This is a genomic window from Aquibium carbonis, from assembly GCF_003970795.1.
In the GTDB taxonomy this organism is placed as follows: Bacteria; Pseudomonadota; Alphaproteobacteria; order Rhizobiales; family Rhizobiaceae; genus Aquibium; species Aquibium carbonis.
Genome location: NZ_RWKW01000010.1, coordinates 1 through 100,117 on the forward strand (window position 1 = coordinate 1; position 100,117 = coordinate 100,117).

A 100,117-nucleotide genomic window follows, 5' to 3' on the forward strand; every position below is an offset into this window, starting at 1 on the left:
CTGGCGATGATAGGCGCCGCCGAGGGCCGCGCGCTGCTCGGCGAGCTCAACCGACAGTCCGGCGCGCGCCAGCCCCGTTGCTGCCGCCACACCGGCCGCGCCACCGCCGATCACCAGGACGTCGCAGGACGATGGCAGGGGCTCACTCATGGCGGCCTCCGAGCGCCGCGACGTCGAGCCCGTCGCTGGCCGGCGTCAGGCAGGCCTCCACCACGGCGCCGTCGACGACGACGAGGCAGTTCTGGCAAGCGCCGATGCCGCAGAAATAGCGCGAGCCACCGCCGTCCCCGCCAGTGCTGAGATCGCGCATGCCGGCTTTCGTAAGGGCAATCGCGATGCTCTCGCCATCGCCGAAGGCGACCGGCTCGCCCCGCCAGAGGAAGCAACCGCGTTTCATGCCACGAGGCTCCTCTGTGCGAAGCGGTCGGGCGAGAAGGGCCTCAGGTCGAGTTCGCCCGGTTCACCGGCGACGATGCGGCTGACCGCCTGGCCGACGAGCGGCCCCAGGCAGATTCCGTCGCCCTCGAAACCGGTCGCGACGACGAGGTTGTCATAGCCGGCCATGCGTCCGATGACGGGAAGACCATCGATCGTGGCAGAGCGGACACCGGCAAAGACGCGGATGACGCGCAGCCGCTCCAGCGGCGGCAGCAGCCGTACCGCGCTGGCAAGAAGATGGCGGATGGCGGCGAGGTCGTTGCCCGTGTCGGCGGTTTCCTCGCGCGTGCCGCCGATCAGGAACTGGCCGGTGCGCAGCGGATCGACGACGAGGCCGAAGCGGCGCGCGGCGGTTCCGCCGCCCTGGATCGCGTCCTTGCTGAGAAGATAGCGGCACGACATCAGCGCACCCGGCAGGGTGGTGGCCAGCATCGGCGCGCGCTCCGTGACGACGAGTTGGCCCTTGCGCGGCCGCACGATGCCCGGCAGGCCGATCAGGTCGGCCGAGCCGCCCCCGGCTGCGATGACGAAATGTTCGGCCTCGGCGCGTCCGCGCGACGTGTCGACCGCGGCAATCGAGCCGCCGGAGCCGCTGTCGACGAGGCCAAGGACCCGTGTGTCGCGCTCGACGGCGACGCCGCTGGCGGCGATCAGGCGGCGCACGATCTCGTAGCCGATGGCGTGACCCTCGTTGCCGACCTCGATGGCCAGCCGCACGCCGGGCGAGACGTCCGGCAGGTAGCGCCGCAGTGCCTCGCCCTCGATGCGGCGCAGCGACATCCCTTCTCCGGCCAATGCGTCGGCATGGCCGACGAGGCTTTCGACCTCGCTCTCGTCCTCGGCAACCATCACGGTGGGCCGCTGCTTGAACAGGCCGGAGAACAACCCCTCCCTTTCGAGTTGCCGGTAGAGCGCGATGCCGGCCAGCGCCGTCGTCATCATCGGCCCCGGCCGCTTGCTGGCGACGGAAACGGCGCCGTCGGCCGAACCGCTGGCTGCGGCGGCAGGGGCAACCGCCTCGATCAGCCGGACCTTGTAGCCGCGCCGGGACAAGAAATAGGCCGTTGCCGCGCCGACGATGCCGGCTCCGACCACGACCACCGATTTCCCGCCCCTGCCATCCATCGACTGCCGTCACCCTTTCGTGCCAGACTTGGCTTCGCGCCTGTCCCGCTTTCGATGCGGGGCTTGCGAGGGGATTTTCAGCGGCGCGCCCCGGACTGTCGATGCAAGAAGGCGGCCTTGGCTGCGCAGCAAATTTGTAGGGTCGCGGGATGAGCAAGGCGGGGAAAGGCAGGAGCGGCGTCAACCTGACGCTGATCCAGACCTTCTACGAGGTCGGCAGCCATGGTTCCTTCTCGGGCGCAGCCCGCGAACTCAATATCAGCTACCAATCGGCCGCCAATCACGTGCGGCGGCTGGAGCAGATCCTGAAAGCGAAGCTGATCGAGTCCGAGCAGGGCGCCAAGCGCATCTCGTTGACACCGCGTGGCCGGGCGCTGTTCAACCTCTTGCATCCGGAGTTCGACATCATGCTGGCGAGGCTGTCGAAGCTTCTGGAGAACCAGCGCTCGGCGCTCCGGGTCGGCATGCCGCAGGCGATCTTCTTCTATCTCTTTCCGGAAGTGCTGAAGACGTTTCGCGAACGACACCCTGACATGGAGATCGCGGTGGCCGAGCGCGACACGGTGCTGGCCGAGATGGTCAAGAACGGCAGCCTCGACATCTGCCTGTCGGAACGGCATTTCGGCGACCCGGTGGTCCCGCAGAAGCTGCTCGGCTCCTACCGGCTGAGCTTGGTCTTTCCGAGCGCATGGGGGGCTCCGCCGGCGCCGGAGGACGTGCCCGGCTGGAGCATCGGGCGACCCTTCGTGACCTACGAACCCGGCCAGACGCTGCGCAACCTGGCGCTCGATTTCCTCGGCCGCGACGGCCCGGCCGCGCAGCCAGCGATCTCGACGTCGGGCAGTTCCAGCGTCAAGCGATGCGTGGAGGCCGGTCTCGGCTTCGCGATCATTCCTTCCTGGTGCATCCGCGACGAAGACCAAAGCATCTCCAGCGTGAAGCTGACCAACCTTCCCGCCGTCGGGGTCTATTTCGGCAATGCCGAATTCCTCCAGAACCATCCCGCCGTGCGCGAACTGTTCGACATCTGCCGGCAGGAACTGGTCGGGCGGGAACTCGACGACGTCGGCACGGACGGGTTCTGACCCCGCCAGACCGCGCTCAACCTACAAAATTCGAGATAAGTCGCCGCTATTGTCTAGCATTGTTCCCGCCTCCCCCGGGGTTACGCTACGTCCGGATGTCCAGAAAAGGCGATCCGCCGCGCAAGCGGCCCGGGGAACAAGAAGGGGTTTGTCGAATGAAGATGCTGAAAACGATTTTGGCGGGTGCGGCGGTCGCGCTCGGACTGATGAGCAGCGCGGTGCAGGCGCAAAGCACCGTCGACGAGATCAAGGCGCGCGGCGTGCTGCGCGTTCCGGGGATCCTCAACGAGGTGCCTTACTTCTCCAAGGATCCGCGCACCGGCGAATGGAAGGGCTTCGTCATCGACATGGCGGGCGACATCGCCAAGACGCTGGACGTGAAGCTGGAGGTCGTGGAGTCGAGCTGGGCCAACGCCATCCTCGACGTGCAGAGCGGCAAGGTCGACATGGCTTTCGCCGTGACAGCGACGCCGACGCGGGCCTTGTCCGTCTGGTTCTCGGAGCCGACCTATTTCAACTCCTTCGTGCTGGTGTCGGCGAAGGCCGAGCTGGAGGGCAAGACCTGGGCCGAACTCAACAATGACCAGTACACCTTCGCCGTCGATCTCGGCTCGGCGCAGGACCTGATCGCGACGCAGTATCTGCCCAAGGCCAACATGCTGCGCTTCAAGACGCGCGACGAGGCGATCGTGGCCGTGGCGACGGGCAAGGCCGACGGGCTTGTCAACACCATGCTGAACGGACTGGTGATGACGAAGAAGACGCCCGACCTCGGCAAGGTCGTGGTGCCCACGCCGGTGCTTTCGACGCCGTCCGTGGTGGCCATCAACTATGGCGCGGACGAAGTTTGGAAGAGTTTCGTTTCGGGCTGGGCCGCCTACAACCGTCGCATCGGCAACAACCAGACCTGGATCGTCAACAGCCTGGAGCCCTTCGGCATCACGCTCGACGACATGCCGGAAGGGTTCGGCTTCGGCGGCTGAAGCGCACGGAACCATACAGTTTGGACAAATCGGAACGGCCGCCTCGATGGGCGGCCGTTGGCGTTTTCGGCGACGCCGCGCCGACGATCGCGCTTCTGGCAAAGCGGGACGCCTCGACGGCGCCCATCAGGGCATGCCGATCGTCATGTATCCGGCCCAGGCGGCGGGATGGGCAAAGACGCCCTCCTCGATCATGCCGCGCTGGGCAGCCGCCATCGCCGCCAGCGCGTCGTCTTCGTAGTGCTCGTAAAACCGTGTGGCGAGTTCGAGCGAAGCCAGATCATTGACCTTCCACAGCGTGGCCGCGACGGTGGGAACGCCCGCATGGGCAAAGGCGCGCGACAGCGTCTGGAATTCCACCCCCTGCCCGCCGAGCCCGGTCTCGCAGGCCGACAGGAACACCATGTCGGTGTTGGCGAAGTCGAGCAGCTGAATGTCGACCAGCTTGAGCTTACGGTTGCCGGACAAAAGAATGTAGCTCTCCTCGGGCCGCGCGGCATCCAGCACGCCGTGCGTCGCCAGGTGAACCGCCTTCGATTCCGGACCCATTTGCAGGAAGGCGTCGTAGTCCGCCTCGTCGCCGATGCGGGTTTCGGCAAAAAGGCTCGTCCGTTCCTCGATGGCCTTCGCCTCGCGGCGGGCGCCGGGAAGCGATCCGTCCGGATCGCCCAGGATCAGCATCTGGTCGGAGGCCGAGCCGACATGGCTGAGGAACAGGTGCACGAGATACAGCGACGGCATCAGCCCGATCGTGTGATCCTGGACGACGAAGCGGTTGCGCTCGCCCCTCTCGCTGATCAGTCCCGCAAACGGGACTTCCGCAAGCGCTCCAGCCGGTACGATGAACACATGGTCATAGCTGCCGAGCTCATGCGCCACGGGCAGGATGAGGGTCCGGTAGAGATCGTGCAGGAGGTCGAAGAGCTCCCGATCCCGTTCCTCGACCGTCACCGGCGACAGGACCTCCTTGCGCAGCGATGCGCCACTCCGTTCCCCCTGCAGGAGTCCGGCGGCGCGCGCCTCCAGAAGCCGTCGTGCCTTGCGCGCCCGCTCGAACAGGGCGCGGGTCTCGACCTGAACCTCGCGGACGTGGCGTTCTTGACGCGAGACCAGATGGACGTAGAGCGTCTTGGTGGTGGGGATGTATTGCACCATCGCCGCGCCGTCCGGAATGTCCTTCTGGAGCGCGGCAAGGTCGAGCGGTTTCATCTGCAACGTCTGTGCAAGCGCTTCGGAGTCGCGCTCGAGTTGCAGGAGGAGCCTCGACATCTGGCGTTCGCGCTGCGTGACCAGGGTGCGGATCCGCTCGGCGCTGTCGGCGGGCTCCCTGGCCGTCGGCTCGTCGTTCGACCGTTCCGTGGGCCGAGGCGCCAGGCGCTCGACCAGGGGCGCGCGATCGATCATTTTCTCGGCGACCGAGAGGCGGGAGACCTCGGCCTCGAGCTCGAGATAGCGCCGCGCGAGCTTGGCGCGCGGGTCGTCGCCGTCGAGACCATTGATGAAGATCTGCCGCTGGCGGCGCAGGTTTTCCTCCTCCTGGATGCGGAAGGCTTCGTCGCCGAGACCGCTGGCGAACAGGAAGCTTTCCGCCCCTGCCCCGCCGGTGTCGAAGATGAGCAGGCCGCGGTCGGTCCCCGCGTAGATGCGCCCCTCCCCATCGGTCTCGACGGCGTGGACGACCTTGGCGCCATAGCGCGCCAGATGGCTGTCGGGCAGAAGCTGGTTGATGCGTTCGGGATAGAACCACCGTCCGGCATGATGGCCGATGATGCCGGCCGCCGTCGGGAAAAGCCAGATGTCGTCGCCGATCGCCGCGCCGCGGCCACCCAGGAACAGGTTCGGATGTGCCTCGAGGAGGGCCTGGTAGCTTGGTTCGTCGATGCCTTCGACATAGGTGAAGCGCCCGGTCTCGTGCAGGCCCATTCCCCCGGTCGTGCCGAGGATCGCGCGGCCTTCGCCGATCTGGGTGTAGCTGGTGATGAACCAGGGTCGGGCCCACAGGTCATCCTCGGTGCCGGCGCGGTCGAACGTCTCTCCGTTCCACTGCGCGACGCCGCCGGACATCTGGCTGCCGCCGATCTGGATGTGCTTCTCGTTCGATCCGATCACCCACACCCGGCCGTCGAAGGTCACATGCACGCCCGCGATCCAGTCGGTCGGCATGGGAAACGCCGCCCGGTCGAGGAACCAGGAGAACTCGCGTGTCTCGCCGTCGACATGCCGGAACACCGAGGTCCGCGTCGTCGCCCAGACCGCGCCGTCGGTTCCGAGCGCGATGCCGGTGACCTCGTTGTTTCGCGATTCGCGCGCTTCCGGCGCGTCGTAGGCCTCGGTGTCGTTGCGGGCGGAAAACAGCAGTTCCGGATAGGCGTCGCCGGTGCGGTACCGCATGATGTCGGAGCCATCGTTGAACAGCATCCCGCCAGGCGCGGGAATCATCGCGGTGACCCGCGCGCCAAACAGGTACTGCGGCTCGATCTCGCCGTCGTGGAGCCGGGCGTGCATGCCGGAGCCGCGCGCGAAATAGGTCACGCGTCCTTCCGCATCCGTAACGAGATGACGGACTGGTCCACGCTTGTCGACCAGCGCCTGCCCACGCTCGAAGGCGTGGAGACGTCCGTCGTCGGACAGGATCCAGAGGCTTCCGCCCGCCATCGCCATGGCCAGCGCGGGGGCCTGGCGCAAAGTGTGCGGCAGGTTCAGGTGTTCGAAGTAGCCGCGATGATGGATGGAGATGCCGAGATCGGTCAAGACGGCGAGCGCGTCGGGTTCGTCCTCGATGGCTTGAATCGAGGCGAGTCCGTAGAGCGAACGGGCAACCTGCATGTCCTGTTGACCCTCGACGCGACGAAGCGGGGAGAAGCCGCCGTCTGCCTGCCGGTCGAGCGTTAACAGATCGGTGCCTGCGGCAATCGCGACCGATCCGTCGGACAGGACGTGCGCGGCGCGGACGTCGAGATCGGCGAGCCGCTCGGGGGGGCCGCCGGCACGCAGCCACCAAAGCCCCGCATTGACGCCGACGAGAAGTTCGTCGTCGGAAACGGGCGTGACGAAGACGGGCTCCGCATCCGCCAGCAATGCCTCGGCCCCGAATCGCTCTAGGAGGTCGGGGCTGGGCCCCTCCCCGTCGAAGAACGACAGCCCGCCTTGCCCGGCGGCGATGACGCCGCCGCGCCACGGCGCGAGAACCGCCACCCGTCGCGCCGCCAGTCCGTCCGACGCGGATCGGAAGCGGGCGACGACGGCGCCCATCTGGTCTACCCGGTACAGACCGTCGGCCGTTCCGAGCCAGAGCGCGCCGTCGCCGGCATCGGCGATCGACAGGACGTCGGAAACGGCGCTCGCCTTCCTGTCCGGCGCAGCCTCCACCAGCGCGCCGGCCCGCAGATCGACGAGATGGCGCAGCCAGAAGCCGTCCTTGCGGATGAACAGTCCGTCATTGGACGCCAGCAGAACGCGGCCGTCCTGCGTTGCGTGAAGGGTGCGGGCGCGCAGCCTCTCGCGCAGCGGCTTCGGCGCATAGGTCGACATGTCGTAGGTCGCCCAATAGCCGGGATTGGACAGGTCGGATCGCGGCAGCCATCGAGCCTGCGCGAGCAGGGCGAGCGGCCGGGCACGAATCTCGCGGGCCAGGGCATCGTCGCCATCGAGGGCGCCGGCGGGCAGCAGATCGCGTGCCTCGCGCCAGTAGTCCCAATGCTGCTCGTCCAGTCCGGCCGGGAAGGTCGTCGCGTAGAGCCGATGCAGCAGCGCGAGCGCCCTCAGGCCGATCTCGGGCTTGGGCCTTGCGGAGAGAATGTCGAACAGCCGATCCTCGGCGGTGCGGAAAGCCTCGCCGGTCCCGTCGACCTTCGACACCAGGGCTTCCAGCCTGTTCAGCAGCAAGGCGTTCGTCGGATCATCGCGAAAATCGCGAACGTCTCCGATCAACTGCTCGAGTTCGCGTTCGAAAGCCGGATCGACGACCGAGGCGTTGGAATCGACCTGCCGCGTGATCGCCAGGATTTCCTGGAAGGCCTGGGTGATCTTCAGGGCCGTCGTGGTGTCGCCGTCGTCCGCCTCGACCTTCTCGATGTTGCCGGCCCCGTCATAGCGGACTGACAGGCGGCCGGTCCCCTCGAGGATGATGAGCACGGGCTGGCCGTCGTCATTGTACTCGAGCGTCAGTTCGCTTTCGTCAGAGGTCACGAAGCGGACGATGCGGTCGGCCTCGTCGTAGCCGAAGAGGATGGCGCGTCCGTCGGAGCGTTCGACCGAGGTCAGGTTGCCTCGATCGTCATAGTCGAACCGCTGCCAGCCGCGCCCGCGCTGTCGAAGGACCGGCGCGCCGGTGACCGGGTCGTCGGTCTCGACATGCCGCTGGCCGTCCGGAAAAAGCGTGGTCTTGGTCACCGTCGCGGCGTCGACCTGGACGATGGGGGAATTGCCCTGCGCCTTCTGCCGTGCGGTCTCGAACCAGCCGACATAGCGAAGGCTGTGGGAGAGATACTTCTCGCGACCGTACTGCTTGACGAAATTGTCGGAGTCGCTTTCGAAACCCTTGCTCACGTGATGATAGAGCGATTCCTTGTCGCGAAAGACATCCGGCGCAACCTCCTTCATGCGCTCGAACAGTATCTTTGCCCAGATCCCGCTGCCGCCCCATTTCGAATGGCGATCGGCGATTTCCGCCATCCGCACGCCATCATAGGGATCTCGCTCGTACCAGCGGTGCAGCGCGGCGAAGACATGGCGGCGATTCAGCGTCTTGGCCAGTCCGCCGTAGAAGCCGTCCGTCATCGCTGCGGCCCAATCCGGCTGGAGCCGAACCGCGGCCTTCCAGTCCGCCACCATCCTGGACTTGTCGCCGAAGGTGCTCGACAGGCGCGAGAACTGGCGGGCGACCTCGCCCTGGTTCTCTCCAAGGCGGATCGCCTCCTCGCAATCGGCGCGGGCACGGTCGTAGAGCGCCTGGTCGGCTGCCCCACCCTCCTGCATGAACACGCTCACCAGATAGCAATGCTCGAACAGGACCCGATCGAGCTCGCTCCCCATGATGCCGGTCATGGACGAGCGTGCCTCTTCGAGCGTGGCGAACACGTCGTCCCATCGGCGCGTCTTGCGGTGAAGTTCGGCGATCGTTCGGACCGGGAAGGCGCGGTCGGGATGGCGCGCGCGCACATCGTGCCAGAAGGCCAGTCGAGCGTCGTTGGTCGTGTGCTCGTCGCCAAGCGGCTTCCAGTAGTCTTCATAGGCGCCCCATCGCGCCGCCATGCGCCGATACTGTGCCAGCGCGCGTTCCGGCGTTTCGACGGCGCGAAGATGTTCCAGATAGAGGCTCGTGCCGTGAGACGGGCTTTCGAAGCGGTCGATCCAGTCGTCGATGACGTCCGCATCGTCGGCCGAAACCTTGCCCTTGACCAGGTGGTGCACGAGATTGCGCATCATCCATTCGGAGGACGGATGCGCCTCCACCGCCTCCCGGAAGTGATCGATCGCCTCCGGCGAGCCGGTTTCGTAGAGTGCGGCGGCCCTGTAGAAGGCATCCTGGGACGGGCGGCCGAACCGCTCGGCAAAACGCGTCATGACGGCCTCGAGCCCCGCGCCGTCGCCGGCGCCCGCTTCGATACCGATCAGGTTCGCCAGGTCGTCCAGCGAGGCCTTGGGCGCGGCCGCCGCCTTGCGTGCATATGGAGCCGCCTCGGCCATGCGCTTGCTGTCGATTTCGATCTGCGCCATGACGCTGTGCAGACGGACCCCATCGGGCCAGCGCTCCAGCGCGGCGCGAGCGATCCGCCGCGCCGCGCCGCGATCGTCTGCCCGCCGGTAGGCGTCGGCGAGAATTCGTTCGATTTCCATGTCCAGCGCTTCGGCGCGCAGCGGCGTGGTCGCCAGGAGCCGCGTGCGCAACTCCGCGCGAACGGCATCTTCCGGTTCGAAGCGCACGGCGATCCTGGCCGTCGCCTCGACATAGGACGCGAAGGGATAGAGTTCTGTCAGTTTTCGCAGCATCGCCAGCGCCTGCGGCCAGTCTCGCGCCTGGTCGACCATCTGCGCCTTGAAATGCAACGCACCCTGATCGTCGGGACGCGCTTCCAGCCAGCGGTTGACGAGCGCCAGTTGCCGCGACCGCGGCATGGCGGCCGCTCCTTCCAGGATCGCGCGCGCCGTGTCGCGCCACAGATCATCTTCGGTTTCGGCCTCGATCAACTGCTCGGCCCTTGCCCGCGTCGCCCGCAACTGGTCGACGTCGAAGAGAAGCTGCCACAGGGGATGAAAGGTCCGGTCTCCCGCCTCGATGCGCGCCAGGGTCATGTCCGCTTCGTGCTGGCGGTCTGATGCCTGCCACATGGCGAGCTTGTAGGTGTCGCGCACGGGTTCGGCGCCGGGCATCACCGCCAGAGCCAGCGCCATGCCGCGGGCGTCGTCCCCTTCCGCGAAGGCGAGAAAGAGGTCGGGGAAGGTCCCGAGCCGGTCGGCGAGACCGTCCGGAGCGCGGTTCCGCCAGTCTTCCGTCAGTTCGCCGCTCGCGTACTTCACCCGCGACCAGATTTCCGGAGCGTAGGGATGCATCGCGTCCGAGAGGATGTCGCTCTCGGTTTCGGAAATCAGCTCGTCGATCTGTCGATCGATGAACTGCGTGCGCCAGGCCGCCAGTTTCTCATCCGGTTCCGCCGGCTGCGCCAGCAGCCATGAAGGAAACAAAAGGAGACCGAACAGGGCCATTGCCCGCATCAATGCAATCATCAAACCACCCCAAGCTCGTCACCTGCCCATGCGTAAAGGGGTAGAAGAAGATGTCAACACTGCGATCCCGGCAGTATTTTCTCGTCCTTTGTCCGAGATGCCTGGCGATGAGCGGGACCAGCCTGAGGACCGATCCGAGACTATCGGTTAATGGTCATTCGACGATCGAGGCTTCCCGTCAGCGCAAAGTTGCGGTTATTGTAGGCGTTCGGCGCCTTGGGAGGTCTTGGCGTATTGTGGAGGAGATTACCGTGAACATGTTCAAAAAATACCTTTCCGCGCTGGCCATCGTCGCCGCTGTGGCGGCCCCCGCCTTGGCGCAGGACAAGGAGGGCTGGCCGAACGAACTGACCATCGGAACGGCCAGCCAGGGCGGAACCTATTTCGTCTACGGCAACGGCTTTGCGAGCTACATCTCGGAAGCGCTCGGTCTCAATGCCACCGGCGAAGTGACCGGCGGCCCGGTGCAGAACGTCACCCTCGTCGAAACGGGCGACCACCTGATGGGACTCGTGACCATGGGGCCGGCCTATGACGCATGGGTCGGCAAATCGGAACTGGCGCCCGGGCTGGAGCACAAGTCGATCCGGGCCCTGTTCCCGATGTACCAGACGCCGTTCCAGGTGATCGTCCTGAAGTCGTCCGGCATCACCTCCGTCTCCGATCTCGCCGGCAAGCGTGTCGGCGTCGGTCCGGCCGGCGGCACGCCCGGCACCTACTGGCCCCGCTTCATGGAAGCGGTCGGCGTGACCGCCAACATTTCAAACGCCGGGGCGTCCGATGCTGCAAGCCAGCTCAAGGACGGCCTCATCGACGCCTTCGCCTTCGCGGCCGGCGTACCGATCTCGGCCTTCAGCCAACTCGCCGCGGAAAACGACGTGGTGATGTTCGGCCTGACAGACGACGAGAAGGCCAAGGTGCTCGAGGCCTTCCCGGCCATGGCGCCGCTGTCGATCCCGGCCGGCACTTATGCCGGCCACGACTACGACCAGGAAACGGTGGCGCTCTGGAACTTCGCGATCGCGCATCAGGACATGCCCGACAGCCTCGCCTACGAGATCACCAAGCTGGCGCTGGAGAATCCCGACCGCATGGTGCAGATCCACGCCGCGGCCAGCGAGACGCTGCTGGAGCATTGGGACAAGAACACCTTCATGCCGTTCCATCCCGGCGCCGTGCGCTACTACGAGGAAAAAGGAATCGCCCTCCCCGACGGGCTGAAGTAGGGCGCAACCAGCTCGACAGATGCGGCGCGATCCGATCCGGATTCGCGCCGCATCTGTATTGGGTCTTCAAAGCCGGAGGGGAACCACAATGTCGTCAAGCACGTCCATAGACGCCGGGTCCGCGGACCGCGCTCAGCTCGCGAGCGTCGTCGATGCGGAGATCGTCGCTTCCAACCAGCGTGTCCCGATCGGCATCGTCGGCAAGGCGATCATCGCACTCTGTATCCTCTACACCTCCTTCCATGTGGGGGTGATGAACCTCTACCCGCTCGAGACCTGGACCTACCGGCTGATCCATGTCGGCGGCGGGCTGGCGCTCGGCTTCCTGCTGTTTTCGGCAGCGCTTTTCACCGACGGCAAGCCGGGCGCCCGTCAATTGCCGCGAAATCTCTACCTGCTGGTGATGGCGCCCGGCGCTCTGGCGGTGTTGGTCGCCTTCCTCCAGGCCGCGGGTTTCTATCTCACCGGTGAAGGGGTCGCCCAGGCATCGGCCAAGACGGCGCTGGTCGCGGGTTTTGGCTGGCCGCTGGTCGGCGGAACCGTCTGGTTGATCGTGGTGAGCTGGCTCACGCCGCAACGCGATCGCGCCGGCATCGACCTCGCCGACGTGTTTCTGGCGCTCGCAGCGGTCACGGTGGCGATGTACATCATCTTCCACGCGCCGTTCCTCAGACTGCGCGCCGGCACGGCGCTTGCCAAGGATGCCGACATGTTCGCCGCGATTGCCGGCGTCCTGCTCATCCTCGAACTGACGCGACGGCTTGCTGGCCTGGCGCTGGTGATCATCGCGGGCCTGTTCATTCTCTACAGTTTCGTCGGGCCCTACCTGCCCGGCATCCTCAACCACCGCGGCTATTCGCTGTCGCGTTTCTTCACCTACGTCTACACCGACCAGGGGATCCTCGGACCAACGACGGCGATCTCCTCGACCTACATCATCCTGTTCGTGACTTTCGCCGCCTTCCTGCAGGCGTCGCGGGTCGGCGAGTACTTCGTCAATTTCGCCTTCGCCGCCGCCGGCGGCGCGCGAGGCGGCCCGGCCAAGGTCGCCGTATTCGGCTCCGGCCTGATGGGCATGATCAACGGCACGTCGGCCGGCAACGTCGTCTCGACCGGCTCGCTCACCATCCCGTTGATGAAGAAGGTCGGCTACAAGCCGCAGACCGCTGCGGCCGTCGAGGCGGCCGCTTCGTCGGGCGGGCAGATCCTGCCGCCGATCATGGGAGCCGGCGCCTTCATCATGGCCGAGATCACCGGCATCGCCTATGCCGAGATCGTCGTCGCGGCGATCATTCCGGCAGCGCTCTATTTCATCTCCGTCTATTTCATGGTCGACCTCGCCGCGCAGAAATACGGCATGAAGGGGCTCCCCCGCGACGAACTGCCGAAATTCTCCGTCCTGCTGCGCCAGGTCTATCTGTTCATTCCAATCATCATCCTGATCGGCGCGCTGTTTTCAGGCTATTCGGTGATCCGCGCCGGCACGCTGGCGATGGCGGCCGCGGCGGTGGTGAGCTGGCTGACGCCCCATCGTATGGGGCCGAGAGCGGTGCTGTTCGCCCTCGAGATCGCCGCGAAGATGTCGCTGCAGCTCGTCGCCGTCTGCGCCGCGGCCGGCATCATCGTCGGCGTCATCGCGCTCACGGGCGTCGGCACGCGTTTCTCGTCGCTGCTGCTGGGGCTTGCCGACCAGAACCAGGTGATCGCCCTGTTCTTCGCCATGATCGTCTCGATCGTGCTCGGCATGGGCATGCCGACGACCGCTGCCTACGCGGTTGCGGCCTCTGTCATCGCGCCGGGCCTGATCCAGATGGGCATCGCGCCGTTGACCGCGCATTTCTTCATCTTCTATTTCGCGGTGATGTCGGCCATCACCCCGCCGGTGGCGCTCGCCGCCTATGCAGGGGCTGCCCTTTCGGGGTCCGATCCGATGAAGACGAGCGTCGAGAGCTTCCGGATTGGCCTCGCGGCCTTCATCGTGCCGTTCATGTTCTTCTCGTCTCCGGCCATGCTGATGGACGGAACCTGGCTCGAGATCATCCATGTCACGGTCACTGCGATCTTCGGCGTCTACATGCTGTCGTCGACCGTGCAGGGCTGGTTCTTCGGACCGGCCGGAACCATCGTCAGGATCGGTACGCTCGCGGCCGGTCTGGCCATGATCGAGGGAGGCTGGCTCACCGATCTCGTCGGGTTCTCGATCGCCGCGGTGCTCTTCGTCTTCCAGAAGCGTCTGGTTGGGCCGAAGGATCTGGCGAGAGGACTGGACTGACGACGCGGGCCAATCGAAGGCGCGGGGTCAACCCGCGCTGAACAGCGGAAACGTCGCGCCGAGGGACCAGGCCAGGCAGAGACCGAGACCGAGACCCGCCGAGACGGCGCCGCTGCGCTGTCCGACCCAGCGGCCCATCAACCCGTAGAGGAGGAAGAAAAGAACCAGGACCGGCAGGATGATGAACAGGAACATCAGCCTCTCCGGGTCGAGCATCGCGGCCCCGGCCAAGGACAGAATCAGAACTGTCCGCGTCGCCACGCGCCGCGCCAGCGTTCCGCGTCCCGCCTGCGTGAGGATTCCGTCGGCCATCATCGCCGGGATCGTCCCGACACACAGGAACGCGATGATCGCCAGCCGTTCGGCGTTGGGTGCAAAACTCGCCACGTAGCGGTCCATCGCCAGGCCGAAGACGGCGACGCCCCAGACGGTGAGCAGGACCACGGCAGGCATGGACAGGCGCAAGGGCGCGTGCCGCCAGACCAGAAGCATCTGCAACCCGCCATAGGCCGCCAGATGGATCATCAGGTAGTCGGCGACCAGCACCGGCATGAACGGTGTGTAGACCCTCGTTCCGATGACCGGCACCAGCACGGCGGGTACCAGCATGGCCGCCCAGTACCGCGGCGCCGGGATGGCGGGCGGCGTCTTCGGCGCAGGCGGCAGCAGGCGCGCCAGGGGGCGCAACAACCCCACGATCCCACCCAGAAGCAGGACGACCCATATCCCGATCCGCACGATCGGTCCCTCACTTGCAAGATCGAACGAGGCATCGAGCCAATCCCGCGCCTCGCGGAGCGCGGTGGCGCTGAACAGGACGCCGACATGCTCGACGCCCGGCGCGACCACGGCCCGCCGCGCGATGCCGTCATGGTGCTCCGTAGTCCCCTCCTGCGCGTCCGGCCGCAACTGGCGCAAATTGGCAAGTGCGACGTCCCGCAGCGCGCCCTCCCACTGGCCGGAAATCATCAGGAGGCTTGCCGGCTCGCCGGCCGTCACCGCGCCCGAGAACATGGAGATCGCCACCACGGCTCCGACCGGCCGGCCTTCTGCACCCTCGGCGATCGCGGTCCGCACGATGATGTCGGTCGCCATCGAATGTCCGAGCAGGGCAACGTCTCCCGATACGCCCGGCAGGGCTCGTCCCGCGTCGATCACACGCCGCGTCTCGGCCACCAGAAGCGCTGTGGTGCCATCGATCGAGGTGACGTCGCCCGACATCGGGACCGGGTTGCGGCCATGCCCTTCGAAGTCGAACGCCAGGACGATGTAGCCGGACTGCGCCAGGGTCAGCGAGTAGGACTGCATCAGCTGGCGCGAACCGGCAAAGCCGTGGGCGGCGACGACGAGCGGACCCGTCGCTTCCGGCTGGCGGTAGAGGGTCGCGGGGGTTTGGCCGATCCGGATCTGCGTGATGTCGAGCCCGTACCTCGCGCCCTCCAGGCGGAACATCGACACCGCGATGACGACCACGACGAGAAGGCCGAACGTCCAGTTCGGCCAGGCTGCGCCGAAGGGGCCGTAGCGGCGGCCGCCCCCTGCCCGCCCATCGGATCGTTCCCCGCTCAAACGACCCGCCCGCGATCCCTCGAGACGACTGTCCCGATCTGCCGGATCATGGCAGCGGGCACAGCGTCAATCCGGGGGCGTTCTTGGCATGAAACCATGATGATCGGCTGCGGCGTCGAATTGGCGGGCATCGGAGCGCCGCTGCTCCTTCCGTCCGCATCGCCTGCTATTGTCTGTGATAGGCTCGCACTATTCAATCGCCGGGATGTCCATGATCGAGAACCCGTCCGCTGACGAAACCCCGTCTCCGCACCCGCGCCGCGTCTTCGTTCTGGGGGCGACCGGATCGATCGGCCGCGCCACGGTGCGCGCGCTCGTCGCCCGCGGTCATGAGGTCGTGTGCTTGGTCCGGTCCCGGGCGGGGCCAGGCGGCGCTTTGCAGCCCGACGACATGGCGCGGCTGCTGCCGGGCGCCAACCTCCGGTTCGGCGACGTCACCGATGCCGCCTCACTGTCGATCGACGGATTTCGAGGCGAGCGGTTCGACGCATTGGTCTCGTGCCTCGCCTCGCGCACGGGTGCTGCCCGGGACGCCTGGGCCATAGATTACGGCGCGCACGCACTGGCGCTCGCCGCCGCGCAGAAGGCCGGCGTCGGGCAGATGGTGCTGCTGTCGGCGATCTGCGTCCAGAAGCCGAGGCTGGCATTCCAGCATGCCAAGCTCGCCTTCGAACGGGAACTGGTCGCGTCCGGTCTCACCTACTCCATCGTGCGTCCCACGGCCTACTTCAAGTCGCTGTCCGGCCAGGTGGAGCGCGTCAGGCGCGGCAAGCCGTTCCTCGTCTTCGGTGATGGCCGGCTGACCGCCTGCAAGCCGATCAGCGACACGGACCTCGGCCGCTACCTCGCCGAATGCCTGGACGACGAAGCACGGTGGAACCGCATTCTTCCGGTCGGCGGGCCGGGTGAGGCCATCACGCCCCGGCAACAGGGGGAGATCCTGTTCGCGCTTCTGGGCCGCGCCCCCCGCTTCAGGAGCGTGCCGCTCGCACTGCTTTCCGCGGTGCGCCGTGTGCTGGCCGGTCTGGGGCATTTCAGTCCGGCGCTGGCCGCCAAGGCGGAACTGGCCGGCATCGGACATTACTACGCCAGCGAATCGATGCTCGTCTGGGACGACAGGGCCGGCCGCTACGACGCCGAAGCCACGCCATCGGCCGGTACGCAGACGCTCGCGGACCACTATGCGCGACTGCTCGCTGGAACCGTTGGTGACGAACGCGGCGACCACGCGGTGTTCCGAACCGCTTCGCCGGATCGCCGTGGCTCGACCTGAAGTTGCGCGAGCCGCAAGCGGACGGAAAACAAGAGAACCGCACACCGGAAATACTGCACTGCAACAAAATTGGACCAAAGGTCAATTAGTTCCTGCTTGCGCACTTGGCGAGATCGCCTATTCTGACCTTCGCCAAAGAAAACAAAACGGGAGGAATGAAATTGAGCAAGGATCCCATTTCACGTCGCCGGTTTCTCCGGAACGCGTCCTTCGCGGGCGCCGGAGCCGCCGCGGCAACCACGCTGGCCGCACCCGCCGTGCTCGCGCAGGAGCCGGTGGTGGTGAAGATGCAGACGTCGTGGCCGGCCTCCGACATCTGGATGGACTTCGCCCGCGAATACACGACCCGCGTCGAGGAAATGTCGGCCGGTCGCCTCAAGGTCGACCTGCTGCCGGCAGGCGCCGTGGTCGGCGCGTTCCAGGTGATGGACGCGGTGCATGACGGCGTTCTTGACGCCTGCCACACCGTCCCCGTCTACTGGTACGGCAAGAGCAAGGCGGCGTCCTTCTTCGGGACGGGGCCGGTCTTCGGCGGCTCCGCCACCACGATGCTTGGCTGGTTCTACCAGGGCGGCGGCGCCGAACTCTACCGTGAGCTGACCCAGGACATTCTCAGCCTCAACGTCGTCGGCTTCATGGGCTTCCCGATGCCGGCGCAGCCGTTCGGCTGGTTCAAGCAGGAGGTGAACACGGTCGCCGACCTCCAGGGCTTCAAGTACCGTACGGTCGGTCTGGCCGCCGATCTTCTGCAGGCCATGGGCATGAGCGTGGCTCAGCTTCCCGGCGGCGAGATCGTCCCGGCGATGGAGCGCGGCGTCATCGACGCCTTCGAGTTCAACAACCCGTCGTCGGACCTTCGTTTCGGCTCGCCGGACGTGGCCAAGAACTACTATCTGTCGTCCTACCACCAGGCTTCGGAAAGCTTCGAGTTCTGCTTCAACCGCGACTTCTTCGAGGATCTCGCGCCCGATCTCCAGGCCATCCTGAAATACAGCGTGGAAGCGGCGTCCACGTCCAACACCGCGCTGGCGATGGAAAACTACTCGAACGATCTGCAGAAGATCCAGAACGAACTCGGCGTCACGGTCCACCGCACGTCGAGCGAAATTCTCGCCGCGCAGCTCGAGGCCTGGGACAAGCTCATCGTCGACCTGGAAGCCGATGCCTTCTCCAAGAAGGTGATGGACAGCCAGCGGGCATGGGTCGAGAAGGTCGGATACTACGAGCTGATGAATGCGCCCGACCTCGCGCTGGCCTACGAGCATTACTTCCCCGGCAAGCTCAAGCTCTGAGCGACGGGGGCGACGGACGACCGACCCGGCAGCGGGCCGGTCGCGCGTCACGACAAGACATCCGGCCGCGGCCTGCGCCCTGCCGGATGTCGCGCTCTGATATCCGCCCGGTCGATGGGGTCTGTGTCGCGATGGAGCGGCGACGTCGCGGCTCTGAACCCCGGACCGGCGGCCTGGTTCGCTTGCGCACGGGAGGCGCGTCGTCTTGATCGGCTTCATCAATTTCGCCGACCGGCTCTCGGCTTGGTTCGGCAAGTCGTTCGGCTGGCTCATCATCCTGATGACGATCGGGATGAGCTACGAGGTGTTCGTGCGCTACGTGCTCAATCGGCCGACGTCGTGGGCGCTCGACGTGTCGTTCATCATGTACGGAACGCTGTTCATGATGGGCGGCGCCTACACGCTGTCGCGCGGCGGCCATGTGCGCGGCGACTTCGTCTACCGGCTCTGGTCCGTCCGCACGCAGGGCGCGGTCGACCTCGTGCTCTACATCTTCTTCTTCTTCCCGGGCGTGATCGCCCTGATCTTCACCGGCTGGAAATACTCGGCGCGCTCGTGGGGCTACGCCGAGGTGAGCGTCAACAGTCCTGCCGGCATTCCGATCTTCCAGTTCAAGTCGGTCCTGGTGGCCGCCGGCATCCTGCTCTTCATCCAGGGCATCGCCCAGATGTGCCGGTGCATCATCGCCATCCGCAAGGGCTACTGGCACACTGCGGAAGAGGACGTCGTCGAAACCGAACAGCTGCTGATCAAGCAGCGTGCCGAAGGCCAGAACTAGATTTGCCGGTCACGCCGGACCATTCGTAGCGGAGTTGCGAAAGTGACCGACCCTCAAGTCGCCCTTGCCATGCTCGGGATCTTCATCCTGCTGGTCTTCCTGGGCTTTCCGATCGCCTTCACGCTGATGGCGCTGGGCATCTTCTTTGGATATTACGCCTATTTCGATCCCAATCGGATGTGGCGCAGCTTCAACCGACTGGGCGAGGACGCCGACACCTGGACCTCGGTCACCACCTGGATCGACGGGTTCTTCAACAACCGCATCTTCGACCTCTTCATCAACCAGACCTACACGGTGATGTCGAACGAAGTCCTGACGGCGGTGCCGCTGTTCCTGTTCATGGGCTACATCGTCGAGCGGGCCAACATCGTCGATCGCCTGTTCTCCACGCTCAACATCGCCGCCAAGAACCTGCCGGGCTCCATGGGCGTTGCCGCCCTGATCACCTGCGCGCTGTTTGCCACGGCCACCGGCATCGTCGGTGCGGTGGTGACGCTGATGGGGCTGCTGGCGCTGCCGGCGATGCTGAAGGCGCGCTACGACACCAGCTTCGCCTCGGGCATCATCTGCGCCGGCGGCACGCTCGGCATCCTCATCCCGCCATCCATCATGCTGATCGTCTATGCCGCGTCGTCGGGCGTTTCCATCGTCCGCCTCTATGCCGGCGCGCTGCTGCCGGGATTGCTGCTGGTCGGCCTCTATCTGGTCTACGTCATCGGCCGGTCGATCCTGCAACCCTCGATCGCCCCGAAGCCGACGAAGGAAGAGGTGCCTGACGTCCCGTTCTTCCAGCTTGCCTGGATGCTGTTCACCTCGTTCTTTCCCCTCGCCTTCCTCATCCTGGCTGTGCTCGGGTCCATCCTGTTTGGACTGGCCACGCCGACGGAGGCCGCCTCCATCGGCGCGCTGGGCGGCATGGTGCTGGCAATCGCCTATCGGGCGATGACGTTCCAGCGGCTGCGCGAGTCCGTCTACTTGACGGTCCGCACCACGGCGATGGTGTGCTGGCTGTTCGTCGGCTCCTACACCTTCTCGTCGGTGTTTTCCTATCTGGGCGGCGAGCATCTGATCTCGGAGTTCGTCCAGAGCCTCGACCTGACGCCGTTGCAGTTCCTGCTGCTCGCCCAGCTCATCATCTTCCTGCTCGGCTGGCCGCTCGAATGGTCCGAGATCATCATCATCTTCGTGCCGATCTTCCTGCCGCTGCTGCCGCTGTTCGGCATCGATCCGCTGTTCTTCGGCATCCTGGTCGCGCTCAACCTGCAGACCAGCTTCCTGACGCCGCCCATGGCGATGTCGGCCTACTATCTGAAGGGCATCGCGCCGCCGCAGGTGCAACTGATGCAGATCTTCAAGGGCGTGATGCCGTTCCTGTTCATGGTGTTCGTCTCGATGGCCCTGATCTACATCTTCCCGGAACTGGTGTTCCACCTGCCGCAGGTGTTCTATGGACGCTAGGGCATCCGCGACGCCGAACCCGATCCTCGGACTGGGCGCCGTCGAACTGCGCGACCGGCTGGCGCGCGGCGCGCTCAGCGCCGTCGACCTGGCCCAGGCCTGCCTCGACCGGATCGCGGCGGAGGAGCCGCGCGTGCAGGCATGGGCCTGGCTCGACGGCGACCACGTCATGGCGCAGGCGCGCGCCCTCGACGCGCGTCGGGCGTCCGGCCGTGCCATCGGGCCGCTGCATGGCCTGCCCGTCGGGCTGAAGGACATCATCGACACCGTCCGGATTCCGACCGCCAACGGCACCGTGCTGGATGCCGGTCGCGTTCCCATCGCGGATGCCGCCGTGGTGGAGCGACTGAAGGCCGCCGGCGCGATCATCATGGGCAAGACGGTGTCCACCGAACTCGCCTTCCTGCATCCCGGCAAGACCCGCAACCCGCACGACCCCGAGCGTACGCCGGGCGGCTCGTCCTCCGGGTCGGCGGCTGCGGTGGCGGCCGGCATGGTTCCGCTGGCGCTCGGCACCCAGACCGGCGGGTCCGTCATACGGCCGGCCGCCTTTTGCGGCGTGGTCGGCTTCAAGCCGAGCTTCGGCACCATTGCGCGCACCGGCATCCTGGTCCAGTCCCCCTCGCTCGACACCGTCGGCGTCTTTGCCCGATACGCGGAAGACGCAGCTCTCGTTGCCGACGTCCTGTTCGGCTTCCATGCCGCCGACCGCGCGACGCAACCGGCTCCGCATCCCCGCCTGCTGGATACGGCCAGTGCCGCCCCGCCGGTCGTCCCCACGCTGGCCTTCGTCCGGCCACCCGGCTGGGAGGAGGCCGAAGACGACACGAAGGACGCCTTCGCAGAACTGGTCGAGGTGCTCGGCGAACGCTGTTTCGAGGCCATCCTGCCGACGGCATTCGCGGAGGCCTCCACCATCCGCGAGCGCATCAACTTCGCCGAGATGGCGAAGTTCTACTATCCCTACGAGCGGCGTGGGCGCGACCGGCTGTCGAAGGTGCTGCAAGACGCGCTGGAGGCCGGCAAGGCCATTCCGGCCCGCGACTACATCGCCGCGCTGGACTGGCCGGACATTCTCTACGCAGGGCTGGACGAAATCTTCCAGCGCTGCGATGCGATCATCACGCCCGCCGCGCCCGGGCCTGCGCCGCTCGGGCTGGCCGGCACCGGCAGTGCCGTGTTCAACGGCCTCTGGACGCTCTGCGGCACGCCCGCAGTCACGCTGCCTCTCCTGAACACCGGCACCGGCCTGCCGATGGGCGTGCAACTGGTCGGGCGTCGCGGCGACGATGCGCGGTTGCTTCGAACCGCGCGATGGCTGGGCGAATGGCTGACCAAGGCCGAAACCATGGGAGCTTGATGATGATGGACCGCCTGATGGCGCTGCTGGCGCTGGTCGTTCTCACGGGTTTTCTCGGCATCCTCGTCTGGAAGGTGCCGCGCGTGGACCTGTTCGTCGTCGTGGCGATCACGCTGTCGCTGGCGATCTGGGACTTCGTCGCCAATGCCTGGCGCAGGCCGCGCCGTCGCTGAACCGGGCGGTCGGGCATTCCCGTCCACCGACAATCCGTTCGGGACGAGATCGTCGCCCAACCCATTCGCCCCGGACAAGGTGTAAACCATCTCTCCGGTATCTGGTGTAAACCATGTCCCCGGGTCGTACACATCCGAGGACTGGCGGAGGGAGTGGGATTCGAACCCACGGTGAACTCGCGCCCACGCCGGTTTTCAAGACCGGTGCCTTAAACCGCTCGGCCATCCCTCCAGACGTTGAAATCGTTGGCATTAATCCCGCCCACCGGGATCGGAACGACCGTCTTGCGACGCATTTCTGCCACCGAACGTCTCTTTCGTCCGCATTTACAGTGCGGCGGATCGCAGCGTCAACCGCTTCGGTGACCCGCATGCGTCCGATCCGGCGCGGCGGCCATTGTCTGGCTTCGCGCCAGACGGCTCCAAGCGCCGGCACCCGCCGTCTTGGGATCTCACCCCCGCGCCTGGTGTGTGTGATCCGCGCGAGCGCGGGCGATCGGGTGTCCTTTGGTTCAAGCCTGTAGATTCTTTTCCAAAAATTGACAGTGCCTGGCAACAATGTAAGAACTTCACCAACCGCTCGCGCAACGGGAAGCCTGATGTCGATTCGCGAAGATCTGGCGCATACACCGGTCGTTTTGACCTCTTCGGAGGAAAAGATCGTCCAGGTTCTGCTCGCCGATTTTCCCATGTCGGGCCTTGGCACCGCGACACGGCTGGCGCGGCTGGCCGGGGTCAGCGATCCGACCGTGACGCGGCTGATGATCAAGCTCGGCTATGCCGGCTTCGCCGATTTCCAGACGCGGGTACTGGCCGAAGTCGAAGCCCGCCTGCATTCGCCGCTGCTGATGATGGAGGCGAAGCGGCCGGGCGGATCGGAGGCCGCGTCAGCGCTCGACTATTTTCGTTCCGTGTCCGAGAGCCTCGAGCGGACGCGAACCGCCGTCGCCTCGCAGACCTATACGCGCGTCGTCAGGATGCTGATCGAGAGCAAGGGCGACGTGGTGCTTCTCGGCGGCCGCTTCAGCCGCCACATCGCCTCCATGCTGGCCGGCTACCTGATCCAGTTCCGATCCGGCGTGCGCGACATCGGCGAATTGGCGCCGCCGGACTTCGATCTCCTGATCGATCTTGGAAAGCGCGACCTGCTGGTCGTGTTCGACTATCGCCGCTACCAGTCCGACATCGTCCGTTTCGCGCGTCAGGCGCATGACCGCGGCGTCAGCATCCTGCTCTTCACCGATGCTTGGCTGTCGCCGATCGCCGAATTCGCCGATCAGACCATGATCGCCTCGATCGAGGCGAACTCGCCGTTCGACACGCTGGCCACCGCCGTCGCCCAGATGGAGGCGGTGCTCGCCCACGCGCTGGCGCTGCATGGCGGCGACATGCGCCGGCGAATGGAGGACATCGAACACATTCGCCGCGCCAACGCCGTCACGCTCGACGCGGTCACGCCGTCGCCGGCGGATCGCGTGGGCCAGGCCGGCGCCGGCGAACCCGCCGACGCGACGCCCCCCGGAAAACGGACGAAACCAGCATGATGCCGACCCTGCCGCGCCGCGACGAGCCTTTCTCGCCCGGCCAGACCGCGCTGCTTCTGGTCGACATGCAGCGCATCTGGCTCGAGCCGGGGCTCGATCCCGGCCATCCCGACTGGGGCGCCGACCACTACTTCTACCGGCAGACGCGCGAGGTGGTTATTCCCAACCAGCAGCGCCTGCTCGCCGCCGCCCGCGCATCCGGGGTGGAGGTCCTGCACACCATCATCCAGAGCCTGACCGAGGACGGGCGCGACCGCTCGCTCGATCACAAGCTGACGCCGATCCACATTCCGCCGAGCCTCGCCGAAGGCCTGCCGCCGGCGGAACTCGCGCCGGTCGGCGACGAGATCATACTGCCCAAAACCTCGTCCGGCATCTTCAATTCAACCAATGTCGACTATCTGCTGCGCAACCTCGGCATCCGGCATCTCGTCGTCGCGGGCGTGCTCACCGACCAGTGCGTCGACATGACCGTGCGCGACGGCGCCGACCGGGGCTATCTCGTCACCTGCGTGGCGGACGCCTGCGCGGCGCCGACCCAGGCGCGGCACGACATCGCGCTGAAAGCCTTCGGCGGCTATTGCTGGGTCACCGACACGGCGACCGTCGAAGCGCGCTTCCAGGCGCTCGGCCGGGTGGGTGGCGCATGAGCGGCGACAACCCCTCCCCGCTGGTCAGCATCGTCACGACCGACCTTTCGGCGATCACGCGCGGGCGGCCGCTGACCGAAACGCGCTACGCAAAATCGCTCGAGACCGGCGTCGGCTGGGTGCCGGCCAATCTCTGCCTGACCGCCTTCAACACCATCGCCGATCCCAATCCGTGGGGGTCGTCCGGTGATCTGCGGATCCTGCCCGATGCCGCTGCGCGCTATGCCACGTCGGCGACGGGCGCGGCGACGCGGTTCGACCTGGTGATGGGCGACATCGTCGAGCTCGACGGCACGCCCTGGATCGCCTGCGCCCGCACGCAACTGCGCGATGCGCTGGCCGCGCTGGAGGCGCAAACCGGCCTTTGCCTCGTCGCGACCTTCGAGCAGGAGTTCACGCTCGTGACCGGCGGCGGGCGGACGGCCGCACCGCCGCTCCATGCCTTTTCGGTCGAGGCGCTGCGGTCATTCGATCCCTTCGCCCCGCGGCTCGCGGCCTGTCTCGAAGAGGCGGGCGTCGAGCCCGAAATGGTTCTTGCCGAATACGGCGCCAACCAGTTCGAAATCACCCACGCTCCGACCGACGGGCTGTCGGCGGCCGATCGTGCGGTGGCGATCCGCGAGATCACCCGCGAGGTTGCCCGCACTAGCGGCGCGCGCGCGAGCTTTGCGCCGAAACCCGCCGCCGACCAGGTCGGCAACGGCGTCCACATCCATTTCAGCCTGCGCGATGCATCGGGCCGTCCCGCAACCCATGACGCCGCGCGGCCGGGCCGCCTGTCGAAAGCGGCCGGCGCCTTCTGTGCCGGTGTCCTCAGGCACCTGCCGGGGCTGGTGGCGCTGACGGCGTCGAGCGTGCCCTCCTACTACCGGCTGGCACCGCACAACTGGAGTTCGTCCTACACGTGGCTTGGCGAGCGCGACCGCGAGGCGACGCTGCGCATCTGCCCGACGGTGACGATCGGCGGGCGCGATCCCGAAGGCCAGTTCAACATCGAATATCGAGCCGCCGACGCAACCGCCAACCCCTACCTGGCCCTCGCCGCGATCGTGCGTGCAGGGCTTGCGGGACTGTTGGCGGACTTGCCCGCCCCGCCCATCGTCAGTGGCGATCCGTCGGTCATGAGCGCGCCGGAACTGGATCGCCTCGGTTTGCGTCGGTTGCCGGAAACGCTGGACGAAGCGCTCGCCGCCCTCGAAGCGGATACGGTCGTGACCTCCTGGTTCGCGCCCGAGCTTCTGGCAAGCTTCGTCGCCGTCAAGCGCGCCGAGATCGGGCTCATGGCCGGTCTCGACCGCGACGCGATCTGCGCGGCCTATGGTGGCCGATACTGATGCTGGCGCTCGACCATCACGCGCTGGACTGGCCGGCGCCGATCGACATTCTCAATGCCGATTCCGACGCCGAGATCGTGCTGATCTGCGATCACGCCTCGAACCACATTCCAGCGGAGTATGACGGTCTCGGCGTCGGCAGCGCCGATCTCAAGCGCCACATCGCCTGGGATGTCGGCGCAGCGGGCGTCACGCGCGGCCTCGCGGCCAGGCTTGGCGCGCCCGCCTTTCTGGGCACCTATTCGCGACTGCTGGTCGACCTGAACAGACCCTTCGGCAGTGCGACCAGCATGACGGTCGTTTCGGAGGCGACGTCGATCCCCGGCAACCGCGACCTGCCGCAGGCCGAGATCGAGCGACGGCGACGCCTGATCTTCGATCCGTTTCACGATGCGCTCGCGGCCTTCCTCGACCGGCGCGCGGTCGCGTCGAAGCGTTCGCGCATCGTCGCCATCCATTCCTTCACGCCGGTGTTTCTGGGCGTTGCTCGGCCCTGGCATGTCGGCATTCTCCATGACGACGCCCATGCCTACGCGTCCCGGGTGATGACCGCGCTGTCGCGCGATCCCGCGCTTCTGGTCGGCGAGAACGTGCCCTACCAGATCGACCGCGACGGCGACTACGCAATCCCGGTGCACGGCACCGACAGAGGCCATCCGGCACTGCTCATCGAAATCCGCAACGACCTGATTTCGGATGCCGCGGGCATTCGCGAATGGACCGACCGGCTCGCTGCCGTGCTCTGACCGGAGGGGCCGGCACCGGGCCACGAGGCTGACCGACAGAAAGGATGACGCCATGACGAACCTGGAAGAAACCATCGCCGGCGTGCAGGCGGCCATCGAGCGTGACCGTGACTGGGTCGTCGGCCTGACACGCGACATGGTGCGCATTCCCTCCGTCAATCCGAAGTTCGAGCCCAATCCGGACATCAACAAGGAGGCGGAGGTCCAGTCCCTGCTCGAACCGATCCTGGCGGAACAGGGATTTGCCACCGAACGGTGGGATGCCCTGCCCGGCCGGCCGAATCTCGTCGGCGAATGGGCAGGCTCCGAGGAGCGGAGCCTGATCCTCTGCGGCCACATCGACGTGGTTCCTGTCGGCGCCGCGAAGGATTGGTCCGTCGATCCGTTCGGCGGCGACATCGTCGACGGCAGGCTGTACGGCCGCGGCGCGATCGACATGAAGAGCGGCGTTGCCGCCTGCATCGCGGCGGCCCGCGCCATCAGGAACGCCGGGATCACGCTCGACGGACGGCTGGCGATCCACTCCGTCGTCGACGAGGAGTCCGGCGGTTTCGGCGCCATGGACGCGGTTCGTCGCGGCAAGCTCGCCAAGGCCGTCCTCGTGGCGGAACCGACCTGGGGCGACGTGCTGCCGGCCGAAGGGGGGCTGGAATGGGTGCGCGTCACGATCCGCGGCAGGTCCGCCCATGCCGGGTGGCGCTACAACGAGATCTATCCGCAGAACCACGAAGCCGGCCGCCTCGAACCCGGCGTCAATGCCATCGAACTGGCCTCCCGCTTTCTAACGGCGCTGCGCCACTACGAGTTGGACCGCGCCCGCGCCCGATCGCATCCGCTGGTGCCGCTCGGCGTCAACACGATCAATCCGGGCGTGATCCATGGTGGCGCGGGCCTTGGCGGCAACGGCCTGCCCAACATCATGACCAACCCCGCGATCATTCCCGATGTCGCGGTGATCGACCTGGACATGAAGTTCCTGCCAAACGAAACCGCGGCCGACATCCGCCGCGATTTCGAGGCGTTCGTCCATCATTTCGCGCAGACCGATGCCTGGATGCGGTCGAATCCGCCGACGATCCAGTGGGAGCTTGGCGGCCTGCACTTTCCGCCGATGAACACCCCGGTCGACCATCCGCTGGTGACGTCGCTGGCGGCGCGCAAGAGCGCCATCGGCAAGCAGCCTGCCATCAAGGGGTTCATCGCGGTCTGCGACGCGGCCCACTATGCCGGGGCCGGTGTCGATGGCGTCATCTTCGGCGCTAGCGGCGACGGTTTTCACGGCAAGGACGAGTATGTCGACATCGAATCGCTGGTCGAGACCACCAAGGTCATCGCCGCGACCATCATCGACTGGTGCGGTACCCGCTGAAGCCGCGGGTCAGGTCGGGCGGCGGAGCCGCCCGCCGAGGCCGCCCCAGGCCGCCTGGATCATGCCCACGAGGCCGCTCGGATAGACCAGCATGACGAGGATGATCAGCACGGCGGTGATCATCGGCCGCCAGGCGCCGAAATCGGCCATCGCCTCGGCAAAGACGGTCAGCACGAAAGAGGCGATCACCGCGCCGTAGATCGTGCCTGTGCCGCCGAGCAGAACCATCGACAGAACGATCGTCGCCAGGCTCATGCCAAAGACGTCGATCGAGGCGTTGCGCTGGTAGGCGGCGTAGAAGGCGCCGGCAACGCCGGTGAAGAAGGCGCTCGCGGCCAGTGTGATCATGCGCTGGCGCACCAGCGAGACGCCGCGGCTGATGGCGTATTCCTCGTTGTCCCGCAGCGCCACGATGCTGGCGCCGATGCGCGAGCGCACCAGCACGCGCAGGAAGATCGTGCTCAACGCCAGGAGTGTCAGCGCGATGCCGAAATAGCCGATCTTGCCGTCGCGAACCATGTTGTGGTCGAAGATGTAGAGGCCCGGAATTCGCACGATCCCTTGTGTCCCGCCGGTGATGTCCGACTGGCTGATGATGATCTGCATCACCAGCTGCGCGAAGCCGAAGGTCACGAGAATGATGTAGATGCCTTTCAGCCGCAGGATCGGGATCGTCACGATCACCGCAGCGAGCGTCGCCACGACGCCGCTCGCCACCAATGCCACCCAGGGGTCCATGCCGGCGAGCTTGGTCAGGAGCGCATAGGCGTAGACGCCGATGCCGAACAGCGCCAGGTGGCCGAAATTGAACACGCCGCCATAGCCGAGGCTGAGATCCCAGTTCGAAGCCACCATGGCGTAGATGAAGGCCATGATGAGGATGTGGCGGCTGTAGCTGTCGGTGAAGACGAGAGGCAGCATCGCCAGGACGGCGAGGCCGAGCACGAAGCCGACGGCTTCGCGCTGCCACGAGGTTCGGCCAGGGGCGCCGGAGACGCGTTTGTTCATGTCAGTCATGCAAGTCCCCGGCCGCGGCTCGTGAAGATCCCCTCCGGACGCACCATCAGCGTCAGGATCAGCACCGCGAAGAGAAGCGCCGGCGTCCAGTAGAGCCCGAAATAGTAGCTGCAGGCGGCCTCGAAGAAGCCGATCAGATAGGCTGCGAAGATCGGTCCCGAGATGCTCGAGATGCCCCCGAACACGACCACGATCAGCGCCTTGAGAAGCGGGTCGGCGCCCATCACCGGCGACATGAAGCGATAGCCGCCCATGAAGATGCCGGCGATGCAGGCGAGCGCGGCGGCAATCGCGAAGGCCAGGCCATAGAGCGCGGTGACGTTCAGCCCGACGAGCTGGCTCGCATCCTCGTTCTGCGCGACCGCGCGCAGCGCCAGTCCGATGCGGGTTCGAGTGAGGAACATCCACAAGGCCCAGAGGATCAGCGGCGTGACGACGATGATGGCAATCTGGTGCAGCGAGACGCCGATGCTGCCGATCATGGTGTTGCCGGCGAGCAGCGGCGGCAGCTGCTTGGAACGCGGCCCCCAGATCGTCAGCACGCCGTTTTCGATCAGCGAACCGGCGGCGAGCGTGGTGATGACGACGACGAGGACGAGGTTGGCGCGGCCGATCAGCGGTCGCACCACGGTCGCCTGCAGCAGCCACCCGACGCCGGCCGTCGCCAGTATGGCCAACGGAAAGGCGATCGCCGGATGCAGGCCGAAGGCGACCAGCTGCCAGGCGAGATAGGCGCCGAGCATCATGAACACGCCGTGGCTGAAGTTGAACACGCCGATCGTCGTCCAGACCAGGGCGAGCCCGACCGCCATCATGGCGTAGAGCGAGCCCTGGAACAGGCCGCCGAAGAGGATTTCCGCGAGTGCGCCCATGCTCGTTCCTAATGCCCGAAATACATCGACATGATCTCGCTGTGGGCGATGCTCTCGCCCGGCTTGATCTCGGTCGCGACGGTGCCGTGGTTGATCAGGTAGAGCTGGCTGCTCAGTTCGAGCAGGAACTCGATGTCCTGTTCCACGACGATCAGCGGCACGCCGCCCTTGGAGATGTCGAGCACCGAGGCACAGAGTTCGTCCTTGATCTTGGGCGCGAGGCCGAGCGTCGGTTCGTCCAGGATCAGCAGCCGCGGATGGCTCATCAGCGCCGTGCCGATCGACACCATCTGACGCTCACCCCCCGACAGCGTGCGCACGCGCTGGCGCCAGCGCTCGGCGAGCTTGGGGAAAAGCTCGATGACCTTTTCGCGGTTTTCGGCCTCGTGCGGCCGTGCCCGGGCCGAATAGGCACCAAGGGCCATGCAGTCGGCGATGGTCAGGTCGGGAAACAGGCGATTGCCCTGTGGGACGTGGATCAGTCCGGTGCCGACGATGGCGCGTGCGCTCCTGGCCGTGATGTCTTCGCCATCGAAGAAGATCCGCCCGCTTCTGGGCTTGAGCAGGCCCGAGATGACCCGCAGCAGCGTCGTCTTGCCATGCCCGTTGGGACCAAAGAAGCCGACATTGCCATGGCGCCCCGCTTCCAGCGAGACGTCGTTCAGGACGGTGACGCGGCCATAGCCGGCCGTGACACCCTCGACGGACAGGATGGGCATCACGCCGCCGCTCTCCGCGTTCCGAGATAGGCCTCGATGACGCGTTCGTCGGCGATCACCGTCGCGGGCTCGCCGGCTGCCAGGACGCGTCCCTGATTCAGAACAAGAAGATGTTGCGAAAGGCTCATCAGGAAAGTCAGCACATGCTCGATCAGAACGATGGTGATGCCCCGAGCCGCGGTGCGCCGGATGAGGCCGATCGACGTCTCGATCTCGGGCCGCGTCAGGCTCGATGCGGGTTCGTCGAGCAGCAGCATCTTCGGCTCCATCGCGATCGCCGTCGCCAGCATCAGGCATTTGCGGTCGAAGACCGACAACTCGCCAGCCAGGCGCCCGAACGACCGGGATTCGAGGCCGACGAACTCCAGCGCTTCGGCTGCAGCGTCGCGCGCGGCGGCGGCCGCTCTGTCGGGCTTGCCGTAGCTCGCGCCGATCAGGACGTTCTCGAACATGGTCAGCCCGTCGAAACTGGTCTCGCGCTGAAAGGTCCGTGCCAGGCCCAGGCGCGCGATCGCATGCCCGGGCTTGCCCTGGATGTCGTCGCCGTCGAAGACGATCCGCCCCCGGTCGGGGGCGAACGGGATGCCGGTGATGAGGTTGAACAGCGTGCTCTTGCCGCTGCCGTTCGGACCGGCGATGCCGAAGATTTCTCCCGGCGCCACCGTGAACGACACCTCGTCCACGGCTTTCAGCGAGCCGAAGGCCTTGCAGACCCCCTCAACCGCGAGCAGGGCCACGCTCTATTCCATCCAGGGCTGGATCTTGAACTCGCCGGTTGCATATTTCGTCGGCGAAATGAGCGTGCGCTCGCCGTCCCAGATCTGGAAGAAGGTGATCGGGATGAAGTCGTCGCCCTGCATGGCCAGATGCGTCTCGGGATCGAACTTGAGCCGACCGGCCGCCACCTGCTTGTCGGTCTCGCCGATGGCCGTCATGATCGCGGCGTGGTCGGTCGGATCGCCGACCTTCTTCAGCGCGTCGAAATACACGTTGACGATCTCGTACAGCGCCACGCCGTAGGTGCCGCTCTCCGTGCCGTACTTGGTCCTGAACTTGGTCGCCACCTCTTCGGCGCGCGGGTTCTTCGGCGTGGTCAGCGCGCCGCCGAGCAGGTTGTAGATGATGCCGGTGGAGTTCGCGCCCGTCAGCTCGACGAATTCCGGCACGCTCGGCGCGTATTGCAGGAAGACCAGGCTCTTGGTCGGCTGCTCCATGAACTGGTTGAGAAACGAGGCGGAGTTGCCGGGAAGATAGTCGGTGTTGATGACGACGTCCGGCACGTTTTCGCGCACCTTGGCAAGGATCGATCGCCAGTCGGTGACCTCGCCGAACGGCACGATCTCGTCGACAGTGATGGTCCAGCCGTTCTCGGCGAAGGTCGTCTTCATGCCTTCCGAAATGGTCTTCGAATAGGCGTTGTCGGACGAGATGATCGCGACCTTCTTGTCCTGGAGCGTGATCTTGCCATCGGCCGCCAGCTTTTCAACGAACAGCGTGACGTCGGTGTTGTAGGCGTCGAACGACGGCGTCATCGACCAGCAGCACATGTAGTCCTCGGGCGACGGGGCGATGATGTCCTTGGTCTGCTGCGACGTCGCCGCCAGCATGTAGGGCATTTCGGCTTCCGCCATGTTGTCGATCTCGAAATTCGTCAGGCTGGCATAGCCGGTCATCATGAAATGCACGTTCGGATCGCCGAGCAGCCGTTCCACGGCGCTCGTGACGTTGCCGGCCGACTGGTCCTTGACGTCGCCGACGACGAGTTCGAACGTGTTGCCGTCGATGCCGCCAGCCTCGTTCATCTCGTCGATCGCCATCTGGGCGCCGCGCTGGAACTCCTGGCCATCGGCGGCGGCGGGGCCGGTGAGCGGCGCCAGCAGGCCGATCTTGACGACGTCGGCGAAGGCGGGGAAGCTTGCGGCCGAGAAAACGGTTGCCAGCGCCGTTCCGAGGAGAATCTGGCGAATGCGGTGGTGTGCGGATCTGGACGTCATGATTGTCGGTGCCCCTGTCTTGCCCGCGAGCCGGGAGTTGAACGATTGACAATTTTACGCACAAGCGTTCTTCTTTGAAAAGATGGTTTCATCGGCCGGGGAACATAAATGAACATCTGGCGGGCGATGGGACGACTGTGCCTTTGAACTGTGCAGTTGCATCGGGACGACAAACGGCAGCGCGGATGGGGATGCCAATGACGATGACGCAGACGATGATCGACACCAGCCACGGCAAGATCGCCGTGCGGCAGAGCAGCGGCACGGGAACGCCCGTTCTGCTCATCCACGGCAACTCCTCGTCGGGCGCGGTCTTCCGCAACCAGATGGCTGGCGCGCTTGGGGAGCGGTATCGGTTGATCGCGCCCGACCTGCCCGGCCACGGCGATTCGGCTGACGCCATCGATCCCGACCGCACCTACAACATGGTCGGTTATGCCGATGCGATGACCGAAGTACTCCAGGTTCTCGGCGTCGAGAAGGCGGTGGTCTTCGGCTGGTCGCTCGGCGGTCACATCGGGCTGGAGATGATCGACCGCTATCCGGGACTGCTCGGCCTGATGATCACCGGAACGCCTCCCGTCTCCCCGGCGCAACTCGGCGAAGGCTTCAAGCCGAGCCCGCACATGGGCCTGGCCGGCCAGGAGGTGTTCTCGGCCGAAGACGTCGAAAACTATGCGCGCAGCACGGCGGGCGAACCGTTCGAACCGTTCATGCTCGACACCGTCGCGCGAACTGACGGGCGCGCCCGTCGCATGATGTTCGAGAAGCTGGCGATGGGCATCGGCCGCAACCAGAATGCCCTCGTGGCCGGCAAAACGCCGCCGATCGCGGTGTTGAACGGACTGGACGAACCCTTCGTGAACACAGACTTCGTCGAGGCGGTCGCCTTCTCCAACCTCTGGGAAGGCAAGAAGCACGTGCTCGAGAACTCCGGCCACGCACCCTTCTGGGACTCGCCCGATCGCTTCGACCCGATCTTCGAGCGTTTCGTCGTCGACATGGGCAAGCAGTAGGCACCCTGGCGTTACACACCAGGGTGGCCGCCTCGGCATTCAGCCGGCGGGACGCCGACAGCTGATCGCGCTTGGAGCGCTCCCCGTCCCCGGGCTCTCAGAAGGCCGGGGTCCAAGGGTTGGCGGCGGCGAGCTCGGCGTCGCGAGACTGGACCTTTCGCCAGGCCGGCCGATCCGTGGCGCGTTCGACATAGGCCTCGAAGACGGGCAGCGCCGGCAGCACGTTCATCACTTTCATGGTGAAGTGCATGGCGCTGGCGAGTTGCGTGTCGGCAGCGGTGAAGGCGTCGCCGACGACGTAGGGATGCTTTGCAAGCCGACGCTCGAGATTGGCGACGAGATCGTCGAACAGGCCGAAGGAATAGTCCATTGATGCGTATGTCAGGCCGTGGGCGCGCGCTGCCACAGCCGGATCGAGGACCGCATCGCAATAGACGAGCCAGGAAAGATACGGGCCTCGCGCCGGGTCGCCGATCGCGGGAGCGAGTCCGGCTTGCGGAAATGCGTCGGCCAGATGAATGGTGATCGCGGCGCGTTCGGTCACCGTGACGCCGTCGTGAACGATGGCCGGCACCTTCTTGTTCGGCTGAATGGCGCGGTAACTCTCCGGCACGCCGCCCTCGGCGCGTATGTCGACCAGTTCCATCCTGTAGTCGATGCCGAGTTCCTCGATCAGCCAGAAGATGGCCGAAGAGCGGGACCAGGGGGCGTGGTGGAACACGAGCATGTCGAGCCTCCTCTTTGGTTGTGAAGGGCAGGATAGCACAGCGCTCCTGACATCCGGATGTCAGGAGCGGGCGTGGCCCCGTCCCTTCGCGGCCCGGCCGACGGTCGGGGCATGCCGCGCGGGGCCTGTCGCCCGCCGGACCAGGGCCGCGACCTGCAGTAAACAGAACGAAAGAAGGCCGCCCCGGAGGACGGCCTTCGAAGGCGTGGTTGGGTAAGCGAGAGCTTACTGCGGCAGCTGGTCGTCGACGCCCGCCACGTAGAAGTTGAGGCCGAGCAGGACGCCGTCCTCGGCGACCTCACCATCCTTCAGCCATTCCGTGCCGTCCTGCTTCATGATCGGGCCGGTGAAGGGGTTGAATTCGCCGGACTTGATCTTCGCCTCGATCTCTTCGGCGGCCGCCTTCACGTCGTCGGGCATGTTGGTGTAGGGCGCCATGACGACGTGCTCCTCGGCCATGCCTTCCCAAACGTCCACCTGCTCCCAGGTGCCGTCCATGACCGCCTTCACGCGCTCGGTGTAGTAGTGGCCCCAATCGTCGATGATCGAGGTGAGCTGCGTTTCTGGTCCGAACTTGATCATGTCGGAGGCCTGGCCGAAGGCCTTGATGCCCCGCTCGGCCGCCACCTGCATGGGTGCGGTCGAATCGGTGTGCTGGGTGATGATGTCGACGCCCTGGTCGATGAGCACCTTGGCGGCATCGGCTTCCTTGCCCGGGTCGAACCAGGTGTTGGCCCATACGACCTTGACCTTGAATTCCGGATTGACCGACTGCGCGCCGAGCACGAAGGCGTTGATGCCCATCACCACTTCCGGGATCGGGAAGGAGGCGATGTAGCCGGCGACGCCTGCCGTCGACATCTTGGCAGCGATCACACCCTGTACGTAGCGGCCTTCGTGGAACTTCGAATTGTAGGTGGAGACGTTCGCATGCTCGCGCTTGAAGCCCGTGGCATGCTCGAACTTCACGTCCGGAAACTTGGCCGCGACCTTGTTGGTGGCGTCCATGTAGCCGAACGAGGTGGTGAAGATGATGCCGCAGCCCGAACGGGCGAAGCGTTCGATAGCGCGCTCGGCATCGGCGCCTTCCGGCACGCTCTCGAGATAGGCGATCTCGACCTTTTCCTCGCCGCCCAGCGCTTCCTGCATCTCGAGGGCGCCCTGGTGGTGCTGGTAGGACCATCCGAAATCGCCGATCGGGCCGACATAGATGAAGCAGGCCTTGGTCTTGTCCTGCGCGAAGGCCGAGCCGGCGACCAGCATCGCCGTCGTGGCCGCCAGTGCGAAAATCGTTTTCTTCATTGTTCTTCGTCCTCTGTGGTTTGGGATTCTTGGTGTCTGTAACAGGTTCATCGGTCGGGCACGAAGGGCCGTCCGAGCGAAGCCGGCGTGTTCATCATCGTCAGCCGTCTGTTTCTCGATATCAGCACGAGAACGATGACCGTTGCCAGATAGGGAAGCGCCGAAAGGAACTGCGACGGGACCGACTTGACCAGCCCGGCGAACCAGAAGAGCGGTCCGGGCAGGCTGGCGAGATCGGCGAGATTGGTCGCCTGGATGTGCAGCTGGGCGATGGTGATGGCGCCGAAGAGATAGGCGCCGGCCAGCACCCGCCACGGCCGCCACGAGGCGAAGACGACGAGCGCCAGCGCGATCCAGCCGCGACCGGCCGTCATGTTCTCGATCCACTGCGTGGTGTAGACGAGCGACAGTTGCGCGCCCGCCAGCCCCGCGCAGGCGCCGCCGAACATCACGGCCATGTAGCGGATCGCAATCACCTTGATGCCCAGCGCATGGGCCGAGGAATGGCTGTCGCCGACGGAGCGCAGCGTCAGCCCCGCCCGGGTGCGAAACAGGAACCACATCACGCCGGCCGTCAGCAGGATCGAGATGTAGAACATCGGATCCTGGCCGAAAAACAGGCGGCCCACCAGCGGAAGCTCCGTCAGGCCGGGAATGAAGATGGCCTCCAGCTTGACGCCCGGCTGTCCGACGAAGGCGACGCCGATCATGCCCGAAAGGCCGATGCCGAGAAGCGTGAGCGCCAGCCCGGTCGCGACCTGGTTGGTGACCAGCGTCAGCGCGAGCACGCCGAAAAAGAGCGAAAACAGCAAGCCTGCCAGGGCGCCGGCGACGACGCCGAGCCAGGCGTTGCCGGTCATGAGCGCGACGCCGAAGGCGGTGACGGCGCCCATCAGCATCATGCCCTCGACGCCGAGGTTGAGGACGCCCGAACGTTCGACGACGAGTTCGCCGATGGCGGCGAGCAGAAGCGGCGTCGCAGCGGTGGCGATCGTGAGCAGGATCGCTTCAGCCATGCCCATGGGCGGTCTCCGTCACGGGGGCGGCCGCCGGCGGTGCGGCGGGGGCAGGCCGCACGAGGCGGACCCGGTAGTGGATGAGCGTGTCGCAGGCGAGCACGAAGAATAGCAGCATGCCCTGGAAGGCGCGCACGGTCTTGTCGGTGACGCCGATGCCGATCTGCGCCGCCTCGCCGCCCAGATAGGAAAGCGCCAGCACGAAACCGGCGGCAACGATGCCGAGCGGGTTCAGCCGGCCGAGGAAGGCGACGATGATGGCCGCGAATCCGTAGCCCGGCGAGATCTGCGGCTGCAATCGGCCGATCGCACCCGACACCTCGACGATGCCGGCGAGTCCCGCCAGCGCGCCCGAGACCAGGAAGGCGAAGACGATGGTGCGCGCCGTGGAAAAGCCGCCGAAGCGCCCTGCCCTCGGGCTCTGCCCGATCACCTTCACCTCGAAGCCCTTCAGCGTGCGCGACAGCATGAACCACACCGCGACCGCCGCGACGATGGCCAGGACGATGCCCCAGTTGGCGCGGCCCGACATCGGCATCAACTCCGGCACGATCGCCCAGGAGTGGAAGGCCGGCGCCTGCGGGAAGCTCATGGCGGCCGGATCGCGCCAGGGGCCGCGCACCAGCCAGTCGAGGATCAGCTGCGCGACATAGACCAGCATCAGCGAGGTCAGGATCTCGTTGGTGTTGAAGCGCGCCTTCAGGATGGCCGGGATGGCGGCCCAGGCCGCGCCGCCGATTGCCCCGCAGATCAGCATCATCGGCAGCACGGCGCCGTTCTGGAACTGGGGAAAATACAGCGGAATGGCCGAGCCGGCGATCGCGCCGATGGTGAACTGGCCTTCCGCGCCGATGTTCCAGTTCGACGACAGGAAGCAGACCGACAGGCCGACCGCGATCAGGATGAGCGGCGCGGCCTTGATCGCCAGCTCGTGCAGCGACCAGACTTCGGTCAGCGGCTCGATGAAATAGGCGTAGAGCCCGTTCACGGGATCCTTGCCGAGGATCAGGAAGATCACGCCGCCGGCCACCACCATCAGTCCGAAGGCGATGAACGGCGACAACGCGGAAAAGAGCGCGGATTGCTGCGGCCGCTTGACCAGTTCGAGCCGCATCACGCCATCTCCGCCGGGTCGTGGTGGTGCACGTGGCCGGGCTCGGCGCCGCCCATCAGGAGGCCGACCTTCTCGTAGGTCGCTTCGGCGCGCGGCATGGGCTTGGAGAGCTCGCCATTGTGCATGACGGCAATCTTGTCGGAAATCTCGAACAGTTCGTCGAGGTCCTGGCTGATCACCAGCACCGCCGAGCCGGAGCGGGCGAGCTCGATCAGTGACTGGCGGATGCGTGCCGCGGCTCCCGCGTCGACGCCCCAGGTCGGCTGGTTGACCACCATCACCGATGGCTGGCGGTCGAGTTCGCGCCCGATGATGAACTTTTGCAGATTGCCGCCTGACAGGGCGTTGGCCGGCGGGTCTTCTGCGCTCTTTCGCACGTCCATCATCTGGTTGATGCGCTTGGCGGCAGCTGAAATGGCCGCGCCACGAACGATGCCGAAAGCGCCGACATAGACCCCGGGATCGGTCGCATGGCGAGACAGAAGCAGGTTCTCCGACAGTTTCATGGCGGGCGCGGCGCCGTGGCCCAGGCGCTCCTCCGGTACGAAGGCGGCGCCCATGCGCCTGCGTCCCGAGATGCCGTCGCGACCGGCGGGCTTGCCGCGGATCGAAACCGCCTCGGCCCGGTCCTGCAGCACCTCGCCCGAGACCGCCTCGAAGAACTCGCCCTGGCCGTTGCCCGCCACGCCCGCGATGCCGATCACCTCGCCGGCCCGCACATCGAGGGAAATGTCGCGAAGCGGGATGGAGAAGGGCGTTGCCGGAGCTCGGTTCAGATGGTCGACTCGCAGGAGCACGTCCGCGGTTCCCGCACCCTCGTCGACGCTGCGGACGACGGCATGCACCTCCGTGCCGACCATCATGCGGGCCAGCGAGGCGGCGGTCTCCTGGCGCGGATCGCAATGGCCCACCACCTTGCCGTGCCGCAGGACGGTGGCGCGGTCGCACATGCGCTTCACCTCCTCGAGGCGATGCGAGATGTAGAGAATGGACTTGCCCTCGCCGCGCAGCCGCTCCAGCGTCTCGAACAGCTTGTCGGCCTCCTGCGGCGTGAGCACCGACGTCGGCTCGTCGAGAATCACCAGCTGCGGCGTCTGCAGCAGGCAGCGGATGATCTCGATGCGCTGGCGCTCGCCCACCGACAGGTCGCCGACGAGCGCATAGGGATCGAGCGGCAGGCCGTAGCTGTAGGAGAGCGCCTGCGCCTTGGCGGCGATGGTCGAGATGGGGGTCTTGGCGTCGAGCGACAATGCGATGTTCTCGGCCGCCGTCAGCGCCTCGAAGAGCGAAAAATGCTGGAAGACCATGCCGATGCCGAGGCGACGCGCTTCGCTGGGGCTGGTGATGCGCACCGGTTCCCCGTTCCAGCGGATCTCGCCCGCGTTCGGCTCCAGCGAGCCGAACAGCATCTTCACCAGGGTCGACTTGCCGGCGCCGTTTTCCCCGAGCAAGGCATGGATCTCGCCTCTCGCAATGTCGAGATCGACGCCATCGCATGCCTTGAGCGTGCCGAACACCTTGGTCAGGCCGCGCACGTCGAGAAGGGTTTCGCCTCCCGCCAACTCACACCCCGTCGTTCTTCTTGTTTCCCCGCACGCATCGTATGCGCGCGCTGCGCGCAACGCAAAGCGATATGCTCATTGAAAGAGCTTCACGAGAACAAGCGCAATCTCAAGGCAGCAGGATGCTGGTCCCGGTCGTCTTGCGGCCTTCCAGGTCGGCATGGGCCTGGGCCGCATCCTTCAACGCATAGCGCTGGTTGACCTCGACCGAGACGATGCCCTTGGCCACCACGTCGAACAGCGCATTGGCGGAGGCTTCGAGATCGGCACGGCTCGCGACATAGGCAAACAGCGTCGGACGCGTCGCGAAGAGCGAGCCCTTCTGCGACAGGATGGCGAGGTTGAATGGTGGGATCGGACCCGACGACTGGCCGAACGAGACGAAAAGGCCCCGCGGCCTGATGCAATCGAGCGAGGCCGGAAACGTGTCCTTGCCGACGGAATCATAGACCACGTCGCACATCTTGCCGCCGGTGATGTCCTTGACCTCGGCCACGAAATCCTTCGACGAATAGTCGATGACGTGGTCGTAGCCATGCGCCTTGGCGAGTGCGATCTTGTCGGAATTGCTTGCCGTGCCGATCACGGTGGCGCCCAGATGCTTGGCCCACTGCCCGACCAGAAGGCCGACGCCGCCGGCGGCGGCGTGATACAGGATCGTGTCGCCCGGCTTCACCGCGAAGGTCCGACGCAGCAGATACTCGGCGGTCATGCCCTTCAACATCATGCCGGCGGCCTGCTCGTCGGACACGTCGTCAGGCAGCTTGACCAGCGTGGCGACGGGCATCACGCGGGCTTCGCAATAGGCGCCGATGGGGCTCGCATAGGCAACCCGGTCGCCAGGCTTCAGCCAGTCGACACCGGGTCCGACGGCGTCGACGACACCTGCCGCCTCGTTGCCCGCCGTCAACGGGAGCCCGTTCGGCGCCGGATAGAGGCCGGTGCGGAAGTAGGTGTCGAGATAGTTGACGCCGATGGCTGTGTGGCGAACCAGCGCCTCGCCGGCGCCCGGTGCGCCGATCTCGACGTCTTCGAAGGTCAGAACTTCGGGGCCGCCATGCGCATGAACCCGGACCGCTTTCGGCATATTATGAACTCCTCGCACCAAGTTTTGGAAACAACTGCATGATTCCGCCGATCAGGAACAGGTAGAGACCCGTCGCCGCGATCGCGATCCTGACCCAGGGGGACGCATCCATGTCCTGAAGCAGCGCGATGGCGGCAAGGCCGCACCAGGCAAAGAAGATCGGCAGGTTGAGCCCGCGCAGGCGCTGGACCCGGACGGGATGGAGAAAACTGATCGGCAGGAAGGTGAGCACCCCGGCGAAGACGACCACCGCGAACGACACCCATTCCCCGGGTTCGATGACGAAGAGCGTGAACACCACCATGTTCCAGACCACGGGGAATCCCTTGAAGAAGTTCTCCTTGGTCTTCATGCCCGTATCGGCATAGTAGATCGCGCTCGACACCACGATGATGGCGGCCGACAGGAACGACAGCCCTTCGCCCATGAAGCCGCGCTGGTAGAGCGCAAAGGCCGGTATCAGGACGTAGGTGACGTAGTCGATGATGTTGTCGAGCATGTCGCCCGACCAGGTCGGCAGCACCGTCTTGACCTGCAGCTTGCGCGCGATCGGCCCATCGATGCCGTCGACGAACAGTGCTAGACCCAGCCACCAGAACATCGCCGTCCAGCGCTGCTCGCTTGCCGCCACCAGGGACAGGAAGGCGAGAAACGAACCCGAGGCGGTCAGAAGATGCACGGAGAACGCGCGCGCCTGCGGCCACGTCACCTTCTTGCGGTTCAGCGGCAGTCTTTCGGCGATCTTGCGGCCAATGACGTTCTTGTTCAGGTTCAAGGTCCACGCCAATCCAGTTTGCAGATTTCAGCCGAACGGCCGGCGAAGGTCCAGTCGCGTCCATGGGCGCGCAGGTGGCTGCGCTCGGCCTTCGCGACCGTGATCTCGGAACCCAGCCAGTAAGCCGCGTTGGTGATCACGGTTTCACCTTCGCCATCCCTTCCAGGGATGGGCGTCAAGGCGCCTTCGATGATGTCCGGGATCTGGAAAATGCGCGTCTTGTCCCTGGTTTCGCAGACGATCGGCGCCCACGCGTCGCCGAGGAACCGTCCGACGAGCACGGACAGCAACGACGACGAGCCGCCTGCCCTGCCGGTGAAGATTCGCTGCAAGGCCTTTGAAGCGTAGATGGAAGCGCGTTTATCGATGAAAAGGGCCGTCGTCCAGTTTCCGCGGCTCGTGATCCCCGGAATGTCCATGACCAGGCACGCCTTGAGGCCGGAAAGGTCGACGTCGCCGTGATGCCCCGAATCGACGCGAAATCCGGCCCAGCTCTGGCAGGGGCCCTCCGTCGCCGGATAATCCCCGAGCGACAGAACCGACGGGCAGAACACGGCGCAACTGCAGGAGCGGAAGACTTCGCCCTTCATCGTCCAGCTCACCATCGCCATCCGACCATCCTGCAAACCGAGCGGTTGGCACGAGACTACAGGGAGCGCCGTTGCCGGCACAAGCCGTATCCGGCGAGCGCCATGCCGCCCGCGGCCGGCGCGTGGCACATTCCGCCGCGTTGATCGACGCATCGAAGGTGCCATATACCGGACGTCTCCGGTCTGCGGCCGGGATCGAACAGGAGTGCTTGGACATGGCATCGAACGACAGGATCGAGGACGGCGACGTCGTGGACGTCATCGTTGCGGGCGCTGGACCTGCGGGACTGATCGCTGCGCTGGCTTTCGCGCGGGCGGGGTTCGGCGTGCGGCTGATCGGTCCCGAAGCAGGCGCGCAGGATCGCCGGACCACCGCCCTGATGGTGCCGTCGATGGCCTTTCTCGACGACCTCGGCGTGCGCGAGGCGATCATCGGTGAAGCTGCGCCTCTGCGCACCATGCGCATCATCGACATGACGCGGCGGCTCGTGCGCAGCGGTCCGGTTTCCTTCCACGCCTCCGAGATCGGCGAGGATGCCTTCGGCTGGAACGTGCCAAACGCCGTGCTGGCGCGCGAGCTTCAGCGTGCCGTGTCGGCGAGCCCGGCCATCACCTGGACGAAGTCTGCAATCGGCGAGTGGCGGGTCGGCGGCGATCCGGTCGTGGCCGTGCCGGATGCGTCGGAACCCGTGTCGGCTCGGCTCGCGGTCGCCGCGGACGGGCGCGGATCGCCGGCCCGCGAGGCCGCCGGCATCCGGGTGCTGCGACACACCTACGAGCAGGCCGCGCTCGTCTTCAATTTTGCCCATGGGCGCGATCACGGCTTCGTCTCCACCGAATTCCACACGGAGACCGGTCCGTTCACGCAAGTGCCGCTGCCAGGCCGCCGATCGAGCCTCGTCTGGGTCCTGCGTCCGGAGCGCGCCGAGGAACTGGCGGGCTTCCCTGACGAGACCCTGTCCGCACTGGTCGAGGAGCGGATGCAGTCCGCCCTGGGCAAGGTGACCGTCGAGACGGGCCGCCAAGTCTACCCGCTGTCGTCGGCGATTCCTGTGACCTTCGCTCGCGACCGGATCGCGCTCGTCGGGGAAGCGGCGCACGTCTTTCCGCCGATCGGCGCGCAAGGGCTGAACCTCGGCATTCGCGACGTTCGCGACCTGGTGGAGATCGCTGCGCGGCATCCCGGGGATCCGGGCGCACCGGCAGCACTCGATGCCTATACCCGCCGGCGTCGGCCCGATATCGTAGCGCGCACCGGGGCCGTCCATGCGCTCAACCGCTCGCTGCTGTCCGACATGCTTCCCGCACAAGTGGCGCGCATGGCCGGTCTTGGCCTGCTCGGCACGTTCTCGCCGCTGCGCGCCTTCTTCATGCGCGAAGGGCTTCAGCCGGGCAGCGGGTTTTCCGCCATGTTCTCAGGACCCCGGAAACAGGTCGGCCGGTAGAAGGCCGCTCTTGATCAGGTAGAGCAGTCCGGTCACCGTGAAGACCGACATCACCGTCGTGATCAGCACGCTGGCCGAGGCGCGTTCGACCCAGACGCCATATTGCTGCGCGATGACGAAGACGTTGGTGGCCGTGGGTAGCGCGGCGAGCAGCACGGCGGTGTAGACCCAGACCGGATCGAAATCGCCGACCAGGCTCAGCATCACCCAGCAGACGATCGGATGCAGCACGAGCTTGATGCTAGCGATCGGCGCCATCGCCGTCGGCACCCGCTTCAGGGGTCTGAGCGCCAGCGTCACGCCCATGGCGAAGAGCGCGCAGGGCGCCGCCGCCCGCGCCAGCATCTCCAGCAGCCGCGAGACGGGTTCGGGCGGAACGAACTGGACGGCCGCTGCCGCAACCCCCACCGCCGTGGCGATGATGAAAGGGTGCAGCGCGATCTTCCTCGCCACCTCCAGCGCCAGAGCGCCGGGTGATCGCCGGTCGCCGCCCGACAGCGCCATCATCGTGGGCGCGATGGCGAAATGCATGATGTTCTCGAAGCAGAAGATCAGCGCCACAGGGACGGCCGCTTCCTCGCCGAAGGCGAGCAGCGCAACCCCGGGGCCCATGTAGCCGATATTACCATAGGCGGCGGCCAGCCCCTTGATCGTGCTCTCGGCAATCTCCCCGCGCGACAGGATCACGGATCCGGCAAACATCAGCGCGAACATCGCGTAGGTCGAGAAGACCGTGGCGAAGATGTAGCCCCATTCCGTCAGTCGCTCGATCGGCGTGCGCGACAAGAGCTGGAAAAACAGCGCGGGCAGCGCGACATAGACGATGAAGACATTCATCCAGCCGAGCGCTTCCAGCGGCTGGCGAACCAGCCGCGCGACGAAGAATCCCAGGAAGATCAGTCCGAAAAACGGCAGGACAAGGCCGAGAATCTCCGCCAGCTTCCAGTCCTCCATCACCAAGATTGCAGGGTGGCGCTAACGGCTGGCAGACAGACCGTCAAGCGCGGTCGCTATTGAATTGTCGTTCAGGTTGCGCCACTTATCGGTAAGGGTGTGACAATGAAAACAATTCGCGAAGCCAAATTCCAGATCGGTCAGGTCGTCTGTCACCGGCTGTTTCCGTTCAGGGGCGTCATCTTCGACGTCGATCCGGAGTTCGCCAACACCGAGGAATGGTACCAGGCCATTCCCGCGCAGGTTCGCCCGCGCAAGGACCAGCCCTTCTACCACCTTCTGGCCGAGAACGCCGAAAGCGAGTATGTCGCTTACGTGTCGGAACAGAACCTGTTGCCCGACGAGACCGGAGAGCCGGTCCGTCACCCGCAGATCGCCGAGTTCTTCGTGACGACGCCCGACGGCCGCTATGCGCCGAAGGCGACGGTGGTGAACTGACGGCGGCGCGGGTGCTTCACAGCGGCCGCACTACGATACCAGCTCCACTTCGACGACGCCCGGCAGGCCGCGCATGGCCGAGGCGATCTGCGGCGAGATGCGGTAGCGATCGGGCAGTTCGATCTCGACCTCGCCCTTTCCGCCATCCTTGATGACGAACAGGCTGACCTGCCCCTCGCCGCGTTGCGACAAGCGGTTGGCGATCGCCTCCAGCGGGCTCGCATCGCGCAGATAGACGCGAAGCGCCTGCTTGATCCGGCTCGCCTCTTCCTCCAGCGACTGGACGGTCTGGATGCGCAGGTTGACGCCCTCCGGCCGGTCCTCCGCCTGCACGGTGATGACCACCGACCGACCGGGTTCCAGCATGTCGCGATACTGCGCCAGCGTCTCCGAAAACATCACCGCTTCATACTGGCCGGACGTGTCGGAAAACAGGACGACGCCCATCTTGTTGCCGGTACGCGTCTTGCGTTCCTGCTTGGACGCGACCGTGCCGGCCAGGCGCCCGGCGGTCGCGCCGCGCTTCACGGCGATCGAGAAGTCGGCCCAGTTCTGGACGCGCAGGCGCTCGAGCAAGGACTTGTACTCGTCGAGCGGGTGGGCGGAGAGATAGAAGCCGACCGCCGCGAACTCGCGGTGCAGGCGATCCGCCGATTCCCATGGAGCGGCGGCCGGCAGCCGCAGCCGTTCGCGCGGTCCAGCGAGGGCCATGCCGAAGATGTCGTGCTGGCCCGACTGCGCGTCCTCGGCGGCGCGATGCGCTAGCCCCATCATCAACTCGACGCCGGCAAAGAGCTCCGCCCGCTCGCGCTGGAAGCAGTCGAGCGCGCCGGCCTGGATCAGGCTTTCCAGCACCCGCTTGCCAACGATCCTCGGATCGATGCGCTCGCAGAAATCCTCCAGACTTTCGAACGGCTTTTCCTTGCGCTTCTCGACGATGTGGTCGACTGCGAGTTCGCCGACGCCCTTGATGGCGGCGAGCGCGTAGTAGATGCGGTTTTCGCCCACCTCGAAAGGCCGGAAGGACGACGTCACCGACGGCGGCTGGACTTCGATGCCCAGCCTGAGCGCGTCCTGTCGGAAATCGGCCAGCTTGTCGGTGTTGTTCATGTCGAGCGTCATCGACGCCGCCAGAAACTCGACCGGGTAGTGCGCCTTCATGTAGGCAGTCTGGTAGGACACGATCGCGTAGGCGGCGGCGTGCGACTTGTTGAAGCCGTAGTCGGCGAACTTCGCCAGCAGGTCGAAGATGAAGTCCGACTGCTGCTTGGAGACGCCGCGCTCGACGGCGCCCTCGACGAAGCGGACACGCTGCTTGTCCATCTCGGCGCGAATCTTCTTGCCCATGGCGCGGCGCAGGAGATCGGCTTCGCCGAGCGAGTAGCCCGACAGTTCCTGCGCGATCTGCATCACCTGCTCCTGGTAGACGATGACGCCCTGCGTCTCCTTCACCAGGTGGTCGATCTTGGGATGGATCGAGGCGATTTCTTCCTCGCCATGCTTGCGGGCGTTGTAGGTCGGGATGTTCTCCATCGGGCCCGGACGGTAGAGGGCCACCAGCGCGATGATGTCTTCGATGCGGTCCGGCTTCATGCCGATCAGCGCCTTGCGCATGCCCGCCGATTCCACCTGGAAGACGCCGACCACCTCGCCGCGCGACAGCATCGAGTACGTCTTCTCGTCGTCGAGCGGCAATTTCGCCAGGTCGATCTCGATGCCGCGGCGGCGCACCAGCTTCACCGCCTTGTCCAGCACGGTCAGCGTCTTCAGGCCGAGGAAGTCGAACTTGACGAGACCGGCGTCCTCGACCTTCTTCATGTTGAACTGCGTCACCGGCATGTCGGAGCGCGGATCGCGATACATCGGCACGAGTTCCGACAGCGGACGGTCGCCGATGACGATTCCGGCGGCATGCGTCGAAGCGTGTCGGTAGAGGCCTTCCAGCTTCTGGGCGATGTCGAGCAGCTGTTCGACGATCGGCTCCTTGTCGACTTCCTCCTGGAAGCGTGGCTCGGCGGCGATGGCGTCGGCGAGCTTGACCGGGTTCGCCGGATTGGCCGGCACCATCTTGCACAGCCGGTCGACCTGCCCGTAGGGCATCTGCAGCACGCGACCGACGTCGCGCAGCACGGCGCGGGCTTGCAGCGTTCCAAAGGTGATGATCTGCGCCACCTGGTCGCGCCCGTAGCGCTCCTGCACGTAGCGGATCACCTCGTCGCGGCGATCCTGGCAGAAGTCGATGTCGAAGTCGGGCATCGACACGCGGTCGGGGTTGAGGAAGCGCTCGAACAGCAAGGAGAAGCGCAGCGGGTCGACGTCGGTGATGGTCAGCGCATAGGCGACCAGCGAACCGGCGCCCGAGCCACGGCCTGGTCCGACCGGAATGTCGTGAGCCTTGGCCCACTTGATGAAGTCCGCCACGATCAGGAAGTATCCCGGATACTTCATCCGGTCGATGATGCCGAGTTCGTATTCGAGCCGCTCGGCATATTGCTCCGGTGTGTAGCCCTCCGACAGCCCGATGGTCCGAAGGCGCATCGCCAGGCCTTCGCGCGCCTGCCGCTTCAGTTCTTCCGTTTCTTCGCGCTCGGCCGCTTCCGGATCATCGCTGGAGCCGGTCGTGAAGCGCGGCAGGATCGGATTGCGGTTCTTCGGATAGTAGGAGCAGCGCATGGCGATCTCGACCGTGTGGTCGATCGCTTCCGGCAGGTCGGCAAAGAGCGCCGTCATCTCGGCTTGCGTGCGCAGATGATGGTCGGGCGTCAGCCGGCGGCGGTTGTCATCGCCGATGACGGTCCCTTCCGCGATGGCGATCAGCGCGTCATGCGCCTCGTAGTCCTCGCGTCCGGGAAAGAAGGCCTCGTTGGTGGCAACCAGCGGAAGGTCGTGCCGGTAGGCGAGTTCGATGGTCGCCGCTTCGACATGCCGGTCGTAGCCGGCGGGGCGTTGGACTTCCACGTACAGCCGGTCGCCATAGATCTGCGCGAGCTTGAGAAGCCGCTCCTCGGCCAGCGCGGCGCGCTCGGCCTTCAGCGGCCGGCCGATCGGTCCGCCCTCCCCCCCGGTGAGGCAGATGATGCCCTCGGCCCGTTCGACCATCCAGGAAACGCGAATGTGCGGGCCCTCGCCCGGTGCGGTGTCCAGATAGGCGCGGCTGACCAGGCGCACCAGATTGGCATAGCCCGCCTCGGTCGCGGCGATCAGCACCAGTGCGGCACGCTCGCGGCCGCCGCCATTGCGGCCGTTGGTGCGGCTCGATTGCGGCGGCTCTCCCTCGAACACCACGTCCAGTTGGCAGGCGATGATGGGCTGGACGCCGTCCTTGGTTGCGTATTGCGCGAATTCCAGCGCACCGAACAGGTTCGACGTGTCGGCGACGGCGATGGCCGGCGCCCCGTCCTTCACTGCATGCGCGACGATCTTCTTCAGCGGCAAGGCGCCTTCGAGCAGCGAATAGGCGGAATGCACGCGCAGATGGACGAAAGGCCGTGTCGCGGCGGGCAAGGGCGCCTTCGCGGCCGCCGCCTCGCGTTTCAGCGGGTCACGGGATGGGCGGTCTGCCATGGTGTGTTCCGTCCGGGCTTCGAGTCGGGCGCCATAGTCGGCGCTCGATGGCCTCGCGTCCACCCGACGGGTCGCACTTCGTCGCTCGGCGGGGACCGCATCTGTGGAAAAGGGAGGTGGCGCTGCCGCCGGCCGATCAGATCGCCGAGACGGCCCAGTTGACCAGCGCCGCGGTCACGTCGGCAAACGCCCTGTCGAGCGCGGCCACGAAGGCGTCGTTGCCGGTGCCGACGACGGGCACAGCGGCCTCGAACCCGCGCGAGGCGCGCACGACGCCGTTCCGGTCGTTGAGAATGCGCACGAAGAACTCGACATGCGCGGTCTGACCACCCGTGGCGCGAATCTCGAAGGCACGGATGTCGACGGAGATCTGGTAGTCGATCGCCAGGCCTTCGCCCGGCCGTCCGACGCCGCCGAACTTGCCCGATTTCTGGAAAGCTTCGGCAAGCCGGGCCTGGATGACCTTCGGAAGCCGGTCGCCCCACTGCGCGCCGCCGAGGAACTCGATGGACGAAGGGGTGGGCTTCACGACGATGTTCTGGCCGTCGAGCGACTTCAGGGCCGTCGGTTCGGCGATCAGGATCTGCCGGCGTGTCTTGGCGCGGCCGACGGCGGCAAAGGACGGGTTGGTCAGCTCATAGGTGTCGAGCGCCCCGGGTCCCAGGCCCGGGATGGCCGCGCAACCCGACAGGATTGCGGTCAGCCCAAGAAATGCAACGAGTGATCGTACGCTCTTCACGCTTCCGTTCCCGATACGCGTCCGTGACGGCAAGCGCGTATGTCCCGCCTCGTGGTTTGTCTTGCGGGGATCAGGCGGCAAAGTCAACGGCGGACCCGTCCGTCATACTCGCGCACGGTGCCTTCACCGCCGGTGATGATGCGTTGCGGATTGCGCTCGAAGGACGAGATCGCCTCCTCGATCCGGTTGATGGACCGACGGCTGTCTCGAATCAGCGCTTCAGCATCCCTCAGACCGCCGCCGCTGAAGCGCGACAGATTGTCGAGGATGCCGCCGAGGCGGGCGTTCAGCGTGTCGGCCACGGTCCGGAAGGATCGCATCGTGGCCGACGCGTCGGCAAACAGCCCTTCCGCCTCGCCCGAGCCGAGCAGGTCGTCGACCTTGGCCAGCACACCGTCGACCCTGGTCGACGCCTGGCGAAGGTTGGACGCGACCTCCCTGGCGTCGGCGATGATGGCATCGACGTCGTCGGTCCGCGCCGAGAGGGTATCGGTAAAGGCGGCGACATCGTCGGCCGCCTTGCGAGCACCGGCCGCGGCTCCCGAGAAATCGTCGATGGCCCGGTTGACGACTTCCGCGTCCACTTCGGCCAGGATGGTGTCGACCTTCTTCAGGACGCCGTCGACCCGGGTCGACGCCTGCGCGAAATTGTCGGTGATGCTGCGCGCGTTGACGATGATCTGTTCGATGTCCTCGCCGCGCGCGTTGAAACGTTCGGTCAGGGAGGAGACGTCCCCCGCCGCCTTGCGGGCGTCGGCCGCGGCGCCCTCGATCGAGGTCAGCGCGTTCTCGACCTTGGCGGGATCGACACTCGCCAGGATCTCGTCGGCCCGGGCCAGCGTTCCCGACGCGTCGTCGGCGAAGCGGGTGATCGAGCCGGCTGCCTGGTCGATGCCGCCCTTGGCGCTGTCGAGAACCCCGTCGACCTTCGTCAGGGTGCCCGACGCCTGGGTCGACAGCCGATCGAAGGACGCAACCGCGGTCCCCACCCCGGTCTTGACCTCGTCGAGGATGCCATCGACGCGACCGAGCGTGCCATTGGCGTTCTCGGCGAACACACGCACCGAATCGGAAGTCTGCTCCACATTCGCGACGATGCGGTCGATGTCGGCCGAGGCGGTCCTCAGCGTCTGGGTGAAGGTTTCGACATTGCCGACGATGTTGGCGACCTGCTGGTGGTCGACGGCGCGGATCAGGTCCTCGGCGGCGGCAAGCGTCGAATCGAGGCGTACCGAGACGGTGCCGAGCGTCTTCGACAACTCGCCGAAATTGGCGAGGAATTCGTTCACGCCCTCGGCGTTGCTGGCGAGCGACTGCGAGAACGTCTCGACGTTCGTGACCGTGCTGGTCAACGGACCGCGCACGTCCTGGACGAAGCCTTCGAAATTGGTGACCGCCCGGTCGGCTCGCGAGAAGATGTCCTGCGCGGTCTGGAGCAGGTCGGTGACGGCCGACGGGCTCGCCTCGATCTCGGCGACCGTCCCATCCTCTTCCGCCTGCCTCAGCAGGTTGGCCTCCGCAGGATCACCTCCCTTGAGCTCGACATTGGCCTGGCCCGTCAGGCCGGCGATGCCGATGTCTGCGCGGGTGGAAACGGTGATGGGCGTGAGGCGGTCGACCTTGGCGTCGGCGATGGCGGCGCGCGGGTTGTTGATGTCGATGTAGACGCGCTGGATGTCGCCGACCTTGACGCCGTTGAACAGCACCGCGCTGCCGCGGCCGAGGCCCGCGGCCGAGCCGGGGATGCGAATGCGCAGCGTCGCGGTCTCGGTCGTGCTGTCGATGCCGTAGGCCCAGTACAGGGATCCGAACGTCGCCAGCATGGCCAGGACGACGAAGAGGCCGACGGCGACGTAGTTGGCTTTCGTGTCCATCAGCGAACGGCTCCGGCTGACACGTTGTTGTGGAGTGCTGCGGGATCGATCTGGCGTGCCCTCTTGCCCCGGAAGTAGGATTTCACCCAAGGCTCCTCTACGGTGAGCATATAGCTGATCGGTCCTTCGACGAGTACCTTCTTCTGGCCCAGGACGGCAACCCGGTCGCACACGGAGAAGAGGCTGTCCAGATCGTGGGTGACCATGTAGACGGTCAGCCCCATCGTGTCCCGGAGTTTCGCGACCAGTTCGTCGAACTCCGCGGCGCCGATCGGATCGAGACCCGACGTCGGTTCGTCGAGAAAGACGATCGCCGGATCGAGCGCCAGCGCGCGGGCGAGCGCGGCGCGCTTGATCATGCCGCCGGACAGCTGCGAGGGGAACTTGTTGGCGGCATTGGCGGGCAGTCCGACCAGCTCGATCTTCAGCCGGGCCAGTTCGTCCATCAGCTTCTTCGGCAGGTCGAGATATTCCCGCATCGGCACCTGCACGTTTTCCATCACCGACAGGCCGGAAAACAGCGCCCCGTGCTGAAACAGCATCCCCAGCCGCATGTCGAGCTGAACCCGCTGAGCATCGGTCACCTTGTCGGTGTCGACGCCGAACAGGTTGATGCTGCCGCCCTGCTTGCGGTTCAGGCCGAGCACGGTGCGCAGCAGCACCGATTTTCCGGCCCCAGACGCACCGACGAAGCCGAGGATCTCGCCGCGATAGACATCGAGCGACAGCCTGTCGAGGATGACCTGGTCGCCGAACGCGACCGTGACGTCGCGAACGGCGAGAATCACCTCGCGGTCTTGGTCTTCCAGCGTGTGGCTGGCCGTCGCCGTGTCCATCAATGCCCCAAGCCCGTTCTTCGCCATTCAGAAGTCGATCGCCGCATAGAACATGGCGAACAAGCCGTCGACAACGATCACCACGAAGATGGCCTTCACCACCGACGAGGTCACCTGGCGACCGAGCGACTCCGCGCTGCCACCGACCTTCATCCCCTCGACCGAGGCGATGAGCCCGATGATGATGCCCATGATTGGGGCCTTGAAAAGGCCGGACAGCAAGCTTGATTCGTCGATCGCGGCCGTCATGCGGTCGAAGAAGGCATCCGGGGTGATGCCCGAATAGGCCCAGGCGACCGCCATCGCCCCGGCGATGGCGGCGATGTTGGCGATGATGGTCAGCAGCGGCATGATGATCGCCAGCGCCACCAGGCGCGGGAAAACCAGCACGCCGATCGGGTTGAGCCCGATGACGGTGAGCGCGTCCACCTCCTCGCGCATCTTCATCGAGCCGATCTCGGCGGTGATGGCGCTGCCGGAGCGGCCCGCGATCATGATGGCCGTCAACAGCACGCCCATCTCACGCAGGACCAGGATGCCGACGAGGTCGACGACGAAGATTTCGGCGCCGAAGTAGCGCAGCTGGAAGGCGCCCTGCTGGGCCACGATGGCGCCCACGATCGTCGACATCAGGACGACGACCGGAATGGCGCCGATGCCCATCCTGTCGATCTGCATCGCCAGCGGGGCGAGATTGATCTTGCGGCCGCGTCGCCGCTTGTTCCCGCTCAGCGTCGCGCCGAGGATGTGCATGGCCAGCAGGAACTCGTCGCGCGCGTTGAAGACGCTGCGGCCGATCGATTCCATGAACGGGACGATACCGAACGGGCGGACCTCGGCGGGCGGCAGTTCCTGCAAGGCGGCGTCCTCGACCGCAGCCAGGAGCACGTCGAAGGCCGAGCGGCCGCCGGTCATCTCGACGGTTGCCCCCTTGCGCTCCTGGGCGACCGCCAGACGCTTGATGACCCAGGCCCCGGCGGTATCCATCTCACCCACGCCGGCGAGGTCGACGGCGATGCCGCGCACGCCCGGCTGGTCCTCCAGCGCGCGCATCTCGCGGTCGATGCGGCTGACGGTTCGCGTGGTCCAGTTGCCCGAGAGCGTGACGACCAGCCGTCCATCCTCGCTCGCGCCGCGCACCTTCGGGTGCGGCTCTGACGCGATCTCGGACGCACTTGCATCGGCTTGGTCTTTGGTCAACATGGCTCGCACTCATAGCGGCTGTGGTCGGGCGTGTCGATTTCTTGATGCGGCCGAACGCCTGTCGCGATCGCGAAAGCAGGCGTGATGTCCTTTTCCTTCCATGTCGAATCAGAACGGTTCCCGATCGCCGGCCGCTTTACCATCGCGCGCGGCTCGAAGACGGAGGCCGAAGTGGTGACCTGCGCCGTTTCCAGGGATGGTTTTGCCGGGCGCGGGGAATGCGTTCCCTACCGCCGCTACGGCGAGACGGTGGAGAGCGTGATCGACGCGATCGAATCGATGCGCCGCGATCTCGAGCGCGGCCTGTCGCGCGAGGATCTGCTCGAGGCCATGGGCCCGGGCGCGGCGCGCAACGCGATCGATTGCGCGCTGTGGGATCTCGAAGCCAAGACGCTCGGCCATGACGCCCACCAACGGGTCTGCCGCATCCTGCCGCGCCCGGTGGTCACCGCGCTGACGATCTCGCTCGGCGACCCGCAGGAAATGGCGGCTCAGGCCCGCGCCGCAGCCCATCGACCGGTGCTGAAGGTGAAGGTCGGCTCGTCGAACGACGTCGCCCGCATGCATGCCGTGGCAAGCGCGGCGCCCGACAGCCGGATCATCCTCGATGCCAACGAGGGCTGGACCGAGGACAACATCCGCGAAAACCTCATGGCGGCGGCGGAATTCCATGTCGCGCTGATCGAACAGCCGCTGCCCGCCGGGCAGGACGCCATCCTGCGCGAGATTCCGCATCCCGTTCCCATATGCGCCGACGAGAGCGTGCATGTGGCCGCCGATGTCGAGCACCTGGCCGGCCTCTATGATTTCGTCAACATCAAGCTCGACAAGGCCGGCGGCCTGACCGCGGCGATGGCCTTGCGCGACCGGGCGCGCGAGGCCGGTTTCGGCGTCATGGTCGGCTGCATGGTCGGAACGTCGCTGTCCATGGCGCCGGCGGTGCTGCTCGCCCAGGACGCCGACTACGTCGACCTCGACGGGCCTTTGCTGCTTGCCCGCGACCGCAGTCCCGGCCTGACCTACACCGGCTCGATCGTCTCGCCGCCGACCGCCGACGTCTGGGGCTAGCTGGCCCTCTTCCGGCCCAGCCGTGTCGCGGCGCCGGCCAGGACGAGGCCGCCCGACGCGATGACCGCCATGACGTAGAAGCCGTTCGCGCCCGCCGCCTCGAACAGCGGGCCGGAGCCGAGCGTGACGACGGCCATGCCGGCGCTGTTGGCGGCGAAGGCGATGCCTTGCGCCGCGCCGGTGCGTTCCTCGGGCACCGACTGCGCGATCATCTTCTGAAGGCCGAGCATGGCGAGGCCGGTGGACAGGCCGTGGAGGGCCTGCGTCGCCGCGAAGCCGGCCAGGCCCAGCCCAAGCGGCCAGATCATCGGCATCGCCGCCCAGCGCACCATTCCCGCGCCCGCCGACAGGGCAAGGATAGCCGCGGGCGACAGGTGGCCGAAGAAGCGGCGGTAAAGGACGAAGACGAGAACCTCGACGACGACCATTAGGGCCCACAGCATGCCCGCGGTGTCGGCGGCGATGCCTAGCGATTTCCAGTAGATCGAACCGAAGGCGTAAAGAAATCCGTGGCTTGCGATCAGCAGCCCGCCGCCCCCGACGAGCGCAAGAAAGGTCGGGTCGGACAGGACGCGGCCCGCTCCCGGAAAGTCGGCGGCCGACAACTGCGACGTCTTCCGCGGCCGGCCGAGCCGCGGCGCCAGCAGGCTGACGACGGCCATGCAGGCAAGCCCGCCGGTCAGGAGCACGGGCACGACGTTCGGCCCGTACCGTTCGAGGACGGCGCCTCCGACGAGATTGGCGACCAGGAAGGAGATCGTGCCCCAGATGCGCAGGCGCGAATAGTCGGCGCCGTAGCGTCGGACGCCGGAAAGCGCCAGCGAATCGGCCAGCGGCCCGTGCGGACTCCAAACGACGATGAGAAGCATCGACATGCCGAGCACGAAGGCGGCATCGGCGGGCAGGAAATAGCCGAGCGATATCAGGAGTGCGGCGAAGGCCATCACGATCAGCACGTAGGCCCTGTCGGGTGCGCGGTCGGCCAGCATGGTGATGACTGGCGCGGCGACGAGACGCACGAAGATCGGCATCGACAGGATCAGCGCCACCTCGCTGGCGGTGAAGCCCCGCTCCGCCAGCCAGAGCGGGAAATAGGGCAGATGGATGCCCATGGGCAGGAACAGCGCCGCAAACAGCAGCGACATGCGCAACTCGTAGTGCCGGGGCTTGACGGCTTGTTCCGGCGTGAGGGGCGGCAATTGCATGATGGTGCTTCGTGGGTGGCGGCGAAGGGCGCCGGCCTCCGTCGGGCCAACGGACGTCACCTAGCACGCGACGCTTCCGCCGCGAAGCGGCCCTCGCCGATCTCGTGATTGGTGCAGCGGCGCCGCCGCGTCAGGCCGCTTCGGCCGAATTCGGCAGGACCAGGGTGAGCGCCGGCTCCGGCGCCTCGTTCTCGGTCGCTGTCACCTTCGCCCAGACGAGGATCTCGAAGGTGCCGTCGTGGCGCTCGGCGACGGCGGTGCAGCTTTCCACCCAGTCGCCGGTGTTGATGTAGTCGACGTCGCCGAAGCGTTCAATGGCGGCGTGATGGATATGCCCGCAGATGACGCCGTCGACCCGCGAGCGGCGCGCTTCCTCGGCCACGACCTCCTGGAACGAGCCGATGAAGTTGACCGCGTGCTTGACCTTCACCTTGGCCCAGGACGAAAACGACCAGTAGGGCATGCCGAGGTAGCGGCGCACGCGGTGGACGGCGCGGTTCACCAAGATGGCGACGTCGTAGGCCTTGTCGCCGAGATAGGCCAGCCAGCGGACATTGTGCACGATTGTATCGAACTGGTCGCCGTGAATGACGAGGAAGCGGCGCCCGTCGGCGGTTTCGTGGATGGCGCGATCGGCCACCACGATGCCGCCGAAATGCACGCCCTGGAAGCCGCGCAGGAACTCGTCATGATTGCCGGCGATGTAGATGATCTCGGCGCCCTTGCGCGCCTTTCGCAGCAGTTTCTGCACGACATCGTTGTGCGCCTGCGGCCAGTGCCAGGAGCGCCTGAGCCGCCAGCCATCGACGATGTCGCCGACGAGATAGATGCGATCGGCGTCGTGGAACCGCAGGAAATCGATCAGGAATTCCGCTTTGGCGGGTTTCGAGCCCAGATGCACGTCAGACAGGAACAGCGTGCGGAAGTGGCGTGTCGGCTCGCTTTTCATCATCTGATCCAGGCTCCGGCTGCGGCAAGCCAAGACACGATTCATGTCACAGGCTTATGACGGTTGTGGAATGAAGCAGGCAGGGCTAGACCTTCCGGGCAACGGAGAAACGGCTATGGATCTCGGCATCAAGGGTCGCAAGGCGATCGTGTGCGCCTCCAGCAAGGGGCTCGGGCTTGGCTGTGCCAGCGCGCTCGCCGAAGCCGGCTGCGACCTCGTGATCAACGGTCGCGACACCGACGTCCTCGCTGCCGCCGCGCGTGGGCTGCGCGAGCGCTTCGGCGTCACCGTCGAGGAGGTCGCGGGCGACGTGTCGGCGCCGCAGGTGCAGAAAGCCCTCCTGACGGCCTGTCCCGCCCCCGACATCCTGGTCAACAACAATGGCGGGCCGCCGCTGCGCGACTTCCGCCAACTCGATCGGGCCGCGATGCTCGACGGCGTCACGCAGAACATGATCACGCCGATCGAACTGATCCAGGCGGTCGTCGACGGCATGGCCGAGCGCGGTTTCGGCCGCATCGTCAACATCACCTCGCTCTCGGTCTACCAGCCCATCCCCGGCCTCGACCTGTCGTCGGGCGCACGCGCCGGGTTGACCGCCTTTCTGGCAGGCGTCGCCCGCACGGTCGCCAACCGCAACGTGACGATCAACGCGATCCTGCCCGGCAAGTTCGACACCGACCGCATCCGCAAGACCGTGGTCTTCGCCGCCGAAAAGTCGGGCGTCAGCCTCGAGGAGCAGACGCGGCGGACGGAGCAGGCGATTCCCGCCGGCCGGCTCGGCAAGCCGGAAGAGTTCGGCCGGGCCTGCGCCTTCCTGTGCTCGGAGCATGCCGGCTACATCACCGGCCAGAATCTCATCCTCGACGGCGGCTTTTTCAACAGCGCGTTCTGAGCGGACCACGCACGGCCTTTGCAATCAACATTCGGAGGAACCTTCCTTGAAACTCGTCAGATTTGGTCCAGCGGGCCACGAAAGACCCGGCATCGTCGATGCCGATGGCGCCATCCGCGATGTCTCCTCGCTGGTTCCCGACTTCGGGCCGGAAACGATCTCGCCGGCGCTGAAGGCCACACTTGAGCGTGCCGACATCGCCGCGCTGCCGGCTGCGCCGGAGGGCGTGCGCATCGGCGCACCGGTCAGGCGTATCGGCCACTTCATCGCCATCGGTCTCAACTATGCCGACCACGCGGCCGAAACCGGCGCGGCGATCCCCAAGGAGCCGATCGTGTTCTCCAAGGCGCCGAGCTGCCTGTCCGGCCCGAACGACGACGTTTTGATGCCGAAAGGCTCCGTCAAGCTCGACTGGGAGGTGGAGCTTGCGATCGTCATCGGCGAGCGCTGCGACTACGTCTCCAGGGAAGACGCGCTGTCGAAGGTTTTCGGCTACGCGCTGTGCAACGACGTGTCCGAGCGCGAATACCAGGCCGAGCGCGGCGGCCAGTGGATCAAGGGCAAGAGCGCGCCGACCTTCGGCCCGCTCGGCCCCTGGATCGTCACGGCCGACCAGGTTCCGGATCCGCAGAACCTGTCGATGTTCCTCGACGTCAATGGCGAGCGCGCGCAGACCGGCTCGACCGCGACGATGATCTTCACCTGCGCCGAGATCGTCTCCTACCTGTCGGAGTTCATGGTGCTCGAACCCGGCGACGTCATCACCACCGGCACGCCGCCCGGCGTCGGCCTCGGCATGAAGCCGCCGCGCTTCCTCAAGGTCGGCGACACCATGCATCTCGGCATCGAGGGGCTTGGCGAGCAGCGCCAGACCGTCATCGCGCGCTAAGGCGCCGACCGGGTGGCGGGCGCCACCCGGTCCAGGCTCGCGCGCATCGTCTTGCGCGCGAGGCCGCCGATGATCGTGCATCCGCCTTCCAAGCCTGCCTGGAACGGTCTTGCCGAGACACGCCCGACAGCGTCTCACATCTTCTTCGGCAGGTAGACGAAGGTCACCACGCCGCACGTCGCCACGAAGAGGCCGAGCGTGACGAAGACGGAGCCGAGCCCGAAGAAGGCCAGCGTCACGGAGTAGACCAGCGGCGGCAGCAGTTCCGAGAGGTCGAGATAGGTGCGGTACACGGCCGTCATCCGCGCCCGCTCCCACACGTGGACGCTGCGCATGAAGGCGGTCGATCCGAGCGCGTCGAGCGCGATGCAGAAGAACGCCGCCAGTAGCAAGAAGGCTGCAGCCGCGATCGGCGCCGCCTCGCCGGCAATCCCCGCGGCGACCAGCATCGCGGCGGTGGCAAAGAAGGCGAAGCTCATCGTGTTGCGCGCGCCAAAGCGGCGCCCCGCCCAGCCCCAGATCAGCGCCGAGAACAGAAGCGCGTTGGCGGCGGAAACCACCAGTCCGCCGGCCAGTTCGCCTTGCCCGGTCGAAACCATCAGGATGGGCGCATAGACGAACAGCGTCGTCCAGAAGCAGGAGCGGCCGAACGCGATCAGCCAGGCGAGCCTCAGCCGCGGCTGGCGCAGGAACCGTCCGATGTTGGCGAGCGGGCTCGCGGGACGGGTCGTTCCGGGACGGATCATCGGATTGTCGCCCAGCCGGAAGAACCAGAACAGGCAAAGCAGCAACAACCCGGTGACGATCGGAACCGCCTGCGCGGCGAGGATTCCGTAGTTGACGTAGAGCGCCACGCCGAGCGTGGGTCCTCCCGTCCAGGCGAAGGTCGACCAGGCCATGCGCATGGATTCGGCCCGGATGAACTGCGTCTTGCGAATGTGGTCCATGATGTAGAGGTTGAGCGTGATCGACAGCGCGCTCGCGCCCATCACCCGGCAGAGCATGCCGGCCATCTGGCTCCACAGCCATGGCGTCAGGAACAGAAGCGCGCCGAGGATCAGCCCGGCGACGCCGGCCGTGTAGACCCAGCGCCGGGCGAAGCGCTCGATCAGCAGCGGCATGAACAGGGTGACGGAGATTCCGGCGAAGGCCACCCCGGTATAGACCAGCGACACCGCCTGCTCGTCGCGCAGGATGTCGTAGATCTGGATGGGGATGACGCTCGACACCGAGGCACGCGCGAAGGATTCGACGGCGTAGAGAATCGCGAACGTATGCGCGCCGGGCGTCTTCAGCGCCGGAAGCCAGATCGGATGCCGGACCTGAGTCGCCATGATGTCCCGCGTTTTCGCCAGAGCGACATGTGGCAGGCGCCGCCGGGCGGCGGATGACAGGAATGCGACCCGTTCATGACGCAAAAACGCTTGGGGGCATCGACATCGACGTTGCCCGCACGCACCCCGCGGACAGGCCGACGGAGATTTGAATCGCCGAATGCCGACGGCGCGCGTTTCCTGTGCTATCGCAGCAACGGAACCGCCATGACCACGCCCGATCACGCCATGCCAGCCCACGTCCAGCACCGCCGCATCGAGACGATCGACCTCGCCCGCGGCGTGGCGCTCGTGGCCATGGCCATCTATCATTTCACCTGGGATCTCGAGTTCTTCGGCTATCTCCAGGCCGGAACCACGACGGTGGGCGGCTGGAAGCTGTTTGCCCGCGCCATCGCCTCGTCCTTCCTGTTCCTCGTCGGCGTCAGCCTGTTTCTCGCCCATGCGCGCGGCGTGCGCTGGCGCGGCTTCGGACTTCGCATGGCGATGGTCGCGGGTGCCGCCTTCGCGATCAGCATCGCGACCTGGTTCGCGATCCCGGAAACCTTCATTTTCTTCGGCATCCTGCACCAGATCGCGCTGGCAAGCCTGCTCGGTCTTGCCTTCCTGCGGTTGCCCTGGCCGCTCGTGATGGTGCTTGCGGCGGGCGTGATCGCCGCTCCGGCCTGGCTCACCTCTCCGGTCTTCGATCCCGCCTGGCTGTGGTGGACGGGTCTGTCGGAAACGCGACCGCGGTCCAACGACTTCGTGCCGCTGTTCCCTTGGTTCGGCGCCGTTCTCGCCGGCATCGCGGCGGCGATGCTCGCCGAGCGCAGCGGACTGTTCGACCGGCTGTCGCGCGTATCCGCTCCCCGCTGGGGCACGCCGCTTCTGTTCCTGGGCCGGCACAGCCTGGCCTTCTACCTGATCCACCAGCCGGTGCTGATCGCCTGCGTTTTCGTCTTCGCCCAGATCGTGCCGCCGCAGGTCGAATCCCGGCAGGTCCAGTTCCGCCAGGCCTGCGAACGCACCTGTTCCACCGAACGCGACGAGGAATTCTGCAACGTCTATTGCGTCTGCATGCTCGATGCGCTCGAGGATGGGAACATGCTCGACGGACTGTTTTCCGGCCGGCAGAATGAGACGGATCGGCAGTCCATCGCGGCGCTCGCCGAAATCTGCACGGACGAGACCGAGCGCGGCTTCGAAACGGGAGGGACCGAATGAACGCCTATGACGCGCGACCCAACCGGCTGCCATGGCCGCCGATGATCTACCTGGTGGCGATCGTGCTTGCCGCCGCCCTCTCCTGGACGGTTCCCCTGCCCTGGATCCCGAGCCCGCTGTCCGACATCCTGTTTGCGATCGGGATCGTGACCATCGCGGGCGTGGTGGCGATCGACGTGTCGGCCATGCGCACCCTCCACAAGGCCCGCACGACGATCATGCCGCATCGCGGATCGGAGCATCTCGTGACCGGCGGCCCGTTTTCCTTCACCCGCAACCCGATCTACCTCGCCAACACGATGCTCACCGTGGCCATCGGCCTGATCGCCGGCAGCGTCTGGTTCCTTGCCTTTGCGCTCGCGGCCGCCTTCGCGACGCAGAAACTCGCCATCGAGCGCGAGGAAAAGCACCTCGAAGCGCGCTTCGGCAAGAAGTACCGGGACTATCGCAAGAAGGTGCGGCGCTGGATCTGACGGCCGGCTGCCGCTGCGGCACGTCAGGTGTTGACGCCGAGTTCCACCAGACGCTCGACGCAGGACTCCTCCGCCTGGTCGAGTTCGGCGAGGGTTTCCTCCAGGTCGCGGCGCTTCTGGCGCAGATCGCCGCGCTTTTCCTCGATGCGCTTGATCATCAGCTTCAACTGGCCGACTTCGCCGGGCGGTTCGCGATACATCTGGATGATCTCGCGGATCTCGGAGATCGAGAAGCCGAGACGCTTGCCGCGCATGATCTGCTTGACCAGATGCCGGTCGGACGGCCGAAACAAGCGCGTGCGGCCGCGCCGGACCGGCTGGATCAGCCCTTCGTCCTCGTAGAAGCGCAAGGTGCGGGTCGAGATTTCGAATTCGCGGGTCAGTTCCGTGATCGTGTAGTATTCCCGCATCCCATGCCCGCCTAAACCGATTTCAGTGATGAAATCATTGGCATGGCATTTACGTAAAAGTCAATTGCGCCTGTATCGAGAGGTGATCCACCCATCGGGTCTGCGCCTGAGATCGGCCGACCTCACGCCGCTGCGGTAGTCCCCTACCAGGATGTTTCGCCTTCCGGCTCCACGAACCGGCCCGAAACGGCGCCTTCGGCCAGCAAGGCATATCGAACGGGCAACGCTGCCCCTTCCTGGGCCGTCATGAATCCGGTGTGCCCGGTCAGGTCGGTCATCACGTAGCCGGGGCTGACCGAATTGACCGCGATCGCGCTGTCGCTCAATTCCGCCGCGAGTTGCACCGTCAGCATGTTGAGCGCGGCCTTGGACGCGTTGTAGCCGATCAGACGGGCCGAGTAGTACGGGGATGTCGGATCGCCGTTGACGGAGAGGGAGCCGAGCGAACTCGACAGGTTGACGATGCGGCCAGCCGGGGACCGGCGCAACAGCGGCAGCATCGCCTGCGATACAGCCAGGGCGCCGATGAAATTCGTGTCCATGATCCGCCGGACCGCCTCGGCAGAGGCGTGGCTTGGAGGACCGTCATTGGCATCGACGATGCCGGCATTGTTGACCAGAATGTCCAGCCGGCCATGCTCGGCGTCGATCGTCTTGACCGCCGCGTCGATACTGGCCGCGTCGGTCACGTCGATCCGGATCGCGCGTCCCCGGAACCCCTCCAACGTCAGGTCCTCGACCGCCGCACGTCCGCGTTCGAGATCGCGGGCGCCGAGGAAGACGAAGACACCGGATTGGGCCAGCTGGCGGGCGATCTCCAGGCCGATGCCCTTGTTTGCGCCGGTGACGAGGGCAATTCGCGAATGATCGGGCACAGGGTTGTTCCTTTCAGGATGGTTGATTGTGCCTCCCAGATATATGAAGGATCATTCAGTTTGAGGATTCGCATATGGCGTCGACGACACCCGCCCACCTGACCCCGCGCAAAAGGCCGCGCCAGGCGCGCGCGACGGCCACGGTCGACGCGATTTTCGAGGCGACCATTCAGGTTTTGCTGACCGACGGACCACACCGTCTGACGACCACGCGGGTCGCCGCGCGGGCCGGCGTGTCCGTCGGCACCATGTACCAATACTTCCCGCACAAGCAGGCACTTTTCTACGCCCTGAACGAACGCTACCTCGACGATCTGGCCGAAACGGTGCGGAACACATGCGAGGCCCGGCACGGGGCGCCGATCGTGGACATGGTCCAAGCGCTCGTGACGACCTACTGGGACGCGAAGACGAAACGGCCGGAGGTGACCCGCGCTCTATACCGCTCGGTGGTGGAACTGGACAACGAAGCCTTGCTCGAGGCTTTCGCCAGGCGCGTCGATGCCGCGACCGCGGCGATGTTCGCCAGCGCGTCCGATGCCGGCTTCGCCGATCTGCCGGTCGTGAACCTGACGCTGCTGACGACGATCTTCGGGTCCGTCCGCAGCGTCTTCGAACGCAACCTGCCCGCCGACGAAGCCGCCGCCGTGCGAAGGCAGTTGATCCTCATGTGCGTCGCCTATCTCGATGCCGTCCGTCTGCGGCCAGACCCGCCTGCCGGCTAGGATCTAGGGCAGCGGCCCGAACCTGATCCGGAAGCGGCGGTTCTCCCGGCCCTTCTTCTCGATCTTGGCGATGTGGATGGCGCCGACCTCCTGCGTCTCGGAGACATGGGTTCCGCCACAGGGCTGGCTGTCGATCGACGCTTCCGCGCCGATGCACACGAGGCGGATACGACCGGCGCCCGACGGAGGCCGCACGTTCTTCGACTTCACCAGCCCCGGATTGGCGGCGAGTTCATCGGCGGTGATCCAGCGGTTGAAGATCGGATGGTTGCCGTCCACGAGGTCCATCATGGCCTGCGTCACGCCTTCGCGGGTGATGCCCGCGTCCGGCAGGTCGAAATCGACGCGCGACTCCTCCTCGCCGACCGAGGCGCCGGTAATCGGATAGGGGCAGACGACGCTGAGCAAATGGCAGGCCGTGTGCATGCGCATCAGCCTGTAGCGGCGGTCCCAGTCGATGTGCAGCACCAGAGTTTCGCCGACGGCGGGCGTCGGCTGGTCGGGTGCCGGCACGTGGATGATCTCGTCCTTGGTCTCGCCGGTGATGGTGCCGGCGATGGCGATCCGCGACCCGTCGGCGCGCTCGAAAAAACCCGTGTCGCCCGGCTGGCCGCCGGAGGTGGCGTAGAAACTCGTTCGGTCGAGGATGATGCCGCCACGCTCGTTGACGGCCACCACCGTGCCTTCCGCCGTCGACAGATAGGCATCCTCGCGAAACAGGATCTCGGTGGTGTGGCTCATCACGCGTCGACCTTCTCGTAGGGGACGGCGATGTCGACGGTCTTCTCCATCCAGCCCGGAACCGGCAGGTTCTTGCCGCGCAGGAATTCGGGATTGAAGAGCTTCGACTGGTAGCGCGTGCCGTAGTCGCACAGGATGGTCACGATCATATGGCCCGGCCCCATCGCCCGCGCCATGCGGATCGCGCCGGCGATGTTGATGCCCGACGAGCCGCCGAGACAGAGCCCTTCGTCCTGGACGAGGTCGAAGACGATCGGCAGCGCCTCATCGTCTGGAACCTGGAAGGAGAAGTCGGGCGCAAAACCCTCGAGATTGGCGGTGATGCGTCCCTGGCCGATGCCTTCCGTGATCGACGATCCTTCCGACTTCAGGACCCCCTCGGTGTAGAAGGAATGGAGCGCTGCGCCGAGCGGATCGGCGAGCCCGATCTTCACGTCCTTGCTCCGGCCCTTCAGCCCCATGGCGACGCCGGCCAGCGTGCCGCCGGTGCCGACCGCCGAGACGAAGCCGTCGACCTTGCCGTCGGTCTGGTGCCAGATTTCCTCGGCCGTGGTTGCGATGTGACCCTCGCGATTGGCGACGTTGTCGAACTGGTTGGCCCAGATCGCGCCATTGGGCTCGGTCTTCGCCAGTTGCTCGGCCAGCCTGCCCGACAGCTTCACGTAGTTGTTGGGGTTCTTGTAGGGGACGGCCGGCACCTCGATCAGTTCGGCCCCGAGCAGCCGAAGCGCGTGCTTCTTCTCCTGGCTCTGTGTGTCGGGAATGACGATCACCGTACGATAGCCGAGCGCCTTGGCGACGACCGTCAGCCCGATGCCGGTGTTGCCGGCGGTGCCTTCAACGATCACACCGCCGGGCCGCAACAGGCCCTTCTTCTCCGCATCGCGGATGATGAACAGTCCGGCGCGGTCCTTGACCGACTGGCCGGGGTTCATGAATTCGGCCTTGCCGAGGATTTCGCAGCCGGTTTCCTCCGAAGCGCGGCGCAGGCGGATCAGCGGCGTGTTTCCGATCGCTTCGATGACGGAACGATACATGGGGCTTTTCCTTCCTGTCGGATTCCGCGCGTGTTCACGGTCGTCGCGCCGTTTGCGGATGGTTTTTCTGGTCTACGAAGCAAGACCCGTGCTTTCAAGAAGGGATTTTTCGCCAAAGAGGCGTTCCGCGCCATATTCGCCCGACTGGTCGGGCCGATGCGAAAAACGTCGATTGATCCAATGGCCGGCCTTGCTCGTATGTGGCGAAAAGGCACAAATCAGAATAGATTGCGAAGCAGAACGACGATGGCAGAGCAAAGACGAGGCCCGATGACATCCGATGCCACCGATACGATCGACACGCTGATTGCGCGGTACGTCGCTGGCAACCTGCCGACGCCCGCGCGCGTGCTCGTCGCTTCGCACCTGGAACTGAATCCGCGCAGCCGGGCGTTGGCGCGCGGACTCGAGGTCATGGCCGGCGAGGAACTCGAACTGGAGACGCCAAGGCCGATCAGGGATCCGAAGAACCGGCTTGCGGCCATCCTCGGCAGCGATGCCCCCGCGCCGATCATTCTTCCGCCGCAGCCAGCCAATGCCATCTATCCGCGCGCGCTTCGCGACTATGTCGGCTTCGACGCCGACGAGACGCCGTGGCGCACCAAGATGCCAGGCTTCCGCGAGCACGATCTCGGCGAGATCGAGGGTTTCCACGTGTCGCTTTTCTGGATTCGGCCCGGCCGGCGCATTCCCACCCACACGCATGGCGGCGTGGAACTGTCGCTGGTGCTCGACGGCGCGTTCACCGACGTTCACGGCCGCTACGGTCGCGGCGACATCTCGATCGCCGACGAGACGGTGGAGCACCGGCCAACTGCCGAAATGGACCGGCCCTGCATCGGCATGGCGATCACCGACGCGCCGCTGAAGCTGACCGGGTCGATCCCGCGTCGCCTGATGGACATCATCGGAGGCTGAGCGCCGCTGGTCGAGGCCGGCCTCATTTCCTTCTTCTCCCTTCGACGGAGCACGCAGCATGACGCTCTATCGCGCCAAGCCGTCCGACGGCATTGCCTGGATCACCGGGGCGAGCACCGGGATCGGTCGCGCGCTCGCGCTCGAACTCGTCCGTCGCGGTTACGTCGTGGCGGCGACCGCGCGCGGCGAGGACAAATTGGTCTCGCTCGCGAACGAGGCCTCCGCCCTCTATGGCCGGATCGTTCCCTTCCCGGGAGACGTGACGGATCAGGCCGGCATGGCGGCCATCGCGCAAGCGATCGAAAGGGAACTCGGGCCCGTCGTGCTCGCCGTCTTCAACGCCGGCAACTACTTCCCTACCAAGGGTGAGAAGCTGACGGTCGAGAATTTCGTCAAGACCTATGAAATCAACCTGTTCGGCATCGTCAACGGCCTCGTCCCGGTGGTCGATGCCATGAAGGCGCGTGGCTTCGGGCAGGTCGCCGTCGTCGGCTCGGTGTCGGGCTACGGGGGATTGCCGCTGGCGTCCGCCTATGGTGCGTCCAAATCGGCCGTCAACAACATGGCGGAGGCTCTGAAGTTCGACTTCGACAAGATGAACATCCGCATCCAGGTCGTCAATCCGGGCTTCGTCGACACGCCGCTGACGGAGAAGAACGATTTCCCGATGCCGGGCCTGATGAAGGTGGAGGACGCGACGCGTCGATTCGCCGATGGCCTGGAACGCGGCGGCTTCGAAGTGTGCTTCCCGCGGCGGCTGGCGTGGACGCTGAAGCTGGTGAACCTCCTTCCCCACGCGCTCTATTTCCCGATCATGAAGCGCGCCATGGGCTGGAACAAGCGCCCACTCAAGCCTTGAGAGCGGCCCGAGGCCTCGCTGACCGCTCCTCGATGGTCCTGCGCAGCGCGGCCTGCTCATCCCGGTCGAGCGGGAACCGCCACATGAGCGCGATGGCCGCGAGCTTCAGGGCAATCGGCGGCCAGACATAGAGCGCCACCAGCGCGCCGATCGCCCCCTCGTCATTGGCGGCGCCCGCCGCCGCATCGAAGCCGGCCAGCCCCAGAAGCGGAAACACCGTTCCCACGCCCACGGCCAGCGACAGCTTGGTCGTCAGGCTCCAGGCGGCGAAGTAGGCGCCGGAGCGCTGCTCGCCCGAGCCAGCCGTATCGACATCGATGACGTCGGCCTGGATCGCCGGCGGCAGCGAAAGGTCGAAGCCGAGAAGCAGTCCCGTGACGACGCAGATCGCGGCGAAGGCGGCCACGTCGCCTGGCCCGATCAGCGGCACCAGCGAGAAGATCGCGCAGTTGACCAGCATGGCGAGGCACCAAGCGCGATGCTTGCTCGTCCGCCGCGCCGCCCACAGCGCCAGCGGCACCCCGCCGATGCCGGCGAGAAAATACACGAACAGCAGCGGCCCGCGCATGTCGGGCATGCCGATCCGCGTCGCGACGAAGTAGAGAAACAGCGTGGCCGGGATGCCGTTGGCGAGACCGTTGAGGAAATAGGCCGCGATCAGGCGTCTGAACGGCGCGTTCGCCGCCATCCGCGCAAGCCCCATCCTCAGCGATCCGGTCGAGACCGTGTGATCGACCGGCTCCGGCACGACGCCGACCGCCAGGCCGCCAAAGCCGACGAGCCCGGCGGCAACCGCCATTCCCAGCACCGCCAGCCCTCCCGCTTCGCCGGCCGCCCCGAACCCGATGGCGAAAGGCAGCGCGATGGCGATGAGCGTGCCTGCCAGCGTCAGGCTCTCGCGAAAGCCTGCGATGCGCGCCCGCTCGGCATAGTCGCCGGCCAATTCCGCGCCCCAGGCCGTGTAGGGCAGCATCGCGCCCGTGAAGCCGATCGACAGCACCATGCCCCACCCGCCGAGATAGAACACGCCCGCATCGGCCGGCGGCCAGAACAGCATCAGCGCGGCGGTGGCACAGAGCGGCAGCGACAGCGCGAAGACAGCACGACGGCGTCCCATCGCGGGGCGCCAGCGGTCGGCGAACCAGCCGATCAGCGGATCGTTGACGGCGTCGAAGACGCGCATGACGAGCAGTGCCGCGCCCACTGCTCCGAGCGAAAGTCCCAGCGTTTCCGTGTAATAGGTCGGAATGATGATGTAGAGCGGCAAGGTGAGAGCGGCGAGCGGGATCGCCGGCAGGGCATAGACGAGGAGCAGGCGAAACGGCATGGCGGCCCTTGTTGGCGTGACTTGGCAGCCCCTATACGCCGCCGACGGCGGATCGGTTGTCGGCCAGCAGGTCGTCATGTCCAGCCGATGGCGAGGAACGCACCGGCCCCGTTCCCTCGCGCACGCCAAACGGCTATTTCTTCGAAATCGTCTGGAGGGGAAACCGTGCGGCGCATGATGGTGATGTCGGGTGTCCTGATCGTCGTGGTCGTGGTGGCGGCGATCGTCTGGTTCGCCGGTCCGCGCGTCGAGCGCGAGACGACCATCACGTTCGATCCGGCAGCGATCGGCGACGATCTCGACTCCTGGCTCGCCGGTCGCGAGGCAGAGGTGCCGGGCATCCGGCCCGGCCTGGAAAAGCAGGTCGTCTGGGCCTACCCGGTATCGAGGGCGCGCACCCCGCTCGCCATCGTCTATGTGCACGGCTTTTCAGCCTCCAAGGGCGAGATCCGTCCGCTGCCCGACAAGGTCGCCGAAGCGCTCGGCGCCAACCTGTTCTACACCCGGCTTGCCGGCCACGGGCAGGATGGCGCTGCCATGGCGACGGCATCGGTCAATGCCTGGGTCAACGATTTCGCCGAGGCGCTGGCGATCGGCGAGCGCCTGGGTGATCGGGTCATCATCGTCGCGACCTCCACGGGCGCCTCGATCGCCAGCTGGGCCGCGACCGAACCTGGGCTGCGCGATCGAATGGCGGCCCTCGTGCTGGTGTCGCCCAACTACGGCATCCAGGCGGCCGGCGCCGGGCTGCTGGCGGGTCCGTGGGGGCTGCAGATCGCGCGTCTGGTGGCCGGCGGGGAACGCGGCTTCGAGCCCGCCAACGAAAGCCACGCCCGCTTCTGGACGACCCGCTATCCCATCGAGGCGGTGCTGCCGATGAGCACCGTGGTGTCGATGGCGGCCGCCGCACCGGTCGAGCACGCCGCCGTGCCGGCGCTGTTCGTGTTCTCGGACGCCGACCTCGTCGTACGCCCGGACCTGACACGCGGCATCGCCGCGCGCTGGGGCGCCCCGAACGCGATCGTGAGCGTCGAGGAGTCCGACGATCCGTCGAACCACGTCATCGCGGGCGACGCGATGTCGCCGCGCACCACCGAGCGCCTCGCAGCCGCGGTCGTCGACTGGATCCGCGTCCTGTTTCCGGAGTAGCCCGGGCAGCCGTTCTCAGCGCGCCATCAAGGTCAGGCAGGGCGGGTTCTCGATGATGGTCCGCGTCGTGCCGCCGAAGATCATCTCGCGCAGCCGAGAATGACTGAAGGCGCCGAGCACCAGAAGATCGGCGTTCTTTTCGCGCACGGTGCGTTCCATCACCTGCGCCCGCGACCAGTCTCCCGAGGACACAGGTTCGATGGAGACCTTCGCGCCGTGCCGCGCCAGCGTCGCTGCGATCTCGGTTCCGGGCAGCGGCCCGGTTTCGCCGGCCCGCTCGACCGGATCGATCGTGAGAATGGTCGTCTCCTCGGCCGTCAGGATGAAGGGCAGCGCGTCGAACACGGCGCGCGCGGCCTCCCGCGAACCGTTCCAGGCGATCACGATGCGTTTTACCTCCGTGCGGACGGTTCGCTCCTTGGGCACCAGCAGCACGGGCCGCCCCGCCCCCTGGATCAGCGTGTCGATGTCGGGCGAGCCGCCCTCGCCGCTTCCATGGCCGACGACGACGATGTCGCCGCAGCGCGCGCTTTCGAGCGCCGACAGGACGCTGTCGCCGGAGAAGCTGCGCAGCGAGCGCCATTCGTAGGACAGGTTTTCGCGGGCGAGACGGGACGCGAAGAGTTCGCCGAGCTTTTCCTCGCGGGCGCGATTGATGTCCTCGCTGGCGCCGATCAGCGTGGCGTCCGGAAAGCCCATCGGCGAGGCGATCGGCATCGGCAGGGGCTCGGCATGGACGCCGATCAGGTGCGCCTCGAAGCGGGCCGCCAGACCGGTGGCGACGTCGAGCATCGCAGCCGCGCCGGCCTCGTCCTGCATCACCGCAACGATCGTTCTGTAGCCCATCTGACGTTTCCTTCCCGGACGTTGACCGCGAGAGCCTATCACAGCCGCGGGTCTGCGTGCGCCGCTTTCGACGACGGTGCTATGCCGTCGTCGCGTCCGCGGCCTTCGCGGCCACCATCTCTTCCACCGCTTTGACGGCCGGCGCCAGCGCCGCCTCCGAACGGGCGCGCACGACGAGTTCGGTCCAGAACTTGCCATCGAGATACTTTGGATAGGAGCCGATGATCGTATCGGGATGTGCCCTCTGGATCGCGCCGAGCGCATCGCCGATCGTACCTTCGCCGAACGGGCACTGGACCGTCGCCGAGATCAGCTTCGTTCCCGTCGCCAGCGTCGGCACGACATTGTCGAGCATCGCCTGGAAGATGGACGGCACGCCGGCCATGACGTGGACGTTGCCGATCCGGAACCCGGGCGCCAGCGAAATCGGGTTGTCGATGTGGTCGGCGCCGCGCGGCATGCGCGCCATGCGCTTGCGGGCTTCGGTGAACGCCATCTCCCGCGCCTGGTAGTGCGCTTCCAGCATGGCGTAGGCCTTCTCGTCATACTCGCAGGGAACGCCGAAGGCCTTCGACACCGAATCGGCGGTGATGTCGTCATGCGTCGGGCCGATGCCGCCTGTGGTGAAGACATAGGTATGGCGCGCGCGCACCGCGTTGATCGCCGCGACGATCTCGTCTTCCTCGTCGGGAACGATGCGCACTTCCTTCAGGTCGATGCCGATCGCCGTGAGGATGTCGGCGAGATGGCCGATGTTCTTGTCCTTCGTCCGCCCCGATAGGATTTCATCGCCGATGACGACCATGGCGGCTGTAACGATGTCGGGCATTGGGGCTCCCCCTGAAAACGCACGACCGACATAGCGCCGGCCGGGTCCGGCAGCAATGGCGTCCGGATTGTGAACGAACCGTGCTGCGATCCCGCTGTTTCGTGGACGATGTCCCGGCCCTAAGTAGGTCTCACTCGGGAATGAGCTGCAACCGCAGGCTGCCCGGCAGACGAAACCGAAGGAGACAGACATGGCGAAGGTACTCGTTCTCTACTATTCGAGCTGGGGCCACATGGAAGCGATGGCGAAGGCCGCCGCCGAGGGCGCCACGGAAGCCGGTGCGACGGTGACGGTGAAGCGCGTTCCCGAACTCGTTCCCGAAGCGGTGGCCAAGGCTGCCCACTACAAGCTGGACCAGGAGGCGCCGATCGCGGATCCGCTGGAGCTCGAGAACTACGACGCCATCATCTTCGGCATCTCCACGCGCTATGGCGCCATGTCGGCGCAGATGAAGAATTTTCTCGACCAGACCGGCCCGCTGTGGGCCAAGGGCGCGCTGATCAACAAGGTCGCCTCGGTCATGTCGTCGACGGCGACTCAGCACGGCGGCGCCGAGTTCGCCATCATCTCAGCCCAGGTGTCGCTGCAGCACCACGGCATGGTCATCGTGCCGCTGTCCTATGCCTACCAGGGCCAGTCCGGAAACGACGTGGTGCGCGGCGGCTCGCCCTACGGCATGACCACGACCTCGAACACGGATGGTTCGCGGATGCCGTCGGAGCAGGAACTCGAGGGCGCCCGGTTCCAGGGCAAGCGCGTTGCCGAGATCGCGGCCAAGTTGCACGGCTAGGCTGGGCTGCGCGGCTGTGTCGCGCCTTCTCTGAAGCGATCTCGGCGGGGGCGGCCTTCGGGTCGCCCTCCTGCGCCATACTGCCTGGTCGGCGGGCATTGATCTTGGCGCCGCGCCGGGGCAGACCTTGGATGGCCGACGCCCTGCGGGCGGGCGGTCGTCTTTCACAGGAGGTCCGCCCATGGCCGTGCTGTTCTGGATCGTCGTCGTCGCAATCCTGGCCGTCGCTGGCTGGCTCGGCTGGAATGCGATGGTCACCCGCCGCCTTGCGGCGGATGCGGAAAGACGCATCCCTCCCGTCGGCAAGACCGTGATGGTCGGTGGCGACTCGATCCACTATGTCGACCAGGGCGCCGGTCGGCCGATTCTCTTCGTCCATGGCCTTGGCGGCCAGTTGCATCATTTCCGCCAGGCGCTGTTTCCCGCCATGGACGACGGGTTTCGCCTCGTGGCGATGGATCGCCCGGGCTCGGGCTATTCCACGCGTATCTCCAGCGGCGCGCGCATCCCCGAACAGGCGGCGGCCATCGCCAGGTTCATCGATGCGGTCGGCCTCGACAGGCCGCTGCTCGTCGGCCACTCGCTCGGCGGCGCCATCGCGTTGCGCGTCGCGCTCGACCATCCCGACAAGATCGCCGGTCTGGCGCTCATCTCCCCCCTCACCCACTACGTGCCCACGCCGCCGAAGGAGTTCGGCGGCCTCTACATCCGCTCGCCGCTGATGCGCCGCATCATCGCCGCAACGCTCGCCGTACCGGCCAGCCTGAAGAACGCGTCGCAGACCCTCGACTTCGTCTTCGGACCGCAACCCGTGCCCGCCGACTACGCCATCGGCGGCGGTGGCTATCTCGGGTTGCGCCCAAGTCATTTTCACGCCACCTCTTCCGACCTCGTGGCGGTGGAGCAGGACCTGCCCGGCCAGATGGAGCGCTATGGCGAGATCAGGATACCGGTCGGCATCCTGTTCGGCAGCCGCGACCGCGTGCTGCACCACACCCGCCACGGGCTCGCCATGGAAGGCCTGATCGAGGGCATCGACCTCGAAATCCTCGAAGGCGTCGGCCACATGCCGCAATTCGTCGAGGCCGAGAAGGTCGCGAGTTTCGTCAAGCGCGTGGCCGGCAGGGCGTTCGCAGCCTGACCTGCCAGGCGCTACCCTGGCTGCCCGATTGCGACTGCTTGATCCCGTGTGCATGACCCGCTACCGGTGAGCCGGCTGCCCCCTTGGCGGAATTGGTAGACGCAAGGGACTTAAAATCCCTCGGCTTCGGCCATGCCGGTTCGATCCCGGCAGGGGGCACCACATTCGTCATGACTGTCAGACCCGAAGGCCGCCTCCAGCCGACAGGGCTTCGTCGTCGGGCTGGGCCGCGGCCAGCGGAGGCGTATCGATACGCCGGCGCCCGGTCAGGTCCTGCGAGAGCACGACCTTGTTTCGCCCCCCGTCCTTGGCGTGGTACATGGCGCGGTCGGCGCGCGCCAGGTCAGCATGGATGTCGCCGGTGCGCCTTGCCACGCCTGCCGAGAACGAGATTGTCCGCTCGTCGATGACGTTCGCGCCGACGACCGCCTTCCGGGCGCGTTCCATGACATGGAGGGCTTCCTCCGGCGTGCTGTCGGGAAGAAGCACCACGAATTCCTCACCACCCAGGCGGGCAATGCAGTCGGTCGGGCGCAAGGCGCCGCGAATGAGCGAGGCGGTCGTCTTCAAGACGTAGTCACCCGTATGATGGCCGTGGGTGTCGTTGATGGTCTTGAAATCGTCGAGATCGATGATCGCCACGCTGCCGCCCCGGTGGAGCTGTGCCAGTTCGAAGAACGACCGGCGGTTGGGCAGGCCGGTCAGGCTGTCGGTGCCCGCCTCGTGTTCCTTCTGGCGAAGCAGATTGTCCGCCTTGTCGATGGCCCAGGAGGCCGACCTGGCCAGCGCGCCGATCTCGTCGTCTGAAACGTGATCGATCACCATGATCTCGCGCCGCTCGGCGAAGCTTTCGAGAGCCTTGGAGATGCGTACGACCGGCATGATCTCGCGCTGCAGCACGTAGAGGGTCATCCCGGTTCCGGCCAGGGTGGCCAGCAGGATGAAACCCAGCATCGTCCAGTCGAAATAGCCGCCGGTCAGCATTCGCAGCGATATCGCGGCAATCAGCGGCGTGTGGATGCCGATGAAGCAGGTGAGCATGATCCTGACGAGAAACTTTCTGCGAATGACGTTCAAGGCGGTCCTCATCGTTCCAGTTCGGCTGGCACGAGGCATCGCATGGAAAGGTTGACGTATGTTTATTAGCCAATCTTGATACAATCCCTGGAGGCTCTGCGACCATGACCCAGGAGTTGGACATTCCGACGGCCCGGAGGTGATCGATCGGAACCGTGCCCGGTCGTCGCCGTTTCAAACCCGAGAACGGCCGGGCCGCGACAACCGGGCACGGCGGCAAGGAAGTACAGGGCTGATTTTCCCGGTTTCTGGCCCTGGGCAGCGAAGTGCCATGCGCCCTTCTGTCCCGCCCGGCCCGGCCGTTCGCATGTCGGCGCCGGCGAGACGGATGGAACCATGCCGCGCGTATGACGTTTCTTGCTCATCCAATCCAATGAACCGGGGGTTCCCATGGCCTTTTCCATCAGCCACACGCGCGACGAAGCGCTCGACGATCTCGAGCGCCAGGTGTCGAGCCTCAAGCGCGAACTGTCCTCCCTGCGGCGCACGGCGTCCGCGCAGGGCTCGCATCTCTACGACGAGGTCACGACGCGCGGCTCGCATGCCTATGACGACGTCGCCGACATCGTCACCGACCTGATCGGACGGCTGTCGAAGCGGCGTCCGGCGACGCGCCGCGAGATCGAGCGCCAGGCCCGGCTGGCCGGTGCGGCGGTGAAGGATCATCCCAAGACGGTGGCTCTTGTCGGACTGGCGGTCGTCGGTCTGGCGGCCGTTCTCCTGTCGCGGCGCTGACGCGCGCCAGCGTTTTTTGGCGATCGACTCGGGTCGATCTGAACTGGTCAAATCGCGCCGGTCTTGGCATGGTCCGCCAAGACCGGAGACCAGATCATGACCGCCACGACACCCCGCTTCCGCAAGCCCAAAATCTGGACGGACGCTGCGCCCGCCCTCGTCGACGTCGCGATGGGGCGCCGCCCGGCCGATCTCGTCGTACGCAACGGGCGCTGGGTGAACGTGTATTCGGGCGAGATCATTCCCGGGACCGACATCGCCGTCGTCGAGGGCAGATTCGCCTATTGCGGGCCGGACGCTGGCCATTGCATCGGCGAGAACACCGTGGTCGTCGACGCAGCCGGGCGCTATCTCGTGCCGGGCCTGTGCGACGCCCACATGCATGTCGAAAGCGGCATGGTCACGGTGACCGAGTTCTGCCGCGCCGTCATCCCGCACGGCACCACCTCCATGTTCATCGATCCGCACGAGATCGCCAACGTCTTGGGTCTGGAAGGCGTCCGCCTGATGCATGACGAGGCTGTGGACATGCCGGTCAACGTGCATGTGCAGATGCCGTCCTGCGTGCCGTCTGCGCCGGGCCTGGAAAATCCGGGCGCGTTGATCGGCCCGGCCGAGGTCGCCGAGGCGATGGGCTGGGACAACATCATCGGGCTCGGCGAGGTGATGAATTTCCCAGGCGTCGCCGCCAACGACGCCAAGATGCGCGGCGAGATCGACGCAACGTTTGCCGCCGGCAAGACGGTCGGCGGTCACTACGCCTCGCCCGATCTCGGCCTGCCCTTCCATGGCTACGTTGCCGGCGGGCCGGAGGACGACCACGAGGGCACGCGGGTGGAAGACGCGATTGCCCGCGTCAGGCAAGGCATGAAGGCGATGCTCAGGCTGGGCTCGGCCTGGTACGACGTCGCCACGCAGATCAAGGCGGTGACCGAACTCGGGATCGACCCGCGCAACTTCATCCTGTGCACCGACGACTCCCATTCCGGCACCCTGGTCCGGGACGGCCACATGAACCGCGTGGTGCGGCACGCGATCGCCCAGGGGCTGAAGCCGGTGACCGCCATCCAGATGGCCACGATCAACACCGCCCAGCATTTCCGCCTCGAACGTGAACTGGGATCGATCGCGCCCGGCCGGCTCGCGGACTTCCTGATCGTCTCGGATCTCGCCGCGCTCGTCATCGACGAGGTCTGGGCGCGCGGCGTTCGGCTCGCCGCGGCGGGCCGTCTCGAGGTCGACATCCCGGCGCGCGACTATCCCGACAGCGCCAAGCAAACGGTGCGTCTCGGCAAGGTTCTGGCAGCGCAGGATTTCGACATCAAGGCGCCCGCGGGCGCCAACGAGGTGCGGGCGCGGGTCATCGGCGTCATCGAGAATCAGGCGCCGACGCGGGCCCTGGAGGCCGATCTCGCCGTCGAGGACGGCCTCGTGGCGATGGATCGCGACAACGACGTCTGCCAGATCGCGCTGGTCGAGCGGCATTGCGGCACGGGTGCGGTGGTCAACGGTTTCGTCTCGGGCTTCGGCTATCTGAAGGACTGCGCCTTGGCCTCCACCGTCGCCCATGATTCGCATCACATGATCGTCGTCGGCACCAACAAGGACGACATGGCGGCGGCGGCCAACCGGCTCGGCGAGGTCGGCGGCGGTGTCGTCATCTTCTCGAAGGGCAAGGAACTGGCGCTCGTCGAGATGCCGATCGCCGGCCTGATGTCGGTCGAGCGCGCCGAGATCGTCGCCGCCAAGGCCGAGAAGTTGACGGCGGCGATGCGCGCGATGGGCTGCTCGCTCAACAATGCCTACATGCAGCACTCGCTGCTGGCGCTGGTGGTGATCCCCGAGCTGCGCATCTCCGACACGGGGCTGATCGACGTGACGAAATTCGAGAAGGTGGATCTCTTCGTCTGAACGCCGCGACGTTCAGCGGCGCCAGAACACCGGCGCAAAGATCACCAGCACGGTCAGGATCTCCAGCCGGCCGAGCAGCATGGCGAGCACGAGGATCCACTTGGCGGTGTCGGGCAGCGGCGCGAAGTTGCCGGCCGGCCCGATCACGTCGCCGAGACCCGGACCGACATTGGTGAGCGCCGTTAGTGCACCAGTCATGGCGGTCATGAAGTCGAGCCCGGTTCCGGCGAGCAGCACCGTCGCCGCTCCCCAGATGACGAAGAACGAGGCGATGAACAGGACCACCGCGCGCTGCATGTCGTCGTCGACCGGGCGGTCGCCATATCGCACGGTGTGGACCGAACTCGGATAGACCAGGCGCCGAAGGCCGTTGCTCATCAGTTCGAACAGGATGATGAAGCGGTAGGCCTTGATGCCGCCGGCCGTCGAACCCGAGCAGCCGCCGAGAAAGGTGGCGATGAAGGCGCAGGCGACGGCGAAGGCCCCCCAGGTGGAATAGTCCTGGCTCGCATAGCCGGTGGTGGTGATGATGGAGACGAAGTTGAAGATCGAATGTGAGAGCGCCTCGATGAACGGCGCCCCGGTGGTGACGCGCAGATAGATCGCTACCACGACGGCAAAGAACGCGACGTAGAGGGCGAAGGCGCGAATCTGGGGATCCCGCGCCGCGTCCAGCCGGCCGCGGAAGGCGAGCAGCGCCAGGATGGAAAAGGGCAGGCCGCCGATGAACATGAAGACCGATGCGATCCACAGCATCGGCAGGTTGTCGCCATAGAAGCCGAACGACGCGTCATGGGTGGAATAGCCGCCGGTCGAGAGCGTGGTCATGGCGTGGTTCGCCGCATCGAAACCCGACATGCCGGCGGCCGCGTAGGCGATCGCGCAGGCGAAGGTGAGCGACGAATAGATGCCCAGAATGCTGACGATGAAGACCGACAGCCGCTCGAACGGACGGTCCTCGATGTCGGAGGATTCGAGCTTGAAGTAGGAGACGCCGCCGATGTTGAGGAACGGCAGGATCAGAAGCCCGAGCACGATCACGCCGAGGCCGCCGATCCACTGCAGCAGCGAGCGCCAGAGCAGCAGGCCCGGCGGCAGCGTATCGAGGCCGGAAATGACGGTGGAGCCGGTGGTGGTCAGCGCCGAAACCGATTCGAAGACGGCATCCGCGAGGCTCAGGTCGAGCGACGAGGCCATCAGCGGAACCGCCCCGAACAGCGCGGTCGTCGCCCAGAGCAGGTTGACGATCAGGAAGCCGAACCGGGCGTTCGCGGTCACGCGGCGACCCTGCGTGGCCAGGGCGGTGGCCAGCGACATGCCGCCGGTGAACATGGCCGAGAGCGCGAACACCTGCCAGTCGGCATTGCGAAAATAGAAATCGACGAAGGCGGGAACGAGCATCGCCAGCGACAGGTAGATTCCGAAGATCGCAGCGATGTGGATGGCGGCGCGAAGGGACTGGCTGTTCAAGAAACGATACCCGATTGACCTGGCGGCGGGGCTCGGCATTTGCCGCTCGGGTCCCGTCTGGCGCGGCGCACCCTTTATCCGACCGCGACCGCGCGCGCAATGGGAGCCTTTTCAGCGCCGCCAGAACACGGGCGAAAAGATCACCAGCACAGCCAGGATTTCCAGCCGGCCGAACAGCATCGCCAGCGCCATGACCCATTTCGCGAGATCGGGGATCGCGGCGAAGCTGCCTTTCGGCCCGATGAAGTCGCCGAGGCCCGGACCGACATTGGTCAGCGCCGTCAGCGCCCCGGTCAGCGACGTCACCAGATCGAGGCCGGTCGCCGCCATGAGCAGGGTCGCGATCGCCCAGAGCACGAAGAAGGATGCGATGAAGAGCACCACGGCGCGCTGCATGTCGTCGTCGACCGGGCGGTCGCCATAGCGCACCGGCTGCACGGAACTCGGGTAGACCAGCCGCCGCAAGCCATTGGCCATCAGCTCGAACAGGATGATGAAGCGGTAGGCCTTGATGCCGCCGGTCGTCGATCCGGAACACCCGCCCGGGAAGGTGGCGATGAAGGCGAGCGCGACCGCGAACGGCCCCCACGACGAGTAGTCGTGGGTCGAAAAGCCGGTCGTGGTGATCAGCGACACGAAGTTGAAGGTCGCATGCGTGAGCGCGTCGAAGAAGGGAGCGTCGGTCTCGATGCGCAGGTAGATGGTGGTCACGGCGCAGAAGGCCAGCGTGTAGCCGAGGAAGGCGCGCACCTGCGGATCGCGCAGCGCATCGATGCGCCCGCGCACCGCCAGCAGGATCAGGATCGAGAAAGGCAAGGCGCCGATGCACATGAACACGATGGCGATCCACAGGATCGCCGGCCTGTCGGAAAAATGTCCGAAGGAATCGTCATGCGTGGAAAAGCCCGCCGTGGCGATGGTGGTCATGGCATGGTTGATTGCGTCGAAGCCATCCATGCCGGCGGCCGCATAGGCGATGCCGCAAGCCAGCGTCAGGAGGCCGTAGATGGCGACCATGCTGATCGTGAACGTCGACAGCCGCGCGAAGGGCCGATCCTCGATGTCGGTCGATTCGATCTTGAAATAGGACACACCGCCCACGTTGAGAAACGGCAGGATGAAGAGGCCGAGCGCGATCACCCCCAGGCCGCCCATCCATTGCAGGAGCGACCGCCACAGGAGCATTCCGGGCGGAAGCGCATCGAGCCCGACGATCGCCGTCGCGCCGGTCGTGGTGATCGCCGAAACCGATTCGAACACCGCGTCCGACAGGCTCATGTTGAGCGACGACGCCAGGAAGGGGATCGTCCCGGTCGCGGCCGTCGTCAGCCAGAGCAGGTTGACCAGCAGGAATGCGAAACGCGAGGACACGCCGGGCGGCCTGCCCTGCGTGGCCAGCGCCACGGCCATCGACAAGCCTCCGGTGAAGAAGGCCGAGAGCGCGAAGACCCGCCAGTCCCTGTTGCCGTAGTAGAGGTCGACGAAGGCCGGGATGAGCATCGCCAGCGACATGTAGACGCCGAAGATCGCCGAGATGTGGATCGCCGCACGGAGCGAAAATGACTGCAAGTTCCGTCGCCCCTTTCCGGCCGCACGCCGGGCACGCCCACCGACGGCATACCCCGATGGAGGCGGACAGTGGCGGCAGGCAGCCGATTGTGCAATAGCCCGGTTCGCGGCAAACACGTCAGCGGGAGACTTCCATGTCCGCCACTTCCCCGGCACCCGGTTTCCTCGAGCGCGTCGACGCCGCCGCGATCGCCTTGCGCGACCTCTTCGCCGAAACACCGCTTCAGTTCAACGACCATCTCTCGCGCCGGTATGGCGCCCGCATCTGGCTCAAGCGCGAAGACCTGTCGCCGGTCCGCTCCTACAAGATTCGCGGCGCCTACACGTTCTTCCGCAAGGCCCTGATGGCGAAGACGCCGGCCGAGAGCTTCGTCTGCGCCTCGGCCGGCAACCATGCGCAGGGCTTCGCTTTTGCCTGCCGGCACCTCGGCAAGCGCGGCGTGATCTTCATGCCGGTGACGACGCCGCAGCAGAAGATCGACAAGACGGTGACGTTTGGCGGCAAGTTCGTGGAAATCCGCCTGACGGGCGATTTCTTCGACGCCTGCCTGGAGGCCGCGCTCGAATTCGCAGCCGGGATCGGTGCGCTGATGGTGCCGCCCTTCGACCACCGCGACATCATCGACGGCCAGGCGACCGTCGCCGCCGAACTCGCGGCGCAACTGCCCGAAGGCGTCGTTCCCGACCTGATGATCCTGCCCGTCGGCGGCGGCGGGCTGGCCGCGGGCGTCACGCAATACCTCACCGCGAAGGGCTGGCCGACGCGCTTCGTCTTCGCCGAACCGGTCGGCGCGCCGAGCCTGAAGCAGAGCCTCGTCGAGGGACGCCGGGTGAAGCTCGCGGCGGTCGACACTTTCGTCGATGGCGCCGCGGTGGCCGAGATCGGTCGCGAGCCGCTGCGCCACCTGAAGGCGTTCCGCCCCGAGGACGTCCGCCTGGTGCCCGAGAACCGTCTTTGCGCGACCATGATCGAGATGCTCAACGTCGAGGGTGTCGTGCTGGAGCCGGCAGGCGCGCTGGCAATCGACGCGTTGAAGGATTTTCCCAAGGCCGAACTCAAGGGCAAGACGATCGTGCTCGTCGTCTCAGGCGGCAATTTCGACTTCGAGCGGCTTCCCGACGTCAAGGAGCGCGCGCTGCGCTACGAGGGCCTGAAGAAGTACTTCGTTTTCCGCTTTCCCCAGCGTCCCGGCGCGCTGCGCGACTTCCTCGACCTGCTCGGCCCGGAGGACGACATCGCCCGCTTCGAATACCTCAAGAAGTCGGCGCGCAATTTCGGCTCGGTGCTGATCGGCATCGAGACGAAGAGCCGCAAGAATTTCGACCGGCTGGAGAAGAAGTTCCGCGAGGCCGGTTGGTCCTATCAGGACATCACCGAAAACGAGGTTCTGGCCGGGCTGATCATCTGACCGCGCCGGCCGCGCCGCAGGTCAGCCCCGGCGCTTGGCCACCGCGTCGAAAGCCATCAGCGTTTCCAGAAGCCGCGGCATGTCGGCCAGCGGCACCATGTTGGGGCCGTCCGACGAGGTCGAATTGTCGGGGTCCTGGTGCGTTTCGATGAACACGCCGGCCACGCCGACGGCCACGGCCGCCCGCGCCAGCGTCTCGACGAAGCGCCGCTCGCCGCCCGATGTCGCCCCCTGCCCGCCCGGTTGCTGCACCGAATGCGTCGCGTCGAAGATCACCGGTGCGCCGATGTCGGCCATGATCGGCAGCGCCCGCATGTCGGACACCAGCGTGTTGTATCCGAACGACGCGCCGCGCTCGGTCACGAGCACGTTCGGATTGCCCGAGCCGGTGATCTTTGCCACCACGTTCTTCATGTCCCAGGGAGCGAGGAACTGCCCCTTCTTCACGTTGATGACCTTGCCCGTCTTCGCCGCGGCGACGAGGAGATCGGTCTGGCGCGACAGGAAGGCCGGAATCTGCAGGACGTCGACATGCGGCGCGACGATCCGGCACTGCTCCTCGGAATGGATGTCGGTGAGAACCGGCAGGCCGAACGTGGCGCGCAGATCGTCGAACACCGGAAGCGCCGCATCCAGCCCGGCGCCGCGCGTCGACGACAGCGAGGTGCGGTTGGCCTTGTCGTAGCTCGTCTTGTAGACGAGCCCGATGCCGAGTTTCGCGGTCAGTTCCTTCAACGCACCCGCCATGTCGAAGGCATGCTGGCGCGATTCGAGCTGGCAAGGGCCGGCGATCAGCGTCAGCGGTCCAGCGTTGTCGAAGACCGCGTTGCCGGCGGTGACGGATGCGTTCGGTTGGGTCATGCCCGTTCCTCGAAAATGAATGTCGCGCCCTGCCCCGGGGCCGGGGGTGCGACGATGGCGTTTCCAATCGCGGCGAAGACGACGCCGTTCTTTTCGAGTTGCGCATGCACCGCGGCGAGTTCGGGAACCTCGAAGGTTACCGCGCTGAACCCGAAGGCGCCCTGTAGAGCCGTCCCGTCGGCAGCGGCCGCTGCCCGCAACACGAGCTCGCCGTTCGAAAGGATGAGGCGCAGACCGTCCTTGGTCGTCTGAGCCGGCACGCCGGTCACGGCGGCAAAGAAGGAGGATACCGCCGGGGGATCGACCGCGACGACGGTGGCGGACACCACACGAGCGACCCCGTTGGCGTGCCGTTCAAGCGCGGACCGGTCGACCGCGGGCGCGTTCACCCGCTGGCAGGAAAACACGTACGGAACGGTTTCGGGCATCGTCGCGAAAGCGAGACGGAAGGACGCCGTGTCGGTCTTGCCGGTCGCATCCTGGAACGGACGCGAGAAGGACAGCATGTCTCCGGCCGATAGGCCCGCCGCGCGGAACGTCGCGTGGTCGGCCTCGGCGTCGCGGGTGGCGAGCACGATCGCCGAAAACCCATCCTCTCGGCCTGCCGCTCGAAACGCCTGGTCGCGTGCCACGAAGACGTTGCCATCGGCCGCGGCCACAGCGCATGCGCTGGCATCGGCCACAGCCAGTGGTTCCAAGAACGTGCCATAGGCGAGATAGACGCAGCAATTGGCCGTCCCGAAGGGATGCACGCCGGTGGGCGCGACCGTGAAGCCGAGTGCGCCAAGGCGCGCACGCGCATCGTCGAGCGAGGCTGTCGGCAAGACGAGATGGTCGATGGCGGCGGTCGGGGCGGAGGTCGACATGGCGCCCATGTGCCGCAACTCTCTCGGCCGCGCAAGCACGCACCGGCGCGGAGAAAGGAACAGGCGCGGAAAGCCGGCCTTCTGGCGGTTGCAATCACGTTTTTCGCCTCTAGGCTCGCGCAGATGAGCGAGGCACGCGGCGTGAGGAGACGCCGTGCGGTCGGGCGGACCACGGGCGAGAGCGTATGTCATTCATATCATTGGCACGAGACGGTGCGGCGCCGTCGCCGGAAGCGTTGCGAATCGGGTCCGGCCGGTGGGCTGCCCTGGCGAGAGCAGTCTTCGCCCTCCTGCTGGCGGGGGTGTTGACCGCCTGCACATCGACGGATGTCCTGCGAAGCACGGCGCAGCCGGTTCCGACCTCGGCGTCGAACAAGTACGCGGCCATCGTCGTCGACGCCAACACAGGCCGGGTGCTGTACGCTGACCAGGCCGATTCGCGCCGCTATCCGGCTTCGTTGACCAAGATGATGACGGTCTACATGCTCTTCGAGGCGATGCAGCAGGGCCGCATCGGCGCCTCCACCGATATTCCGATTTCGGCCTATGCCGCGTCCCGCCCACCAACCAAGCTGCATTTGAAGCCAGGCGAGACGATCGACGTGGACACCGCGATCCGCGCTCTCGTGACGAGATCGGCCAACGACGTCGCGACCGCCGTCGCTGAACATCTCGGGGGCAGCGAGGAAAATTTCGCCGCCATGATGACGACGAAGGCCCGCCAGCTCGGCATGGGTTCGACCGTGTTCCGGAATGCGTCGGGGCTCCCGGACCCGGGACAGGTTTCGACGGCGCGCGACATGGCGACGCTCAGCCTCGCGCTTCGACGTCACTTTCCGGCTCAGTATGGCTACTTCGGCAGGACGAGCTTCGCGTTTCGCGGCAGATCCGTCAGGGGCCACAACAAGGTGCTGGAAACGGTGCGCGGAGCCGACGGGCTCAAGACCGGATACACCCGCGCGTCCGGCTTCAACCTGGCGACGTCGGCGCGGCGCGATGGCAGGTCGATCGTCGCCGTGGTGATGGGGGGCGACAGCGCGGCCCAGCGCGACGCCATGATGGCGCAGCTGATCGAAGCGTTTCTGCCAAAAGCATCGCGGCGTTGACCCCCCCCGCTTCAGCCGGCCGGGACGTCCCGCGCCCCCGCGGCGCCAGGCTTGCCGCCCATCCGGCTGATCCCGTAGGCGATGGCGAGGGCCGCGACCACGATCCCGATCGCCAGCAGCGGACGGTACCAGAACCAGGCGACGGCGATCGTCATGCCGCCCACGAGGACGGCAAGCACGAAGGCGATCACGCCGGTACCCAGCCGCGCGATGCGGCCCAGGACCGGAATCACGTCGGCCACGACGGCGATCGGTCCCATGATCAACGAGAAGCCGAACATGAGCAGCAGAAGGCCGCCGATGCGCAGGGCCCAGGTCAGAATGGTGTTGCCGGTCATGGCGTCGGCAAACATCTGCGCCGCCGACACGGCGCCGGTCTCGACCATCAGCAGGCGGTTGCCGGCCACGGTCTGGTAGAGCGAAAAGCTGTCGACGGTCTGACGGCCGATCACGCTGACCGGGCCAAGCGGAACGATCTGCCAGCTCAGCCGGTAGTCGCCGATCCGCGGCGTGGAGGGATCCGGTCCCATGTAGGCGCCGCCGGCGGTGACATGCAGCTCTCGCGGCCCGCGATAGCTGGCCCTGACCGCATCGATCATCTCCTGATCGAGCGTGAGCTTGCGTGCGCCGCCGATCCGGTCGAGGACCGGTTCCTCAAGCCGGAACGCGCCGAGGCTGGCCTCCGGGATCTGGAAACGCTCGCTGCGATAGTTCATGCCCGGGTTGGCGTGGCCCTCAGGCTGCTTGAAGCGACCCGAATCGATGGCGCTGGAAGACCACTCCTTCTCATAGGTGTAGGTGGTCACCACCTCTTCGCCGCCGCCGACCTTGACCTGGCCGTCCGACCTGGCCCGTTCGACCCACTGGTACATCTCCACGTCGCGCTCGAGCCGTATGCCGGCGGCGACTACGCCGAACAGGTCGTCCGTCGGTTCGCGTGTCGCAACGACCGGCCCGGTGACGTGGATGAGGCGGCCTTCGAGCGTCGGATCGATGCGGTCGGCGGATACCGTCTGCACGAGACCCGCGCCTTCGGCGAGCGAGCGCGCCGTCGTGACCGCCCTGCCCTCGTTCCAGAACAGGCCGATCACCATGGCCACGAGAAGAAGCAGGCCAAGGAGAATGCCCGCGGCCGAGCGCTTCAGGCGCCCGAACCACGAAACCGAAGTGACCTCGCGAAAACTGTCGCTCACGGCAGAACTCCCCGCATGCTCGTGGATCAGGGACCCGCGAGACACCGCCCCGACCGCCATCCTATCGGCGACCCATGCAGGTCCGCAACGGACCAGGGTTCAGTCGTCAGACGAGCCGCGACTGCTCCACCGCCGCCCCGATGAAGCTCGCAAACAGCGGATGCGGCTCGAAGGGGCGCGATTTCAGTTCGGGATGATATTGCACGCCGATGAACCAGGGATGGTCGGGATACTCCACCGTCTCCGGCAGCACGCCGTCCGGCGACATGCCGGCGAAGACCAGGCCGCAGGCCTCGAGCCGTTCCTTGTAGTCGATATTGACTTCGTAACGGTGGCGATGGCGTTCATGGATCTTGGTGGTGCCATAAACCTCGGCGATGCGGGAGCCTTCGGCGAGCCTGGCCTCATAGGCCCCGAGCCGCATGGTGCCGCCGAGATCATCGGTCTCGCGGCGCTTTTCCAGCATGTTGCCCTTCAGCCATTCCGTCATGAGGCCGACGACCGGCTCCTGCGACGGGCCGAACTCGGTGGACGACGCGCGTTCGATCCCCGCCAGCGAGCGCGCCGCCTCGATGCAGGCCATCTGCATGCCGAAGCAAATGCCGAAATAGGGCACTTTTCGCTCGCGCGCGAACTTCGCGGCGAGGATCTTGCCCTCCGAGCCACGCTCGCCGAAGCCACCCGGCACGAGGATGCCGTGCACCTTCTCCAGCCATGGCGAGGGATCCTCCTTTTCGAAGATCTCGCTCTCGATCCAGTCCAGCTTCACCTTGACGCGGTTGGCGATGCCGCCATGCGTCAGCGCTTCCATCAGCGACTTGTAGGCGTCCTTGAGGCCCGTATATTTGCCGACGATGGCGATGGTCACCTCGCCTTCCGGATTGTGGATCCGGTTGGAGACGTCCTGCCAGCGCTCCATGCGCGGCTTGGGCGCCGGATCGATGCCGAAGGCGGCCAGGACTTCGCCGTCGAGCCCTTCCTTGTGATAGGCCATCGGCACGTCGTAGATGTGCGAGACGTCCAGCGCCTGGATGACGGCGGATTCGCGGACGTTGCAAAACAGCGACAGCTTGCGACGCTCGTCCTTGGGGATGGCGCGGTCGGCGCGCACCAGCAGGATGTCGGGCGCAATGCCGATCGAGCGCAGTTCCTTCACCGAGTGCTGCGTCGGCTTGGTCTTCAACTCGCCGGCCGCCGGAATCCAGGGCATCAGCGTCAGGTGGATGTAGACGGCGTTGTTGCGCGGCAGGTCGTTGCCCAACTGGCGGATCGCCTCGAGGAACGGCATCGCCTCGATGTCGCCGACCGTGCCGCCGATCTCGCACAGCACGAAGTCGTAGTCGTCATTGCCTTCGAGGACGAAGTTCTTGATCTCGTCGGTGACGTGCGGGATCACCTGGACCGTCGCGCCGAGATAGTCGCCGCGGCGCTCCTTCTCGATGATGTTCTTGTAGATGCGGCCGGTGGTGATGTTGTCCTGCTGGTTCGCGGACCGTCCGGTGAACCGCTCGTAGTGCCCGAGGTCGAGGTCGGTCTCGGCCCCGTCATCGGTCACGAACACTTCGCCGTGCTGATACGGCGACATCGTTCCCGGATCGACGTTGAGATAGGGATCGAGCTTTTTGATCCGCGCGCGATAGCCGCGCGCCTGCAGCAGGGCTCCGAGAGCCGCTGCGGCAATGCCTTTGCCAAGGGAGGAAACCACGCCGCCGGTGATGAAAACATATCGCGCCATGGGAGTCAGGGCTTATCGCGGCATTTCCGATTCCGCCAGCGAAAAAGCACCCCGGACCGGTCGTTATCCCCCGCCCGCACGTGACGCTAGGGCAAGCTGAGAAGTAGTGGGCGACGATCGGTGCGGTTGCGCGCCGTCCCCGCGATGGTCCACAACCGTGGCAGAGACTCCGCGGCCGCTGCCGGACGCCCAACGGAGCAGACTGGAGGATGCCGATGACCGCCCTGCCCGCCTTCGACACGCACGACGTTTTGAACCAGCCGCCGGCGCTGGAGGATTTCAATCTCTTCACCACCGACAGAGCGCTCGTGGACGCTGTCGCGGCGATGGGTGCCGCAACCGCGACCGATCGACTGGGTGCCTATGGCGCCCGCCTCGGACGCGCCGAAACCATCGAGGCGGGACGGCTTGCGCATCGCTATCCGCCCGAACTCAAGACCTTCGACCGGTTTGGCCACCGCGTCGACCAGGTCGAGTTCCATCCCGCCTGGCACCAGATCATGGACCTCATCGTTGGCGAAGGCCTGCATTCGGCGCCCTGGTTCGAGCCTGGCCCCGGCGCGCACACGGTCCGCGCGGCGGCCTACATCATGCATGCGCAGGTGGAGCCGGGCAGCCAGTGCCCGACCACCATGACCTATGGCAGCGTTCCGGCCTTGCGCGGCCAGGGCGGGCTGGCCGAAGCCGTTCTCGCGAAGGTCGGCACCCGCAGCTACGATCCGCGCGACATTCCCGTCGCCGACAAGGCCGGGGCGCTGGTCGGCATGGGGATGACCGAAAAACAGGGCGGGTCAGACGTCCGCTCCAACACCACCGTCGCCGTTCCCGTCGCAGGCGCTGGCACCGGCGCGGAGTACCTGCTCACCGGGCACAAGTGGTTCTTTTCCTGCCCGCAGATCGACGCGCATCTGGTGCTCGCCCAGGCGCCGGGCGGGCTGTCCTGCTTCCTCGTACCGCGCTGGTTGCCCGACCGGACCCGCAACCGCGTGCGAATCCAGCGCCTGAAGAACAAGGTCGGCAACAGGTCGAACGCCTCCTCCGAGGTCGAATTCCAGAATGCCCATGGCTGGCTGCTCGGCGAGGAAGGCCGCGGCATCCCGACGATTCTCGAGATGGGAACCTTCACGAGGCTCGACTGCGCGCTGGGCTCGGCCGGCCTCCTGCGCGGCGCGGTCGCGCAGGCGCTGCACCATGCCGGGCACCGCCGCGCCTTCCAGCGCCACCTGATCGACCAGCCTTTGATGACCAACGTGGTCGCCGATCTCGCCATCGAGTCGGAAGCAGCCTCGCTTCTGGCGCTGCGCCTCGCCCGCGCCTTCGACGAAAGGGCGGCGGGCAGCGCGGAAGCCGGCGCCTTCGTGCGTCTGTGCACGCCCGCGGTGAAGTACTGGGTTTGCAAGCGCGCGCCCGCCGGCGTCGTCGAGGCGATGGAGGTGCTGGGCGGCAACGGATACGTCGACGAGGGCCCGCTCGGGCTTCTCTACAAGGAGATTCCGCTGAACTCGATCTGGGAAGGTTCCGGCAACGTCATGTGTCTCGACGTGCTGAGGGCCTTGCAGAAAGCGCCGGACAGTCTCGACGTCTATCTTTACGAGATCGCCGACGCGCGCGGCGCAGACCGACGTCTCGACGCCGCCCTGCGGTCGCTGGAGGCCGCGCTTGCCCGGAAACAGGACATGGAGCATGGGGCGCGGCGCCTCGTCGAACACATGATGCTGGTCCTGCAGGGGGCTCTGCTCGTGCGCCACGCGCCCGCCGCGGTGGCCGATGCCTTCTGCGCCAGCCGTCTCGGCGGCGACTGGGGCCACGCCCTCGGCACGCTGCCGTCCGGCGTCGATGCGCGGGCGATCGCCGAACGCGCGCGTCCGTCCTGAGCGGACAGGTCTTCAGGGTTTCGAAACGGCGAAGGCCCGCGAACATGCCTTCGCGGGCCTTCGTGGTTCAGAGGTGGAGACGGGCCGTCAGAGCACGACGACGTTGGCGCCCATCGGCACGCGGCCATAGAGATCCATGACGTGCTCGTTGATCATCCGGAAGCACCCGTTCGACGAGTTGGTGCCGATCGTCTGCGGCTGGTTGGTGCCGTGGATGCGGATGTGCGTGTCCTTGTTGTTCTGGTGCAGGTAGATGGCGCGCGCGCCGAGCGGATTGTCGGGCCCGCCGGGCATCCCGTCCTTGTACTGGCCATACTTCTTCGGTTCGCGCTTCTGCATGTCCTGGGTCGGGATCCAGCGGGGCCATTCCTGCTTGTCGCCGACCTTGGCCTCGCCCTTGAACTCGAGCCCTTCGCGGCCGACCGCGATGGCGTAACGGCGCGCCGTCGAGCCCGACTCGACGAGGTAGAGATAGCGGTTGGCCGTGTCGATCACGATCGTTCCGCGGGGATAGCCGGAAAACGAGACGGTCTGCGGGAGGAAATCGTTCTTGACCGCGAACGTCTTGCCGCCCTGGCGCTTTTCCAGCACCGAATCCAGGGCCTGGGTCTGCGGCAGCAGGCTGGCGGGGCTTCTGCCGAACAGGCCGATCGGCGATTCCGACGTGCGGACCTCCGAGCGCAATTCACCATTGTTGCCGCTGGCCACCACGTCGGCCACGCTCGCCGGAGCCGACGTCTGGACCGGCTTCGGCTTCGCTGCGACCCGGGCCGGGGCGGCCGGTGCGCGCTTGATGGTCTCGAACGCGCCCGGATCGCGATCGCGTTCGGCCGAGGCCGGAGAAATGAAGCTCAAGGCCATGACGGCGACGAACGCCGAAACGAGTAGACGAGATATCCGCATGACGGTCCGCACCTGCCATCTTGTTCCGCACTGTTCCACGGGCGGCGCCCGAAGAACTCCGATCCGAATGATACAGCGAGGCAACCATGCCGCTCAAGTGCAATCGGGTCGCGATCAGAGCAGAACCCGGCGATGACCGGACACGGTTGCAGATGGACCACAGTCAAATTCTCGCGCAAAACGAGCAGGCGACCGAACAACGGTCGCCTGACGCGAGTTCATGGCGTCTGAATGCGACGACGATGTTGGTCGGATCGACCGGCTTACTGGCCGCTCGGAACCTGTGGCGTCGCGGGGGCCGGCGCCGGCGCAACGGGCGCGTCGCTGCCGCCAAGCTGGTCGAGCACGCCGCCGCCGCCGCTGCCCTGTTCCTGCTGGCCAGCCGGCAGGCGCTCGAGGATGTCGATGGGCTGTTCGCCGTAGCGGGCGATCAGCGACAGTCCAAGCGAGGTCACGAAGAAGGCAGCCGCCAGGATCGCGGTCGCGCGGGTGAGCGCATTGGCGGCGCCGCGCGCGGTCATGAAGCCCGAACCACCACCGATGCCGAGACCGCCGCCCTCCGAACGCTGAAGCAGCACCACGCCGACCAGCGCGAGTACGATCATCAGATGTATGACGATGAGGACGGTTTCCATGATCAATTCCGCGGGTGTGTCCGGGCACGCGGTGCCCTGGGAAGGAGACGCGGCTCAATACACGCCTTTGCCGACGTTTCCAAGCCCGAACGCCGCCTATGTGGCGTCTGGCCCCGATATGGTGACCAGACGTTCGAATTCAACGCGTTTCGCGACGCGCTGTCGTCAGAGCGACCGATAGGCTTCGGCAATGCCGAGGAAATCGCCGGCCTTCAGGCTCGCCCCGCCGACGAGCGCGCCATCGACATTCTCGATGCCCAGCAGTTCGACCGCGTTCGACGGCTTCACCGACCCGCCGTAGAGAATGCGGGTGGTCGCGGCCGCTTCGCCGACGATGCGGCCGAGTTCGGCGCGAAGATGCGCATGCGCGGCCGCGACGTCGTCCGAAGACGGCGTCAGCCCCGTTCCGATTGCCCAGACCGGCTCGTAGGCGATGATCGTGTTCTTCGAACTCGCACCCTCGGGAACCGATCCCGCAAGCTGGCGCGACAGGACGGCAAGCGTCTCGCCCGCGTCCCGTTCGGCGCGCGTCTCGCCGACGCAGACGATCGCCACGAGCCCAGCAAGCCAGGCGGCCTCGGCCTTCGCCCGCACCACCGCATCGCTTTCGCCATGGTCGGCGCGGCGTTCCGAGTGACCGACGATGACGTGGCTCGCGCCGGCGTCCTTGAGCATTTCGGCGGAGATATCTCCTGTATGGGCACCGCTCGGCCGGGCGTGGCAATCCTGCCCGCCGCACTTCACCGGCGTCGCGGACAGGATCTGGTGTGCCCGCGTCAGCAGTGTCGCCGGCACGCACAGCACCGCGTCGCATTCCGCGTCCAGGCCGCGCATGAAGCCATTGCCGATCGATCGCACTTCCGGCAGCGAGGCGGCGGTCCCGTTCATCTTCCAGTTGCCGGCGACGAGCGGCTTGATGCCCTTGGTCATGTCCGTTCTCTCCATCGATGGCGTCGAAACATGCCGGTTCCCTAGCAAATCGGACCCATAAAGCAATCGACACCCGTCATGAAGGAGTCTATTTGCTGTGCTGCATAACGATGCCGCGTCAACGCGGTACGACAGGATAATCTTGGGTAGCACATGCTCGATTCATTGCGTTCGGCGGCTGGTACATGGGTTGCAAAGGCCCTGCTTCTGCTTCTGGTTCTGAGCTTCGCCGTGTGGGGCATTTCCGGTCAGACGGGCGGCATGGGCGGCAGCGCGGTCGTCACCGCGGGCGACACGACCGTCACCCCGATCGAGTACCGCCTCGCCTATGATCGCCAGCTTTCCGTGCTCTCGCAGCGGTTCGGAACCCGCGTCACGCGCGAACAGGCGGTGGCGATGGGGGTCGATCAGCAGGTCTTGTCGCAACTCGTGGCGGGCGCGGTGCTCGACGAGCAGGCCCGCCTGATGAACCTCGGCGTCTCCAAGGATCGCGTCGCCGTTCTGACTGCCGAGGATCCCGCGTTTCGCGGGCCGGGCGGCAGCTTCGACCGGCGCCAGTTCGAGTTCGTGCTGCGCCAGATCGGCATGCGGCCGGAGGACTATCTGCGCAACCGCGAACAGGTGGCCGTTCGCCAGCAGATCGTCGAGGCCATCTCGGACGGCATGTCCGTGCCGGACACCTTCCTGCGCGCCGTTGCGCTCTACCAGGGCGAAGACCGCACGGTCGAATATCTGGTGTTGCCGCGCGCCCTCGTCGAACCGGTCGAAGCGCCCTCCGATCAGGAACTTTCGACCTATTTCGAAGAGAACATGGCGCGCTACGCCGCGCCCGAATATCGCAAGATCGATTACGTCAAGCTCGAACCGGTCGACATCGCCGATCCATCGGCCATCACCGACGAGCAGGTCGAGGCGGACTACCAGCGCACCATCGCCGCCTTCACCACGCCCGAACGGCGCACGATCGACCAGATCGTCTTCCTCGACGACGCCGCGGCGCGGATTGCCGCGGACCGCCTGTCGGGCGGGGCGACGTTCGAACAGATGGTCGAAGCCGACGGCCGCAGCATGGATGACGTTCGGCTCGGCACGGTCGAGAAGGCGCGCGTGCCGGATCCTGCCATCGCCGAAGCCGCGTTCAGCCTCGCCACGGATGAAGTCAGCGGCATCGTCGACGGCGCGTTCGGTCCCGCCATCGTGCGGGTGACCGAGATCATTCCCGAAACGGTCAAGCCGCTCGGAGAGGTCCAGGACCAGATCCGCCAGGAACTCGCGCTGGCCGAGGCCAACCGCATCCTTCTCGACGTGCATGATAGCTACGAAGACGCCCGCGCCGCTGGCAACACCATGCAGGAGGCCGCCGCGTCGCTCGGATTGTCCGTCGCCACGATCGAATCCGTCAGCCGCGCCGGTCAGGATCCGGCGGGCGGCGTGCTGCGCGACATTCCCGAGTCGGCCGCCTTGCTGCGCGCCGCCTTCGAGACCGACATCGACGTCGAGAACCCGCCGGTCAACATCGGCGGCGACGGCTTCCTCTATTACGAGGTTCGCAGCGTCACCCCGGCGCGCAACCGCGAGCTCGCGGAGATCAGGGATCGTGTCGTGGCCGACTGGACGGCGACGCAGGTCTCCGCGCGACTGGCCGAGCGGGCCGGCGAAATCGAGAAGCGGTTGAAGGACGGTGCTTCGCTCGACGACATCGCCGCCGAGCTGGGCTACGAGAAACAGGTCAAGCGAGGCATCCGTCGTGGCGCAACCGATCCGGACCTCGGCGAAACCGGCGTGGCGTCGGTCTATGGCGTTGCGGAAGGCGGGACGGGTCTCGTGCCGACCCCGTCGGGCGACGGCCAGATCGTCTTCGAGGTGACGGAAGTCTTCGAGCCGGCCGGCGCCAGCGCCGAATCGGTCGCCCCCGAGATGCGCCAGGCGTTCCAGGCCGGCTGGTCGGACGACCTGCTCGACCAGATGGTCGCCGACTTGCAGGAGCGATACCGGGTGACCGTCAACCAGACGGCCATCCAGCAGGCGCTGAGCTTCTGACGGGACAGGCGATGAGCGACTTCAAACCCTTCATCGCCAAGGTTGCCGCGGGCCAGTCGCTGTCCTTCGAGGAAGCCCGGCAGGCGTTCGACATCGTCATGTCGGGCGAGGCCACGCCGGCGCAGATCGGCGGCTTCCTGATGGCTCTGCGCGTCCGCGGCGAGACCGTCGACGAAATCTCCGGCGCCGTGGCCACGATGCGCGCCAAGATGCTGCCGGTCGAAGCACCCGCCGACGCCATCGACATCGTCGGCACCGGTGGCGACGTTTCGGGGTCCTACAACATCTCCACCTGCTCGGCCTTCGTCCTGGCCGGTGCCGGGGTGCCGGTCGCCAAGCACGGCAACCGCGCCCTGTCGTCCAAGTCGGGCGCGGCCGATACGCTGATGGCGCTCGGCATCGACATCGACATCGGACCGGCGGAGATCGCCACCTGCATCCGCGAGGCCGGCGTCGGCTTCATGTTCGCGCCGCGTCATCATTCCGCGATGAAGCATGTCGGGCCGGCGCGCGTGGAACTCGGCACCCGAACGATCTTCAACCTGCTCGGTCCGTTGTCGAACCCCGCCGGGGTCAAGCGTCTCATGGTCGGCGTCTTTTCCCCTGAATGGGTAGAGCCTGTCGCCAACGTGCTCAAGACGCTCGGCGCGGAATCCGCCTGGGTCGTGCATGGCGACGGCCTGGACGAGGTCACCACCGCCGGGAGCACCAAGGTCGCCCGACTGAGGGACGGCGCGATCGAGATCTTCACGGTCACGCCGGAAGAGGCCGGCCTGCCGCGCGCCGATTTCGCCGATCTGCGCGGCGGCGACGCCGCCCACAACGCCCTGGCGCTGCGATCGGTGCTGGCGGGCGAGAAATCGCCCTACCGCGACATCGTCCTGATGAATGCCGCGGCCGGGCTTCTCGTGTCGGAGCGGGCGGCCTCCCTCACCGAAGGCGTCGCCATCGCGGCGCGGTCGATCGACGACGGCAAGGCCGAACAGGCGCTGGAACGGCTGATCAGGGTTTCGAACCGGAAGGCGGACGCGTGAGCGACATCCTGAAGAAGATCGAGGCCTACAAGCGCGATGAGATTGCCGCCGCGAAGGCCGCCGTTTCGTTTGACGAGATGCGCGCGCGCGCGAAGGATGTCGACCTGCCGCGCGGCTTCGCCGAGGCTCTTCGCCGCAAGCGCCAGGCCGGTGGCTTCGCGCTGATCGCCGAGATCAAGAAGGCAAGCCCGTCGAAGGGCCTGATTCGCGCCGATTTCGATCCGCCGGCTCTGGCGCAGGCCTATGAAGCGGGCGGCGCGGCCTGCCTCTCGGTGCTCACCGACGCCCCGTCCTTCCAGGGCGCCCCGGAATTCCTCACGGCGGCCCGAGCGGCCTGTGCCCTCCCCGCCTTGCGCAAGGACTTCCTGTTCGAGCCCTACCAGGTCTTCGAGGCACGAAGCTGGGGCGCGGATGCGATCCTGGTGATCATGGCGAGCCTGTCCGACGACGAGGCGAAAGCGCTCGAGGATACCGCGATCGAGACGGGCATGGACGTTCTCATCGAAGTCCATGACGAGGACGAGATGGAGCGCGCGCTGCGCCTCGCCTCGCCGCTCGTCGGCATCAACAACCGCAATCTGCGCACGTTCGAACTCGACCTTTCCACCTCCGAACGCCTCGCCGCCATGGTGCCGGACGATCGGCTGTTGGTCGGCGAAAGCGGCATCTTCACCCATGCTGACTGCCAGCGCCTCGCCAGATGCGGCATCGGCACGTTCCTCGTCGGCGAGAGCCTGATGCGCCAGGCAGACGTCACCGCCGCGACCCGCAACCTGCTTCTCGGCGACGCCGAGGGCTTGCGCCGTTCGGCCTGACCGATGGCGGGCGCCCTCACCCACATCGGCGCCACCGGCGAAGCGCACATGGTCGATGTCGGCGCCAAGGACGACACCAGGCGCGTTGCCATCGCCGAAGGCTTCGTCGTCATGCTGCCGGCGACGCTGACGATGATCCTCGACGGGAATGCGAAGAAGGGCGACGTGCTCGGCACGGCGCGGATCGCCGGCATCATGGCGTCGAAGAAGACGCACGACCTCGTGCCGCTCTGCCATCCCCTGATGTTGAACAAGGTCTCCGTCGAGATCGAACCCGACGAGGCGTTGCCCGGCCTGCGTGTGACCGCGGCGGTCTCCGTTACCGGCAAGACCGGGGTCGAGATGGAGGCGCTGACGGCTGTTTCCGTCGCCTGCCTGACCATCTACGACATGGCCAAGGCCGTCGACCGCGGCATGACCATCACCGGCGTGCGGGTGCTGGAGAAATCCGGCGGCAAGTCGGGCGACTGGCGCGCCTCCGGCGTCTGACCGGCATGGCGGCGGCGCTGCTTCCCGTCGACGACGCGCTTGCGCTTCTCCTGTCCGGGGCCGCGCCGCTCGGATCCGAGCGTGTCGGCATCGCCGACAGCGGCGGGCGGGTCCTGGCCTCGCCCGTCCAGGCCCTGCGCACCCAGCCCCCTTTCGATGCGTCGGCCATGGACGGCTACGCCCTGCGCGCCCGGGACGTCGCGGCCGCACCCGCCACGCTGAACGTCATCGGCGTCGCGCCGGCCGGCAAGCCCTTCCCCGGCAGCGTCGGGCCCGGCCAGGCGGTGCGCATCTTCACCGGTGCACCGGTGCCTGATGGCGCCGACAGCGTGCTCATCCAGGAAAACACCCGCATCACCAGTGAAGGCCTCGTCGAGGTGCTCGAGCCTGTTCGCATGGGTGCCAACATTCGCCGGCGTGGGCTCGATTTCGCCGAGGGCGAGGCGCTTCTGCCGGCGGGCCGGGTCATCGACGCCACCGCCCTGGCGCTCGCTGCCGCTGCCAATCATGCCGAGCTCGACGTCGTGCGCCGGCCGCTCGTAGCCGTGCTGGCCACCGGCGACGAACTGCTGGCGCCCGGCAGCGTGGTTGGCGACGGGCAGATCATCGCATCCAACACCTTCGGCGTCGCCTTGATCGCGCGGCAGGCCGGGGCGCGGACGCTCGACCTCGGCATCGCGCCCGACGATCGCGACGCCATCTCGGCGGCAATCGATCGAGCCCTCGACGTAGGTGCCGACATCATCGTCACCTCCGGCGGCGCTTCGGTCGGCGACCACGACCTCGTTCGCGACGTGCTGGCGTCCAAGGGGGGCGACCTCGACTTCTGGAAGATCGCGATGCGGCCGGGCAAGCCGTTGATGGCGGGTACGCTCGCCGGCCGCCGGATAATCGGATTGCCGGGCAATCCGGTCGCGAGCCTCGTGTGCAGCCACGTGTTCCTGAAGCCGCTGGTGGCGAAGCTCGCCGGTCGCACCCATTCCGCCGACATTCGCACAGGCGTCTTCGGAGGGCCGGTCGCCGCGAACGACCAGCGCCAGGATTACATGCGCGCGCGGGTGGTCGAGGCCGATGGCCAGATCGTCGCCACGCCGTCCGCCGTGCAGGATTCGTCGATGCTGCGGACGCTGGCCGACGCCGGTGCGCTGGTCATCCGCGAGCCCTTCGCACCCGCCGCGCGCACCGGCGATCCTTGCCGACTGCTCATGCTGCGCTGACGCACGTCACGCTGCGCTTACGCAAGCGAAGCCGCACGAAACCGTCCAGGGTCCCGAAAAAAGCAAAGGCCGGAACCTTTCGGTCCCGGCCTCCCTTCCCCGGCCAAGCCCCCCGGCCCGTCTGGGAAATGCACGCTGGCGGATGCGGGGTTTCCCCCGCCCCTCACCAGGCGACGGTGAGCCGTGCCTGGCCCTGGTAGCCGACCAGGTCGAGATCCTGCACGCCATAGCGCCCCGAGAAGCTGGACGAGAGGTTGACGCTGTCGCTGATGCTCGTCTCGATGCCCAGCGCCAGTTCGAGCGCGGTTCCGCCGGTCCCGGTCGTGTAGGCGAAGTTGTCGACGGTCACCGTCTCTTGGGACGTCAGGTCGTGGGCGACGGCGAAGTCGGCGAAGGTCGACACGCTTTCGAAATGGCCTTCGGCGCGCAGGCCGCCGCGAACGCTCATGGCGTCGCCGGTGCCGAAGCGCACTTCGTCGACCCAGTTGCTGGAGAGATCCGTCACCGTCGTGTTCTGGTAGGCGAACTGCCCCCATGGCGTCAGTCGCATGGTCTCGCCACCGAAGGTCACGCCCGCCTCGACCAGCACCGTCGCGGTCTGGGCGTCGAGCGTCGTGGCGGTGGCCGCCGTCGGATTGACGGTCCAGTTGCTCGCGCCATACTGCGCGACCGCGTCGAGATAGGCCCTTTCGTTCGACCAGTTCGCGGTGACGCCGGCAGCATAGAGGTTGCCGGTCATGCCCGCGACGCCGGTCTCGGTCGTCACGTCGCTGTCCGACCGTCCATAGGAGGCCAGAATGCCGGCGCGGAAGTTCTCGGACCGCAGCACATCGGTGCCGAACTGGGTGTAGAAGACCTGCTGGGTGTGCGAGGTCGCATCCTCGATCTCGGTGCTGCGGCCGCCAACCCGCATGAACGACGTCTGCATGTCGTCGCCGTTGCCGAGGCCGCGGCGATCAACCTTGCTGCCCAGGATGTCGAGCGAGGCGGAACGGATGCTGCTCTCCAGCACCGACAGCGCATAAGTCTCGTCCTGGATGATCGAGCCGACGCCATAGACGATCATCGCGCCGGCGCCGAACAGCTGCTCCTCGGTCCAGCCGCCGGTTTCCGGCACGATCGCGGTCGGATCGGCGTCGCGCACCGAGCGGGTGAGCACGATCTCATGGCCATTCTGGGTGAAGCGCGCGGCGCGGTAGATGTTGGCGTCGGCGTCCGATCCGCCGATGCGGATCAGTTCGATCTCGTCGAGATTGCCGAGCGCATCGCCACGCGTGGAGTTGTCGCGTGCCAGCATCACCGCAAGGTCGCCGGTCGCGTCGCCGCCGACATTGGTCTGGTCGTAGTGGACACCGGGAACGTAGGAGGCCGAGCCGTAGACGATCTCGAACAGCGAGTTCGCGGTGTCGAGGTTCAGGTTGCCGCTCACGTTCACCACGCCCGGCGAATAGCCGGGTGACAGGAAGCCGCTCAGGGCCAGGTCGCCCATGAAGAAGATGTTGCCGATGATGGCGCCATCGTTGACGACCGCGTCGCCGGTGACCTGCAGCGCGCCGCCGAGCGTGCCGCCCTGCACCGTCGATCCCGCCTCGGCCGTCAGGCCGCCCACGATCGTGCTGCCGTCGGCGAAGTCGGCATTCGCTCCCTCCTGGATGAAGAAGCCGGCGCCGTTGACCAGGCCCGCCCAGCTCGTGCCAGCCGAAATGGTGACCTTGGTGCCGCCGGAACCGGTCTTCGTGTCGGTGTCGAAGATGTCGCCGGCCACGACCGTGTTGCTGGCGATGACGAAGTTGACGATGCCGTCCGAGCCCAGCCCGTCGCGCGCGACCAGAAGCAGGGTACCGTCGTCGCCCGTGATCGTGGTGCCCGCGCCCAGCGTGATGTTAGCGATGCCGCCGGCCTCGTCGAAATAGGCGTAGGCGAGCGACCTGTCGGTAGAGAGGCTGGTGCCCTCGGTCGTGATCGTGCCGCCATTGACGACCGAGAGGGCCGACAGGTTGGCGCCGCCCGCGACGGAGCCGCCGTCGACGATGATCGTGCCGCCGCTCGAAGCGATCAGACCGGTCTGCGAGGCCACTTCGTCGAGGGTCAGGCTTCCACCGCCCACCTCGAAGCCGCCCGAACCGTTGATCGCGCCCGAGAAGGTCGTCGAGGCGTTGGTGAGCTTCAGGCGGTTCGCGCCGAGTTCGACGGTGCCGTCGCCCGACAGCGTGACGATGTCGATGCCGGCCAGCGCCGATGCGATGTCGAAGGTGCCCGCCACGTCCACGGAGGACGACGCGGCGATCGAGCCGCCATCGGCGATGAAGAGCGTGGTGTCCTCGTCGATCGTGGTCGCGCCGGTGTAGACGCTGATGCCCGTCAGCGTCTGCTCCCCGCCGGACACCGTCAGACCGCCATTGCCGGCGATGACCCCCGAGAAGGTCGTGGAGGCATCGGTGAGGATCAGCGTGTTGTCGCCAAGCGTCACGGTGCCGGCGCCCGCCAGCGTCACGATCGAGGCGTCGGTGTCGGCGCCGGCGATGTCCAGTTCGCCATCGACGGTGACGACCACCGATTCCTCGATGCTGCCTTCGCCGTCCAGCACGAGCTTGGCGCCCGACGAAACACCGGTCTGGCCGGTGTAGCTGTTGACGCCCGACAGCGTCTGCGTGCCGCCGTCGACGCTGAAGCCGCCGGTGCCGGCGATCACGCCGGAGAAGTCCGTCGAACCGTTGGAGACGACCAGCGTCCGATCACCCAGCGTCACGTCGCCGCCGCCCGAGAGCGTGACGATCGTCGCGCCGGAGGTCGTGCCGGCGATGTCGAACTCGCCCTCCACCGCGACCTCGGCCGAGTTCTCGATGCTGCCGCCGCCCGACAGGACCAGCTTGGCATCCGTCGCGATCGTGGTGGTGCCGGAATAGCTGTTTTCGCCGGTCAGCGTCTGCGTGCCGCCATCGACCGTAAACCCGCCCGTACCGGCGATGACGCCTGAAAATTCGGTCGAACCGTCGGAAATCACGAGAGTCTGGGCGCCAAGCGTCACGTCACCGCTGCCCGAGAGCGTCACGATGGTCGCGCCGGCATTGGTCGAGGCGATGTCGAACTCGCCGTCGACGATCACTTCGACCGAATCCTCGATGCTGCCGTCGCCGGACAGGATCAGCTTGGCGATGTCGTCGATCCTGGTCTCGCCGGTGTAGGTGTTGACGCCGGACAGCGTCTGGGCGCCGTCCTCGATGGTCAATCCGCCCGAGCCGGAAATGACGCCGGAAAAGTCGGTCGAGCCATTGGAGACGATCAGGGTGTTCGCGCCAAGCGCGACGTCACCGCCGCCAGCCAGCGTGGTCATGCTGCGGTCGCCATTGGCGCCCGACATGTCGAGCGTGCCGTCGATGGTCACCTGCGAGGATTCGGAAATGTCGGCCGCGCCCTTGAGCACCAGCGTCGTCCCGTCCTTCACCTCGGTCGTGCCGGCATAGCTGTTGTCGGCCGTCATCGTGATGGTGCCGACGGTGTTGCCGTCGCCGAGGATCAGCGAGCCGTTCGACAGGATGCCGTCGAGGTATGCGATGTTCTCGCCGAGCAGGCCGCCATTGTTGATGATGGTGCGCGTGCCGCCGTTCAGATTGATGGCGTTCTTGAAGTAGACGTCGGAATCGGCGCTGTCGGAACCGAACAGCAGCGACGAGCCGTCGGTGACGAAGCTGCCCGACGCCCAGGTGAGGCTGGCGCCGTTGTTCAGGCGCACCGTCAGGTCGCCGTCGATGGCGGCAAAGCCGCCCGATTCGGTCCACTGGATACGGCCGGCGCCGACGCCGAGATGACGGTCGAAGGTGCCGGAGGTCTGGAGGACGCCACCGGCCAGGTTGATGTTGCTGTCCTTGTGGATGCCGGTGCCGTCGTCGGCGTCGAGAACGCCACCCGATATCCTGGTCTGCCCGGTGTAGGTGTTGACGCCGTTGAAGACGACGAGGCCGCTCTGGATGTTGATGCCGGCGCCGTTGCCGCTGGCGATCGGGTTGCCGGTGATGCTGGCGGCGCTGTCGTCGGCGATCGTGCCGTTGAAGGTGATGGTGTTGCCCGCGCCGGCGTTCAAATTGACGGTGGAACCCTTCATCATGAACAGGTCGGTGCCGGCCGCCTGGCCCGCGGTGCCCCCGTTCTGGCTGGAGCCGCCATAGACGCTGTTGCCGTCGAACGTGACGTTGCCGGTGATGTTCACCGTGCCGCCGGACTGCACGAAGATCGCGCCGCCATAGGCCGAGCCGCCGCCGCCGCCGGTGCCCGTCGGCGTGCCGTCGGCCGTCGAGCCGACGCCACCGCCGAACCCGGCCTTGCCGCCCGAGCCG

The 100,117-nt window shown here is 66.4% G+C and carries 84 protein-coding genes and 2 tRNA genes; 40 read left to right on the forward strand and 46 right to left on the reverse strand.

The features are described 5' to 3' along the window. From EJC49_RS03315 to EJC49_RS03325, 3 genes are all read right to left on the reverse strand, one after another. A partial coding sequence (locus tag EJC49_RS03315) for an FAD-dependent oxidoreductase (protein ID WP_126698045.1) occupies positions 1 to 150 on the reverse strand: 150 nt, incomplete at its 3' end. Continuing rightward, the gene (locus EJC49_RS03320; protein WP_126698046.1) at positions 143 to 397 is read right to left on the reverse strand and encodes a 2Fe-2S iron-sulfur cluster-binding protein; all 255 of its coding nucleotides are present in this window, start codon (positions 395 to 397) and stop codon (positions 143 to 145) included. The genes EJC49_RS03320 and EJC49_RS03315, both read right to left, overlap by 8 nt. Beyond that, positions 394 to 1,563: an NAD(P)/FAD-dependent oxidoreductase gene (locus tag EJC49_RS03325; protein WP_126698047.1), complete on the reverse strand. Its 1,170-nt coding sequence runs from the start codon at positions 1,561 to 1,563 to the stop codon at positions 394 to 396. Before EJC49_RS03325 ends, EJC49_RS03320 begins: the two co-directional genes overlap by 4 nt. 149 nt (positions 1,564 to 1,712) lie before the next feature. Between EJC49_RS03325 and EJC49_RS03330 the strand changes: the two genes are divergently transcribed. Both EJC49_RS03330 and EJC49_RS03335 read left to right on the forward strand, forming a co-directional pair. Continuing rightward, positions 1,713 to 2,648: a LysR family transcriptional regulator gene (locus EJC49_RS03330; protein ID WP_126698048.1), complete on the forward strand. Its 936-nt coding sequence runs from the start codon at positions 1,713 to 1,715 to the stop codon at positions 2,646 to 2,648. Between the two features lie 155 nt (positions 2,649 to 2,803). Further along, complete coding sequence (locus EJC49_RS03335; RefSeq protein ID WP_170314592.1) at positions 2,804 to 3,631, forward strand: transporter substrate-binding domain-containing protein; 828 nt, start codon at positions 2,804 to 2,806, stop codon at positions 3,629 to 3,631. 126 nt (positions 3,632 to 3,757) lie between these two features. Here the strand turns inward: EJC49_RS03335 and EJC49_RS03340 are convergent, their stop codons facing one another. After that, positions 3,758 to 10,357 carry a CHAT domain-containing protein gene (locus EJC49_RS03340; protein ID WP_126698049.1) on the reverse strand — a complete coding sequence of 2,200 codons (6,600 nt, stop codon included), beginning with the start codon at positions 10,355 to 10,357 and terminating at the stop codon, positions 3,758 to 3,760. Positions 10,358 to 10,614: 257 nt separating this feature from the next. Between EJC49_RS03340 and EJC49_RS03345 the strand changes: the two genes are divergently transcribed. Both EJC49_RS03345 and EJC49_RS03350 read left to right on the forward strand, forming a co-directional pair. Then, positions 10,615 to 11,583, forward strand: a complete 969-nt coding sequence (locus EJC49_RS03345; RefSeq protein ID WP_126698120.1) for a TAXI family TRAP transporter solute-binding subunit — start codon at positions 10,615 to 10,617, stop codon at positions 11,581 to 11,583. A gap of 88 nt (positions 11,584 to 11,671) precedes the next feature. Beyond that, positions 11,672 to 13,855, forward strand: coding sequence for a TRAP transporter permease (locus EJC49_RS03350; RefSeq protein WP_126698050.1), 2,184 nt, complete (start codon positions 11,672 to 11,674; stop codon positions 13,853 to 13,855). 27 nt (positions 13,856 to 13,882) lie between these two features. On the opposite strand, the gene EJC49_RS03355 is transcribed toward EJC49_RS03350, so the two are convergent. Beyond that, on the reverse strand, positions 13,883 to 15,424 hold the full coding sequence (locus EJC49_RS03355; protein WP_245453243.1) for an alpha/beta hydrolase: 1,542 nt from the start codon (positions 15,422 to 15,424) through the stop codon (positions 13,883 to 13,885). Between the two features lie 211 nt (positions 15,425 to 15,635). Between EJC49_RS03355 and EJC49_RS03360 the strand changes: the two genes are divergently transcribed. The 6 genes from EJC49_RS03360 to EJC49_RS25550 all read left to right on the forward strand — a co-directional run bounded on the left by EJC49_RS03360 (position 15,636) and on the right by EJC49_RS25550 (position 21,761). After that, a complete protein-coding gene (locus EJC49_RS03360) occupies positions 15,636 to 16,697 on the forward strand; it encodes an NAD(P)H-binding protein (protein WP_126698051.1) in 1,062 nt (353 codons plus the stop codon). A 155-nt stretch (positions 16,698 to 16,852) separates the two neighbouring features. Next, positions 16,853 to 17,989, forward strand: coding sequence for a TRAP transporter substrate-binding protein (locus tag EJC49_RS03365; RefSeq protein WP_126698052.1), 1,137 nt, complete (start codon positions 16,853 to 16,855; stop codon positions 17,987 to 17,989). 205 nt (positions 17,990 to 18,194) lie between these two features. After that, positions 18,195 to 18,767, forward strand: coding sequence for a TRAP transporter small permease subunit (locus EJC49_RS03370; protein ID WP_126698053.1), 573 nt, complete (start codon positions 18,195 to 18,197; stop codon positions 18,765 to 18,767). Positions 18,768 to 18,809: 42 nt separating this feature from the next. Next, positions 18,810 to 20,228 (forward strand): TRAP transporter large permease, encoded by a 1,419-nt coding sequence (locus EJC49_RS03375; RefSeq protein ID WP_126698054.1) that lies wholly within the window; start codon positions 18,810 to 18,812, stop codon positions 20,226 to 20,228. Further along, positions 20,218 to 21,588, forward strand: coding sequence for an amidase (locus EJC49_RS03380; RefSeq protein WP_126698055.1), 1,371 nt, complete (start codon positions 20,218 to 20,220; stop codon positions 21,586 to 21,588). Before EJC49_RS03375 ends, EJC49_RS03380 begins: the two co-directional genes overlap by 11 nt. Beyond that, positions 21,588 to 21,761, forward strand: coding sequence for a hypothetical protein (locus EJC49_RS25550; protein ID WP_170314591.1), 174 nt, complete (start codon positions 21,588 to 21,590; stop codon positions 21,759 to 21,761). The genes EJC49_RS03380 and EJC49_RS25550 overlap by 1 nt, the downstream gene beginning before the upstream one ends. A 142-nt stretch (positions 21,762 to 21,903) precedes the next feature. On the opposite strand, the gene EJC49_RS03385 is transcribed toward EJC49_RS25550, so the two are convergent. Continuing rightward, positions 21,904 to 21,993 (reverse strand) — tRNA-Ser (locus tag EJC49_RS03385). A gap of 367 nt (positions 21,994 to 22,360) precedes the next feature. On the opposite strand from EJC49_RS03385, the gene EJC49_RS03390 reads away from it, so the two are divergent. The 5 genes from EJC49_RS03390 to EJC49_RS03410 are packed head-to-tail and all read left to right on the forward strand — an operon-like array spanning position 22,361 to position 27,404. Continuing rightward, positions 22,361 to 23,305, forward strand: a complete 945-nt coding sequence (locus tag EJC49_RS03390; protein WP_126698056.1) for a MurR/RpiR family transcriptional regulator — start codon at positions 22,361 to 22,363, stop codon at positions 23,303 to 23,305. Then, complete coding sequence (locus EJC49_RS03395) at positions 23,302 to 23,955, forward strand: cysteine hydrolase family protein (RefSeq protein ID WP_126698057.1); 654 nt, start codon at positions 23,302 to 23,304, stop codon at positions 23,953 to 23,955. Before EJC49_RS03390 ends, EJC49_RS03395 begins: the two co-directional genes overlap by 4 nt. Next, on the forward strand, positions 23,952 to 25,289 hold the full coding sequence (locus tag EJC49_RS03400) for a type I glutamate--ammonia ligase (protein WP_126698058.1): 1,338 nt from the start codon (positions 23,952 to 23,954) through the stop codon (positions 25,287 to 25,289). Before EJC49_RS03395 ends, EJC49_RS03400 begins: the two co-directional genes overlap by 4 nt. Next, positions 25,289 to 26,035 (forward strand): N-formylglutamate amidohydrolase, encoded by a 747-nt coding sequence (locus EJC49_RS03405; RefSeq protein ID WP_126698059.1) that lies wholly within the window; start codon positions 25,289 to 25,291, stop codon positions 26,033 to 26,035. Before EJC49_RS03400 ends, EJC49_RS03405 begins: the two co-directional genes overlap by 1 nt. Before the next feature lie 52 nt (positions 26,036 to 26,087). Then, positions 26,088 to 27,404 (forward strand): M20 family metallopeptidase, encoded by a 1,317-nt coding sequence (locus tag EJC49_RS03410; protein ID WP_126698060.1) that lies wholly within the window; start codon positions 26,088 to 26,090, stop codon positions 27,402 to 27,404. A gap of 9 nt (positions 27,405 to 27,413) precedes the next feature. Here the strand turns inward: EJC49_RS03410 and EJC49_RS03415 are convergent, their stop codons facing one another. The 5 genes from EJC49_RS03415 to EJC49_RS03435 are packed head-to-tail and all read right to left on the reverse strand — an operon-like array spanning position 27,414 to position 32,006. Next, positions 27,414 to 28,421: a branched-chain amino acid ABC transporter permease gene (locus tag EJC49_RS03415; protein ID WP_126698061.1), complete on the reverse strand. Its 1,008-nt coding sequence runs from the start codon at positions 28,419 to 28,421 to the stop codon at positions 27,414 to 27,416. Next, the gene (locus EJC49_RS03420; RefSeq protein WP_126698062.1) at positions 28,418 to 29,293 is read right to left on the reverse strand and encodes a branched-chain amino acid ABC transporter permease; all 876 of its coding nucleotides are present in this window, start codon (positions 29,291 to 29,293) and stop codon (positions 28,418 to 28,420) included. The genes EJC49_RS03415 and EJC49_RS03420 overlap by 4 nt, the downstream gene beginning before the upstream one ends. 8 nt (positions 29,294 to 29,301) lie before the next feature. Beyond that, positions 29,302 to 30,012 carry an ABC transporter ATP-binding protein gene (locus EJC49_RS03425; RefSeq protein WP_245453245.1) on the reverse strand — a complete coding sequence of 237 codons (711 nt, stop codon included), beginning with the start codon at positions 30,010 to 30,012 and terminating at the stop codon, positions 29,302 to 29,304. Beyond that, a complete protein-coding gene (locus EJC49_RS03430) occupies positions 30,012 to 30,749 on the reverse strand; it encodes an ABC transporter ATP-binding protein (RefSeq protein ID WP_126698064.1) in 738 nt (245 codons plus the stop codon). The genes EJC49_RS03425 and EJC49_RS03430 overlap by 1 nt, the downstream gene beginning before the upstream one ends. Before the next feature lie 3 nt (positions 30,750 to 30,752). Then, entirely contained in the window at positions 30,753 to 32,006 is a 1,254-nt protein-coding gene (locus tag EJC49_RS03435; RefSeq protein ID WP_126698065.1) for an ABC transporter substrate-binding protein, read from the reverse strand. Positions 32,007 to 32,203: 197 nt separating this feature from the next. Here EJC49_RS03435 and EJC49_RS03440 point away from each other — a divergent pair, with 197 nt between their 5' ends. Then, positions 32,204 to 33,022, forward strand: a complete 819-nt coding sequence (locus tag EJC49_RS03440) for an alpha/beta fold hydrolase (protein WP_126698066.1) — start codon at positions 32,204 to 32,206, stop codon at positions 33,020 to 33,022. A gap of 97 nt (positions 33,023 to 33,119) precedes the next feature. On the opposite strand, the gene EJC49_RS03445 is transcribed toward EJC49_RS03440, so the two are convergent. The 8 genes from EJC49_RS03445 to EJC49_RS03480 form a co-directional block, all read right to left on the reverse strand. Continuing rightward, positions 33,120 to 33,749 carry a glutathione S-transferase family protein gene (locus EJC49_RS03445; protein ID WP_126698067.1) on the reverse strand — a complete coding sequence of 210 codons (630 nt, stop codon included), beginning with the start codon at positions 33,747 to 33,749 and terminating at the stop codon, positions 33,120 to 33,122. A 225-nt stretch (positions 33,750 to 33,974) separates the two neighbouring features. Further along, positions 33,975 to 35,051 (reverse strand): BMP family ABC transporter substrate-binding protein, encoded by a 1,077-nt coding sequence (locus tag EJC49_RS03450; RefSeq protein ID WP_126698068.1) that lies wholly within the window; start codon positions 35,049 to 35,051, stop codon positions 33,975 to 33,977. A gap of 47 nt (positions 35,052 to 35,098) precedes the next feature. Continuing rightward, a complete protein-coding gene (locus EJC49_RS03455) occupies positions 35,099 to 36,073 on the reverse strand; it encodes an ABC transporter permease (protein WP_170314593.1) in 975 nt (324 codons plus the stop codon). Continuing rightward, positions 36,060 to 37,181 carry an ABC transporter permease gene (locus tag EJC49_RS03460; RefSeq protein WP_170314594.1) on the reverse strand — a complete coding sequence of 374 codons (1,122 nt, stop codon included), beginning with the start codon at positions 37,179 to 37,181 and terminating at the stop codon, positions 36,060 to 36,062. The genes EJC49_RS03455 and EJC49_RS03460 overlap by 14 nt, the downstream gene beginning before the upstream one ends. Next, positions 37,181 to 38,743: an ABC transporter ATP-binding protein gene (locus EJC49_RS03465; RefSeq protein ID WP_126698070.1), complete on the reverse strand. Its 1,563-nt coding sequence runs from the start codon at positions 38,741 to 38,743 to the stop codon at positions 37,181 to 37,183. Before EJC49_RS03465 ends, EJC49_RS03460 begins: the two co-directional genes overlap by 1 nt. A gap of 109 nt (positions 38,744 to 38,852) precedes the next feature. Continuing rightward, positions 38,853 to 39,830 (reverse strand): quinone oxidoreductase family protein, encoded by a 978-nt coding sequence (locus EJC49_RS03470; protein ID WP_126698071.1) that lies wholly within the window; start codon positions 39,828 to 39,830, stop codon positions 38,853 to 38,855. A 1-nt stretch (position 39,831) separates the two neighbouring features. Beyond that, on the reverse strand, positions 39,832 to 40,599 hold the full coding sequence (pcsA, locus tag EJC49_RS03475; protein ID WP_170314599.1) for a phosphatidylcholine synthase: 768 nt from the start codon (positions 40,597 to 40,599) through the stop codon (positions 39,832 to 39,834). 2 nt (positions 40,600 to 40,601) lie between these two features. Next, positions 40,602 to 41,216, reverse strand: a complete 615-nt coding sequence (locus EJC49_RS03480) for a DUF1326 domain-containing protein (RefSeq protein WP_126698123.1) — start codon at positions 41,214 to 41,216, stop codon at positions 40,602 to 40,604. A gap of 194 nt (positions 41,217 to 41,410) precedes the next feature. Here EJC49_RS03480 and EJC49_RS03485 point away from each other — a divergent pair, with 194 nt between their 5' ends. Further along, positions 41,411 to 42,640 carry a UbiH/UbiF family hydroxylase gene (locus EJC49_RS03485; RefSeq protein WP_126698073.1) on the forward strand — a complete coding sequence of 410 codons (1,230 nt, stop codon included), beginning with the start codon at positions 41,411 to 41,413 and terminating at the stop codon, positions 42,638 to 42,640. On the opposite strand, the gene EJC49_RS03490 is transcribed toward EJC49_RS03485, so the two are convergent. Then, positions 42,611 to 43,579 (reverse strand): AEC family transporter, encoded by a 969-nt coding sequence (locus tag EJC49_RS03490; protein ID WP_126698124.1) that lies wholly within the window; start codon positions 43,577 to 43,579, stop codon positions 42,611 to 42,613. The two genes, EJC49_RS03485 and EJC49_RS03490, sit on opposite strands and share 30 nt — an antisense overlap. A gap of 120 nt (positions 43,580 to 43,699) precedes the next feature. Between EJC49_RS03490 and hspQ the strand changes: the two genes are divergently transcribed. Then, a complete protein-coding gene (gene hspQ, locus EJC49_RS03495; protein ID WP_126698074.1) occupies positions 43,700 to 44,032 on the forward strand; it encodes a heat shock protein HspQ in 333 nt (110 codons plus the stop codon). Positions 44,033 to 44,062: 30 nt separating this feature from the next. Here hspQ and dnaE read toward each other — a convergent pair whose 3' ends face one another. The 5 genes from dnaE to EJC49_RS03520 form a co-directional block, all read right to left on the reverse strand. Continuing rightward, on the reverse strand, positions 44,063 to 47,596 hold the full coding sequence (gene dnaE / locus EJC49_RS03500; protein WP_126698075.1) for a DNA polymerase III subunit alpha: 3,534 nt from the start codon (positions 47,594 to 47,596) through the stop codon (positions 44,063 to 44,065). Between the two features lie 136 nt (positions 47,597 to 47,732). After that, positions 47,733 to 48,335, reverse strand: a complete 603-nt coding sequence (locus EJC49_RS03505) for an ABC-type transport auxiliary lipoprotein family protein (RefSeq protein ID WP_170314595.1) — start codon at positions 48,333 to 48,335, stop codon at positions 47,733 to 47,735. An 83-nt stretch (positions 48,336 to 48,418) separates the two neighbouring features. After that, positions 48,419 to 50,209 carry an MlaD family protein gene (locus tag EJC49_RS03510; RefSeq protein WP_126698077.1) on the reverse strand — a complete coding sequence of 597 codons (1,791 nt, stop codon included), beginning with the start codon at positions 50,207 to 50,209 and terminating at the stop codon, positions 48,419 to 48,421. Continuing rightward, positions 50,209 to 51,045 carry an ABC transporter ATP-binding protein gene (locus tag EJC49_RS03515; protein WP_126698125.1) on the reverse strand — a complete coding sequence of 279 codons (837 nt, stop codon included), beginning with the start codon at positions 51,043 to 51,045 and terminating at the stop codon, positions 50,209 to 50,211. Before EJC49_RS03515 ends, EJC49_RS03510 begins: the two co-directional genes overlap by 1 nt. A gap of 27 nt (positions 51,046 to 51,072) precedes the next feature. Then, complete coding sequence (locus tag EJC49_RS03520; RefSeq protein WP_126698078.1) at positions 51,073 to 52,248, reverse strand: ABC transporter permease; 1,176 nt, start codon at positions 52,246 to 52,248, stop codon at positions 51,073 to 51,075. 84 nt (positions 52,249 to 52,332) lie between these two features. Between EJC49_RS03520 and dgcA the strand changes: the two genes are divergently transcribed. Continuing rightward, positions 52,333 to 53,316, forward strand: a complete 984-nt coding sequence (gene dgcA, locus EJC49_RS03525) for an N-acetyl-D-Glu racemase DgcA (protein WP_126698079.1) — start codon at positions 52,333 to 52,335, stop codon at positions 53,314 to 53,316. Here dgcA and EJC49_RS03530 read toward each other — a convergent pair. After that, positions 53,313 to 54,521: an MFS transporter gene (locus EJC49_RS03530; protein ID WP_126698080.1), complete on the reverse strand. Its 1,209-nt coding sequence runs from the start codon at positions 54,519 to 54,521 to the stop codon at positions 53,313 to 53,315. The genes dgcA and EJC49_RS03530 overlap by 4 nt on opposite strands. Positions 54,522 to 54,651: 130 nt before the next feature. Next, positions 54,652 to 55,470 (reverse strand): UDP-2,3-diacylglucosamine diphosphatase, encoded by an 819-nt coding sequence (locus EJC49_RS03535; protein WP_126698126.1) that lies wholly within the window; start codon positions 55,468 to 55,470, stop codon positions 54,652 to 54,654. A gap of 115 nt (positions 55,471 to 55,585) precedes the next feature. Here EJC49_RS03535 and EJC49_RS03540 point away from each other — a divergent pair, with 115 nt between their 5' ends. Both EJC49_RS03540 and EJC49_RS03545 read left to right on the forward strand, forming a co-directional pair. Then, positions 55,586 to 56,365: an SDR family oxidoreductase gene (locus EJC49_RS03540; protein ID WP_126698081.1), complete on the forward strand. Its 780-nt coding sequence runs from the start codon at positions 55,586 to 55,588 to the stop codon at positions 56,363 to 56,365. Between the two features lie 46 nt (positions 56,366 to 56,411). Then, positions 56,412 to 57,254, forward strand: coding sequence for a fumarylacetoacetate hydrolase family protein (locus EJC49_RS03545; RefSeq protein ID WP_126698082.1), 843 nt, complete (start codon positions 56,412 to 56,414; stop codon positions 57,252 to 57,254). A gap of 134 nt (positions 57,255 to 57,388) precedes the next feature. Here EJC49_RS03545 and EJC49_RS03550 read toward each other — a convergent pair whose 3' ends face one another. Then, positions 57,389 to 58,588, reverse strand: a complete 1,200-nt coding sequence (locus EJC49_RS03550) for an MFS transporter (RefSeq protein ID WP_126698083.1) — start codon at positions 58,586 to 58,588, stop codon at positions 57,389 to 57,391. A gap of 207 nt (positions 58,589 to 58,795) precedes the next feature. On the opposite strand from EJC49_RS03550, the gene EJC49_RS03555 reads away from it, so the two are divergent. Then, positions 58,796 to 59,794, forward strand: coding sequence for a heparan-alpha-glucosaminide N-acetyltransferase (locus EJC49_RS03555; RefSeq protein WP_126698084.1), 999 nt, complete (start codon positions 58,796 to 58,798; stop codon positions 59,792 to 59,794). After that, positions 59,791 to 60,267, forward strand: a complete 477-nt coding sequence (locus EJC49_RS03560) for a methyltransferase family protein (RefSeq protein ID WP_126698085.1) — start codon at positions 59,791 to 59,793, stop codon at positions 60,265 to 60,267. The genes EJC49_RS03555 and EJC49_RS03560 overlap by 4 nt, the downstream gene beginning before the upstream one ends. A 23-nt stretch (positions 60,268 to 60,290) precedes the next feature. On the opposite strand, the gene EJC49_RS03565 is transcribed toward EJC49_RS03560, so the two are convergent. Continuing rightward, entirely contained in the window at positions 60,291 to 60,677 is a 387-nt protein-coding gene (locus EJC49_RS03565; RefSeq protein WP_126698086.1) for a MerR family transcriptional regulator, read from the reverse strand. Positions 60,678 to 60,820: 143 nt separating this feature from the next. Further along, on the reverse strand, positions 60,821 to 61,552 hold the full coding sequence (locus EJC49_RS03570; RefSeq protein WP_126698087.1) for an SDR family oxidoreductase: 732 nt from the start codon (positions 61,550 to 61,552) through the stop codon (positions 60,821 to 60,823). 74 nt (positions 61,553 to 61,626) lie between these two features. On the opposite strand from EJC49_RS03570, the gene EJC49_RS03575 reads away from it, so the two are divergent. Beyond that, positions 61,627 to 62,277, forward strand: coding sequence for a TetR/AcrR family transcriptional regulator (locus EJC49_RS03575; RefSeq protein ID WP_126698088.1), 651 nt, complete (start codon positions 61,627 to 61,629; stop codon positions 62,275 to 62,277). A gap of 3 nt (positions 62,278 to 62,280) precedes the next feature. Here EJC49_RS03575 and EJC49_RS03580 read toward each other — a convergent pair whose 3' ends face one another. Next, complete coding sequence (locus EJC49_RS03580) at positions 62,281 to 63,018, reverse strand: alanyl-tRNA editing protein (protein ID WP_126698089.1); 738 nt, start codon at positions 63,016 to 63,018, stop codon at positions 62,281 to 62,283. Continuing rightward, positions 63,018 to 64,055, reverse strand: a complete 1,038-nt coding sequence (locus tag EJC49_RS03585; protein ID WP_126698090.1) for a cysteine synthase A — start codon at positions 64,053 to 64,055, stop codon at positions 63,018 to 63,020. The genes EJC49_RS03580 and EJC49_RS03585 overlap by 1 nt, the downstream gene beginning before the upstream one ends. Before the next feature lie 270 nt (positions 64,056 to 64,325). Between EJC49_RS03585 and EJC49_RS03590 the strand changes: the two genes are divergently transcribed. Continuing rightward, entirely contained in the window at positions 64,326 to 64,973 is a 648-nt protein-coding gene (locus EJC49_RS03590; protein WP_126698091.1) for a ChrR family anti-sigma-E factor, read from the forward strand. A 58-nt stretch (positions 64,974 to 65,031) separates the two neighbouring features. Further along, positions 65,032 to 65,832, forward strand: coding sequence for an SDR family NAD(P)-dependent oxidoreductase (locus tag EJC49_RS03595; protein ID WP_126698092.1), 801 nt, complete (start codon positions 65,032 to 65,034; stop codon positions 65,830 to 65,832). On the opposite strand, the gene EJC49_RS03600 is transcribed toward EJC49_RS03595, so the two are convergent. Further along, positions 65,822 to 67,159: an MFS transporter gene (locus EJC49_RS03600; RefSeq protein WP_170314596.1), complete on the reverse strand. Its 1,338-nt coding sequence runs from the start codon at positions 67,157 to 67,159 to the stop codon at positions 65,822 to 65,824. The two genes, EJC49_RS03595 and EJC49_RS03600, sit on opposite strands and share 11 nt — an antisense overlap. A gap of 174 nt (positions 67,160 to 67,333) precedes the next feature. Here EJC49_RS03600 and EJC49_RS03605 point away from each other — a divergent pair, with 174 nt between their 5' ends. After that, the gene (locus tag EJC49_RS03605; protein WP_425358793.1) at positions 67,334 to 68,308 is read left to right on the forward strand and encodes an alpha/beta hydrolase; all 975 of its coding nucleotides are present in this window, start codon (positions 67,334 to 67,336) and stop codon (positions 68,306 to 68,308) included. Between the two features lie 15 nt (positions 68,309 to 68,323). Here the strand turns inward: EJC49_RS03605 and EJC49_RS03610 are convergent, their stop codons facing one another. Both EJC49_RS03610 and EJC49_RS03615 read right to left on the reverse strand, forming a co-directional pair. Beyond that, positions 68,324 to 69,154, reverse strand: a complete 831-nt coding sequence (locus EJC49_RS03610) for a universal stress protein (RefSeq protein WP_126698095.1) — start codon at positions 69,152 to 69,154, stop codon at positions 68,324 to 68,326. Between the two features lie 79 nt (positions 69,155 to 69,233). Then, positions 69,234 to 69,983, reverse strand: coding sequence for a competence/damage-inducible protein A (locus EJC49_RS03615; RefSeq protein WP_126698096.1), 750 nt, complete (start codon positions 69,981 to 69,983; stop codon positions 69,234 to 69,236). A gap of 190 nt (positions 69,984 to 70,173) precedes the next feature. On the opposite strand from EJC49_RS03615, the gene wrbA reads away from it, so the two are divergent. The 3 genes from wrbA to EJC49_RS03630 all read left to right on the forward strand — a co-directional run bounded on the left by wrbA (position 70,174) and on the right by EJC49_RS03630 (position 72,076). Beyond that, the gene (gene wrbA, locus EJC49_RS03620) at positions 70,174 to 70,773 is read left to right on the forward strand and encodes an NAD(P)H:quinone oxidoreductase (RefSeq protein ID WP_126698097.1); all 600 of its coding nucleotides are present in this window, start codon (positions 70,174 to 70,176) and stop codon (positions 70,771 to 70,773) included. Positions 70,774 to 70,954: 181 nt separating this feature from the next. Further along, entirely contained in the window at positions 70,955 to 71,914 is a 960-nt protein-coding gene (locus EJC49_RS03625; protein WP_126698098.1) for an alpha/beta fold hydrolase, read from the forward strand. A gap of 77 nt (positions 71,915 to 71,991) precedes the next feature. Next, a tRNA-Leu gene (locus tag EJC49_RS03630) sits at positions 71,992 to 72,076 on the forward strand. A gap of 15 nt (positions 72,077 to 72,091) precedes the next feature. Here the strand turns inward: EJC49_RS03630 and EJC49_RS03635 are convergent. Next, positions 72,092 to 72,991, reverse strand: coding sequence for a GGDEF domain-containing protein (locus EJC49_RS03635; RefSeq protein WP_170314597.1), 900 nt, complete (start codon positions 72,989 to 72,991; stop codon positions 72,092 to 72,094). Positions 72,992 to 73,381: 390 nt separating this feature from the next. Between EJC49_RS03635 and EJC49_RS03640 the strand changes: the two genes are divergently transcribed. Both EJC49_RS03640 and ade read left to right on the forward strand, forming a co-directional pair. Beyond that, a complete protein-coding gene (locus tag EJC49_RS03640) occupies positions 73,382 to 73,726 on the forward strand; it encodes a hypothetical protein (protein ID WP_126698100.1) in 345 nt (114 codons plus the stop codon). 96 nt (positions 73,727 to 73,822) lie between these two features. After that, positions 73,823 to 75,637 (forward strand): adenine deaminase, encoded by a 1,815-nt coding sequence (ade, locus tag EJC49_RS03645; RefSeq protein ID WP_126698101.1) that lies wholly within the window; start codon positions 73,823 to 73,825, stop codon positions 75,635 to 75,637. Positions 75,638 to 75,649: 12 nt separating this feature from the next. On the opposite strand, the gene EJC49_RS03650 is transcribed toward ade, so the two are convergent. Beyond that, on the reverse strand, positions 75,650 to 77,146 hold the full coding sequence (locus tag EJC49_RS03650) for a TrkH family potassium uptake protein (protein ID WP_425358791.1): 1,497 nt from the start codon (positions 77,144 to 77,146) through the stop codon (positions 75,650 to 75,652). Between the two features lie 72 nt (positions 77,147 to 77,218). Beyond that, positions 77,219 to 78,619 carry a TrkH family potassium uptake protein gene (locus tag EJC49_RS03655; RefSeq protein ID WP_425358794.1) on the reverse strand — a complete coding sequence of 467 codons (1,401 nt, stop codon included), beginning with the start codon at positions 78,617 to 78,619 and terminating at the stop codon, positions 77,219 to 77,221. 191 nt (positions 78,620 to 78,810) lie between these two features. On the opposite strand from EJC49_RS03655, the gene ilvA reads away from it, so the two are divergent. After that, complete coding sequence (gene ilvA, locus EJC49_RS03660; protein WP_126698104.1) at positions 78,811 to 80,085, forward strand: threonine ammonia-lyase IlvA; 1,275 nt, start codon at positions 78,811 to 78,813, stop codon at positions 80,083 to 80,085. Between the two features lie 21 nt (positions 80,086 to 80,106). Here ilvA and kdsA read toward each other — a convergent pair whose 3' ends face one another. Both kdsA and EJC49_RS03670 read right to left on the reverse strand, forming a co-directional pair. Further along, the gene (gene kdsA, locus EJC49_RS03665; protein WP_126698105.1) at positions 80,107 to 80,946 is read right to left on the reverse strand and encodes a 3-deoxy-8-phosphooctulonate synthase; all 840 of its coding nucleotides are present in this window, start codon (positions 80,944 to 80,946) and stop codon (positions 80,107 to 80,109) included. Next, a complete protein-coding gene (locus EJC49_RS03670; RefSeq protein WP_126698106.1) occupies positions 80,943 to 81,812 on the reverse strand; it encodes a VOC family protein in 870 nt (289 codons plus the stop codon). Before EJC49_RS03670 ends, kdsA begins: the two co-directional genes overlap by 4 nt. Before the next feature lie 302 nt (positions 81,813 to 82,114). Between EJC49_RS03670 and EJC49_RS03675 the strand changes: the two genes are divergently transcribed. Then, positions 82,115 to 82,918, forward strand: a complete 804-nt coding sequence (locus EJC49_RS03675) for a D-alanyl-D-alanine carboxypeptidase family protein (RefSeq protein WP_425358795.1) — start codon at positions 82,115 to 82,117, stop codon at positions 82,916 to 82,918. A gap of 11 nt (positions 82,919 to 82,929) precedes the next feature. Here EJC49_RS03675 and EJC49_RS03680 read toward each other — a convergent pair whose 3' ends face one another. After that, positions 82,930 to 84,111 (reverse strand): TMEM43 family protein, encoded by a 1,182-nt coding sequence (locus tag EJC49_RS03680; RefSeq protein ID WP_126698108.1) that lies wholly within the window; start codon positions 84,109 to 84,111, stop codon positions 82,930 to 82,932. Between the two features lie 106 nt (positions 84,112 to 84,217). Then, entirely contained in the window at positions 84,218 to 85,846 is a 1,629-nt protein-coding gene (locus EJC49_RS03685; RefSeq protein WP_126698109.1) for a CTP synthase, read from the reverse strand. 215 nt (positions 85,847 to 86,061) lie between these two features. Here EJC49_RS03685 and EJC49_RS03690 point away from each other — a divergent pair, with 215 nt between their 5' ends. After that, positions 86,062 to 87,720 carry an isovaleryl-CoA dehydrogenase gene (locus EJC49_RS03690; protein ID WP_245453246.1) on the forward strand — a complete coding sequence of 553 codons (1,659 nt, stop codon included), beginning with the start codon at positions 86,062 to 86,064 and terminating at the stop codon, positions 87,718 to 87,720. 87 nt (positions 87,721 to 87,807) lie between these two features. On the opposite strand, the gene EJC49_RS03695 is transcribed toward EJC49_RS03690, so the two are convergent. The 3 genes from EJC49_RS03695 to tpiA form a co-directional block, all read right to left on the reverse strand. Then, positions 87,808 to 88,623, reverse strand: coding sequence for a L,D-transpeptidase family protein (locus tag EJC49_RS03695; protein ID WP_126698111.1), 816 nt, complete (start codon positions 88,621 to 88,623; stop codon positions 87,808 to 87,810). 263 nt (positions 88,624 to 88,886) lie between these two features. Next, a complete protein-coding gene (gene secG, locus EJC49_RS03700; protein WP_126698112.1) occupies positions 88,887 to 89,258 on the reverse strand; it encodes a preprotein translocase subunit SecG in 372 nt (123 codons plus the stop codon). Between the two features lie 165 nt (positions 89,259 to 89,423). After that, positions 89,424 to 90,188, reverse strand: a complete 765-nt coding sequence (gene tpiA, locus EJC49_RS03705) for a triose-phosphate isomerase (RefSeq protein WP_126698113.1) — start codon at positions 90,186 to 90,188, stop codon at positions 89,424 to 89,426. A 153-nt stretch (positions 90,189 to 90,341) separates the two neighbouring features. On the opposite strand from tpiA, the gene EJC49_RS03710 reads away from it, so the two are divergent. From EJC49_RS03710 to EJC49_RS03730, 5 genes are read left to right on the forward strand one after another with little or no spacing between them, the layout of a single operon-like run. Further along, positions 90,342 to 92,228: a SurA N-terminal domain-containing protein gene (locus EJC49_RS03710; RefSeq protein WP_126698114.1), complete on the forward strand. Its 1,887-nt coding sequence runs from the start codon at positions 90,342 to 90,344 to the stop codon at positions 92,226 to 92,228. Between the two features lie 11 nt (positions 92,229 to 92,239). Beyond that, positions 92,240 to 93,262, forward strand: a complete 1,023-nt coding sequence (gene trpD / locus EJC49_RS03715) for an anthranilate phosphoribosyltransferase (RefSeq protein ID WP_126698115.1) — start codon at positions 92,240 to 92,242, stop codon at positions 93,260 to 93,262. Further along, on the forward strand, positions 93,259 to 94,077 hold the full coding sequence (gene trpC, locus EJC49_RS03720) for an indole-3-glycerol phosphate synthase TrpC (protein WP_126698116.1): 819 nt from the start codon (positions 93,259 to 93,261) through the stop codon (positions 94,075 to 94,077). Before trpD ends, trpC begins: the two co-directional genes overlap by 4 nt. A 3-nt stretch (positions 94,078 to 94,080) precedes the next feature. Then, complete coding sequence (gene moaC / locus EJC49_RS03725; protein WP_126698117.1) at positions 94,081 to 94,566, forward strand: cyclic pyranopterin monophosphate synthase MoaC; 486 nt, start codon at positions 94,081 to 94,083, stop codon at positions 94,564 to 94,566. A 5-nt stretch (positions 94,567 to 94,571) separates the two neighbouring features. Next, positions 94,572 to 95,783: a molybdopterin molybdotransferase MoeA gene (locus EJC49_RS03730; RefSeq protein WP_126698118.1), complete on the forward strand. Its 1,212-nt coding sequence runs from the start codon at positions 94,572 to 94,574 to the stop codon at positions 95,781 to 95,783. Between the two features lie 163 nt (positions 95,784 to 95,946). Here EJC49_RS03730 and EJC49_RS03735 read toward each other — a convergent pair. Beyond that, the coding region (locus tag EJC49_RS03735; RefSeq protein ID WP_425358792.1) for a beta strand repeat-containing protein at positions 95,947 to 100,117 on the reverse strand (4,171 nt) is incomplete at its 5' end.

What these genes read in the sequence shown, in the direction of transcription:
- EJC49_RS03575 (WP_126698088.1), top strand. Translation starts at nt 61,627, where the DNA reads ATGGCGTCGACGACACCCGCCCACCTGACCCCGCGCAAAAGGCCGCGC.
- EJC49_RS03520 (WP_126698078.1), bottom strand. Translation starts at nt 52,248, where the DNA reads ATGTTGACCAAAGACCAAGCCGATGCAAGTGCGTCCGAGATCGCGTCA.
- EJC49_RS03555 (WP_126698084.1), top strand. Translation starts at nt 58,796, where the DNA reads ATGACCACGCCCGATCACGCCATGCCAGCCCACGTCCAGCACCGCCGC.
- EJC49_RS03480 (WP_126698123.1), bottom strand. Translation starts at nt 41,216, where the DNA reads ATGGCGATGGTGAGCTGGACGATGAAGGGCGAAGTCTTCCGCTCCTGC.
- EJC49_RS03470 (WP_126698071.1), bottom strand. Translation starts at nt 39,830, where the DNA reads ATGCCGAAAGCGGTCCGGGTTCATGCGCATGGCGGCCCCGAAGTTCTG.
- EJC49_RS03410 (WP_126698060.1), top strand. Translation starts at nt 26,088, where the DNA reads ATGACGAACCTGGAAGAAACCATCGCCGGCGTGCAGGCGGCCATCGAG.
- EJC49_RS03565 (WP_126698086.1), bottom strand. Translation starts at nt 60,677, where the DNA reads ATGCGGGAATACTACACGATCACGGAACTGACCCGCGAATTCGAAATC.
- EJC49_RS03330 (WP_126698048.1), top strand. Translation starts at nt 1,713, where the DNA reads ATGAGCAAGGCGGGGAAAGGCAGGAGCGGCGTCAACCTGACGCTGATC.
- EJC49_RS03540 (WP_126698081.1), top strand. Translation starts at nt 55,586, where the DNA reads ATGGATCTCGGCATCAAGGGTCGCAAGGCGATCGTGTGCGCCTCCAGC.
- EJC49_RS03320 (WP_126698046.1), bottom strand. Translation starts at nt 397, where the DNA reads ATGAAACGCGGTTGCTTCCTCTGGCGGGGCGAGCCGGTCGCCTTCGGC.
- EJC49_RS25550 (WP_170314591.1), top strand. Translation starts at nt 21,588, where the DNA reads ATGATGATGGACCGCCTGATGGCGCTGCTGGCGCTGGTCGTTCTCACG.
- EJC49_RS03440 (WP_126698066.1), top strand. Translation starts at nt 32,204, where the DNA reads ATGACGATGACGCAGACGATGATCGACACCAGCCACGGCAAGATCGCC.
- EJC49_RS03595 (WP_126698092.1), top strand. Translation starts at nt 65,032, where the DNA reads ATGACGCTCTATCGCGCCAAGCCGTCCGACGGCATTGCCTGGATCACC.
- EJC49_RS03650 (WP_425358791.1), bottom strand. Translation starts at nt 77,146, where the DNA reads ATGCCGAGCCCCGCCGCCAGGTCAATCGGGTATCGTTTCTTGAACAGC.
- EJC49_RS03435 (WP_126698065.1), bottom strand. Translation starts at nt 32,006, where the DNA reads ATGACGTCCAGATCCGCACACCACCGCATTCGCCAGATTCTCCTCGGA.
- EJC49_RS03460 (WP_170314594.1), bottom strand. Translation starts at nt 37,181, where the DNA reads ATGCGGCTCGAACTGGTCAAGCGGCCGCAGCAATCCGCGCTCTTTTCC.
- EJC49_RS03390 (WP_126698056.1), top strand. Translation starts at nt 22,361, where the DNA reads ATGTCGATTCGCGAAGATCTGGCGCATACACCGGTCGTTTTGACCTCT.
- trpD (WP_126698115.1), top strand. Translation starts at nt 92,240, where the DNA reads ATGAGCGACTTCAAACCCTTCATCGCCAAGGTTGCCGCGGGCCAGTCG.
- EJC49_RS03350 (WP_126698050.1), top strand. Translation starts at nt 11,672, where the DNA reads ATGTCGTCAAGCACGTCCATAGACGCCGGGTCCGCGGACCGCGCTCAG.
- EJC49_RS03585 (WP_126698090.1), bottom strand. Translation starts at nt 64,055, where the DNA reads ATGTATCGTTCCGTCATCGAAGCGATCGGAAACACGCCGCTGATCCGC.
- EJC49_RS03560 (WP_126698085.1), top strand. Translation starts at nt 59,791, where the DNA reads ATGAACGCCTATGACGCGCGACCCAACCGGCTGCCATGGCCGCCGATG.
- EJC49_RS03610 (WP_126698095.1), bottom strand. Translation starts at nt 69,154, where the DNA reads ATGGGCTACAGAACGATCGTTGCGGTGATGCAGGACGAGGCCGGCGCG.
- hspQ (WP_126698074.1), top strand. Translation starts at nt 43,700, where the DNA reads ATGAAAACAATTCGCGAAGCCAAATTCCAGATCGGTCAGGTCGTCTGT.
- EJC49_RS03550 (WP_126698083.1), bottom strand. Translation starts at nt 58,588, where the DNA reads ATGGCGACTCAGGTCCGGCATCCGATCTGGCTTCCGGCGCTGAAGACG.
- EJC49_RS03420 (WP_126698062.1), bottom strand. Translation starts at nt 29,293, where the DNA reads ATGGGCGCACTCGCGGAAATCCTCTTCGGCGGCCTGTTCCAGGGCTCG.
- EJC49_RS03445 (WP_126698067.1), bottom strand. Translation starts at nt 33,749, where the DNA reads ATGCTCGTGTTCCACCACGCCCCCTGGTCCCGCTCTTCGGCCATCTTC.
- tpiA (WP_126698113.1), bottom strand. Translation starts at nt 90,188, where the DNA reads ATGACCAAGGGCATCAAGCCGCTCGTCGCCGGCAACTGGAAGATGAAC.
- ade (WP_126698101.1), top strand. Translation starts at nt 73,823, where the DNA reads ATGACCGCCACGACACCCCGCTTCCGCAAGCCCAAAATCTGGACGGAC.
- EJC49_RS03515 (WP_126698125.1), bottom strand. Translation starts at nt 51,045, where the DNA reads ATGGACACGGCGACGGCCAGCCACACGCTGGAAGACCAAGACCGCGAG.
- EJC49_RS03510 (WP_126698077.1), bottom strand. Translation starts at nt 50,209, where the DNA reads ATGGACACGAAAGCCAACTACGTCGCCGTCGGCCTCTTCGTCGTCCTG.
- EJC49_RS03640 (WP_126698100.1), top strand. Translation starts at nt 73,382, where the DNA reads ATGGCCTTTTCCATCAGCCACACGCGCGACGAAGCGCTCGACGATCTC.
- EJC49_RS03405 (WP_126698059.1), top strand. Translation starts at nt 25,289, where the DNA reads ATGCTGGCGCTCGACCATCACGCGCTGGACTGGCCGGCGCCGATCGAC.
- EJC49_RS03655 (WP_425358794.1), bottom strand. Translation starts at nt 78,619, where the DNA reads ATGTCGCTGGCGATGCTCATCCCGGCCTTCGTCGACCTCTACTACGGC.
- EJC49_RS03340 (WP_126698049.1), bottom strand. Translation starts at nt 10,357, where the DNA reads ATGATTGCATTGATGCGGGCAATGGCCCTGTTCGGTCTCCTTTTGTTT.
- moaC (WP_126698117.1), top strand. Translation starts at nt 94,081, where the DNA reads ATGGCGGGCGCCCTCACCCACATCGGCGCCACCGGCGAAGCGCACATG.
- EJC49_RS03455 (WP_170314593.1), bottom strand. Translation starts at nt 36,073, where the DNA reads ATGGGCATGGCTGAAGCGATCCTGCTCACGATCGCCACCGCTGCGACG.
- EJC49_RS03325 (WP_126698047.1), bottom strand. Translation starts at nt 1,563, where the DNA reads ATGGATGGCAGGGGCGGGAAATCGGTGGTCGTGGTCGGAGCCGGCATC.
- EJC49_RS03695 (WP_126698111.1), bottom strand. Translation starts at nt 88,623, where the DNA reads ATGCGGATATCTCGTCTACTCGTTTCGGCGTTCGTCGCCGTCATGGCC.
- EJC49_RS03345 (WP_126698120.1), top strand. Translation starts at nt 10,615, where the DNA reads ATGTTCAAAAAATACCTTTCCGCGCTGGCCATCGTCGCCGCTGTGGCG.
- EJC49_RS03685 (WP_126698109.1), bottom strand. Translation starts at nt 85,846, where the DNA reads ATGGCGCGATATGTTTTCATCACCGGCGGCGTGGTTTCCTCCCTTGGC.
- wrbA (WP_126698097.1), top strand. Translation starts at nt 70,174, where the DNA reads ATGGCGAAGGTACTCGTTCTCTACTATTCGAGCTGGGGCCACATGGAA.
- EJC49_RS03365 (WP_126698052.1), top strand. Translation starts at nt 16,853, where the DNA reads ATGAAATTGAGCAAGGATCCCATTTCACGTCGCCGGTTTCTCCGGAAC.
- EJC49_RS03400 (WP_126698058.1), top strand. Translation starts at nt 23,952, where the DNA reads ATGAGCGGCGACAACCCCTCCCCGCTGGTCAGCATCGTCACGACCGAC.
- EJC49_RS03690 (WP_245453246.1), top strand. Translation starts at nt 86,062, where the DNA reads ATGACCGCCCTGCCCGCCTTCGACACGCACGACGTTTTGAACCAGCCG.
- EJC49_RS03535 (WP_126698126.1), bottom strand. Translation starts at nt 55,470, where the DNA reads ATGAAAAGCGAGCCGACACGCCACTTCCGCACGCTGTTCCTGTCTGAC.
- EJC49_RS03730 (WP_126698118.1), top strand. Translation starts at nt 94,572, where the DNA reads ATGGCGGCGGCGCTGCTTCCCGTCGACGACGCGCTTGCGCTTCTCCTG.
- EJC49_RS03615 (WP_126698096.1), bottom strand. Translation starts at nt 69,983, where the DNA reads ATGCCCGACATCGTTACAGCCGCCATGGTCGTCATCGGCGATGAAATC.
- EJC49_RS03360 (WP_126698051.1), top strand. Translation starts at nt 15,636, where the DNA reads ATGATCGAGAACCCGTCCGCTGACGAAACCCCGTCTCCGCACCCGCGC.
- EJC49_RS03485 (WP_126698073.1), top strand. Translation starts at nt 41,411, where the DNA reads ATGGCATCGAACGACAGGATCGAGGACGGCGACGTCGTGGACGTCATC.
- EJC49_RS03415 (WP_126698061.1), bottom strand. Translation starts at nt 28,421, where the DNA reads ATGACTGACATGAACAAACGCGTCTCCGGCGCCCCTGGCCGAACCTCG.
- EJC49_RS03605 (WP_425358793.1), top strand. Translation starts at nt 67,334, where the DNA reads ATGATGGTGATGTCGGGTGTCCTGATCGTCGTGGTCGTGGTGGCGGCG.
- EJC49_RS03600 (WP_170314596.1), bottom strand. Translation starts at nt 67,159, where the DNA reads ATGCCGTTTCGCCTGCTCCTCGTCTATGCCCTGCCGGCGATCCCGCTC.
- EJC49_RS03590 (WP_126698091.1), top strand. Translation starts at nt 64,326, where the DNA reads ATGACATCCGATGCCACCGATACGATCGACACGCTGATTGCGCGGTAC.
- dgcA (WP_126698079.1), top strand. Translation starts at nt 52,333, where the DNA reads ATGTCCTTTTCCTTCCATGTCGAATCAGAACGGTTCCCGATCGCCGGC.
- EJC49_RS03580 (WP_126698089.1), bottom strand. Translation starts at nt 63,018, where the DNA reads ATGAGCCACACCACCGAGATCCTGTTTCGCGAGGATGCCTATCTGTCG.
- EJC49_RS03670 (WP_126698106.1), bottom strand. Translation starts at nt 81,812, where the DNA reads ATGTCGACCTCCGCCCCGACCGCCGCCATCGACCATCTCGTCTTGCCG.
- secG (WP_126698112.1), bottom strand. Translation starts at nt 89,258, where the DNA reads ATGGAAACCGTCCTCATCGTCATACATCTGATGATCGTACTCGCGCTG.
- kdsA (WP_126698105.1), bottom strand. Translation starts at nt 80,946, where the DNA reads ATGACCCAACCGAACGCATCCGTCACCGCCGGCAACGCGGTCTTCGAC.
- EJC49_RS03380 (WP_126698055.1), top strand. Translation starts at nt 20,218, where the DNA reads ATGGACGCTAGGGCATCCGCGACGCCGAACCCGATCCTCGGACTGGGC.
- EJC49_RS03710 (WP_126698114.1), top strand. Translation starts at nt 90,342, where the DNA reads ATGCTCGATTCATTGCGTTCGGCGGCTGGTACATGGGTTGCAAAGGCC.
- EJC49_RS03395 (WP_126698057.1), top strand. Translation starts at nt 23,302, where the DNA reads ATGATGCCGACCCTGCCGCGCCGCGACGAGCCTTTCTCGCCCGGCCAG.
- dnaE (WP_126698075.1), bottom strand. Translation starts at nt 47,596, where the DNA reads ATGGCAGACCGCCCATCCCGTGACCCGCTGAAACGCGAGGCGGCGGCC.
- EJC49_RS03625 (WP_126698098.1), top strand. Translation starts at nt 70,955, where the DNA reads ATGGCCGTGCTGTTCTGGATCGTCGTCGTCGCAATCCTGGCCGTCGCT.
- EJC49_RS03335 (WP_170314592.1), top strand. Translation starts at nt 2,804, where the DNA reads ATGAAGATGCTGAAAACGATTTTGGCGGGTGCGGCGGTCGCGCTCGGA.
- ilvA (WP_126698104.1), top strand. Translation starts at nt 78,811, where the DNA reads ATGTCCGCCACTTCCCCGGCACCCGGTTTCCTCGAGCGCGTCGACGCC.
- EJC49_RS03450 (WP_126698068.1), bottom strand. Translation starts at nt 35,051, where the DNA reads ATGAAGAAAACGATTTTCGCACTGGCGGCCACGACGGCGATGCTGGTC.
- EJC49_RS03425 (WP_245453245.1), bottom strand. Translation starts at nt 30,012, where the DNA reads ATGCCCATCCTGTCCGTCGAGGGTGTCACGGCCGGCTATGGCCGCGTC.
- EJC49_RS03530 (WP_126698080.1), bottom strand. Translation starts at nt 54,521, where the DNA reads ATGCAATTGCCGCCCCTCACGCCGGAACAAGCCGTCAAGCCCCGGCAC.